At 59.1% G+C, this 114,140-nt stretch carries 104 protein-coding genes and 1 pseudogene (1 of these 105 running past the window's edge); 44 read left to right on the top strand and 61 right to left on the bottom strand.

Annotated features, from left to right (window positions below; all coding sequences use genetic code 11):
• Positions 1-375: 375 nt before the first annotated feature.
• Positions 376-1,770 (bottom strand): HAMP domain-containing sensor histidine kinase, encoded by a 1,395-nt coding sequence (locus AD669_RS16030; RefSeq protein WP_053121490.1) that lies wholly within the window; start codon positions 1,768-1,770, stop codon positions 376-378.
• Positions 1,748-2,431, bottom strand: coding sequence for a response regulator transcription factor (locus tag AD669_RS16025; protein ID WP_053121487.1), 684 nt, complete (start codon positions 2,429-2,431; stop codon positions 1,748-1,750). Before AD669_RS16025 ends, AD669_RS16030 begins: the two co-directional genes overlap by 23 nt.
• A gap of 309 nt (positions 2,432-2,740) precedes the next feature.
• Between AD669_RS16025 and AD669_RS16020 the strand changes: the two genes are divergently transcribed.
• The 4 genes from AD669_RS16020 to hcnC all read left to right on the top strand — a co-directional run bounded on the left by AD669_RS16020 (position 2,741) and on the right by hcnC (position 7,026).
• Positions 2,741-3,673, top strand: coding sequence for a hypothetical protein (locus AD669_RS16020; protein ID WP_053121485.1), 933 nt, complete (start codon positions 2,741-2,743; stop codon positions 3,671-3,673).
• Positions 3,674-4,053: 380 nt separating this feature from the next.
• Positions 4,054-4,368: a cyanide-forming glycine dehydrogenase subunit HcnA gene (gene hcnA / locus AD669_RS16015; protein ID WP_053121483.1), complete on the top strand. Its 315-nt coding sequence runs from the start codon at positions 4,054-4,056 to the stop codon at positions 4,366-4,368.
• Positions 4,365-5,774: a cyanide-forming glycine dehydrogenase subunit HcnB gene (gene hcnB / locus AD669_RS16010; protein ID WP_053121481.1), complete on the top strand. Its 1,410-nt coding sequence runs from the start codon at positions 4,365-4,367 to the stop codon at positions 5,772-5,774. The genes hcnA and hcnB overlap by 4 nt, the downstream gene beginning before the upstream one ends.
• A complete protein-coding gene (hcnC, locus tag AD669_RS16005; RefSeq protein ID WP_053121477.1) occupies positions 5,767-7,026 on the top strand; it encodes a cyanide-forming glycine dehydrogenase subunit HcnC in 1,260 nt (419 codons plus the stop codon). The genes hcnB and hcnC overlap by 8 nt, the downstream gene beginning before the upstream one ends.
• A gap of 135 nt (positions 7,027-7,161) precedes the next feature.
• On the opposite strand, the gene AD669_RS16000 is transcribed toward hcnC, so the two are convergent.
• Positions 7,162-8,970, bottom strand: coding sequence for a monovalent cation:proton antiporter-2 (CPA2) family protein (locus AD669_RS16000; protein ID WP_053121475.1), 1,809 nt, complete (start codon positions 8,968-8,970; stop codon positions 7,162-7,164).
• Positions 8,971-9,255: 285 nt separating this feature from the next.
• On the opposite strand from AD669_RS16000, the gene AD669_RS15995 reads away from it, so the two are divergent.
• Entirely contained in the window at positions 9,256-10,170 is a 915-nt protein-coding gene (locus AD669_RS15995; protein ID WP_053121474.1) for a LysR family transcriptional regulator, read from the top strand.
• Here AD669_RS15995 and AD669_RS15990 read toward each other — a convergent pair.
• The 4 genes from AD669_RS15990 to AD669_RS15975 form a co-directional block, all read right to left on the bottom strand.
• Positions 10,160-10,927 (bottom strand): substrate-binding domain-containing protein, encoded by a 768-nt coding sequence (locus tag AD669_RS15990; RefSeq protein ID WP_053121472.1) that lies wholly within the window; start codon positions 10,925-10,927, stop codon positions 10,160-10,162. The two genes, AD669_RS15995 and AD669_RS15990, sit on opposite strands and share 11 nt — an antisense overlap.
• A 12-nt stretch (positions 10,928-10,939) precedes the next feature.
• Positions 10,940-12,232 (bottom strand): MFS transporter, encoded by a 1,293-nt coding sequence (locus AD669_RS15985; protein ID WP_053121470.1) that lies wholly within the window; start codon positions 12,230-12,232, stop codon positions 10,940-10,942.
• Between the two features lie 325 nt (positions 12,233-12,557).
• Positions 12,558-14,420, bottom strand: a complete 1,863-nt coding sequence (locus AD669_RS15980; RefSeq protein ID WP_053121468.1) for a M48 family metallopeptidase — start codon at positions 14,418-14,420, stop codon at positions 12,558-12,560.
• Positions 14,421-14,444: 24 nt separating this feature from the next.
• Positions 14,445-15,047: a LemA family protein gene (locus tag AD669_RS15975; RefSeq protein ID WP_256218868.1), complete on the bottom strand. Its 603-nt coding sequence runs from the start codon at positions 15,045-15,047 to the stop codon at positions 14,445-14,447.
• Between the two features lie 323 nt (positions 15,048-15,370).
• Here AD669_RS15975 and AD669_RS15970 point away from each other — a divergent pair, with 323 nt between their 5' ends.
• Positions 15,371-15,676 carry an RcnB family protein gene (locus AD669_RS15970; protein ID WP_053121466.1) on the top strand — a complete coding sequence of 102 codons (306 nt, stop codon included), beginning with the start codon at positions 15,371-15,373 and terminating at the stop codon, positions 15,674-15,676.
• An 8-nt stretch (positions 15,677-15,684) separates the two neighbouring features.
• Here AD669_RS15970 and AD669_RS15965 read toward each other — a convergent pair whose 3' ends face one another.
• Entirely contained in the window at positions 15,685-16,764 is a 1,080-nt protein-coding gene (locus tag AD669_RS15965) for a sensor domain-containing diguanylate cyclase (RefSeq protein ID WP_053121464.1), read from the bottom strand.
• Positions 16,765-16,927: 163 nt separating this feature from the next.
• Between AD669_RS15965 and AD669_RS15960 the strand changes: the two genes are divergently transcribed.
• Both AD669_RS15960 and AD669_RS28615 read left to right on the top strand, forming a co-directional pair.
• Positions 16,928-17,266, top strand: coding sequence for an FKBP-type peptidyl-prolyl cis-trans isomerase (locus AD669_RS15960; protein WP_053121462.1), 339 nt, complete (start codon positions 16,928-16,930; stop codon positions 17,264-17,266).
• A gap of 47 nt (positions 17,267-17,313) precedes the next feature.
• A complete protein-coding gene (locus AD669_RS28615) occupies positions 17,314-17,559 on the top strand; it encodes a hypothetical protein (RefSeq protein WP_172680122.1) in 246 nt (81 codons plus the stop codon).
• A gap of 110 nt (positions 17,560-17,669) precedes the next feature.
• On the opposite strand, the gene AD669_RS15950 is transcribed toward AD669_RS28615, so the two are convergent.
• The 5 genes from AD669_RS15950 to AD669_RS15930 form a co-directional block, all read right to left on the bottom strand.
• Positions 17,670-17,909 carry a pyocin S6 family toxin immunity protein gene (locus AD669_RS15950; RefSeq protein ID WP_053121458.1) on the bottom strand — a complete coding sequence of 80 codons (240 nt, stop codon included), beginning with the start codon at positions 17,907-17,909 and terminating at the stop codon, positions 17,670-17,672.
• A gap of 14 nt (positions 17,910-17,923) precedes the next feature.
• Positions 17,924-19,144 carry a colicin E3/pyocin S6 family cytotoxin gene (locus AD669_RS15945; protein ID WP_053121456.1) on the bottom strand — a complete coding sequence of 407 codons (1,221 nt, stop codon included), beginning with the start codon at positions 19,142-19,144 and terminating at the stop codon, positions 17,924-17,926.
• Positions 19,145-19,251: 107 nt separating this feature from the next.
• A complete protein-coding gene (locus AD669_RS15940; RefSeq protein ID WP_053121454.1) occupies positions 19,252-19,512 on the bottom strand; it encodes a helix-turn-helix domain-containing protein in 261 nt (86 codons plus the stop codon).
• A gap of 202 nt (positions 19,513-19,714) precedes the next feature.
• Positions 19,715-20,092, bottom strand: coding sequence for a DUF6124 family protein (locus AD669_RS15935; RefSeq protein ID WP_053121452.1), 378 nt, complete (start codon positions 20,090-20,092; stop codon positions 19,715-19,717).
• A gap of 434 nt (positions 20,093-20,526) precedes the next feature.
• On the bottom strand, positions 20,527-21,630 hold the full coding sequence (locus AD669_RS15930; protein ID WP_053121450.1) for a cytochrome P450: 1,104 nt from the start codon (positions 21,628-21,630) through the stop codon (positions 20,527-20,529).
• Positions 21,631-21,708: 78 nt separating this feature from the next.
• On the opposite strand from AD669_RS15930, the gene AD669_RS15925 reads away from it, so the two are divergent.
• The 3 genes from AD669_RS15925 (at position 21,709) to AD669_RS15915 (ending at position 24,651) form a co-directional block, all read left to right on the top strand.
• The gene (locus tag AD669_RS15925) at positions 21,709-22,470 is read left to right on the top strand and encodes a helix-turn-helix transcriptional regulator (protein WP_053121448.1); all 762 of its coding nucleotides are present in this window, start codon (positions 21,709-21,711) and stop codon (positions 22,468-22,470) included.
• 142 nt (positions 22,471-22,612) lie between these two features.
• Complete coding sequence (locus tag AD669_RS15920; protein WP_053121446.1) at positions 22,613-23,833, top strand: putative DNA modification/repair radical SAM protein; 1,221 nt, start codon at positions 22,613-22,615, stop codon at positions 23,831-23,833.
• Positions 23,830-24,651, top strand: a complete 822-nt coding sequence (locus tag AD669_RS15915) for a TIGR03915 family putative DNA repair protein (RefSeq protein WP_053121444.1) — start codon at positions 23,830-23,832, stop codon at positions 24,649-24,651. The genes AD669_RS15920 and AD669_RS15915 overlap by 4 nt, the downstream gene beginning before the upstream one ends.
• A gap of 128 nt (positions 24,652-24,779) precedes the next feature.
• On the opposite strand, the gene AD669_RS15910 is transcribed toward AD669_RS15915, so the two are convergent.
• The 5 genes from AD669_RS15910 to AD669_RS15890 all read right to left on the bottom strand — a co-directional run bounded on the left by AD669_RS15910 (position 24,780) and on the right by AD669_RS15890 (position 31,003).
• The gene (locus AD669_RS15910) at positions 24,780-25,799 is read right to left on the bottom strand and encodes a branched-chain amino acid aminotransferase (RefSeq protein ID WP_053121443.1); all 1,020 of its coding nucleotides are present in this window, start codon (positions 25,797-25,799) and stop codon (positions 24,780-24,782) included.
• A gap of 255 nt (positions 25,800-26,054) precedes the next feature.
• Complete coding sequence (lpdA, locus tag AD669_RS15905; RefSeq protein WP_053121441.1) at positions 26,055-27,428, bottom strand: dihydrolipoyl dehydrogenase; 1,374 nt, start codon at positions 27,426-27,428, stop codon at positions 26,055-26,057.
• Positions 27,429-27,435: 7 nt separating this feature from the next.
• Complete coding sequence (locus tag AD669_RS15900; RefSeq protein WP_053121439.1) at positions 27,436-28,707, bottom strand: dihydrolipoamide acetyltransferase family protein; 1,272 nt, start codon at positions 28,705-28,707, stop codon at positions 27,436-27,438.
• On the bottom strand, positions 28,708-29,766 hold the full coding sequence (locus tag AD669_RS15895) for an alpha-ketoacid dehydrogenase subunit beta (protein WP_053121437.1): 1,059 nt from the start codon (positions 29,764-29,766) through the stop codon (positions 28,708-28,710).
• Position 29,767: 1 nt separating this feature from the next.
• Complete coding sequence (locus AD669_RS15890; protein ID WP_007915086.1) at positions 29,768-31,003, bottom strand: 3-methyl-2-oxobutanoate dehydrogenase (2-methylpropanoyl-transferring) subunit alpha; 1,236 nt, start codon at positions 31,001-31,003, stop codon at positions 29,768-29,770.
• Between the two features lie 185 nt (positions 31,004-31,188).
• On the opposite strand from AD669_RS15890, the gene bkdR reads away from it, so the two are divergent.
• Positions 31,189-31,677, top strand: coding sequence for a Bkd operon transcriptional regulator BkdR (bkdR, locus tag AD669_RS15885; protein ID WP_008086971.1), 489 nt, complete (start codon positions 31,189-31,191; stop codon positions 31,675-31,677).
• 126 nt (positions 31,678-31,803) lie between these two features.
• On the opposite strand, the gene AD669_RS15880 is transcribed toward bkdR, so the two are convergent.
• Positions 31,804-32,667, bottom strand: coding sequence for an MBL fold metallo-hydrolase (locus AD669_RS15880; protein ID WP_053121435.1), 864 nt, complete (start codon positions 32,665-32,667; stop codon positions 31,804-31,806).
• A 103-nt stretch (positions 32,668-32,770) separates the two neighbouring features.
• Here AD669_RS15880 and AD669_RS15875 point away from each other — a divergent pair, with 103 nt between their 5' ends.
• The 3 genes from AD669_RS15875 (at position 32,771) to AD669_RS15865 (ending at position 35,335) form a co-directional block, all read left to right on the top strand.
• Positions 32,771-33,112, top strand: a complete 342-nt coding sequence (locus AD669_RS15875; protein ID WP_053121433.1) for a helix-turn-helix transcriptional regulator — start codon at positions 32,771-32,773, stop codon at positions 33,110-33,112.
• A 168-nt stretch (positions 33,113-33,280) separates the two neighbouring features.
• Positions 33,281-34,525, top strand: coding sequence for an FAD/NAD(P)-binding oxidoreductase (locus AD669_RS15870; protein ID WP_053121431.1), 1,245 nt, complete (start codon positions 33,281-33,283; stop codon positions 34,523-34,525).
• 9 nt (positions 34,526-34,534) lie between these two features.
• Positions 34,535-35,335, top strand: a complete 801-nt coding sequence (locus AD669_RS15865) for a sulfite exporter TauE/SafE family protein (protein ID WP_053121429.1) — start codon at positions 34,535-34,537, stop codon at positions 35,333-35,335.
• A gap of 101 nt (positions 35,336-35,436) precedes the next feature.
• On the opposite strand, the gene AD669_RS15860 is transcribed toward AD669_RS15865, so the two are convergent.
• The 6 genes from AD669_RS15860 to AD669_RS15835 all read right to left on the bottom strand — a co-directional run bounded on the left by AD669_RS15860 (position 35,437) and on the right by AD669_RS15835 (position 41,694).
• Positions 35,437-36,717 carry a TRAP transporter large permease gene (locus AD669_RS15860; protein WP_053121428.1) on the bottom strand — a complete coding sequence of 427 codons (1,281 nt, stop codon included), beginning with the start codon at positions 36,715-36,717 and terminating at the stop codon, positions 35,437-35,439.
• Positions 36,717-37,244: a TRAP transporter small permease gene (locus AD669_RS15855; protein WP_053121425.1), complete on the bottom strand. Its 528-nt coding sequence runs from the start codon at positions 37,242-37,244 to the stop codon at positions 36,717-36,719. Before AD669_RS15855 ends, AD669_RS15860 begins: the two co-directional genes overlap by 1 nt.
• Before the next feature lie 79 nt (positions 37,245-37,323).
• On the bottom strand, positions 37,324-38,295 hold the full coding sequence (locus AD669_RS15850) for a TRAP transporter substrate-binding protein (protein ID WP_053121423.1): 972 nt from the start codon (positions 38,293-38,295) through the stop codon (positions 37,324-37,326).
• 61 nt (positions 38,296-38,356) lie between these two features.
• Entirely contained in the window at positions 38,357-39,250 is an 894-nt protein-coding gene (locus AD669_RS15845; protein WP_053121421.1) for an SMP-30/gluconolactonase/LRE family protein, read from the bottom strand.
• A 43-nt stretch (positions 39,251-39,293) separates the two neighbouring features.
• Positions 39,294-40,118, bottom strand: a complete 825-nt coding sequence (locus AD669_RS15840; protein WP_053121420.1) for an NAD(P)-dependent oxidoreductase — start codon at positions 40,116-40,118, stop codon at positions 39,294-39,296.
• 280 nt (positions 40,119-40,398) lie between these two features.
• Entirely contained in the window at positions 40,399-41,694 is a 1,296-nt protein-coding gene (locus AD669_RS15835) for an OprD family porin (RefSeq protein WP_053121418.1), read from the bottom strand.
• 309 nt (positions 41,695-42,003) lie between these two features.
• Between AD669_RS15835 and AD669_RS15830 the strand changes: the two genes are divergently transcribed.
• Together AD669_RS15830 and AD669_RS15825 are read left to right on the top strand one after the other, a co-directional pair.
• Positions 42,004-43,659 (top strand): MFS transporter, encoded by a 1,656-nt coding sequence (locus AD669_RS15830; protein ID WP_053121416.1) that lies wholly within the window; start codon positions 42,004-42,006, stop codon positions 43,657-43,659.
• Positions 43,656-44,798 carry an HlyD family secretion protein gene (locus AD669_RS15825; RefSeq protein WP_053121414.1) on the top strand — a complete coding sequence of 381 codons (1,143 nt, stop codon included), beginning with the start codon at positions 43,656-43,658 and terminating at the stop codon, positions 44,796-44,798. The genes AD669_RS15830 and AD669_RS15825 overlap by 4 nt, the downstream gene beginning before the upstream one ends.
• A gap of 78 nt (positions 44,799-44,876) precedes the next feature.
• Here AD669_RS15825 and copD read toward each other — a convergent pair whose 3' ends face one another.
• Together copD and copC are read right to left on the bottom strand one after the other, a co-directional pair.
• Positions 44,877-45,731 (bottom strand): copper homeostasis membrane protein CopD, encoded by an 855-nt coding sequence (gene copD, locus AD669_RS15820; RefSeq protein WP_053121411.1) that lies wholly within the window; start codon positions 45,729-45,731, stop codon positions 44,877-44,879.
• 3 nt (positions 45,732-45,734) lie between these two features.
• Complete coding sequence (copC, locus tag AD669_RS15815; protein WP_053121409.1) at positions 45,735-46,097, bottom strand: copper homeostasis periplasmic binding protein CopC; 363 nt, start codon at positions 46,095-46,097, stop codon at positions 45,735-45,737.
• 145 nt (positions 46,098-46,242) lie between these two features.
• Between copC and AD669_RS15810 the strand changes: the two genes are divergently transcribed.
• Positions 46,243-46,863: a TetR/AcrR family transcriptional regulator gene (locus AD669_RS15810; protein ID WP_053121406.1), complete on the top strand. Its 621-nt coding sequence runs from the start codon at positions 46,243-46,245 to the stop codon at positions 46,861-46,863.
• Between the two features lie 167 nt (positions 46,864-47,030).
• On the opposite strand, the gene preA is transcribed toward AD669_RS15810, so the two are convergent.
• The 3 genes from preA to hydA form a co-directional block, all read right to left on the bottom strand.
• The gene (preA, locus tag AD669_RS15805) at positions 47,031-48,305 is read right to left on the bottom strand and encodes an NAD-dependent dihydropyrimidine dehydrogenase subunit PreA (protein WP_053121404.1); all 1,275 of its coding nucleotides are present in this window, start codon (positions 48,303-48,305) and stop codon (positions 47,031-47,033) included.
• Positions 48,306-49,673: an NAD(P)-dependent oxidoreductase gene (locus tag AD669_RS15800; protein WP_053121402.1), complete on the bottom strand. Its 1,368-nt coding sequence runs from the start codon at positions 49,671-49,673 to the stop codon at positions 48,306-48,308.
• 194 nt (positions 49,674-49,867) lie between these two features.
• On the bottom strand, positions 49,868-51,307 hold the full coding sequence (gene hydA / locus AD669_RS15795; protein ID WP_053121400.1) for a dihydropyrimidinase: 1,440 nt from the start codon (positions 51,305-51,307) through the stop codon (positions 49,868-49,870).
• Between the two features lie 624 nt (positions 51,308-51,931).
• On the opposite strand from hydA, the gene AD669_RS15790 reads away from it, so the two are divergent.
• The 3 genes from AD669_RS15790 (at position 51,932) to AD669_RS15780 (ending at position 55,865) form a co-directional block, all read left to right on the top strand.
• Positions 51,932-53,416 carry an NCS1 family nucleobase:cation symporter-1 gene (locus tag AD669_RS15790; RefSeq protein ID WP_053121398.1) on the top strand — a complete coding sequence of 495 codons (1,485 nt, stop codon included), beginning with the start codon at positions 51,932-51,934 and terminating at the stop codon, positions 53,414-53,416.
• A gap of 144 nt (positions 53,417-53,560) precedes the next feature.
• The gene (locus AD669_RS15785; protein WP_053121396.1) at positions 53,561-54,844 is read left to right on the top strand and encodes a Zn-dependent hydrolase; all 1,284 of its coding nucleotides are present in this window, start codon (positions 53,561-53,563) and stop codon (positions 54,842-54,844) included.
• Positions 54,845-54,938: 94 nt separating this feature from the next.
• The gene (locus tag AD669_RS15780) at positions 54,939-55,865 is read left to right on the top strand and encodes a DHH family phosphoesterase (protein ID WP_053121393.1); all 927 of its coding nucleotides are present in this window, start codon (positions 54,939-54,941) and stop codon (positions 55,863-55,865) included.
• Positions 55,866-56,001: 136 nt separating this feature from the next.
• On the opposite strand, the gene AD669_RS15775 is transcribed toward AD669_RS15780, so the two are convergent.
• From AD669_RS15775 to AD669_RS15735, 9 genes are all read right to left on the bottom strand, one after another.
• The gene (locus AD669_RS15775) at positions 56,002-56,199 is read right to left on the bottom strand and encodes a hypothetical protein (protein ID WP_053121391.1); all 198 of its coding nucleotides are present in this window, start codon (positions 56,197-56,199) and stop codon (positions 56,002-56,004) included.
• A 189-nt stretch (positions 56,200-56,388) separates the two neighbouring features.
• A complete protein-coding gene (locus AD669_RS15770; protein WP_053121389.1) occupies positions 56,389-57,777 on the bottom strand; it encodes an amidohydrolase family protein in 1,389 nt (462 codons plus the stop codon).
• A gap of 13 nt (positions 57,778-57,790) precedes the next feature.
• A complete protein-coding gene (locus AD669_RS15765; RefSeq protein ID WP_053121387.1) occupies positions 57,791-59,158 on the bottom strand; it encodes a nucleobase:cation symporter-2 family protein in 1,368 nt (455 codons plus the stop codon).
• A 251-nt stretch (positions 59,159-59,409) separates the two neighbouring features.
• Positions 59,410-60,489, bottom strand: coding sequence for a GTP-binding protein (locus AD669_RS15760; protein ID WP_053121384.1), 1,080 nt, complete (start codon positions 60,487-60,489; stop codon positions 59,410-59,412).
• 131 nt (positions 60,490-60,620) lie between these two features.
• Positions 60,621-61,268, bottom strand: a complete 648-nt coding sequence (locus tag AD669_RS15755; RefSeq protein ID WP_256218867.1) for a UbiX family flavin prenyltransferase — start codon at positions 61,266-61,268, stop codon at positions 60,621-60,623.
• 11 nt (positions 61,269-61,279) lie between these two features.
• Positions 61,280-62,665: a UbiD family decarboxylase gene (locus AD669_RS15750; RefSeq protein ID WP_053121379.1), complete on the bottom strand. Its 1,386-nt coding sequence runs from the start codon at positions 62,663-62,665 to the stop codon at positions 61,280-61,282.
• A 316-nt stretch (positions 62,666-62,981) separates the two neighbouring features.
• Positions 62,982-63,887, bottom strand: a complete 906-nt coding sequence (locus tag AD669_RS15745; RefSeq protein WP_008081961.1) for an amidohydrolase family protein — start codon at positions 63,885-63,887, stop codon at positions 62,982-62,984.
• Between the two features lie 4 nt (positions 63,888-63,891).
• A complete protein-coding gene (locus AD669_RS15740; protein WP_008081962.1) occupies positions 63,892-64,821 on the bottom strand; it encodes an amidohydrolase family protein in 930 nt (309 codons plus the stop codon).
• A gap of 391 nt (positions 64,822-65,212) precedes the next feature.
• A complete protein-coding gene (locus AD669_RS15735; protein WP_053121378.1) occupies positions 65,213-66,118 on the bottom strand; it encodes a LysR substrate-binding domain-containing protein in 906 nt (301 codons plus the stop codon).
• A 118-nt stretch (positions 66,119-66,236) separates the two neighbouring features.
• On the opposite strand from AD669_RS15735, the gene AD669_RS15730 reads away from it, so the two are divergent.
• From AD669_RS15730 to AD669_RS15705, 6 genes are all read left to right on the top strand, one after another.
• A complete protein-coding gene (locus AD669_RS15730) occupies positions 66,237-66,701 on the top strand; it encodes a (2Fe-2S)-binding protein (RefSeq protein WP_053121376.1) in 465 nt (154 codons plus the stop codon).
• Positions 66,701-68,914 (top strand): molybdopterin cofactor-binding domain-containing protein, encoded by a 2,214-nt coding sequence (locus AD669_RS15725; RefSeq protein ID WP_053121374.1) that lies wholly within the window; start codon positions 66,701-66,703, stop codon positions 68,912-68,914. Before AD669_RS15730 ends, AD669_RS15725 begins: the two co-directional genes overlap by 1 nt.
• 6 nt (positions 68,915-68,920) lie before the next feature.
• Positions 68,921-69,814 (top strand): LysR substrate-binding domain-containing protein, encoded by an 894-nt coding sequence (locus AD669_RS15720; protein WP_053121372.1) that lies wholly within the window; start codon positions 68,921-68,923, stop codon positions 69,812-69,814.
• Positions 69,815-69,982: 168 nt separating this feature from the next.
• Positions 69,983-71,473 (top strand): helix-turn-helix transcriptional regulator, encoded by a 1,491-nt coding sequence (locus AD669_RS15715; RefSeq protein ID WP_053121370.1) that lies wholly within the window; start codon positions 69,983-69,985, stop codon positions 71,471-71,473.
• A gap of 135 nt (positions 71,474-71,608) precedes the next feature.
• Positions 71,609-71,866, top strand: a complete 258-nt coding sequence (locus AD669_RS15710; protein ID WP_053121368.1) for a DUF1652 domain-containing protein — start codon at positions 71,609-71,611, stop codon at positions 71,864-71,866.
• A gap of 835 nt (positions 71,867-72,701) precedes the next feature.
• The gene (locus tag AD669_RS15705; protein WP_053121366.1) at positions 72,702-72,911 is read left to right on the top strand and encodes a hypothetical protein; all 210 of its coding nucleotides are present in this window, start codon (positions 72,702-72,704) and stop codon (positions 72,909-72,911) included.
• 130 nt (positions 72,912-73,041) lie between these two features.
• On the opposite strand, the gene AD669_RS15700 is transcribed toward AD669_RS15705, so the two are convergent.
• The 5 genes from AD669_RS15700 to AD669_RS15680 all read right to left on the bottom strand — a co-directional run bounded on the left by AD669_RS15700 (position 73,042) and on the right by AD669_RS15680 (position 77,440).
• The gene (locus AD669_RS15700; protein WP_007911074.1) at positions 73,042-73,809 is read right to left on the bottom strand and encodes an SDR family oxidoreductase; all 768 of its coding nucleotides are present in this window, start codon (positions 73,807-73,809) and stop codon (positions 73,042-73,044) included.
• A 22-nt stretch (positions 73,810-73,831) separates the two neighbouring features.
• The gene (locus AD669_RS15695) at positions 73,832-74,899 is read right to left on the bottom strand and encodes a phosphotransferase family protein (RefSeq protein ID WP_053121362.1); all 1,068 of its coding nucleotides are present in this window, start codon (positions 74,897-74,899) and stop codon (positions 73,832-73,834) included.
• 315 nt (positions 74,900-75,214) lie between these two features.
• Positions 75,215-76,183 carry a 2-hydroxyacid dehydrogenase gene (locus AD669_RS15690; protein ID WP_053121360.1) on the bottom strand — a complete coding sequence of 323 codons (969 nt, stop codon included), beginning with the start codon at positions 76,181-76,183 and terminating at the stop codon, positions 75,215-75,217.
• A 141-nt stretch (positions 76,184-76,324) separates the two neighbouring features.
• Complete coding sequence (locus AD669_RS15685) at positions 76,325-76,849, bottom strand: cysteine hydrolase family protein (protein ID WP_053121359.1); 525 nt, start codon at positions 76,847-76,849, stop codon at positions 76,325-76,327.
• A gap of 207 nt (positions 76,850-77,056) precedes the next feature.
• On the bottom strand, positions 77,057-77,440 hold the full coding sequence (locus AD669_RS15680) for a tautomerase family protein (RefSeq protein WP_053121356.1): 384 nt from the start codon (positions 77,438-77,440) through the stop codon (positions 77,057-77,059).
• A gap of 600 nt (positions 77,441-78,040) precedes the next feature.
• Here AD669_RS15680 and AD669_RS15675 point away from each other — a divergent pair.
• Positions 78,041-78,406: a DUF6124 family protein gene (locus AD669_RS15675; protein WP_053121354.1), complete on the top strand. Its 366-nt coding sequence runs from the start codon at positions 78,041-78,043 to the stop codon at positions 78,404-78,406.
• Positions 78,407-78,510: 104 nt separating this feature from the next.
• On the opposite strand, the gene AD669_RS15670 is transcribed toward AD669_RS15675, so the two are convergent.
• A complete protein-coding gene (locus tag AD669_RS15670; protein WP_053121353.1) occupies positions 78,511-81,981 on the bottom strand; it encodes an Ig-like domain-containing protein in 3,471 nt (1,156 codons plus the stop codon).
• A 305-nt stretch (positions 81,982-82,286) separates the two neighbouring features.
• Here AD669_RS15670 and AD669_RS15665 point away from each other — a divergent pair, with 305 nt between their 5' ends.
• From AD669_RS15665 to AD669_RS15655, 3 genes are all read left to right on the top strand, one after another.
• Positions 82,287-82,481 (top strand): hypothetical protein, encoded by a 195-nt coding sequence (locus tag AD669_RS15665; protein ID WP_053121351.1) that lies wholly within the window; start codon positions 82,287-82,289, stop codon positions 82,479-82,481.
• Positions 82,482-82,509: 28 nt separating this feature from the next.
• A complete protein-coding gene (locus AD669_RS15660; RefSeq protein ID WP_053121349.1) occupies positions 82,510-82,698 on the top strand; it encodes a hypothetical protein in 189 nt (62 codons plus the stop codon).
• Positions 82,699-82,952: 254 nt separating this feature from the next.
• Positions 82,953-84,233, top strand: a complete 1,281-nt coding sequence (locus AD669_RS15655) for an HAAAP family serine/threonine permease (protein WP_053121348.1) — start codon at positions 82,953-82,955, stop codon at positions 84,231-84,233.
• A 251-nt stretch (positions 84,234-84,484) separates the two neighbouring features.
• Here the strand turns inward: AD669_RS15655 and acnB are convergent, their stop codons facing one another.
• Positions 84,485-87,094 carry a bifunctional aconitate hydratase 2/2-methylisocitrate dehydratase gene (gene acnB, locus AD669_RS15650; protein WP_053121346.1) on the bottom strand — a complete coding sequence of 870 codons (2,610 nt, stop codon included), beginning with the start codon at positions 87,092-87,094 and terminating at the stop codon, positions 84,485-84,487.
• Between the two features lie 410 nt (positions 87,095-87,504).
• Between acnB and AD669_RS15645 the strand changes: the two genes are divergently transcribed.
• A complete protein-coding gene (locus tag AD669_RS15645) occupies positions 87,505-87,975 on the top strand; it encodes a DUF1289 domain-containing protein (protein WP_053121344.1) in 471 nt (156 codons plus the stop codon).
• A gap of 86 nt (positions 87,976-88,061) precedes the next feature.
• Here the strand turns inward: AD669_RS15645 and AD669_RS15640 are convergent, their stop codons facing one another.
• Positions 88,062-88,925, bottom strand: coding sequence for a universal stress protein (locus AD669_RS15640; protein ID WP_053121342.1), 864 nt, complete (start codon positions 88,923-88,925; stop codon positions 88,062-88,064).
• Between the two features lie 158 nt (positions 88,926-89,083).
• On the opposite strand from AD669_RS15640, the gene AD669_RS15635 reads away from it, so the two are divergent.
• The 3 genes from AD669_RS15635 (at position 89,084) to AD669_RS15625 (ending at position 91,868) form a co-directional block, all read left to right on the top strand.
• A complete protein-coding gene (locus AD669_RS15635; protein ID WP_053121340.1) occupies positions 89,084-89,692 on the top strand; it encodes a tRNA-(ms[2]io[6]A)-hydroxylase in 609 nt (202 codons plus the stop codon).
• A gap of 181 nt (positions 89,693-89,873) precedes the next feature.
• On the top strand, positions 89,874-90,581 hold the full coding sequence (locus AD669_RS15630) for a response regulator (protein ID WP_053121339.1): 708 nt from the start codon (positions 89,874-89,876) through the stop codon (positions 90,579-90,581).
• On the top strand, positions 90,582-91,868 hold the full coding sequence (locus AD669_RS15625; RefSeq protein WP_053121335.1) for a HAMP domain-containing histidine kinase: 1,287 nt from the start codon (positions 90,582-90,584) through the stop codon (positions 91,866-91,868). It begins immediately after the preceding gene.
• A gap of 265 nt (positions 91,869-92,133) precedes the next feature.
• Here the strand turns inward: AD669_RS15625 and AD669_RS15620 are convergent, their stop codons facing one another.
• Together AD669_RS15620 and AD669_RS15615 are read right to left on the bottom strand one after the other, a co-directional pair.
• Complete coding sequence (locus AD669_RS15620; protein WP_053121333.1) at positions 92,134-94,341, bottom strand: TonB-dependent siderophore receptor; 2,208 nt, start codon at positions 94,339-94,341, stop codon at positions 92,134-92,136.
• Between the two features lie 280 nt (positions 94,342-94,621).
• Complete coding sequence (locus AD669_RS15615) at positions 94,622-95,110, bottom strand: GFA family protein (RefSeq protein WP_053121331.1); 489 nt, start codon at positions 95,108-95,110, stop codon at positions 94,622-94,624.
• Between the two features lie 253 nt (positions 95,111-95,363).
• Between AD669_RS15615 and AD669_RS15610 the strand changes: the two are divergent.
• From AD669_RS15610 to AD669_RS15600, 3 genes and pseudogenes are all read left to right on the top strand, one after another.
• Positions 95,364-96,248, top strand: a pseudogene (locus AD669_RS15610) (LysR substrate-binding domain-containing protein).
• A 98-nt stretch (positions 96,249-96,346) separates the two neighbouring features.
• The gene (gene aguA, locus AD669_RS15605) at positions 96,347-97,471 is read left to right on the top strand and encodes an agmatine deiminase (protein WP_053121329.1); all 1,125 of its coding nucleotides are present in this window, start codon (positions 96,347-96,349) and stop codon (positions 97,469-97,471) included.
• A 2-nt stretch (positions 97,472-97,473) separates the two neighbouring features.
• On the top strand, positions 97,474-98,571 hold the full coding sequence (locus AD669_RS15600; RefSeq protein ID WP_053121327.1) for an extracellular solute-binding protein: 1,098 nt from the start codon (positions 97,474-97,476) through the stop codon (positions 98,569-98,571).
• A 121-nt stretch (positions 98,572-98,692) separates the two neighbouring features.
• On the opposite strand, the gene AD669_RS15595 is transcribed toward AD669_RS15600, so the two are convergent.
• From AD669_RS15595 to AD669_RS15565, 7 genes are all read right to left on the bottom strand, one after another.
• Entirely contained in the window at positions 98,693-99,055 is a 363-nt protein-coding gene (locus AD669_RS15595; protein ID WP_053121325.1) for a Na+/H+ antiporter subunit G, read from the bottom strand.
• Positions 99,052-99,330 carry a K+/H+ antiporter subunit F gene (locus tag AD669_RS15590; RefSeq protein ID WP_003225959.1) on the bottom strand — a complete coding sequence of 93 codons (279 nt, stop codon included), beginning with the start codon at positions 99,328-99,330 and terminating at the stop codon, positions 99,052-99,054. The genes AD669_RS15595 and AD669_RS15590 overlap by 4 nt, the downstream gene beginning before the upstream one ends.
• Positions 99,327-99,815: a Na+/H+ antiporter subunit E gene (locus tag AD669_RS15585; RefSeq protein WP_053121323.1), complete on the bottom strand. Its 489-nt coding sequence runs from the start codon at positions 99,813-99,815 to the stop codon at positions 99,327-99,329. The genes AD669_RS15590 and AD669_RS15585 overlap by 4 nt, the downstream gene beginning before the upstream one ends.
• The gene (locus AD669_RS15580) at positions 99,812-101,491 is read right to left on the bottom strand and encodes a monovalent cation/H+ antiporter subunit D (protein ID WP_053121321.1); all 1,680 of its coding nucleotides are present in this window, start codon (positions 101,489-101,491) and stop codon (positions 99,812-99,814) included. The genes AD669_RS15585 and AD669_RS15580 overlap by 4 nt, the downstream gene beginning before the upstream one ends.
• The gene (locus tag AD669_RS15575) at positions 101,488-101,832 is read right to left on the bottom strand and encodes a Na+/H+ antiporter subunit C (protein WP_007910763.1); all 345 of its coding nucleotides are present in this window, start codon (positions 101,830-101,832) and stop codon (positions 101,488-101,490) included. The genes AD669_RS15580 and AD669_RS15575 overlap by 4 nt, the downstream gene beginning before the upstream one ends.
• Positions 101,832-104,750 (bottom strand): monovalent cation/H+ antiporter subunit A, encoded by a 2,919-nt coding sequence (locus AD669_RS15570; RefSeq protein WP_053121319.1) that lies wholly within the window; start codon positions 104,748-104,750, stop codon positions 101,832-101,834. Before AD669_RS15570 ends, AD669_RS15575 begins: the two co-directional genes overlap by 1 nt.
• A 222-nt stretch (positions 104,751-104,972) precedes the next feature.
• Positions 104,973-105,914, bottom strand: coding sequence for a DMT family transporter (locus tag AD669_RS15565; RefSeq protein ID WP_053121317.1), 942 nt, complete (start codon positions 105,912-105,914; stop codon positions 104,973-104,975).
• A gap of 85 nt (positions 105,915-105,999) precedes the next feature.
• On the opposite strand from AD669_RS15565, the gene AD669_RS15560 reads away from it, so the two are divergent.
• A complete protein-coding gene (locus AD669_RS15560) occupies positions 106,000-106,563 on the top strand; it encodes a helix-turn-helix domain-containing protein (RefSeq protein WP_053121314.1) in 564 nt (187 codons plus the stop codon).
• A complete protein-coding gene (locus tag AD669_RS15555) occupies positions 106,564-107,955 on the top strand; it encodes an FAD/NAD(P)-binding protein (RefSeq protein WP_053121311.1) in 1,392 nt (463 codons plus the stop codon).
• Positions 107,956-108,130: 175 nt separating this feature from the next.
• Here AD669_RS15555 and ppnN read toward each other — a convergent pair whose 3' ends face one another.
• Positions 108,131-109,504 carry a nucleotide 5'-monophosphate nucleosidase PpnN gene (ppnN, locus tag AD669_RS15550; protein WP_053121310.1) on the bottom strand — a complete coding sequence of 458 codons (1,374 nt, stop codon included), beginning with the start codon at positions 109,502-109,504 and terminating at the stop codon, positions 108,131-108,133.
• 223 nt (positions 109,505-109,727) lie between these two features.
• Between ppnN and AD669_RS15545 the strand changes: the two genes are divergently transcribed.
• A complete protein-coding gene (locus AD669_RS15545) occupies positions 109,728-110,255 on the top strand; it encodes a DUF3087 family protein (RefSeq protein ID WP_053121307.1) in 528 nt (175 codons plus the stop codon).
• Here AD669_RS15545 and AD669_RS15540 read toward each other — a convergent pair.
• Together AD669_RS15540 and AD669_RS15535 are read right to left on the bottom strand one after the other, a co-directional pair.
• A complete protein-coding gene (locus AD669_RS15540) occupies positions 110,252-110,632 on the bottom strand; it encodes a DUF2784 domain-containing protein (protein WP_053121305.1) in 381 nt (126 codons plus the stop codon). The genes AD669_RS15545 and AD669_RS15540 overlap by 4 nt on opposite strands.
• A gap of 51 nt (positions 110,633-110,683) precedes the next feature.
• Positions 110,684-111,619 (bottom strand): sensor domain-containing diguanylate cyclase, encoded by a 936-nt coding sequence (locus tag AD669_RS15535; protein ID WP_053121505.1) that lies wholly within the window; start codon positions 111,617-111,619, stop codon positions 110,684-110,686.
• A gap of 194 nt (positions 111,620-111,813) precedes the next feature.
• On the opposite strand from AD669_RS15535, the gene AD669_RS15530 reads away from it, so the two are divergent.
• The 3 genes from AD669_RS15530 (at position 111,814) to AD669_RS28610 (ending at position 113,033) form a co-directional block, all read left to right on the top strand.
• Positions 111,814-112,512 (top strand): AzlC family ABC transporter permease, encoded by a 699-nt coding sequence (locus tag AD669_RS15530; protein WP_053121303.1) that lies wholly within the window; start codon positions 111,814-111,816, stop codon positions 112,510-112,512.
• Positions 112,512-112,823 (top strand): AzlD domain-containing protein, encoded by a 312-nt coding sequence (locus AD669_RS15525; protein ID WP_172680124.1) that lies wholly within the window; start codon positions 112,512-112,514, stop codon positions 112,821-112,823. Before AD669_RS15530 ends, AD669_RS15525 begins: the two co-directional genes overlap by 1 nt.
• A gap of 63 nt (positions 112,824-112,886) precedes the next feature.
• Positions 112,887-113,033, top strand: coding sequence for a hypothetical protein (locus AD669_RS28610; RefSeq protein WP_172680121.1), 147 nt, complete (start codon positions 112,887-112,889; stop codon positions 113,031-113,033).
• Between the two features lie 42 nt (positions 113,034-113,075).
• Here the strand turns inward: AD669_RS28610 and AD669_RS15520 are convergent, their stop codons facing one another.
• Together AD669_RS15520 and AD669_RS15515 are read right to left on the bottom strand one after the other, a co-directional pair.
• Entirely contained in the window at positions 113,076-113,348 is a 273-nt protein-coding gene (locus AD669_RS15520; RefSeq protein WP_053121300.1) for a hypothetical protein, read from the bottom strand.
• Between the two features lie 338 nt (positions 113,349-113,686).
• Positions 113,687-114,140, bottom strand: the 3' portion of a protein-coding gene (locus tag AD669_RS15515) for an SOS response-associated peptidase (RefSeq protein ID WP_053121299.1). It continues 227 nt past the right edge of the window; 454 of the gene's 681 nt are visible here — the last part of the coding sequence; its start codon lies off the right edge, out of view — the gene reads right to left on this strand; the stop codon is at positions 113,687-113,689.

Here is a 114,140-nt window from a genome sequence, read left to right as displayed (position 1 = left end):
CGAGCTTGCTCGCGATAGCGGTGGATCAGACGATACATTTATTGCCTGGCACACCGCTTTCGCGAGCAAGCTCAGCTCCTACATTGATTTGTGGTGTGCACGGGATTTTTTGTGCGACTAAGAACCCTGTAGGAGCCGAGCTTGCTCGCGAAAGCGGAGGATCAGACGATACATTTGTTGCCTGACACGCCGCCTTCGCGAGCAAGCTCAGCTCCTACACTGATTTGTGGTGTGCACGGGATTTTTTGTGCGACTAAGACCTTGTAGGAGCCGAGCTTGCTCGCGATAGCGGTGGATCAGACGATACATTTGTTGCCTGGCACACTGCTTTCGCGAGCAGGCTCACTCCCACATTGATTGCATTCCAAATGGACGTCAGGAATTAGTGATCAGGCTCTGCCGGCAGTCGAGCACCAGTTTCGCGCCGCCGAGGTCGCTGGTGCCGACTTCAAGATTGAAGCCATGCAAGCTGACAATCGCCGCAACGATCGAAAGCCCCAATCCGAACCCGCTCTGCGGCTGCCCACCCTCGGTGCGATAGAAGCGCTGGAACACCGCCTCACGCTCTGACTCGGCAATCCCCGGCCCCGAATCGTGCACTTCGATGCGCGTATGCCCTGCGTCATTCACACCGCGCAAAACCACGGTACCGCCCGCCGGGGTGAACTTGATCGAGTTGCTCAGCAGATTCGCCAGCGCTTCAAACAACAGCGCCCGGTCGCCGTTCAAGGGTGGCAATGTTTCCGGCATGTTCAGTTCGAAATGCAGTTCATCTTCTTCAGCCAGCGGCAGATAAAACTCATGCAGTTCCTGCAGCAATTGCACCGGGTCCAGCTCGACAAAACCGGAGCGGCGCTGGCGATCTTCCAGTTCGGAAATCCGCAACAAACCACGAAACCGCGCCATCAGCGTATCCGCTTCGGCCAGTACCAAATCCAGTTGCGCTGCTTCCTGCGAGCCTTCACCCGCCTGTTGCTGCATGCGATACAACTGCGCGCGCAAGCGGGTCAACGGTGTGCGCAAGTCATGGGCGATGTTGTCGCAAACCCCCTTGACCTCGTTCATCAAACGCTCGATGCGCTCAAGCATGGCGTTGACGATGGCGGCGAGCATATCCAGTTCATCGCGGCGATTGGACAGTGGCAGGCGATGGGTCAAGTCGCCCGCGACGATCGCCTGAGCGCTGTCCTGAATCGCTCTGATCCGCCGCAAAGGTCGGCGTCGCAGCAAGTGCCAACCGGCGATCCCCGGCAGAATCGTGAATGACACCCCCCAGAACAACGCATGCAGAATGATCCGCGTCACCGCGAACAGCGAACCGTTGTCGCGCAGCAGCACCAGCCAGCGGCCGTCGCGGGTCTGCGTGGCGACGGCATCGCAACTGTCGTTGGGCAGGGTCGGATCATCGGAGCCCGCGCAGTCGGCGAGCATGTGAATCTTGCCGTCCAGCGGCAGACCTTCGGGGATTTGTTGCAGGGCGCCGCCAAGGTAGCGGCCTTCGACGTCGAACAGGCCATAAGCGTCGATGCCACGAATGTCGAAAGTCATGCTCGCGGCGAGTGCGTCTTCCAATTGTTCGCCGCGAAAGTGCGAAAACAGATGCTGACGTTGCATCAGCGAATGCTTGGCGAGGTTATCGAGGTAGCTGGACACCTCGTAATACATGACCCCCATGAGGATCGCGCTCCAGGCCACGAACAACGAGCTGTACAGCGCCAGCAAGCGGCTGCTGGAAGAGCGCCAACCGTCAGACGGGTTCGGCAATGACATAACCGGAGCCCCGTACCGTGCGGATCAGTGGAACATTGCCCACCGCGTCGATTTTCTTGCGCAAGCGGCCGATGTGCACGTCGATCAGGTTGGTGCCCGGGTCGAAGTGATAGCCCCAGACCTCTTCGAAAATCATCATCCGCGACAGAATCTGGCCGCTGTTGCGCATCAAAAATTCGAGCAACTTGTACTCGGTCGGCAGCAGCGTCAGCACTTGGTCAGCGCGGCGTGCTTCGTGGCTGATCAAATCCAGCTCCAGGTCGGCGACCTGCAATGTGGTGGGCTGGGTTTCTGCACTGTTCTGGCGGCGCAACAGCACTTCAACCCGCGCGGCCATCTCATCGGTGGCGAACGGTTTGGTCAGGTAGTCATCACCACCGGCGCGCAAACCGCGCACGCGTTCATCAACATCGGAGAGGGCGCTGATCATCAGAATCGGTGTCGATACGCCCATGGTGCGCAGCGTTGTGACGATGGCCAGGCCATCCAGTTCGGGCAGCATGCGATCAAGAGTGATCAGGTCGTAGTTGCCGCTGACGGCACGGTCGAGGCCTTCTCGGCCATTGTCGACCCAATCCACGTCGAGGCCATGGCTGCTCAGTTCGGCAACGATTTCCCGGGCGGTCACGGCGTCGTCTTCGATGGTCAAAATGCGAGTCATGGGCAGGCCTGCTGATCGGTTGAAACGGAATGGCAGCATTTTGCCAAGATTTTTGCCTGACGCTTTAAATTAACTTTCATGTAAGGGCTGTCAGAAACGCAGATTCGCTTGCTGCGGATCAATGCAGACTAATGCATAAAACCCGCTGTAATTCACAGCTTGTTGCAATTTGCATGGTCTTAGGAAGTTCATTCTTTGTAACTTATTGAAAATAAACGATTTATTAAATCTCTGCATCTGGCACGGTCGCTGCAATTCCTCTCTCGAACGAGTTGTAACACCATTTTTCATGCCTGGAGCAGAACAACAATGAATAGATCCTCTGATGGGTTTTATCCTGCCTTTGAAGGAGATTCGAGCAACGTCTCAGGGGTGTCCTGGGGCGCGATCTTCGCTGGCGCGGCGGCGGCTGCGGCATTGTCGTTGATCCTTGTACTGCTCGGTTTCGGTCTGGGTTTCTCCGCTGTTTCACCGTGGGCCGGGGAGGGCGTGAGTGCCAAGGGCCTGGGTATTTCTACAATCGTGTGGCTGGCGGCGACGCAGATTATCGCTTCCGGCATGGGCGGTTATGTGGCCGGGCGTCTGCGCGTCAAGTGGGCGAACATGCACGGTGACGAGGTGTACTTCCGCGACACCGCGCACGGTTTCCTCGCCTGGTGTGTGGCAACGTTGGTCACCGCAACATTAGTGGTCGGCTCGGTCAGCAGCATTGTCAGCGGCGGTGTGCAGGCCGGTGCCAGCGTGGCGGGCGGTGCAGCCAGTGCCATGACCCAGGCGGCCGGTACCGCTGCGGCGAACACCGACAGCAACCAGTACGGTTACTTCATCGACAGCCTGTTCCGTGATGATCGCCCGGCTTCGGTCAGCGATGACGCTGCCCACGGCGCCGTGGCCCGCATCTTTGCGCAAAGCCTGGCCAACGGTCAGCTGAGTGCCGAGGATCGTACCTACCTGGCGCAGTTGGTCGCTCAACGTACTAACTTGTCGCAGGCTGATGCCGAGCGCCGTGTAGATGAAGTCTATGCCCGCACTCAGAAAGCCATCGCCGACGCCAAAGTCAAAGCTCAACAAGCGGCTGACACCGCTGCGAAAGTCGCTGCCTGGACTTCGCTGTGGATGTTCATCGCGCTGCTGGCCGGTGCCTTCTTCGCCAGCCTCGCGGCCACCTTTGGCGGTCGTCGTCGCGATGCAGTCGAGTACGTTGAAGTCGATACCTACACCACGACCACTCCAGTCCGTTAAACAAGGAGCATCACCATGCGCTCACTTCTACTGTTTTTTCTCGGCGTACCGATCCCGATCATCATCCTGATTGCGCTGTTCGTACACTGATCTATTGGGGCTTATGCCTCGGCCGCTTGCACCTTCGGGTGCAAGCGGCTTTTTCGTTTCTGCCGAATGACCGGCTACCGATCTGGGTCAATATTTCTCTCTGGAATATTCACTAACGTATTTGATCCAGACCTTGGCTGGGCGTGAGCTACAGTGCAACAGGCGCAAGTACTGCGCTGACGTAGTAGCCGAAGCGACGCACGAATCAAATGAAGTGAACACGTCGACACGCTGTAGTACAGCAAGGAGCGGACGCACAACTCCCCTGAACTTTTCACGGATGAATTGCAATGCACTGCCTAGTAAGAACCTTCGATATCCAGCCCTTGGCGCAGGCGGATATGACTGTCCATATCAACGGCCAGGCGGTCGATGCCGCCATCGGCGAAACCGTCCTCAGCGTCATTCAAGCCCTCGGCATGCGCCAGATCGCACGCAACGACCATGAGCAGATCAGCGGTGCTTACTGCGGCATGGGCGTGTGCCAGTGCTGTCTGGTGAAAATCGATGGCCGGCACAAGCGCCGCGCCTGCCAGACGGTAGTGCGCGACGGTATGCAAATTGAAACTCAAGTCAATCGCATCACTGCGCAGGAGGTTGTATGAACCTGCATCCGGTGATTGTTGGCGGTGGGCCGGCGGGCATGGCCGCGGCCATTGAACTGGCTCGCCACGGCGTGCGTTGCACGGTGCTGGAAGAGGCTTCGCGTCTGGGCGGTGTGGTCTATCGCGGGCCATTGCGCGATGGCGTGCAACTGGATTACCTCGGGCCGCAGTACGCCGAAGCGCTGGGCAAATTGCACGGTGAATTTCAGCAGCATGCCGGGTTGATCGACGTTCGTCTCAATCACCGCGTGGTCGGCGCTGAGGGTACACGAGCATTGGTAGTGCTTGATGGCGACGAACAGTTGCACGAAATCCAATACCCACAATTGTTGCTCGCGGCCGGTTGCCACGAACGCAGCGTGCCGTTTCCTGGCTGGACGCTACCGGGTGTGATCATGCTCGGCGGCCTGCAATTGCAGATTAAAAGTGGCGTGGTCAAACCCCAAAGCCCCGTGATCATTGCCGGCACCGGGCCCCTGCTGCCGTTGGTGGCGACGCAACTGCATGCGTCCGGCGTCAAGGTGTCTGGCGTTTATGAGGCCTGTGCGTTCGGCAAGATCGCCCGGGAGAGTCTGGCGCTGCTGAACAAACCACAGCTTTTCCTCGACGGGTTGAGCATGCTGGCCTATCTGAAATTGCACGGCATTCCGATGCACTACGGCTGGGGTGTGGTCGAAGCGCACGGCGAGGGCGGGCTGAAAAGCGTCAGCGTCGCGCCGTACTCGGCCACGTGGGAGCCGGACATGGCCCGCGTCGAGCGTTTCGAAGCGCAGACACTGGCCGTCGGTTACGGCTTTATCCCGCGTACGCAGCTCAGTCAGCAAATGGGCCTGGATCACGGTTTCAGTGACGACGGTTATCTGAGTGCCCATTCGAATATCTGGCAGCAAAGCAATCAGCCCCACGTGCATCTGGCCGGTGACATGGGCGGGATTCGCGGCGGTGAAGCGGCGATGCTCGCCGGCAAAATTGCCGCCACGTCGATCCTCTTGCAACGCGGCGTCTTCGAAGAGGAACTGGCGCAGATTCGCCGCGACCGCTTTCTGAGCAAACTCAAAGCCATTGTGCGGTTTCGCGCGGCGGTCGATCGCTACACCGAACGCGGGGTTGGCCAGACGGCATTGCCCGCGGCCGACACGGTTATCTGCCGCTGCGAACACGCCACCCGTGCCGATATCGACCTGGCGCTGGAGCAAGGCGTGCAAGACATCGCCAGTCTGAAAATGCGCACCCGCGTGAGCATGGGCGATTGTCAGGGGCGCATGTGCGTCGGCTATTGCAGCGACCGTTTGCGCCAGGCCACCGGACGTAAGGATGTCGGCTGGCTGCGCCCGCGTTTCCCGATTGATCCGATTCCCTTTTCCGCGTTTCAGTCCGTCGGCACGGAGGCCGTTTCCCATGAGTAAGTTCTACGACGTGATCATCGCCGGTGGTGGCGTGATCGGCGCGTCCTGCGCCTATCAATTATCCAAGCGCAAAAATCTTAAAGTCGCGCTGATCGACGCCAAGCGCCCGGGCAACGCGACGCGTGCTTCGGCCGGCGGTTTGTGGGCGATCGGCGAGTCGGTCGGCCTAGGGTGCGGGGTGATCTTTTTTCGCATGATGTCGGCCAACCGCAAGCGCGAAACCCAAGGCGCCGCTGTTGCAGTCGACTCGAGCACGCCGCACATTTTGCCGCCGTCATTCTTCGACTTCGCCCTGCAATCCAACGCGCTGTACCCGGCGCTGCACCGTGAGTTGAAGGACAACCACGGAATGGATTTCAAGTTCGAAAAAACCGGGCTGAAATTCGTTATCTATGACGATGAGGATCGGTTGTACGCCGAGCATATCGTTGGCTGCATTCCGCATCTGGCCGATCAAGTGCGCTGGCTGGATCAGGCCGAGTTGCGCGCAGCTGAACCGAGCGTCAGTCACGAAGCACGCGGGGCGCTGGAATTCCTTTGCGACCATCAGGTCAGCCCGTTCCGTCTCGCCGATGCCTACACCGAAGGTGCGCGGCAGAACGGCGTCGATATCTACGTCAACACTAACGTGACCGGTGTGTTGCATCACGGTTCGCGGGTGACCGGCGTGCAAACGGCGGAAGAAGGCGTGTTCCACTGCAAAACCCTGATCAACGCGGGCGGTGCCTGGGCGGCAGATTTGAGCGAGTGGGCGACCGGCATCCGTATTCCGGTAAAACCGGTGAAGGGCCAGATTCTGCTGACCGAACGCCTGTCGAAAATCCTCAACGGCTGCCTGACCACCAGCGATTGCTACGTGGCGCAAAAGGACAACGGTGAAATCCTGATTGGCAGCACCACCGAAGACAAAGGCTTCGACGTCACCACCACCTATCCGGAAATTGCCGGGCTGGTGCAGGGCGCGGTGCGCTGTTTGCCAGAGCTCAAGGATGTGAACCTGAAACGCACGTGGGCGGGATTGCGCCCGGGTTCGCCGGATGAGTTGCCGATTCTGGGGCCGATGCGCGGCGTGCAAGGGTATTTGAATGCCTGCGGGCACTTCCGCACCGGGATTCTGACCTCGGCGATTACCGGCGTGTTGCTGGACAAACTGGTCAATGATGAGCCGTTGCCGTTGGACATCACGCCGTTTCTGGCGGATCGCTTTGAACCCGCGCCGGTCAAGCAAACCCTGAAACTCGAACTGGCCTGACACAATCCCCCTGTAGGAGCTGCCGAAGGCTGCGATCTTTTGATCTAGATCTTTAAAATCAGAGTCAAAAGATCGCAGCCTTCGGCAGCTCCTACAGGGTTGGGTGATCACATTATTTCGGTATTGAACACGGGCTCAGGGCTTACGCGATTCCTCTTCCAGCTGATCCGACTCAAACAGCCGCGCCAGCTCGGCCCTGGCTTCCTGAGCGGTTTGCAGCACCTTGGCCATGTCGTCGTAAACCGCATGTTGCGCTTCCAGAACCTGTTCGTCGTGATGCTTGAAGCGTTTGATCCGCGCATCGGCCTGCGCTTGCGTCAACCCAAGCCCCACCAACGTGCGCCGGCTCATTTCCAGACTTGAGTAGTACGTTTCACGAATCGCCTCAGCGCCGACATCCACCAAACGGTGAACATGCTGACGGTTACGCGCGCGAGCGATGATTTTCATGTGCGGATACAGCTTGCGCACCACTTCGGCGGTCTTGATGTTGGTCTCCGGATCGTCCGTGGCAATCACGAAATATTCCGCCTCGCCAACCTTCGCCGCGTTGAGAATTTCCGGGCGCATCGGGTCGCCGTAGAACACCGGCACACCGCCGAAGCTGCGCGACAGTTCGATGGTTTCCACCGACGTGTCGAGGGCGACAAACTTGATGTTCTGCGCACGCAAAATCCGCGCGACGATCTGACCCATCCGTCCCATGCCAGCGATCACCACGCGCGGGCTGTCGGTATCGATCTCGCGGAATTTCTCCGGCACTTCCACCGGCTGCACTTTCGGGCTGACCATTTTGGCGCAGATCAACAACAGCAACGGCGTCACCGCCATCGACAGGGTGATGGTCAGCACCAGCAAATCGTACAGGCGCGGATCAAACAGGTTTTGGTCGCGACCGATCTTGAACACTACAAAGGCAAACTCACCGCCAGCCGCCAACACGATACCGAGACGAATCGCACTGACCTTGTTCAGTCCGCCGGCCAAGCGTCCCACGATAAACAACAGTGGCAGTTTCAGACCAATCAACAGCAGCGTCAGCCCCAGTACAGTAATTGGCGCACTGAGCAGCAAACTGAGGTTGGCGCCCATGCCGACGCTGATGAAAAACAGACCGAGCAGCAAGCCTTTGAACGGTTCGATCTGCGCTTCCAGCTCATGGCGATATTCCGAATCCGCCAACAGCAGGCCGGCGAGAAACGCGCCCAGCGCCATCGACACGCCGACCAGATCCATCAGCCACGCCGTGCCGATCACCACCAGCAACGCGGTGGCGGTCGAGACTTCCGGCAGTCCGGTTTTCGCGACAATACGAAACACCGGGCGCAACAGATAACGGCCGCCGACTACGACCACGGCAATACTGCCCAGCACCTGTAAACCGTGGTTGAGGTCTTGAGCGGCGCTGGTGGTGTGATCGCCGCCGGCCAGCATTGGCACCAGCGCAATCAACGGGATCGCCGCAATGTCCTGAAACAGCAAAATCGCAAACGCCAGCCGACCGTGAGGGCTGGTCAGCTCCTTGCGCTCGGCCAGGCTTTGCAGGCCAAAAGCGGTGGACGACAAGGCCAGACCGAGGCCGAGCACAATTGCGCTGTTGAGCGGTTGGCCGAAGGCGAACAACGCCAATACACCAATCACCGAGGCCGTCAGCAGCACTTGAGCGAGACCAACGCCGAACACTGATTTACGCATCACCCACAACCGTCGCGGCGACAGCTCAAGACCGATGATGAACAGCAACAACACAACGCCCAATTCGGAAATATGGCTGACGCTTTGCGGGTTGCCGATCAGCCCCAGTACGGACGGGCCGATGATCACCCCGGCAAACAGATAACCGAGCACAGCGCCCAATTGCAGACGTTTGGCCAAAGGCACGATAAGCACCGCCGCCAATAGAAAGACGACGATGGCTTGTAACAAATTGCCTTCATGGGGCATGGGTTTACTCCTGACAACGGTACGGCGAATGCGGCAAGGATAAGGGCTGGCCTCGCGATGCACCACAAAACCGCGCATCGCATCCCTTGGACACACCCTGTAGGAGCTGCCGAAGGCTCGGGCCGCGATCGGACGATCTTTTGATCTTTGTTTCGCCTCCAAAAATGAAAGGTCAAAAGATCGCAGCCTTCGGCAGCTCCTACAGGGATCCAGATGTGCTCTGTAATAATTTGCATCAATTGGTTACATTTAGAACCCCTGCGTATCAATCCCTGCGAGTCCGCCATGGCCATCAACTTCGATCTCAACGACCTGCAAGCCTTTCGCGCGGTGGTCGAGCAGGGCAGTTTTCGCAAGGCCGCCGACACCGTGCGGCTGTCGCAACCAGCCCTGAGCCGGCGCATCGAGAAGCTCGAAGACGCGCTCGGGGTAAAGCTGTTCGAGCGCACCACGCGCAAAGTCAGCCTGACTCAGGCCGGACGCGGGTTTCTGCCCAGCGTCGAGCGTTTGCTGGATGATCTGGATGTCGCGCTGCTCGGCATCAGCGAAGTCGCCTCGACCCGATTGGGCCACGTCACCGTCGCCTGCGTGCCGTCTGCCGCGTACTTCTTCATGCCGCGCGTGGTCGCCCGCTATCACCAGCAATTTCCGCGGATCAAGGTCAAAGTCCTCGACTCCAGCGCCCACGATGTCCTTACCGCCGTGGTCAACGGCGAGGCGGATTTCGGTTTGAGTTTTATGGGCACGCAGGATGCCAAAGTTGATTTTGAACCGCTTGTGCAGGAGTGCTACGTGGTCGCTTGTCGCCGCGATCACCCGTTGGCCGGGCGCAGCAGCGTGACGTGGGACGAGTTTTATCAGCAAGATTACATCTCGCTGGACAAGACCTCGGGCAATCGCTTTTTGCTCGATCAGGCCTTGAGCCGGGTGGTGCCGCAGCGTCAAAGTATCTGCGAAACCCTGCATGTGACGACGATGATCGGTTTGGTGGAGGCCGGGTTGGGCGTGGCGGCGGTGCCGTTGATGGCGATGCCGGGGCCGGATCATCCGATTCTGACGCGGGTGCCGCTGACCGATCCGCAGGTGATGCGCAGTGTCGGCATCATCAAGCGCCGGGATCGTACGTTGACCCCGGCGGCACTGGAACTGGAGCGGCTGGTGGTGGAAATGAAAGTCTTGCCGCCAGAAGTCAGCGCTTGACCGAATCCAGCCCGGTCGCTTGCACGTCAGCCTGGGCGGCGGGCGCGGCGAGATAAGCGAGCAAGGCTTTCGCCTCGGCCGGGTGTTCTGCGTTCACCGGAATACCGGCAGCAAAACGCGTCACCGACTGCACCGATTCCGGAATCTTCGCGACAAAACTCACCCCCGGCACCGGCAGCAATTCGCTGACTTGCTGGAAGCCCAGTTGATAGTCGCCAGTGGCAACCACCGAGCCCACCGGGACTTTCGGGATCATCTTCGCTTTCGGTTTCAGTTGATCTTCGATGCCGAGTTTTTTGAACAACTGCTGCTCGATGTACACGCCGCTGGCGCTGTCGGAGTAAGCCACCGACTGTGCGTCGAGCAGGGTTTTCTTGAGGTTGTCGACGTTGCTGATGTCCGGTTTCGCCGCGCCTTCGCGTACCACCAGGCCGATCCGCGAGTCTGCCAGTTCAACGCGGGAAGCCGCGTCGACCTTGCCTTGTTTGATCAAGTCATCGAGGGCGTAGCCGACCATGATCACCACGTCGGCGTGTTCACCGCGCGCGAGGCGATTGGGGATCGCTTCCGGTGCCTTGCCCATCGACGGGCCGAGTTGGGTGTCGAGGGTGTTGCCGGTGGCGGCAGCGAATTTCGGGCCGAGGATTTTGTAGGCAGCGGTGAAGCCCCCCGACGTCATCACGTTCAGTTGTTCAGCGTGTGCCAGAGCGCTGAACGCGAAGAGGGCGAGGGCGGTGAGGTTGAAGAGTTTTTTCATGGTCATTATTCCTTATGCGGCAACCGGTTGCAGACGGCCGCCCGCGCGGCGATAGAGGTACAGCGTCGCGCACAATGCGCACAGCGCGCCGATGCTCATCCAGTAACCCGGCGCGGCTTTGTCGCCGGTGTACTGAATCAGGAAGGTCGACATGGCCGGGGTGAAACCGCCGAAAATTGCGGTCGCCAGGCTATACGCGAGGGAGAAACCGGCCACACGCACTTCGACCGGCATGATCTCGGTCAGCGCCGGAATCATCGCGCCGTTGTACATGCCGTAGATAAACGACAGCCACAACAGCGACAGCAACATGTGGCTGAAGCTTGGCGCCTGCACCAGATACGACAGCGCCGGATAAGTCGTAGCCAGTGCCAGCAGTGACATCGCGATCAGCACCGGGCGACGGCCGATGCGATCCGACAACATGCCGCCGATTGGCAGCCAGAAAAAGTTCGAAACGCCGACCAGCAAAGTCACCAGCAGCGCATCCGAGGTACTCAGGTGCAGCACGGTTTTGCCGAACGTCGGCGCATAAACGGTGATCAGGTAAAACGCGGTGGTGGTCAGGGCGACCATCAACATCCCGCCGAGCACCACCACCCAGTTCTGGCCAAGGGTGCGGAACACTTCGCCCATCTTTGGACGGTGTTTGCGCGCGGCAAACTCTTCGGTTTCCGCCAGATTACGACGCAACAGAAAGATGAACGGCACGATCATGCAACCGACGAAAAACGGAATCCGCCAGCCCCAATCGGCAATCACGTCCGGCGCCATCCATGCGTTCAGCGCGAAACCCAACGCGGCGGCAACGATGATCGCCACTTGCTGACTGGCCGACTGCCACGCGGTGAAAAAGCCCTTGCGGCCCGGCGTGGCGATCTCGGACAAGTACACCGAAACCCCGCCCAATTCCGCACCGGCGGAGAAGCCTTGTAACAGACGCCCGATCAGCACCAGCGCCGGCGCAAACAGGCCGATGGTTTCGTATCCGGGCACCAACACAATCAATATCGTGCCGCTGGCCATGATCGACAACGTGACGATCAAACCCTTACGGCGACCGACGTCATCGATGTACGCACCGAGCACGATTGCCCCCAGCGGACGCATCAAAAAGCCTGCGCCGAACACCGCGAAGGTCATCATCAGGGATGCGAATTCACTGCTCGCCGGGAAGAACACCGACGCGATTTGTGTGGCATAGAAGCCGAACAGAAAGAAGTCGAACTGTTCGAGGAAGTTGCCCGAGGTCACCCGGAAAATGGCGCCGGCCCGCGAGCCGCCGTGAGGGATTGTGGCTGTCATAGCAAAGTACTCCACCGCTTTTATGACGTGCGCCACGGAGAGTCTGCGCACGGATGTTATTGGGGCGGATGGTGGCGCAGGTGTGACAATATGTTAATTGCATTGTTGGCATGCATTGATGTGTAAAGCGGATCAATACCCTTAACGACATCGCACAACCCTGTGGGAGCGGGCTTGCTCGCGAAAGCGGTGTGTCAGTCGCTAGATATATTGCCTGGGCTACCGCATTCGCGAGCAAGCCCGCTCCCACAGTTGATCGGGGTGACCACAGATTTTGCGAGCACCCCGCAATCCTGTGGGAGTCTGGCTTGCCAGCGATGGCGGTCTACGCGTCAGCAGTTGCGACCAGAAACGGTGGCAACGGACAATCGAGCAAATCAGCCACCGCGCGGAAAATTTCCGCCTCAGCCACGGTGATTACGCCGTCATGCATCACACAACGAGTCATCGCGTTGAGCAGGGCGGGCCGCTCTTCCGGCATAAGATGGCGCAGACGCTTGATCGCCGCTTCCAGTCCTGCCAGTTCTTCCAGTTCAATCGGCAGTTCTTCCGGCGGTTCGAACGTCAGTCCTTCCCAGGCAAAATGCAGCGCCTGCAAGGCTGCCTGTTGATTCTGCTGCCCGGCGCGGGCCATGGCGTTGAGCAAAACCAGCAATTGTTCCGCGCATTGGAACAAACCGAACTTGAACTGAACCGCAGGCGCGCCCTCGACATTGCGTTCGACGATGCGCAGCAGTGTCCACTCCAGTAGCTCGGTTTCGTTGTCGGCATTTATCAGCCGGTTCATGGTTTGCTTCATCGCCGCGAAGGGCTTCTTGTCTAGGTGCTTGAGGCTGGAGATAGCGAGATCCAGAAGCGGTACGCGCAGTCCGGGATTGAGCGTCGATAACGGTTCATGTAGCTGGTTGAGGGTGTCGAATATTGTGGTGTCGATATCATCTCGCAGTGCATCGAGTTGAATTGCCGAGAGTGAAGGCGAGCGGGAAATTAGCAATCCATAGACGATGGCCTGTGCGCCACCGGTGCTGTGAGCGGCATCTTTAAGAGTTTGGGGGATGACGCCGATGGTAGAAATGGGAGCCTGATCCGCATTCATCTCGTAAAGCACAGCCATGGCTGAATCAGGAACCATGCTGAAGACGTCAGACAGATGCGGAAAGGTTCGAGGCTCGGTTCGCGCTTGGATTGATCCCGGGATATTGGTAAAACTGCCATCCCAAAGAGGATCAATCCGCCGAATGCGCTCGCCAATATCAGGGTGAGTGGCTAGCTGGTTTTTCAACGGCTTTGCTGAGCCGTCGCTGAAGTACAGATGACTGAACTGCTGGGCTCGTGGTGAACTCAAGGACGAACCTTGACTGGCAATCTTTTTCAGCGCACCGGCAAGGCCCTGGGGGTTGCGCGTAAATTGCACGGCACTGGCATCCGCCAAAAACTCGCGTTGGCGACTGACCGCTGCCTTGATCAGATTGCCAAAGTAACTACCGGCAAAACCGGCCGCGCACAGTATCAGTCCGAGACAAGCCAGTACGAAAACCAACCGGCCATCACGCTTTTCACCCTTGCCGGTATTGGCTAGCCCTGCGAGTAAGGAAGCGCCTGCCAAACCCAGCACCAGTATTCCGTGAACCACTGCCACCAACCGCGTGTTGAGGCGCATATCGCCGTTGTAGATATGGCTGAACTCATGAGCGATGACGCCTTGCAACTCATCGCGAGTCAGCAGTGTTATTGCACCCTGAGTCACACCGATCGCTGCATCTTCGGTCGTGAATCCGGCGGCGAAAGCGTTGATGCTCTCATCCGGCAGCAGGTAAACCGCCGGTACAGGGACACCAGAGGCCAGCGCCATTTCCTCGACTACGTTCATTAACTGGCGCTCTTCCAGCGTGCGCACGTCTTCGTTAACAGAGCGCCCGCCAAGCGTCTGCGCAACGACTTTGCCGCCACCGCGCAGTTGAAAGAATTTGTACAGACTGCCCGCCAGCACAATGCCCGACACCCATGTTGCGGTGAACGCCAACGCACGCCAGGCGGCGCCCATGTCGCTGTTGTGTCGGCGATCAAAGGCGCCGATGACGAAGGGCAGGCTGGTGAGCAGAATCAGGCAGGCAACTGCCATGACCATCAGCAAGATCAGCCGCGCAGTCTGATGTCGAGCCTGACGCTGTTGTTCAAAAAAATTCATGAAGCCATCCGTTGGCAAAGAGGATCAGAACGACACTTTTGGAGCGACCTTGATGGCCAATGTGTCAGCGAATTTAAGGGGAGCGGCATCGGTGCCGTGGCCAAAACTGGTCGCCAGCAGCACCGCCGGAAAACTCTGTTTGAGCGTGTTGTAAGCCATCACCGCATCGTTGTAAGCCTGGCGCGCGAAACTCACTCTGTTCTCGGTGCTGCTCAACTCTTCACTCAGTTGCAGCATGTTCTGCGAAGCTTTCAGATCCGGATAAGCCTCGAGCGTCACGGTCAAACGATCCACGGCGCCGTTGAGCGCGCTGTCGGCCTGACCCAATTGTTCGATGTTTTGCGCCTTGCCCGGTTGCGACTGTGCGGCTGCAAGCACCGCCACTGCGGCATTGCGCGCGACGATCACGGCTTCGAGGGTTTCGCGTTCGTTGGCCATCGCACCTTTGGCGATGACCACCAGATTGGGGATCAGGTCATAACGACGTTTGAGCTGCACTTCGACTTGCGCGAAGGCGTTCTTGATTTCGTTGCGCCGCGCCACCAGCGAGTTGAACACGCGCATGGCGTAGAGGGCGCACAGCGCCAGCAAAACCAGATTGACGACGAGATAGGTGTTCACGGTGATGTCCTTTTCACTCGGCGGGAAATTGCGCGGCATGGTAGCGCAAAAACATCACTCCTGTGGGAGCGGGCTTGCTCGCGAAAGCGGTGTGTCAGTCGCTAGATATATTGCCTGGGCTACCGCATTCGCGAGCAAGCCCGCTCCCACAGGTTTTGCTGTGTTCACGAAATTTACGGACACATGAAAAGCCTGTGGGAGCCTGGCTTGCCAGCGAAGGCGGCATGACCGGCGACTACAATTTCCCGGCCAGCCATAGCAAAAACACGGAATGATTCCCGCGCCCCGCAGTCGGAGTTCAGGTATCACACATCAATAGAGGTTCACCGATGAACAGCAAAACCCTAATCGCCAGCCTGGCCCTCGTCGCCGGCATTGCCGGGATAAGTCCACTTGTTCAAGCGGCGCAAACCTCAAGCGATCCCTCCGTTCAATCCCCGGTCAGCGACCGCGAATTGAAGGTCAACGACCGCGCCCCGGATATCTATCAACGCAGCGAAAAAGCCATCGACTGGAAAGCCAAAGGCCTGAAAAAACCGGTTGAGCAGGCACAATGGGTGCAGATAAATGATCAGTACGTCATGGTGATGATTACCAACGGGACGATTGTCGAGATGAAACCGGTTCCGCGTTAAGTCCGGATTCAAAAGCCCTGCGCATGCGCTCGCGCAGGGCTTTCCCCGCCCAATCGATACTGATTATTCCCACTGCGCTTAGCCTCATACATCGCCAGATCGGCAATGTGCAGCAGCCGATCCATCGCCGTCGCATGATCCGGAAACACTGCCACCCCAAGGCTGGTGCCGATGTGGCGCTGGTCGTTGCCGATGCTGATCGGTGGCGACAGTTCGATGAAAATTTTCTGACAGATGCTGCGGGCTTCGTCCTGCAGGTTGAGGCTGGGTGATAGGCCCTGCAGGATGACCACGAATTCGTCACCGCCAATCCGCGCGACGGTGTCGGTGCTGCGCAGGATGCGTTTCAGGCGGGTGGCGGTGGTGATCAAAACGCGGTCGCCGGCGGCATGGCCGTAGTGGTCGTTGATGTTTTTGAAACCGTTGAGGTCGACGAACACCAGCGCGACGCGGGTTTCAGTTTGTCGCGCCTGATCCAGTGCTTCGGACAACCGTTGCTCCAGCACCAGACGATTGGGCAAACCGGTCAGCGGATCGAAGTGGGCGAGGTGCTGGAGGTAACTGGCCGAGGCCTTTTCTTCAGTGATGTCGCGCACCACGCCCATCATTTTGATCACCGCATCATGGTCGTTGCGCACTACGTTGCCGGTCTCGCGCAGCCAGCGAATCGTGCCGTCGGGCCAGACCACGCGGTATTCCTCGTCATGGTTTTCCCCGGTTTCCAGGCAACGCAACTCACCGTCGCGCACCCGCACGCGGTCATCCGGGTGTACGCAGGAGCAGAAGAGGGCGTAGGACGGGGTGATGTCACCGATCTTGAAACCGAACATGCCGTAGATGGCGTCCGACCAGTACAACCGATCGGTATCGACCTCCCAATCCCAAGTGCCAATGCGCGCGAAATATTGGCTACGTTTAAAGCGCTCGGCATCGCCGTCTTGATGAATGTTCTGGCCATCGGCTGCGCGGGTCAGCAGTTCTCGGTAATCGGCGAGTTGCCGACGCAATTCACAGTCGCGCCAGATCAGCACGGCAATCACGGCCAGCAAAATCACGCCAACGGCGAGGCCGATCCAGAGCTGGGTCATTGGGGCGCTGCCGGCATGGCGAATCGATCCGTGAAGTAGTGGCGGTTGGCTATCTTAATTCGTCATCACTCGATTCGGATACAGCGTTGATCTGCGTGTTCGGGTTGCCAACAGCCAGCAATTCTGGGAAAACGGCGGCCTGCTGAACAATAGAGCGAATGTTATGAATGATGAACTGCAGGTAATCGATCTCCAAGTGGGCGAGGGCAAAGCCGCAGTCAAAGGCGCGCTGATCACCACGCAATACACAGGCTGGCTGGAAGACGGCAGCGAGTTCGATTCTTCCTACAGCCGTGGCAAACCTTTTCAGTGCGTGATTGGCACCGGTCGTGTGATTAAGGGCTGGGATCAAGGGCTGATGGGGATGCAGGTGGGCGGCAAGCGTAAATTGCTGGTGCCGGCGCATTTGGGTTATGGCGAGCGGACGATGGGCAAGATTCCGCCGAATTCGAATCTGGTGTTTGAGATTGAGTTGTTGGAGGTTTTAACGCGGGAGGATTGAGATGGCGGACGGCTATTGGGCTGGATGAGGGACTTGCCCTCATCCAAATGACATTCGGCGTATCAGGTGAATACGTCGATATCGTCAAGCGTATCTTCGATCGTCCCTACGAGAGAGGGAAATCTCTCCTTGGTTATTTCCAGCGCCGGCAAGACCGTTTCGGTACCCAGTTCGCCATGCCGACGAGCGATGTGGCCGAGAGCAGTAACTGCGGACGCCACAATCGCTTCGGTTTCGCTGGAGAGGTGTTTCAGGCAGATGTCCTCTGCCCAAGCTCTGTCTTCCTCGGTTAATCCAATAGAAATCAATCCGATAATGACGCTCTTGTTAACGCCGCTAGCAAGAAGTCCTATCGCGTGTTCGCGGGATATTGATGAATCGTCATATTCAAGGTTCAGCGGGGTTAACCTCTTACGCCAATGAATACATCCAGCTCCATAGGTAGTTGCTCAGCAATTACTTCGCTGATTTGTTGAACTTGATCACTTGTCAGCAGCCACTCTCCATCAGGGCTATCATCCAAATTCTTCCAGCCCAGTACGGCGAGCACGGCGGGTTCGGATTTTTGATTTACAGTGAACTCATATTTTAATGAGTCATCGTAGTCATCATCTTTCAAAAAACCGCTAATCCATAAAAACATCAGTAACCTCCTGGTCATTTTGGGGTTGATCTTTCAGGGTCTGCTGGATCGATCTGCTCCCCTGTCTCGTGGTTAAACTCGCCAAGATGTTTGCCCTGCTTGTTATAAAGCTCAATCGCGCCAGTCTTACTGTCCCACTCGTAAATTCGACCCTTCCTGTCTTTCCATCGGCTTCGTCTGCTACCGCCGCCTTGAACGCTGCTTTTGGATTTGACAGGAAAGGTATCCGGGAATGCGGGGAGAGCTACCGGGGGCCTGTGGTACTTGATATCACCGCCGAGAGCGGGTCTTGAAAGCACAACATACAGAGGCGGCACCCCTGAGTCAGCCGGAAACACCAGAATAAAATCCTGGTACTCCGGTGGGTAAACCGGATTGACGATGATCCTGTCTGCTTGTTCGGTCGGAGGGTAAATCCAGATGTGTGGAGTTTGCGGCGAAGCCTCCAGCGGTGGAATACCCAAGGTGCTGGATGAGTCAATGGCCGGCGTCCAGATCAGCGTTGCACCGTTGCCGAAGTTTGCGACTCGCTGATTGCCGTGTTCGACAAATTGAACGACAGGAATCATTTCCCAATCGCTGCGGGTCTGGGTGTTGAATCCATACCCCTTCAAAGTGCCATCAGCCTGTTGCTCTACATGCAGTCGGACGCGACTGCGGCCTTTCTCAAGTGATTTCAGTTGTTCTTCTGTATAAAGCGAACTGTCTCCCAAGCTGGATGGCCAAAGCAACGCAACCATACCGATCATTGCACCGGCAGCGACACCTGCCGACATTACGCTAGCTCCACCGACGATGCCGGCGTTGGAGCTTGCAGTCGCAATCGTACCTAGAGCAAGGGTTCCCACTGTGGTGGGCAAGTTGCTGCCGCCGATTCTTTTTAAGGGGATATTTCCAAGGGCATCTCTTTCGCGCCCGCCTAACAGGGCCAACTCTCCAAAATCGGCCAGCTTCTCGACAGGGATGAATCCGGCGTTGCTGGCATGATTGATGACACCATCCGGAAGCTTGCAGCTCTTGGCAAATACACAACCTTTTGTTTCGGGCTGAACTTGTATCGGTTGTTTGATAAGTCGATTTTCGTAAGCTTGCTGTCTGGCCAACATATCTTCGTAAGCTGTTTGCCTGGCGTCGCGTTCTGCCAGTTCGGTGGCGGTCATGTAGCGTGTGGTGATGTGGTGCCCGTCACCAGCGGGTGGGTTTTGAACCCGAGGGATGTTAGATCTAAGAGGCATGAGCGTCCTTGTTCCATCGTCAAAAAACGATGTGGACGCTAAATCAATATGCATCAGTTAGATGTAGGACGAGTCTGAAGCTCTAGTGCTTGTTACAAGTGTAAAAATCATGGTTGGGGCGACAGGTTTAACAACTTACTGAGCGAAAACTTATCGATTTTGCCCTTTAACAAATCCTTGAGCTGAAACTCACTGATTCCAAGTCGTTTGGCTGCTTTCTTCGGTGGGTCATCCGAGCTCTTAACGGTCTCGCAAAGCGTACGCATCAGTTTGGCTCGCCGACGCATATCGGCTGCGTGCTGCGGGGTGTCTTCCAGTGCATCCCAAATACTTGAAAAGCATTGATTGTGGTCTGGATGATCCTTCATGGGTTCATAGCCTGTTTCCTTGGTTTCAGACGGCCTGCTTTTTTGTGGCGAGGGAGCTTGCTACCGCTGGGTTGCGTAGCAACCCTAAAACCATTCGATCCGGGTAATTCAGATACACCGCAGATACCGGTTTTGCGACTGTTTCGCAGCCGAGCGGGACGGTGTGACGATTCGACAAGCTCCCTCGCCACAGTTTTCAGTCTCAGTTTCGGGTGGGCGGTTCGAGGTTGTCGAGGGCGCGGTTGACGGCGAGTTCGCCGAGCATGACGACTTGCTGGATGCCGAGCAGGGTGTTGCGGTAGGGCGTTTCGAGCAGGCCGGCGAAGTCGCTGAGCATGATGCTGGCGGAGGCCATGGATTCGCAGGCGTGAGCCAGCAGGGATTCGGTGTCCATGTTCGGTGCGACGAGGAACATGGTGCTGGGTTGTCGCTGGGTCGGGACGTGGGGTTTGAGGTAGTGATCGAGGGCGCGTTCGGCGGCGTCACTCAGTTTTGTCGGGTGGAGGGTGGAGTAGGGGGACGTCGGATCAGATTCGGGTATGGCGTCCGCTTCTGGCGGATTTGGTGTCGGCTTAATCATTTGCTTAGAGTCTCCAATATTGCCGTCACCCGCATCGCGACTAAACGAACGGGTGGCAGCTATGCGCAGGTTAGTCGACCGGGACTCCAAGCTTTACCGGCGCACCCGAAGGCGCCCTACGCATAGCCACCATTAAGCACAGCTATAAAAGCCTGACTGAATGACTGCGTGCGACTTGGAGAAAAACCGGGCGACTAAACCCGATCACTGAACATTCAGTGACGCGAACCAAGTTACCGGCAGCCCCCAAACCGCACAAGCCGGCGGATTCTGGCGTAGTTGTAGGCAAAGGCGCAAGGCGCTGTAGCCTTGTGGATGATGCCGAAATGATGCTGCGTTTTTCCGGGCCCTTTCGCGAGCAAGCTTTGCTCCTACAGTTGATCGGCGACGCGCAAATCCTTGTAGGAGCCGAGCTTGCTCGCGAAGGCGGCCTATCAGTCACCCACGAAACTGAACATCGGCATCCGTCCATTCAGCGAAGGCCGGTAATGCCAGGCCAGTCGCTCCAGATTCACACCGTGATCGAGGATTTCTCTGACAGTCGCACTGGCAATTTCCATCGCCAGCGCTTGCCCGGGACACTGATGCCGTCCGCTGCCGAAACTGAAACTGCGCCGGTTCGGGCGATCCAGCAAAAACTGGTCAGGATGCTCGTTCAACGCCGGATCCCGATTGGCCGAGGCCAACAACAGCAGAATCACATCTCCAGCCTCAACGCGCACCCCATCAATCTCGCAGGACTGCGCCACAAACCGTCGCGTGTTCTGCACTGACGGATCAAAACGCTGCACTTCCGCCAACACCGCTTCCATCGACGCCTCACGCAAATCGGGCCGACTCTTTAGCGCCACCAAAGCATTGCCAATCAACCCGGCCGTGGCTTCATAAGTCTGTGAACACAGCCCGATCAAATTGGCGATCAGCGCTTCTTCATCGCCTTCAAACCGCCGCTGAATTTCCGTCAGCAAAGCGCTGTCCGCCTCAGCCAGCAACTCGATGAAATACCCGCGCAACTGCTCAGCCGCCGCATGCGCCGCCGCCAATTGAAGGTCATTGCTCAACGGCGAGAGACAGGCGACGAAATCCGCCGTCAGCGCACTGATCGCCCGGCCCTGCGCCGGGGTAAAACCAAGCAGCGCCGCGACCACGCAAACAGGCCCGCGAAACATGGCTTTATATAAGCCGTCGGCGTCCACGTTTATTAACCGTGCAGCCACCAAGGCGCGAACCTCGGCTTTATTGATCAGCCCAAGCGCAGGCTCGATTGCCGAACGCGGGCAACGCTGACGCTCGCCATCATTCATCCGCATCAACTGGCCGAACACCTTGCCGGCCATGCCGCCGGCAATCGCTTTCGGCACCGGTTCCTGTGCAGGACGCACGCGGCAATCGGCATGCGCCAACACCGCGCACACCGCACGGGCGCTGCTGGCGAGCCACAATTTCAGTTCCTGATGAAACACCAAGCCTCCTTGAGCACGCAGCGATGCGTAATAAGGATAGGGATCGGTATGAGTCGCAGCGTTGATCGGATCCATGGTTCGCAGCCTTGTCGTCAGGAAAGTGATGCGAGTATCGTCAGTCCTCAGCGACGACGATTCGTCCGGGAGCGAAATATGCACGCAGAACATCAAGACATCGGCGTCTCGCAGGTGGCCGCCGCCATCGCGGAACCGGCGCGTACGAAAATGCTCTGCTCGCTGATGGACGGCCACGCCCGCACCCCTACGGAGCTGGCGGCCATCGCCGAGGTCAGCGCCTCCACGGCCAGTGCGCACCTGGCCAAACTCAAGGATCTCGCGCTGGTGCGTCTGCATGTGCAGGGCCGTCATCGTTATTACAGCCTCGCCGATCAGCGCGTCGCCCAGGCGTTGGAAGCCTTGATGGTGATTGGCCAAAGCGCCGCGCCGACGTTCAAGCCGCACACGCCGGATCGTCTGCAATTCGCCCGGACTTGCTATGACCATATGGCGGGGACGCTGGCGGTGTTGCTGCATGACCGATTTATCGAGGCCGGATGGCTGGTGGAGACCGACGAGCAGGCGTATCGCTTGAGTGACAGTGGCGCGGCGCTGTTTGAAGGTCTGGGTATCGAGGTGCAGGATTTGAGCACGTTGCGCCGCAAGTTTGCTTGTCCTTGTCTGGACTGGAGCATGCGTCGTCCGCATCTGGGTGGCTCGTTAGGGGCGGCGTTGTTGCAAGCGGCGTTGCGGCGTAAGTGGGTGACGCAGGATCTGGACAGTCGGGCGTTGGCGTTGACGGCCGTAGGGCGCAGGGAATTCGGGGCTCGGTTTGGTGTTGAGGTGGCGATTGATAAAGGCCAGATCAAAAGATCGCAGCATTCGGCAGCTCCTACAGGACGTGTGTACACCCGATGAACCCCGATCCGGAATCTACGTAGGAGCTGCGGAACGCTGCGATCTTTTGATCTTCGCTCCAAGCCGACGAGGGGTCGTGCCCAACCTTGTGCGCAAGCTCGCGACGCTATACTGTATATCCAAACAGTAAAGAGCCCGCGCCATGCAAATCATCGACAAGCTGAGCATTCTCGCCGACGCCGCCAAGTACGACGCGTCATGTGCGAGCAGCGGTGCGCCCAAACGCAGCTCCGAGGGCAAGAGTGGTCTGGGCTCGACCGATGGCATGGGCATTTGCCACAGCTATACGCCGGACGGGCGCTGCGTGTCGTTGTTGAAGATTCTGCTGACCAATTTCTGTCTCTACGATTGCCAATACTGCGTCAATCGCCGTTCCAGTGACGTCCCCCGCGCACGTTTCACGCCGGAAGAAGTGGTGGCGCTGACCATGGATTTCTACCGGCGCAACTGCGTCAGCGGCTTGTTTCTCAGCTCCGGAATTATCCGCTCGGCGGACTACACCATGGAGCAACTGGTACGCGTCGCGAAGCTGCTGCGCGAAGAACATGAATTTCGCGGTTACATCCACCTTAAAACCATCCCCGAAGCCGATCCTGCGCTGATCGAAGAAGCGGGGCGTTACGCCGATCGTTTGAGCGTCAATATCGAACTGCCCACCGACGCCAGCCTGCAGACGTTGGCGCCGGAGAAGGATATCGGCTCGATCAAGCTGGCCATGAACACCATCTACACCGGTGTGCAAACCGTTCTCAATGAACCCCGATCAGCGAAGTTCGCGCCCGCTGGGCAGAGCACGCAAATGATCGTCGGCGCCGATGACACCGACGACAGCACAATTTTGCACAGTGCGCAGTCGCTGTACGGCAACTTCCGTTTGCGGCGGGTTTATTATTCTGCATTCAGCCCGATCCCCGACAGCCCGAAAAGCGTGCCCCTCGCCGCGCCGCCATTGATGCGTGAACACCGTTTGTACCAAGCCGATTTCCTCCTGCGCAGCTACGGTTATAGCGCTGACGAACTGCTCAAGGGCCCGGGCAATCTGGCCTTGGACATCGACCCGAAACTGGCGTGGGCACTGCAGAATCGTGAAGTGTTCCCGCTGGATCTGAACCGTGCCGAAGCGTCTCTGATCTCACGTATCCCTGGCATCGGCCTGCGCACCACCGAACGCCTGGTCGAGCTGCGTCGTCAGCGCCGAATCCGCTACGAAGACGTCGCGCGCATGCGCTGCGTGCTGGCCAAGGCCAAGCCGTTCATCATCACCAGCGATTACCACCCACAGCAGGCCGAAGTCACCAGCCATTTGCTCTATCAGCAATTGCGCGACCGGCCGATGCCGCAACAGATGGGGTTGTGGGGATGATCAATCTTGACTGCGACGATCTGTTCGAGACGTGGCGTCAGCAAGCGCGTTGGCTGCTGAGCCATGAAATCGATCCAAGTCTGGTGAGTTGGGCGTCGGAAGGGGTGGGAGACCTGTTCGCCAGTGATGCTCCAGTTCCAGAAGGTCAGGGGCCGTTTATGGCGCGGATTCCGCGTGCATTGCTCGATACGCTGGAACAAGCGGCGCAATACCGCGGCGATCAACGCTGGAGCCTTTTGTATGAAGTGCTGTGGCGGGTCAGCCATGGCGATCGCACGGCCATGCTCGCCGGAGACAAGCTTGGCAGCGAGTTGCAGCGACGTATCAAACAGGTGCGCCGTGAAGCCCATCACCTGCATGCGTTTGTGCGCTTCATCGAACGCCCGTCAGCCAGCGCTGGCCCGCAATACGTGGCGTGGCACGAACCGGCGCACGACATCCTGCACAGTGCCAGCGAACATTTCATCGGGCGCATGGGCCGTCATCGCTGGCTGATCGCGACGCCGCGTGACGGGGTTTATTACGATGGCGAGCAACTGATTCACCAGCGTCAATGCCCCGTGGAATGGCAGCAACTGGCGCAGAACGTCGATGATCCGCATGGTGATCTGTGGTTGACGTATTACAGCCACATCTTCAATCCGGCGCGGTTGAATCCGAAGGTCATGCAGGGACATTTGCCGGTGCGGTTCTGGAAGAATCTGCCGGAGGGGGAGTTGATTCCTGGACTGATTACGCAGGCGCGGATGGGGAAGCAGCAGAACGGGCAGGCGAGTGGGATCGCCAGTCGTGCCGGAAAAAGGATTGCCTTGAAATAGAAGATCAAAAGATCAGGCGATCATGTAGGAGCTGCCGAAGGCTGCGATCTTTTGATCTTTATCACCACAACAAAAAAGCCCCCACCAATCACTCGGTGGGAGGCTTTTATACATCCAGAGCCGTCAAATCAAACCTTAACGATCCAACCCGCTGGCGCTTCGATGTCGCCGGTCTGTACACCGGTCAGCTCTTTATAAAGCTTCTGGGTCACAGGGCCGACTTCTGTCTCGCTGTGGAACACATGCAGATGATCGTTGTAGCTGATGCCACCGATCGGCGTGATCACTGCCGCTGTACCGCAAGCGCCGGCTTCTTTGAAGTCCGACAGTTTGTCGATCAGCACGTCGCCTTCAACCACTTCCAGGCCCAGACGCGATTTCGCCAGTTCGATCAGCGACAGGCGGGTGATGCCTGGCAGAACCGACGGCGAGTTCGGGGTGATGAACTTGTTGTCGTGGGTGATCCCGAAGAAGTTGGCCGAGCCGACTTCTTCGATCTTGGTGTGGGTCATCGGATCTAGGTAGATCGCGTCAGCGAAGTTGGCTTTCTTGGCTTTCGAGCCCGGCATCAGGCTGGCTGCGTAGTTGCCGCCGACTTTGGCTGCGCCGGTGCCTTGTGGGGCGGCGCGGTCGTAGCTGGAGATCTGGAAGTTGTGCGGGGTCAGGCCGCCCTTGAAGTAGGCGCCGACCGGGATGCAGAAGATCGAGAAGATGAACTCGGGGGCAGTGCGCACGCCGATATTGTCACCCACGCCGATCACGAACGGGCGCAGGTACAGCGCGCCGCCGGTGCCATAAGGCGGAATGAAGCGCTCGTTGGCACGAACCACTTCCTTACAGGCTTCGATGAACTGCTCGGTATCAACGGTCGGCATCAGCAGACGCGCGCAGCTGCGTTGCATACGCAGGGCGTTCTGATCCGGGCGGAACAGGTTGATCGAGCCGTCCTTGCAACGATAGGCCTTCATGCCTTCGAAGCACTGCTGGCCATAGTGAAGGGCAGTCGAGCCTTCGCTGATGTGCAGCACGTTGTCTTCGGTCAGGGTGCCTTTGTCCCACTCGCCATCGCGAAAGTACGACAGATAGCGCTTGTCGGTCTTGATGTAGTCAAAACCCAGCTTGTCCCAATTGATGCTTTCGTTACCCATGACACCCTCTATCACTGAACAACCGTCGAAACGGTTCAAGGCTTCTGACGTTTTTTGGATGGGCACAACAATACTTCATTCTTGAGCGGTTTCGCAGCCCGGACGATGGAGGGATGAGCAGATTTATTAGCCTGCTTATGAAAAATCCTCGTTCATCGCTGAAAAGATCGCAGCCTGCGGCAGCTCCTACAGAATCGGCAAACCCCTGTAGGAGCTGCCGAAGGCTCGGGCCGCGATCGGACGATCTTTTGATCTTTACAGGTGCAACGCATGCCCCAAAGCACGCAACGCCGCTTCCTGCACCGCTTCTCCCAAGGTCGGATGCGCATGGATGGTGCCGCCGATGTCCTCCAGCCGCGCGCCCATTTCCAGGCTTTGCGCAAACGCTGTCGACAACTCGGACACGCCAACGCCCACCGCCTGCCAGCCGACAATCAGATGATTGTCCCGACGAGCGACCACGCGCACGAAGCCGCTTTTCGACTCCAGCGTCATCGCCCGGCCATTCGCCGCGAACGGGAAACTCGCCACAATGCAGTCCAGCCCCGCAGCTTTAGCCTCGTCCGGCGTCTTGCCGACCACCACCAATTCCGGATCGGTAAAGCACACCGCAGCAATCGCCGTCGGGCTGAATTCGCGGGTTTTGCCGCTGATCAACTCGGCAACCATTTCGCCCTGCGCCATCGCGCGGTGAGCGAGCATCGGTTCGCCGCTCAAATCACCGATGGCGTAGACATTGCGCATGCTGGTCTGGCAGCGGCTGTCGATCTTGATCGCCGAGCCGTTCATGTCCAGATTCAGCGCTTCCAGATTCCAGCCCTGGGTATTCGGTTTGCGACCGACGGCGACCAGCACCTGATCGGTTTCCAGGTTCAGCGTCTCGCCCTCTGGGTCGCGCACCTGCAACGTGCCGTCGAAACCCAGCACGCTGTGTTTCAGGTACAGCTTCACACCCAGTTGCTTCAACGCCTCGTGCACCGGTTGCGTCAGTTCGGCGTCGTAGGCCGGCAGGATGCGATCCTGAGCCTCGACCACACTGACGTCGGCGCCGAGTTTGCGATAAGCGATGCCCAATTCCAGACCGATGTAACCCCCACCCACCACGACCAGACGTTTCGGCACGGACGTCGGCGCCAGCGCTTCGGTGGAGGAGATGATCGGCCCGCCAATCGGCAGGATCGGCAGATTGACGCTGGTCGAACCGGTCGCCAGCACCAGGTGCTCGCACTGAATGCGCGTGTCGCCGACTTCAACAGTCTTGCCGTCGATGACTTTGGCCCAGCCATTGATCACTTGAACCTTGTTCTTCTTCAGCAACGCCGCAACGCCAGTGGTCAGGCGATCAACGATGCCGTCCTTCCACTCGACACTTTTGCTGATGTCGAGCGTCGGCGCCGAAACGCTGATGCCCAGCGCCGAATGCTGACTGTGATGCTGGGTCTGGTGAAACTGCTCAGCCACATGAATCAACGCTTTCGACGGGATGCAGCCGATGTTCAGGCACGTGCCGCCCAGCGATTGGCCCTCGACCAGAATCGTCGGAATGCCCAGTTGCCCGGCGCGAATCGCCGTTACATAACCGCCGGGGCCGCCGCCGATGATCAGCAGCGTGGTGTTCAGAGATTGCATACGAGCCTTACTCCACAAACAAAGTGGCAGGTTGTTCGATCAGGCCACGAATGGCCTGGATGAAGAGTGCCGCGTCCATGCCGTCGACCACGCGGTGATCGAACGAGCTGGAGAGGTTCATCATCTTGCGGACCACTACCTGGCCTTTGACGACCATTGGCCGTTCGACGATTTTGTTGACGCCGACGATGGCCACTTCCGGCAGGTTCAACACCGGGGTGCTGACGATACCGCCCAGCGCACCGAGGCTGGTGAGGGTGATGGTCGAACCGGACAACTCATCGCGACTGGCCTTGCCATTGCGCGCGGCGTTGGCCAGACGCGAGATTTCCGTGGCGCTGTCCCACAAGCTGCGCGCCTCGGCGTGACGCACCACCGGCACCATCAGGCCGACATCGCTTTGCGTGGCGACGCCGACATGCACCGCACCAAGGCGGGTGATGACCTGAGCTTCGTCGTCGTAACGGGCATTCATCTGCGGGAAGTCGCGCAGGGCGACGACCAGAGCGCGAACGAGGAATGGCAGCAAGGTCAACTTGCCACGACTGGCCCCGTGTTTTTCATTCAGGTGCGCGCGCAGTTCTTCAATCGCGGTGACATCGATTTCTTCGACATAGCTGAAGTGTGCGGCACGCTGGGTAGCGTCCTGCATGCGCTGGGCGATCTTGCGGCGCATGCCGATCACTTGAATCTGTTCTTCGTCGTTGCGCTGTGCGTAAGCGGCAGCAACTGGCGCCGAAGTGTTCGACTGACCTTGCGCCAAGTAGGCTTCAAGGTCTTCGTGCAACACCCGACCGGCCGGGCCGGAACCGCGCACCAGACGCAATTGAATGCCCAGATCCAGCGCATGTTTGCGCACGGCCGGGGAGGCGAGAGGACGTTCGTCTGCTTCGCGAGCCACCATCGGGCCTTGGCAAACGGCAGCCGGACGCGGGGCGGCTGGAGCAGGTTTGCTCTCAACAACGGCCTCAACTTTCGGCGCAACAGGTGTTTCTTTGACGGCAGCAGGCGCGGCCGATTCTTTCAGATTGCCGGCACCTTCAACCTCAATGCTGATCAGCACACTGCCAACCGCCATCACTTCACCCGGCTGACCACCGAGGGCAATCACCTTGCCATGCACCGGCGACGGAATATCGACCATTGCCTTGTCGGTCATCACGTCCGCCAGCACCTGATCTTCGACGACCAGATCGCCAACCTTGACGTGCCACTGTGACAGTTCTACTTCTGCGATGCCTTCGCCGATGTCCGGCATCTTGATAACGTGCGTGCCCATTCAGACCTCCATAACCCGTTTCAACGCCGCGCCCACTCGGGACGGCCCTGGGAAATACGCCCACTCCTGCGCGTGCGGGTAGGGGGTGTCCCAACCGGTGACGCGTTCGATCGGCGCTTCCAGGTGATGAAAGCAATGCTCTTGCACCAGCGACACCAGTTCGGCGCCGAAACCGCAGGTGCGCGTGGCTTCGTGTACCACCACGCAACGGCCGGTTTTCTTCACCGACTTGACGATGGTTTCCAGATCCAGCGGCCACAGGCTGCGCAGGTCGATGACTTCGGCATCTACGCCGCTTTCTTCAGCCGCGACTTGCGACACATACACGGTGGTGCCGTAGGTCAGCACGGTCACGTCCCTGCCCGGACGAGTGATGGCGGCAACGTCCAGCGGCACGGTGTAGTAACCGTCCGGAACCTGTGCTTGCGGGTGTTTCGACCACGGCGTTACCGGACGGTCGTGGTGGCCGTCGAACGGGCCGTTGTACAGGCGTTTCGGCTCGAGGAAGATCACCGGGTCATCGTTTTCGATGGAGGCGATCAGCAAGCCTTTGGCGTCATACGGGTTGGATGGCATCACGGTGCGCAAGCCGCAGACCTGAGTGAACATCGCCTCGATGCTCTGGCTGTGCGTCTGGCCGCCGTAGATGCCGCCGCCGCACGGCATGCGCAGGGTCATCGGCGCGGTGAATTCGCCGGCCGAGCGATAACGCAGGCGCGCAGCTTCGGAAATGATCTGGTCGGACGCCGGGTAGACGTAATCAGCGAACTGAATCTCGGCAACCGGACGCAGACCGTAAGCGCCCATGCCCACGGCAACGCCGACGATACCGCTTTCAGAAATCGGCGCATCGAACACACGCGAGGCGCCGTACTTGGTTTGCAGGCCTTCGGTGCAACGGAACACGCCGCCGAAATAGCCGACGTCCTGACCGAACACGACGACATTGTCATCGCGCTCAAGCATCACATCCATGGCCGAGCGCAGGGCCTGGATCATGGTCATGGTGGTCGTGGTCATGGCGGTTTCCAGCTGAATATTGTTGTTGTGATCGTTCATGTCAGATCCCCAACTGCTGACGCTGGCGCTTCAAGTGCTCCGGCATCTCTTTGTAGACGTCTTCGAACATGGTCGCGGCGCTTGGAATCTGGCCGCCGGCGAGGGTGCCGTACTGTTCGGCCTGTTTCTGCGCGGCAATCACTTCGGCTTCGAGCTCGGCGCTGACGGCGGCGTGCTCTTCGTCCGACCAGTGGCCGACCTTGATCAGGTGCTGTTTCAGGCGGGCAATCGGGTCGCCGAGCGGGAAGTGGCTCCAGTCATCGGCAGGACGGTATTTCGATGGGTCGTCGGAGGTCGAGTGCGGGCCGGCGCGGTAGGTGACCCATTCGATCATGGTCGGGCCGAGGTTGCGGCGGGCGCGTTCGGCAGCCCAGGCAGAAGCGGCGTAAACCGCGTAGAAGTCGTTGCCATCGACGCGCAGAGAAGCGATGCCGCAACCGACGCCGCGTCCGGCGAAGGTGGTGGCTTCACCACCGGCGATCGCCTGGAAGGTCGAAATCGCCCACTGGTTGTTGACCACGTTGAGGATCACCGGCGCGCGATAAACGTGAGCGAAGGTGAGGGCGGTGTGGAAGTCCGATTCGGCGGTGGCGCCGTCACCGATCCACGCCGAGGCGATTTTGGTGTCGCCCTTGATCGCCGAAGCCATGCCCCAGCCGACCGCCTGAATGAACTGGGTCGCGAGGTTGCCGGAAATGGTGAAGAAACCTGCTTCCTTAACTGAGTACATGATCGGCAACTGGCGGCCCTTGAGCGGATCGCGCTCGTTGGACAGCAGTTGGCAGATCAGGTCGACCAGTGGCACTTCGCGGGCCATCAGAATGCTTTGCTGACGGTAGGTCGGAAAGCACATGTCGTCGATGTTCAGGGCCAACGCCTGAGCACTGCCAATGGCTTCTTCGCCAAGGCTTTGCATGTAGAACGACATCTTTTTCTGACGCTGGGCGACGACCATGCGGTTGTCGTAGATGCGCGTCTTGAGCATGGCGCGCATGCCTTTACGCAGGATCTCGACCGGCACGTTTTCAGCCCAAGGGCCGAGGGCGTTGCCTTGATCGTCGAGCACGCGAATCAGCCCACGCGCCAGGTCGGCGGTGTCGGCAGGTTCGACGTCGATGGAAGGTTTGCGCACCGTACCGGCATCGGTCAGATGCAGGTAGGAAAAATCGGTTTTGCAGCCTGGACGGCCCGAGGGTTCAGGGACGTGCAGACGCAGCGGTTCATACGCTTGGGTCATGGCTTCTACGCTCGATCTTGTGAATTTCTTGTAGTGAGCTGGCAGTCATCCTTCGGTAGAAGAAATCTTGTCCTACAACAATCATAGGCCGGGCCAAGAAGAATATTTATCTCTGTTTCGTTGCGCTGGAGACGATTTGCAGATAGAAATTCTGCATAAACATAAAAAACAGGTGGTTTTGTCTCATGCGCAAACTGGATCGTACTGACATCGGCATTCTCAACAGCCTTCAAGAGAACGCGCGCATCACCAACGCCGACCTTGCACGCTCGGTGAATCTGTCGCCGACGCCGTGCTTCAATCGGGTGAAAGCGATGGAAGAATTAGGCCTGATTCGCGAGCAGGTGACGCTGCTGGACGCCGATCTGCTGGGGCTGCACGTGAACGTGTTTATTCACGTCAGCCTGGAGAAACAGGTGGAGTTGGCGTTGCAGCATTTCGAAGAAGCGATTTCTGATCGCCCCGAAGTGATGGAGTGCTATTTGATGGCCGGCGACCCGGATTATCTGATCCGGGTGCTGGTGCCGACGATCCAGTCGTTGGAGCGCTTCATGATGGACTTTCTGACCAAAGTGCCGGGCGTGGCGAATATCCGCTCGAGTTTTGCGTTGAAGCAGGTGCGGTATAAAACCGCGCTGCCGTTGCCGGCGAATGGGTTGACGTTGGGGGCGTGAAGATCAAAAGATCGCAGCCTGCGGCAGCTCCTACAGGGAAAAATGCATGATCGTGCCCACACGCCGCCTGGGAACGATCAATGCGAAATCCGTGTAGGAGCTGCCGCAGGCTGCGATCTTTTGACGTTAAAGCTTGTTAAGCGGAATCTTCAGATAAACCACACCATTGTCCTCAGCCGCCGGCAAATTCCCCGCCCGCACATTCACCTGAATCGCCGGCAGCAACAGCGTCGGCATGCCCAATCCGGCATCACGCTTCGTGCGCATCTCAACAAACGCCGCCTCATCCACCCCGTCATGCACATGAATGTTGCTTTTGCGCTGCTCGCCCACCGTGGTCTGGCACTGCGACTCGCGACCCTCGGGCGGGTAGTCGTGGCAAACGTAAAGCTTCACGCTCGCCGGGAAGGCCAGCAGTTTTTGGATCGAGTTGAACAGTTGATTGGCGTTGCCGCCGGGGAAGTCGCAGCGCGCCGTGCCCACATCCGGCATGAACAGCGTGTCGCCGACCAGAATCTGCTCGCCATCAATCAGGTAAGCCATGTCCGCCGGTGTGTGGCCGGGAACATGCAGCGCCGTAGCTTTGAGATTGCCGATGCTGAATGACTCGTTCGGCGCGAACAGGTGATCGAACTGAGAGCCGTCGACGCAGAACTCCGGCTCCAGATTGAACAGCGCCTTGAACACGTTCTGCACTTTGCTGATGGACTCGCCGATGGCGATCTTGCCGCCCAGTTCGCGGCGCAGATACGGCGCGGCGGACAGGTGATCGGCGTGGGCGTGGGTTTCCAGCAGCCACTGCACTTGCAAGTTGTGTTGGCGGACGAAGGCAATGATTTTGTCGGCTTGAGCGGTACAGGTGCGGCCGGCGGCGCCGTCGTAGTCGAGCACCGGATCGACGATTGCGCAGTGCCCGCCGTCGGCTTCATAGACCACGTAACTGTAGGTCGAGGAGGCGGGGTCGAGGAAAGCTTCAATCAGCGCGGGCATGGACACAAACCTGTACGAGTGGGCGAAAAGTCATTCGGGGTTGCAACACTTTATGTAAAAACATAATGTTCGCAGCTTAAGTGACGTTGAAGGCATCGTGCAAATGCAATCCAGTCTGACCGAATGTGAAGTCGCCCAATTACGCGCCTCGGCCACCAAGGCCTGTGCGTTGCTCAAGGCGTTGGCCAATGAAGATCGGTTGTTGATCCTCTGTCAATTGACCCAGGGCGAACGCAACGTTGGCGAGCTGGAAACCATGACCGGCGTACGCCAGCCGACGCTGTCCCAGCAATTGGGCATTTTGCGCGACGAAGGCATGGTCGCCACTCGCCGCGAAGGCAAATATATTTTTTATGGGCTCGCCAGCCCGGAAGTGATTCAGGTGATGAAGACCCTGTCGGGGCTTTATTGCGGGGCCGTCCTAAAAAGCTGGGAACACCCATAAATGCCAGCCATCGCACCAATCCCCTGTAGGAGCGAGCCTGCTCGCGATAGTGGTGTATCAGTCGATAAACATGTTGGCTGACCCACCGCGATCGCGAGCAGGCTCACTCCTACAATGGATCTGTGTGATGGCTGACGAAATCCTTGCGTGCAGCAAAAGGAACAAGCAATGAACGATCAACACTGGGGCCCATCCATCAGTGCAGACATCGTGGTTATCGGCGGCGGCACGGCGGGCATCGGCTTCGTCGCCAGCCTGCTCAAGCGTGATCCTGACCTGAAAATCACCGTGATCGAGCCGAGTTCGCAGCACTATTACCAGCCGGCGTGGACGCTGGTCGGCGGCGGTGCTTACGACGCAAAAGACACCGCCAGACCCATGGCCAAGGTGATGCCGCGTCAGGTCAACTGGCTGCAAGCCGCCGTCACCGGCATCGATCCCGACAAGCGCCAACTCACCCTCAACGATCAACGCACGGTCAGCTATCAAAACCTGATCGTCTGCCCCGGCCTGCGTCTGGCCTGGGAGAAAATCGAAGGCTTGCAGGAAAGCCTCGGTCAGCACGGCGTCACTTCCAATTACAGCTACCAGCACGCGCAATACACCTGGGATCAGGTGCAAAAACTGCGCGGCGGCAAAGCGCTGTTCACGCAACCGGCGATGCCGATCAAATGCGCCGGCGCGCCGCAAAAGGCGCTGTATCTGTCCTGCGATCACTGGCTTAAAAACGGCGTGCTGAACAACATCAATGTCGAATTCAATCTCGCCGGCGCCGCGTTGTTCGGGGTGGCGACGTTCGTGCCGCCGCTGATGAAGTACATCGAAAAATACAACGCGCAACTGGCGTTCAACTCGAATCTGGTCAAGGTCGACGGCCCGGCGAAAACCGCATGGTTCGAGATCAAGGATGCTGACGGCAACGTCACTCGCGAGGCGAAAACCTTCGATCTGCTGCACGTCGTGCCGCCGCAGGTCTCGCCGGATTTCATCGCAAAAAGTCCGTTGGCCGACGCCGCTGGCTGGTGCGAAGTCAATCAACACAGCCTTCAGCATCCGCGTTATCCCGAGGTGTTTGCGCTCGGCGATATCTGCGGCACCAGCAACGCGAAAACCGCTGCAGCAGTGCGCAAGCAAGTCGTGGTTGTTGCGCAAAACCTGCTGGCTCAGCGCAAGCAACAACCGCTGCCGTTGAAGTACGACGGCTATGGTTCGTGCCCGCTGACGGTGGAGAAGGGCAAGGTGATCCTCGCCGAGTTTGGCTATGCCGGTAAGTTGCTGCCGACGTTTCCTCTTGATCCGACCGTGGCGCGGCGTTCTGCGTGGTTGCTCAAGGCGACGTTGCTGCCGTGGTTCTACTGGAACGGCATGCTCAAGGGCCGCGAATGGCTGACTAGTCTGTCCAAGGTCGACTGAGAAAACCCTATGTTGCTGGCAAGTCTGTTTGGCGTGGTAATGGGGTTGGTGCTCGGTTTGACCGGGGCTGGCGGCGGCATTCTGGCGGTGCCGGCGCTGGTGCTCGGGCTCGGCTGGACGATGACGCAAGCGGCGCCGGTCGCGTTATTCGCGGTGGGCAGTGCGGCGGCGGTTGGAGCTATCGATGGATTGCGCCATGGGCTGGTGCGTTATCGCGCGGCACTGTTGATTGCGGCGCTCGGCGCGGTGTTTTCGCCGCTGGGGATCTACTTCGCGCATCAATTGCCGGAGAAGATTCTGATGATCCTTTTTAGCCTGCTGATGGTCATGGTTGCTTGGCGCATGTTGCGGCGCGAGCGTCAGGAAGAAGGGCCGAGCGATCACGGGCATGGCAGTTGGGGTCAGAAGAACTGCATGCTCGATGAAGAAACCGGGCGCTTCGACTGGACGGCCAAATGCACCGCAACCCTTGCGGCGTTGGGCGCGGTTACGGGCGTGGTGTCCGGGTTGCTTGGCGTTGGCGGCGGGTTTTTGATTGTGCCGGCGTTCAAGCAACTGACCGACGTGCAAATGCGCGGGATAGTCGCGACGTCGTTGATGGTGATCAGCCTGATTTCGGCGATCGGGGTGATCGGATCGTTTCACGCCGGGGTGCGGATTGACGGGCAGGGCGCGGCGTTTATCGTCGCCAGCATTGTCGGCATGATCATCGGCCGCAAGCTGTGCGCGCGAGTGCCGGCGCGGGCGTTGCAGGTGGGGTTTGCCAGTGTGTGTCTGGTGGTCGCGGGATATATGTTGTTGCGTGCTTGAGTATTTGAAGATCAAAAGATCGCAGCCTCGTTTCACTCGACAGCTCCTACATGGAATGCGATTTCTGTAGGAGTTGCCGAAGGCTGCGATCTTTCAGGTTGTTACAACACCAAGTGCGGTAGCCACAGGGAAATGGCGGGAATGTAGGTGACCAGCATCAACACCAGAAACAGCACCGCGTAGAACGGCAGCAGTGCTTTTACCGTGCTTTCAATACTGACCTTGCCCACCGCCGACCCGACAAACAGCACCGCACCTACCGGCGGTGTTATCAATCCGATCCCCAGGTTCACCAGCATGATCATGCCGAACTGCACCGGATCTACGCCAATGCCGAGAATCACCGGCATCAGAATCGGTGTGAGGATCAGAATCAGCGGGGCCATGTCCATCACGGTGCCGAGCAACAGCAGCATGACGTTGATGCACATCAGGATCACGTAGCGGTTGTCTGACAGGGTCAGGAACATCGTGGTGATCTTCGCCGGGATCTGCATCAGGGTCATGATGTAGCCGAAGCTCGCCGCGAAACCGATCAGGATCATCACGATCGAAATCGTCCGCACTGTGCGGTGCATCAGCTTCGGCAACTCACTCCATTTGTAGTCGCGGTAGATGAACATGGTTACGAAAAATGACCAGAGCACCGCGATGGCCGCTGATTCGGTTGCGGTGAAAATCCCGGATAGAATCCCGCCGAGAATGATCACCATCGCCATCAGGCCCCACAGCGCTTCGCCGCAGATTTTCAGCGCCTGGCGCAGCGGGATGACTTCGCCTTTCGGGTAGTTGCGTTTACGCGCGAAAATCAGGCACAGCACCATCAGGCACGCACTCATCAACAGGCCCGGCACCACGCCGGCCATGAACAGCGAAGCGATGGACACCGTGCCGCCGGCCGCCAACGAATAGAGCACCGAATTGTGGCTCGGGGGTGTCAGCAAGGCTTGCACCGAACCGCTGACCGTCACCGCTGTGGAGAAATCACGCGGATAGCCTTTGCGCTCCATTTCCGGAATCAGTACCGAGCCCACCGACGCGGTGTCCGCCACTGACGAGCCGGAGATCGCGCCGAAGAATGTCGAGGCCATGATGTTGACCAGCGACAGACCGCCACGGACGAACCCCACCAGCACCCCGGCGAACGCCACCAGCCTGCGCGACATGCCGCCCTCGGCCATGATCGCCCCGGCGAGCACGAAGAACGGAATCGCCAGCAGGGAAAATTTGTTCACGCCGCCAGCGACCTGAATCATCAGCGCCTGAAACGGAATGTCGATCCACCACGCGCCGATCAACGCCGACAGCCCGAGGGCGTAAGCGACCGGCATGCCGATCAGGATCAAGGCGATAAAACTGCCCAGCAGAATCAATGCGTCCATCAGGCAGCCCCTTCGTTTTCTTCAACCAGGTCAAAGCGCACCACGCGGCGATTGCTCTGGTCGCCGAGAAAGAGTTTTTCCAGCACAAAAATCAGCGTCAACGCGCCGCCGACCGGGATCGGCATGTAGGTAATGCCCACCCGCAGAGTGGGCAGGGCGCTCATGAACTGGTTCCAGGTCGACAGGCAGAGTTTGCTGCCCCAGATGGTCATGAACAGGCAAATGGTCGCCATCAATACCTGCGAGACAATGCTCATGGTTCTGCGCATGTCGGGCGCCAGGCGATCGGTAATCATCGCGACGGCCATGTGCGCGCCGGCGCGATAACTGGCGGCGGCGCCGATGAAGGTGAAGACCATCATCAGCAGAATGGCGGTGGGTTCCGGCCAGCTGGAGCCGGTGCCGAGGACGTAACGGGCGAATACGCCCCAAGGGATGATCAGGGAAATGGTCAGCACCGACAGACCGGCGACCCAGATGCAGGTCATGTAGATCCGGTCGTTGATGCGCAGCAGCAAATTCTTCATCGGGTTCCACCGTAACCGGGCAGCCGCTGACCTTCGGCGAGGTCAGCGTTGCCGGGCCTTTCGTTGAGGGCTGGGAGGGTTACTGCACGGCTTCGATGCGCTTGATCAGATCGACGTAAGGTGCGCCGTACTTCTCGCGTATCGATGCGGTGGCCTCATAGAACGGTTTCTTGTCGACGGTGATGAACTCGACGCCGGCCGCTTTGAGTTTTTCTTCGCTGCTGGCCGACTTGGCATCCCACAAAGTGCGCTCTTGTGCTTGGGCGGCTTTCGCGGCTTTTTTCACCAGGGTCTGCTGATCGGGGGTGAGTTTTTCCCAAGTGATTTTCGACATCACGATGGGCTCTGGCAGGATCAGGTGTCCGGTCAGGCTGTAGAACTTCGCGTTCTGGTAGTGATTATGTTCGAGCAAGGTTGGCGGGTTGTTTTCCGCGCCGTCGATCACTCCGGTCTGCAGGGCGCTGAAGATCTCGCCGGTGTCCATGGCGATGCCGTTGCCGCCCATTGCGTTGATGGTTTCGATGAACATCGGGTTGCCTTGCACGCGGATCTTCATGCCTTTGAGATCTTCGAGTGTGCGCACCGGTTTCTTGGTGTAGATATTCCGTGTGCCGCCGTCCATCCAGGCGAGGGCTACGAGGTTGAATTCCGACTGGGTGATCTTGTCGAGGATTTCATCGCCGATTTCGCCGTCGATGACTTTACGCATGTGCGCTTGGTCGCGAAACACGAAAGGCATGTTGAACACGTTCACGTCAGGCACCACCGGGCCGACGATGCCGAGGCTGACGCGAGCCATTTGAATCGCGCCGACTTGCGCCTGTTCGACCACTTCTTTTTCCGAGCCCAGCACGCCGCCGGCAAACATCTTGAAAGTCAGTTTGCCGTCGCTGTCGGCGACCAGTGTTTTGCCCAGTTGCTCTTCAGCCACAACCGTCGGATAGCCGGCCGGATGGATGTCGGCGAATTTGATTTCCAGTGCCTGAACGGCGCTGCTGAGGGTGAACGCGAAAGGGAGTGCAGCGACGAGCAACGTGCGTTTGAAGTCCATGAGGGGTGTCTCCAGTCTTGTTATTTTTGTGTTCAAGGCACAGCGGTGCAGCAGAGGCGGGTTACAGCAAATCGTTGAACAGTGGTTCCGGCAGGCCCTTGACGCCGGGGTTCAGGGCGAACACGCCGCCGGCCAGAGATTGCGGATCGTGGTCGTCACCGGGGCGGATCGAGGCGACGAACAAGGTGTCCATCTGGCTGCCGCCGAACGCACACATGGTCGGTTTCTTCACCGGTACAGGGAGTGAGTAATCGAGGCGCCCGTCGGGTGTGAAGCGATGCACGAGACCGGCGTCGTTGGCGCAGATCCAGTAGCAGCCATCGGCGTCCACTGCCGCGCCGTCGGGGCGCCCGCAGTGGTTGTTCATGTCGACGAAGACACGGCGATTCGATGGCGTGCCGCTGTCGGTGTCGTAGTCGAAAGCCCAGATCAACTGCACATTCGGGTGTGAGTCGGACAAGTACAGAGTTTTACCGTCGGGACTGAAGCCGAGGCCATTGGGGACGATGAAGCCATCAAGTTGCGCTTCGATCGTCCCGGTTGCGCCGGCACCGTAGCGATAGAGCCGTCCTTCGGGCGCATTCAGGCCCATGTTCAACACCATGCTGCCCGCCCAGAAGCGCCCCTGACGGTCGCAGCGACCATCGTTGAGGCGCATGTCCGGGCGTGCGTGTTCAACGCTGGCGAGCCGCTCGGCGTCGAGGCTGCCGTCGGTGTGCGGATGCAAATGAAAGAAGCCGCTCTCCATGCCAGCGATCCAGCCGCCACGCTGGTGCCGCGCGATGCAGGCGAGCATTTCCGGGGCTTTCCAGGCACGCACCTGGCCGGTATCGGCGCTCCAGCGTTGCAGCGCGCCGTTGGGGATATCGACCCAGTACAGCGCATTTTCCTGCGCCACCCAGACCGGGCTTTCGCCCACGGCGTTGCGGGCGTCGACGATCAATTCGGCTTGCATACTCATTCCCTTGGTTTTGATTGGGGGGGATCAAGTGAGTCGGTCAGTCGCCGAAGGGGCCCGCCGCGACGAAGGCGCCACCCTGATAAATCCGCGCCGGGTCATCGGCGGCCGGCATCGGTTGCGCCTCGACTTTCTCGCGAAATACTTCGGAGCTGTCCCGGGCTTCGAAACCGAGGTGGCTGGCGAATCGGTTGTCCCACCAGACGTCTTTGTTATCGGACATGCCGTAGACCACGGTGTGACCGACATTGGCCGTGTACAGCGAGTGCTCGAGCAGTTGCGTGAGGTCGTCGAAGCTCAGCCAGGTGTGCATCATTCGACGGTTTTGCGGCTCGGGGAACGAGGAGCCGATGCGGATGCTGACGGTCTCGATGCCATAGCGGTCGAAGTAGAAACTGGCCATGTCTTCGCCGTAGGACTTGGACAAACCGTAGTAGCCATCAGGGCGGCGCGCAGAGCTGGCGTCGAGTTGCTCGTCCTGTTTATAGAAACCGATGACGTGATTGGAACTGGCGAAAATCACTCGTTTGACGCCATGCCGGCGCGCCGCTTCGTAAATGTGAAAGACCCCGCAAATGTTGGCGCCGAGGATTTCCTCAAACGGCCGCTCCACGGACACACCGCCGAAATGCAGGATCGCGTCGACGCCTTCGACCAGTTGGTGCACGGCCTGTTTGTCGGCGAGATCGCAGAGCACGATTTCTTCGCGATCATCGACAGCGGGCGTGAGCGCGGCGATGTCGGACAGTCGCAGCACGTTGGCGTAGGGGCGCAAGCGTTCGCGCAGGACTTTGCCCAGGCCACCGGCAGCACCAGTCAGCAGCAGCCGGTTGAACGGGGCGCGGGAAGGGGTGGTAGACGTCATGGCATTCCCTTACAAATTGTTATTGGTTTGTTGTAGGTTGTCGTATGACTGCGTTGGAGTATCGGTAGGGTTTCCGGATCTTGTCAACGCGACTTTTGGTGTATATGACGGAAGGGGCTGATTCACTTTTCGATCACCACGATTCCTTGGTTGCAATGCAATCCCCTTGTGGGAGCGAGCTTGCTCGCGAAAGCGGTGCGTCATTGAAATATGAACTGACTGACCCGACGCATTCGCGAGCAAGCTCGCTCCCACAGGGAGACTCGGTGTGGCGACTGGCTTACAACAACGAAATCGGATAACTGATAAACACCCGGTTCTCATCGAACTCATTGGTGCTGAAGTCCCTGCGAATGGTCGCGTTGCGCCATCTCACGTTGAGGTTTTTCAGCGGGCCGCTCTGTACGGTGTAGGCCAGTTCCGACTCGCGGCCCCATTCCTTGCCGTCAGTGATCAAGCCGGTGTGGACGTTATCGCCGCTGATATAGCGGTTCATCATGGTCAGGCCGGGGATGCCCAGAACGACAAAGTTGTAGTCATGGCGCAACTGCCACGAGCGCTCCTTGGCATTGTCGTAACTGGCGTTGTAACTGTCGTTGGCCAGGGTGCCGCCGCTGGTGCCGTTGACCCGCATCCACGCATCGTCGCCGCCGAGTTTCTGCAGGCCGACATAAAAGGTGCTGCCGCCGTATCTGGCCGAGAGCATGGCGAACGCGGTCTTGTTGTCGAGTTCGCCCGCCTGGGCGCTGCCGTCTTCCTTGCCCGTGAAGAAGCCGAGGTTGGCGCCGAGCGTCCAGTCGCCCACGGGCTGGCTGTGGCTGAGGTTGAAGTACTGCTGCTGGTAGATGTCGCTGAGTTCGGCGTACCACACGCCGACCAGGGTTCGCTTGTCATTGAAGCTGTATTCGCCACCGCCGAAGTTGAAACGATCGGAGGTGAAAGCGCCCCGGCCGTTCATCGACATGTCTTCCATGCTTGCGTCGTTGCGTGGGCTGTTGCCGCGGAACTGGCCGCCGTAGACCGTCAGGCCGTTGATCTCAGTGGACGTGATCTGCCCGCCACGAAAGGTTTGCGGCAGGGAGCGGCCATCGTCGGAGCGCAGGATCGGCAGTACCGGCATCCATTCACCGACCTTCAATTCGGTCTTCGACACCTTGGCTTTCATCGCCACGCCGAGCCGGCCAAAGTTGTCCGCCGGACGCCCGTCATCGTGGATCGGCAACAGCTGCGTGCCGCCGGTGCCTTTGCCGCCATCAAGCTTCTGAGAGTACAACCCGAGCACGTCGAGGCCGAAACCGACGGTGCCTTGGGTGAAACCGGATTTGGCGTCGAGGATGAAGCTTTGCGTCCACTCTTCAGCCTTGCCTTGTGGGTTGGCCGGGTTGACGAAATTGCGGTTGAAGTAGGCGTTACGCAGGTTCAGCGTGGCTTTGCTGTCTTCCAGAAAGCCTTCAGCGTCGGCGCTCATGGGCATGGCGAAGGCGAGGCTGCTGCAACCGATCAGGCTTAGAGTAGATCGCGGGCGAATAACGGAAAAGCGGGAAGGGCGGGCGGAATTGCGGACGAGTGTGCTCACTGTGACGCTCCCTGTTTCATTGTTGTTTTTATTATTTGTCATACGTCGTCGTACAACATGGTTGCGGATATTTCCTATGTTTTGCGGGAATGTCAACAGCAAGTTATACGATGACTCCCGGCAGCACTCTGATCACTTGTAGGAGCTGCGGCACGCTGCGATCTTTTTATCTGGCTTTGGAACAAAGGATCAAAAGATCGCAGCCTCGTTTCACTCGACAGCTCCTACAGGGATCTGTGTTGTCCATGAGATGTGTGTTGCCGGTGAATTTGCGGCAAACTTCATCCACCTTCAGCACAAGGCTTTTCAATGGATCAATACGCCCCGCGCAACTGGCAGCCGCACGAGAAGCCCAGTCTGCCCGGTTCCCCTTCGACGCCGCTGCACTCCAACCCCAAGCGCCTGGCCTATGCGCTGGTCGGTTTGCTGGTGGCGCTGACCGGTGGTTTGGGCAACTCGCTGGTGGTCGCCAACCTGCCTTATCTGCAAGGCGCGCTCGGCGCCACAACGGCGGAAATGGCCTGGCTGCCGGCCGCGTATGTAATGACCAACGTGTCGATGAACCTGTTGCTGGTGAAGTTTCGCCAGCAGTTCGGTTTGCGTGCGTTCACCGAAGTATTCCTCGTGTTGTACGCGCTGGTGACCTTCGGCCACTTGTTCGTCAACGACCTCAATTCCGCAGTCGCGGTGCGGGCGGCGCACGGCATGGTCGGCGCCGCGCTGAGCTCTCTGGGCCTGTATTACATGGTGCAGGCGTTCCCGGCGAAGTGGCGAATGAAGGCGCTGGTGCTCGGCCTCGGCACGTCGCAGTTAGCCTTGCCGCTGGCGCGATTATTCTCCGAAGACTTGCTGCAAATGGCCGAATGGCGCGGCTTGTACCTGTTCGAATTGGGCATGGCGTTGCTGTCGCTGGGCTGCGTTTTGATGCTCAAGTTGCCGCCCGGCGACCGCTTCAAAACTTTCGAAAAACTCGACTTCTTGACCTTCGCCATTCTCGCCAGTGGCGTCGCATTGCTGTGCGCGGTGTTGTCGTTGGGGCGGATCGACTGGTGGCTGGAGGCCGACTGGATCGGCGTCGCCCTCGCGTCGTCGATTGCGCTGATCATCACCGGTCTGGCCATCGAACATAATCGCAGCAACCCGATGCTGATGACCCGTTGGCTCGGCAGCGGGACGATGATTCGTCTGGCGTTGGCGGTGACCTTGATTCGAATGGTCACCTCCGAGCAGTCCACCGGTGCGGTGGGGTTCATGCAGAACCTGAACATGGGCTATGAGCAATTGCACAGCCTGTACGTGGTAATGCTGATTGGCAGCGTCGCGGGGTTGTTGACCAGCGCGCTGACGATCGACCCCAAACACCTGCTGATGCCATTGATCATCTCGCTGGGTCTGATGGCCACCGGGGCGGTGATGGACAGTTCTTCCAACAACCTGACCCGCCCGGAAAACCTCTATTTCAGTCAGTTCCTGTTGGCCTTCGGCAGCACGTTTTTCCTCGGCCCGACCATGGTGCTCGGCACGCGCAACGTGTTGACCAATCCGCGCAACCTGGTGAGTTTTTCCGTGCTGTTCGGGATCTGTAATAACCTCGGCGGTTTAATCGGCGCGGCGCTTCTGGGCACCTTTCAGATCGTCCGGGAAAAATTTCATTCCAGTCACATCGTTGAGCACCTGACGCTGTCTGACCCTTTGGTGGCCGCGCGCGTGCAGAGTGGCGGCTCGGCGTATGGCTCGCTATTGGCCGACCCGAGCCTGCGCAACCTTGCGGGCATTCGTAGCCTGGCCAACGCCGCGACCCGAGAGGCCAACGTGCTGGCCTACAACGACGTGTTCATGCTGATCGCCGTGATCGCGGTGCTGACCATGATCTGGCTGTCCATTCGTGCGCTGTGGCTGATGAGCACCACTAAAGCCGTCGCCCCTGCGCCATCCACACCTTCGAGCGGTGCCACTTCTTCATGACCGAACCGACCACCACAACCACCAACGCCATTGCCGCCACGCCCGAAGGTGTGGCGCCGCCGTCATCGCCAAATACTGAGCCACGCTCGCTGCGGGTGCGGATTATTTCGTCGCTGGGCTTTGCCGCGATCGCCATCGTCGGCGTGTTGATCGTGTTGTATGCCTGGCAATTGCCGCCGTTCAGCAGCGCGGTCGAGACCACTGAAAATGCTTTGATTCGCGGGCAGGTGACGATCATCGGCCCGCAACTCGCCGGTTATGTCTATGAAGTGCCGGTGCAGGATTTTCAGTATGTGAAGGCCGGTGATTTGCTGGTGCGCTTGGATGATCGCATCTATCAGCAGCGTCTCGATCAATCGCTGGCGCAACTGGCGGTGCAGAAAGCCGCGTTGGCCAACGTCGTGCAGCAACGCAACAGCGCCGAGGCGACGATCAAGTTGCGCCAAGCGGTGCAGGCCGACAGCGAAGCGCAGTTGCGCAAAAGCGAGGCGGATTTGCGGCGTAACAAGGAACTGGTGAGCGACGGCTCAGTGTCGAAACGTGAAATGGACGTGGCGCTCGCAGCCAATGCGCAAAGCATTGCCGCGGTGGCGCAGGCCAAGGCCAATGTCGAAATCGCCCGTCAGGATTTGCAGACGGTGATCGTCAATCGTGGTTCGCTGGAGGCGTCGGTGGCCAGCGCGGAAGCGGCGGTGCAACTGGCGCGGATCGATTTGTCGAACACGCGCATTGTCGCGCCGCGTGACGGGCAGTTGGGGCAGATTGGCGTGCGTCTCGGCGCTTACGTCAACTCCGGGGCGCAGTTGATGGCGTTGGTGCCGAACCAGAAATGGGTGATCGCCAACATGAAGGAAACCCAGATGGACAACGTGCGGGTCGGGCAACCGGTGCGTTTCACCGTCGATGCGCTGAACCACCGTAAATTCACCGGGCATGTGCAGCATATTTCGCCGGGCACGGGGTCTGAATTCGCCTTGCTGCAAGCGGACAATGCGACGGGTAATTTTGTGAAGATTGCCCAGCGGGTGCCGGTGCGGATCACGATTGATCCGGATCAGCAGGAAGAGGAACGGCTAAGGCCGGGGATGTCGGTGGTGGTTAGTATCGATACCGCCGCCGGCAACACCCAACCCCATTAAGATCAAAAGATCGCAGCCTTCGGCAGCTCCTACATGGATAATCTGTAGGAGCTGCCGAAGGCTGCGATCTTTTTCTTTTCAAGCCGTGATCATCGGGGGCAGGGTGCCGAGTAGTGAGACGGCGGCTACGGCGCCAATGCCGAGCAGCCATTCAAGCATCACACTGCGTTTGAGCGTGCCGATCCGCTGTTCGCAATCTTCCATGCGCAAGCGGTTGAACAACGCCAAACCGAGCATGCCTAGCACAATCATCGCCTTGATCAACAGAATCAGCGCAAACCCGCTGAACAACGGCGTCGGCCACCACTGGCCGGTCAGCACACGGACGTTGATCAATCCGGTGATCAGCAACCCCGCCACCAGCCAATAACCAACGCCGCTGAAACGCTGCAAAACACCACGAAGCTCACTCGGCTGACGCAGGATCATCACCAGCAGCAACAACCCACCCAGCCACGCGGCCACACAGGTCAGATGAACGATCTGATTGAGAATCAGCAGCTGCCCGCTCAGACCATCGAGCATCGCGCCGTGTCCGACCGGTGCCAGCGTCGCCAGCAACAACCCGCTCAAACCCAGGCGCAACGGCATGCTTGAACGCCACGGAGTGAACAGCAACGCCAGCAGCACCGCGTTGATCAGCAGGTGCCAGCGCCACACCTGACCAAAAAACGTATTGCCCAGCACCAGCGCAATCGTGTCTGGATCAAACGCCGCCGCAGCCGAACCGGCCATGCTCGCGGTAATCAGCAACGCCCAGGCAATCCCGCTGACCAGCGCAACCGCGGCCAGCCAACGGGCGAGTCGCGTCAGGTGCCGATCCAGTTCCAGCGCTTCACCCTTGAGCAGCAACGGCCTGAATAGCCAGGCGCCGAACAGCATCAACACCACGGTGAAATGCAGAAAGCGGCACAGCACCAGCGCCTCGCTCATGAATTACTGGCCAACCTTGAACTGATAGGCGCCTTCGCTTTTGTGCGTGTCGACCGACACTGCGTGCCATTCGACTTTGTATTCACCGGCGGTCAGCGGAGCAGCCGGGGTGATGATCAGGGTTTTCTTGTCGCCTTCGGTGGTCAGCGGTTTGACCGCAACCAGCGCGCCGTCCTTGGTCACGGTGACTTTGGTGAACGTGGCTTCGACACCTTCGGAAAAGGTCAGGCGCAAATCAGCCGGGGCGGCGACGGTGCTGTCAGCGGCCGGGGTCTGGCTTTTCAAATGGGCGTGGGCAAATACCGAAGACGCAGCGAACAGCGAGGCGAGCAGGGCAGTGGTGGTCAGGACATTCTTGAACAGCATCGCGGATACCTCTGAGGCAGAATCGAAGAACGGCCAGTTTACTCAACCCCGTCCGGGCGCGTCTGTACGAAGTTTCGTTTTCATCTGTCGCCCGCGTGCCTGAGCGGATGCTAGTCTTCAACAACGCTGTTGTCAGGGAGCCCACATGGGCAATCACAAGATCGAAATTCGCCGCAATAACGTCGAGAAAATCCTGCTGGCGGCGGAAAAAGTCTTCGCCGAAAAAGGTTTCGGCAGCACCGCGATGGCCGACATCGCCGCCGAAGTGCAACTGCCGCGTTCCAATCTGCATTATTACTTCAGCACCAAGAGCGAGCTGTACAGCGCGGTGCTGTTTGATCTGCTGGAAGTGTGGAAGCAGGACGCGCTGTGCTTCGAGATGTTCGACGATCCGCGCGTGGTGCTCAGCAGTTATATTCGCGCGAAGATGAACCACTCGCGCAGCCGGCCGTACGGTTCGAAGGTTTGGGCGAATGAAATCATCCATGGCGCGCCGACGCTGGGCGAGGCGCTGGATGTCAGCCTGTATGACTGGGCGAAAATGAAGGAAGCGAAGATTCGGCAGTGGGTCGAGGACAAGCGGATTTTGCCGGTGGAGCCTTCGAGTTTGCTTTATATGATTTGGGCGTCGACGCAGCACTATGCCGACTTTGATCATCAGGTGAATATTTTGAATGATCACCAGCCGTTGTCGGACATGCAGTTTGAGCGAGCGGTGCAGACGGTGACGAGTGTGATCTTGCGCGGGATTGGCTTGGAACCTTGAGTCTTGTGGCGACCGGGCTGGCCTCTTCGCGAGCAGGCTCGCTCCCACAGGGAAATGCATGATCGTTCCCACGCTCTGCGTGGGAATGCCTCTCGGGACGCTCCGCGTTCCAATGGGACGCAGAGCGTCCCGGGCTGCATTCCCACGCAGAGCGTGGGAACGATCAGTCAAACTGCAACGTGGTAGGGATTGCGCGGATCATGATTCCAGTCCAGAAACGGCTTGCCTGAATCCATCGGCACCATCTCGATACAGTCCGCCACCGGACAAGTGATCTGGCACAAATTGCAGCCCACACACTCATCATCAATCACTTCATATTTATGCGTCCCGTCCGCCTGGCGCAGGCTGCCAATCGCCTGATGTGAAGTGTCCTCGCAGGCAATGTGGCAACGCCCGCAACCAATGCACGCTTCCTGATCAATCCTGGCGATCACCTGATAGTTGATATCGAGGTATTTCCAGTCCGTGGTATTGCCCACCGCGCGCCCGGAAAACTCACTGATGCTGGCGTAACCCTGACTGTCCATCCACCGCGACAAGCCGTCCTTCATCTCCTCAACAATGCGGAAACCATGCAGCATCGCCGCCGTGCACACTTGCACCGCGCCACTGCCCAGCGCCATGAATTCTGCGGCATCGCGCCAACTGCCAATGCCGCCAATCCCGCAGATCGGCAAGCCCTGCGTCTCAGGATCACGGGCAATTTCCGCGACCATGTTCAGCGCGATCGGCTTCACCGCCGAACCGCAATAACCGCCGTGGGTGCTTTTGCTGCCGACGGTGGGCAGGGCGACCATGTGCTCCAGATCGACGCTGGTGATCGAGTTGATGGTGTTGATCAGCGACACAGCATCGGCGCCACCGCGATGGGCGGCGCGGGCGGCGACGCGGATGTCGGTGATGTTCGGCGTCAGTTTGACGATCACCGGCAGCGAGCAATAAGTCTTGCACCAGCGCGTAACCTGCTCGACGTACTCCGGCACCTGACCGACCGCTGCGCCCATACCGCGCTCTGGCATGCCGTGCGGGCAACCGAAATTCAGTTCGATGCCGTCAGCGCCCGTGGCCTCAACCAGCGGCAGAATGTGTTTCCACGACTCTTCAACGCACGGCACCATCAGCGAAACGATGATTGCGCGATCCGGCCAATCCTTCTTCACCTGAGTGATTTCCCGCAGGTTGATTTCCAGCGAGCGGTCGGTGATCAGCTCGATGTTATTGATGCCGAGCACTTCGCGGTTGTTGCCGTAATGCGCCGAGTAACGCGACGAAACGTTGACCGCCGCCGGATCCTCGCCAAGGGTTTTCCAGACCACGCCACCCCAGCCTGCTTCGAACGCGCGCACCACGTTGTAGGCTTTGTCGGTCGGTGGCGCGGAGGCCAGCCAGAACGGGTTCGGTGCTTTGATGCCGGCGAAGACTATCGAGAGATCGGCCATTTACGCAGCCTCCACGTTGAGCATCAGTTGAGCGTTGATCGCCTCGGCGGCGAGTTTGCCGTGCTGCACGGCTTGCACGGTGAGGTCTTGATCGAGGCTGGTGCAGTCGCCGCCGGCATACACGCCGGGAATGCTGGTGCGCAGGTTTTCGTCGACTTGAATGCGTTCACCCTGGCGCTTGAGTTCACGGGCGAGCGGGTCGGCGAGGGCGCTGCTGTCGAAGGACTGGCCGATGGCTTTGAAGATTGCGTCGGCGGCCAGTTCGAAGGTTTCACCGGTGGTTTGCAGGCGTCCTTCGACCAGATCGGTGCGAGCGAAACGCATGCCGCGCACGTTGCCTTGATCGTCGAGCAGCACTTCTTCCGGTTGTGCCCAGGTCAGCAGACGCACCTGATTGGCCTTGGCGATGTCTTGTTCATGGCCAGTGGCGCCCATGTCCGCCGCGCCACGGCGATACACCAGATTCACATCGCGAGCGCCGAGGCGAGCCATTTGCACGGCCATGTCGATCGCGGTGTTGCCGGCGCCGAGGACGATGCAGCGTTCGGCCAGTGGCAGTTGCGTCAGGTCATCGGCCTGACGCAGTTCGCGGATGTAATCGGTGGCGGCGAGCAGGCCCGGCGCATCTTCGTGGGCCAGGCCGAGTTGCTTGCTGGCGTTGAGACCGAGGCCGAGGAACACCGCGTCGAACTGATGATGCAGCTCGCTGAGGGTTAGATTCTCACCGAGTTTCTGCCCGTGACGGATTTCGATGCCGCCGATTTGCAGGAGGAAATCCAGCTCCTTTTGCGCGTAATCGTCGACCAGTTTGTACTTGGCGATCCCGTACTCATTGAGCCCGCCAGCCTTCTCCCGCGCTTCGAAAATCACCACGTCATGACCGTGCATGGCGCTGCGATGCGCGCAGGACAAACCGGCCGGCCCGGCACCCACCACGGCGATGCGTTTACCGGTGGCTGCCGCGCGCTGGAATGGGTGTTCAGTGAAGTGTGCGTTGTCGACGGCGTAGCGTTGCAGCAGGCCGATCAGCACCGGCGCGCATTCGTGGGCGTTGTTGCGCACGCAGGCTTGCTGGCAGAGGATTTCAGTCGGGCAAACGCGTGCACAACTGCCGCCGAGGATGTTTGCCGAGAGGATTTTCTGCGCGGCGCCGGGGACGTTGTCTTGATGGATATTGCGGATGAACGAGGGGATATCGATCTCGCTCGGGCACGCATTCACGCACGGCGCGTCGTAGCAATACAGGCAGCGCGAGGCTTCCAGATGTGCCTGCCGAGCGTTGAGCGGCGGCGCCAGATCAGTGAAATGCCCGGCGAGGGCGGCCGCGCTTTCGTGCGGGTGGGGGAGATGGTTCAGGGTCTCGATCACGGTTGTGTGCCTCACGGTAACTGCCTCTATCGGGCATTGGCCAAATCCCCGTGTAGGCGCTGCCGAAGGCTGCGATTTGTTGATCTTGATCTTAAAAAACAAGATCAAAAGATCGCAGCCTTCGGCAGCTCCTACAGGGGAATGCATTTCAAATGTGGGAGCGGGCTTGCTCGCGAAGGCCGAAGACCTCGATGTCAGCGTTTCACAGCAACTGGCTTATGTTGCTCAGCCCGCTTACTCAGCAAATCAAACACCGCCGGATACGCCGGCCGTTCGATGTACCGGCCGGCGCCGCGCTCGGCGCGCAGGTCGCCATCGGCCCAGACCAATCGACCCTGGCTGACGGTATGGCTCGGCACGCCGCGCACGGTCTTGCCTTCGAAGATGTTGAAATCCACCTGCTGATGGTGGGTCTTGGCGGAAATGGTGCGCGTGCCTTGCGGATCCCACAGCACCAGGTCGGCATCGGCACCGACGCGAATCGCACCTTTACGCGGATAAAGATTGAAGATTTTCGCGGTGTTGGTTGAGGTGAGCGCAACGAAATCCTGCATCGATAAACGACCGGAATTAACGCCCTCATCCCAAAGCACCGCCATGCGATCTTCGATACCCGCCGTGCCGTTAGGGATTTTGCTGAAGTCATCACGACCCGCCGCTTTTTGCTCGGCACAGAAACAGCAATGATCCGTCGCAGTGGTGTGCAGATTACCGTTCTGCAGCCCGTGCCACAGCGCCTCTTGATGACCGCGCGGACGGAACGGCGGGCTCATCACGTAACCCGCAGCAGTCTGCCAGTCCGGGTGTTGGTAGACGCTATCGTCGAGCAGCAAATGCCCAGCGAGCACTTCGCCGTAAACCGGCTGACCCTTGCTGCGCGCATAGGTGATTTCGTCGAGGGCTTCCTTGGTCGAGACGTGCACCAGATACAACGGCGTGCCAATGGTTTCAGCGATACGAATCGCCCGGCTCGCCGCTTCCCCTTCAACCTGCGAAGGCCGCGACAGCGGATGCGCCTCCGGCCCGGTGATGCCTTGCACCATCAACTTGCGTTGCAGGTGATAGACCAGTTCGCCGTTTTCCGCGTGTACGGTCGGCACCGCACCGAGTTCCAGGCAGCGCTCGAAACTCGCCACCAGTGTGTCGTCGGCGGCCATGATCGCGTTCTTGTAGGCCATGAAATGTTTGAAGCTGTTGATGCCGTGATGGCTGACCAGTTCGGCCATCTCTTCGCGCACCTGCTCGCTCCACCAAGTGATCGCGACGTGGAAGCCATAGTCGGACGCGGACTTTTCCGCCCAGCCGCGCCACTGATGAAACGCTTCCATCAACGACTGCTGCGGATTGGGAATGACGAAGTCGATGATCGACGTTGTGCCGCCGGCCAGACCGGCCGCCGTGCCGCTGTAGAAATCCTCGCTGGCCACGGTGCCCATAAACGGCAGTTGCATGTGCGTGTGCGGATCGATGCCGCCGGGCATCAGGTATTGGCCGCTGCCGTCGAGCACTTCGGCGCCGGCGGGAATATCAAGGTTTTCACCGATGGCTTTGATCACGCCGTCGGCGCAATAGACGTCGGCGCGATAACTTTCATCATGGGTAACAACGGTGGCGCCACGGATCAACAGAGACATTCCGAGTTCCTCGCAGGCATGACCGACTTGTGCCGGTTCTAAATGTTTTATTGATGTACAGCAGTGCAGGGTGTATTCCTGTCAGAGCTGTCAGGAATAGAAACTAGTCGTGAATTTGCAATAGAGCAAGAATATTTTTTATAAGCTTATGTCTGTTTTAACTCTATGAAAAATAACGATAAAAAGTGTAAATCACCAAAATGGTGAGGCGGCTCACCATTTTGACGCACTTGACAGGATGGAAATATGAGCAAGATTTCCTATGTGAAATCAGCCGCTTGAAGTTGAGCTGCGGTTGCACGTTCTCAATGAAAATAAATGCAGTGCACCAGTTTGAGTCCTGTCTGTTCGGACAACTTGCCAAGTGTTTAGCCTGAGCACCCAGACAAGTTTCCGCGAACTCATCAGGTGAATAATTAAAAATGATAAATATCAGAAAGTTGCAATACGTTTGAAGCACGGCCCTAGCGCCAAGCGGTTCACCCGGCACGTTTATTGATGCCGCCGCTGACACCATGGCCGGTGCACGAAAGTTGTCAGTTCCTCCGGCCATCGTCCGGCTCGCGCCTTGTGTGCAAGCCGCCTGATGAGCAAAAAAATAATCAGAAGAACAGTGGAGCGGCCATGCAACAGAACACATCTCAAGTGACCGAGCGCGACGGCTTGTTCGAACTCGAAGCCGGCAGCGACGTCCTCGACAGTCCCCGTTACAACCACGATATGGCACCGACCAAGGTGCGCGAACGAACCTGGAACAAATGGCACATCACCGCGCTGTGGGTCGGCATGTCGATCTGCGTGCCGACCTACACCCTCGGCGGCGTGCTCACGGCGTACTTCGGCTTGAGTGTGGGCGAAGCGCTGCTGGCGATTCTGTTCGCCAATATCATCGTGTTGATTCCGCTGACGCTGAACGCCTTTCCCGGCACCAAATACGGCATTCCGTTTCCCGTGTTACTGCGCTCGTCGTTCGGCATTCTCGGCTCCAACGTGCCCTGTTTGATTCGCGCGCTGGTGGCGTGCGGCTGGTTCGGCATTCAGACGATGTTTGGCGGTTTGGCGATTCACCTGTTTCTCGGCTCGATTTTCGACGGCTGGAAATCCCTCGGCGGAACGGGGGAGGTGATCGGCTTCATGGTGTTCTGGGCGCTGAACCTGTGGGTGGTGATTCGCGGCGCCGAGTCGATCAAGTGGTTGGAAACCTTGTCCGCGCCGTTGCTGGTGGCGGTCGGCATCGGCTTGCTGGTGTGGGCGATGCCCAATGTGTCGATGACCGAACTGCTGGCGATCCCGCCGAAGCGTCCGGAAGGCGCCAGCGTGGTGAGTTACTTCGCCGCCGGGCTGACGGCAATGGTGGGTTTCTGGGCGACGTTGTCGTTGAACATTCCGGACTTCAGTCGTTACGCCAAGAGCCAGAAAGATCAAATCCTCGGGCAGATTTTCGGCCTGCCACTGACCATGTTTTTGTTCGCCTCGCTGGGCGTGATCATGACCGCGGCGTCGGTGAAACTGGTCGGCGTGACGGTGTCTGATCCGGTGACTTTGATCGGCCATATCCAGAGCCCGGTGTGGGTCGCGGTGGCCATGGCATTGATCATCATCGCCACACTGTCGACCAACACCGCCGCGAACATTGTCTCGCCGACCAATGATTTTCAGAACATCGCGCCCAAGGTGATCAACCGCACCAAAGCGGTGTTGCTGACCGGGTTGGTCGGGTTGTTGTTGATGGGACATGAACTGCTGAAAAAGCTCGGTTTGATCGTTTCCGATGTGAGCCTGGAGACCGTGTATTCCAACTGGTTGCTGGGTTATTCGAGCCTGCTCGGGCCGATCGCCGGGATCATGGTGGTGGACTATTTCCTGATCAAGAAACAGCAACTGGACCTGGCCGGGTTGTACCGCGATGACGTGTATCCGGCGTGGAACCGGGCCGGGTTTCTCGCGTTTGGTGTGCCGGTGGTGCTGACGTTGTTGTCGCTGGGTAGCGATGCGTTCAGCTGGTTTTACAGCTATGGCTGGTTCACCGGCTCGGCGTTGGGCGGGATTATTTATTACGGGTTGTGCGTGATGCGTGCTAGTCCGTCAGTAGTGAAATCTGCGGTGTGAATGCAGGCCTCTTCGCGAGCAAGCTCGCTCCCACAGGGGTACGCATTCCAAATGTGGGAGCGAGCTTGCTCGCGAAGACGGCCTCACTTGCGGCAGAGATGTATCTGAAGAAACTCATAAGAAAAGCAGCCTGAGGAGATCCCCATGAACGCAGCCGTAGACGTTCTGCAATCAACCCATCAGCACATCAACCGCGATCGCCTCTGGGCCTCGCTCATGGAGCTGGCCAAGCTCGGCGCCACGGTCAAGGGCGGGGTCTGTCGCCTGGCCCTGACCGACCTCGACCGCCAGGCCCGCGACCTGTTCGTGCAATGGTGCAAGGACGCCGGGTGCAGCGTCACGGTCGATGCCGTCGGCAACATTTTTGCCCGCCGCCCGGGGCGCAATCCCGACCTGCCGCCAGTGATGACCGGCAGCCACATCGACACGCAACCCACCGGTGGCAAGTTCGACGGCTGCTTCGGTGTGCTCGCTGGCGTCGAGGTTCTGCGCACACTCAACGACCTCGGCGTGGAAACCGAAGCGCCGCTGGAAGTGGTGGTCTGGACCAACGAAGAAGGCTCACGCTTCGCGCCATGCATGATGGGCTCCGGCGTGTTCGCCGAAAAATTCACCCTCGAAGAAACGCTGGCCAAGGTCGATGCCGAGGGCATCACGGTCGGCGAAGCACTCAATGCGATCGGCTACGCCGGCCCGCGCAAAGTCAGCGGCCATAAAGTCGGCGCCTACTTCGAAGCACACATCGAACAAGGCCCGATCCTTGAAGACGAACAGAAAACCATAGGCGTGGTGCTCGGTGCGCTGGGGCAGAAGTGGTTCGACCTCAAACTGCGCGGCGTCGAGGCCCACGCCGGCCCAACCCCGATGCACCTGCGCAAAGATGCACTGGTCGGCGCCTCGGTCATCGTCGGCGCCGTCAACCGCACAGCCCTCGGCCATCAACCGCACGCCTGCGGCACGGTCGGCTGCCTGCAAGCCTATCCCGGCTCGCGCAACGTCATCCCCGGCGAAGTGCGCATGACCCTTGATTTCCGTCATCTGGAACCGGCGCGACTGAATTCGATGATTGCTGAAGTGAAGCAGGTCATCGAAGCGACTTGTGAGGAACATGGCCTGACTTATGAACTGACCCCCACCGCCGACTTCCCGCCGCTGTACTTCGAAACAGGCTGCGTGGAAGCGGTACGCGGCGCGGCCAAGGGCTTGGGCCTGTCGCACATGGACATCGTCAGCGGCGCCGGCCACGACGCAATCTTCCTCGCCGAACTTGGCCCTGCCGGAATGATTTTCGTGCCGTGTGAAGGCGGGATCAGCCACAACGAAATCGAAAACGCCGCGCCGGATGATCTGGCGGCCGGGTGCGCGGTGTTGTTGCGGGCGATGCTCGCGGCTTCAGCGGCGGTGGCAGCAGGTAAAGCCGCCGCGTAAACATCAACAGATCGCAGCCCTGTGTAGGAGCTGCCGCAGGCTGCGATCTTTTTCTGTCACCCCAATGTCATGAAAATGTGCGACGTTGCCGCCCATGAAAATCATCACCTCCGGCGCGTCCTATCTGGACATCGACGCCTACGCCTGCTGCATCGCCTACGCCGAATTACTCAATCTGCAAGGCATCCCCGCCCGCGCCGTCAGCAGCGCAAAACCCAACGCCAGCGTCTCGAAAACCGTGCTTGATTGGGGTCGCGCCTTTCAAACGCATGAACCATTGCTGACTGACGAATTCATCTTGGTCGACGTATCCGACTATCACCATTTCGATCCATTGGTCATGCTCGATCAGGTCGTGGAAGTCATCGACCATCATCCAGGTTACGAAGATTACTGGGCAAAGAAACTCGGTTCAGCCGCCGACATCCGCCCGATCGGCGCTGCGGCAACTCAGGTCTTTCAGCGTTGGCAGATCTCAGACTTGCTAGCAAAAATCAGCGAACAAAGTGCCGCACTGTTGGCCACCGCGATCCTCGACAACACCCTGAACTTCACCAGCCAGATGACCACCGCAGCGGACATCGACGCCTACGCCGAACTCGCGTTTCGGGCGAAACTCGCGACCGACTGGCCCGAGAAATACTTCCTCGAATGCCAGGCCAGCATCAATTCAGACCTTGCCAATGCCTTGGCAACCGACCTGAAACGCCTGAAACCCGAAAGCAATCTGCCGCAAGTCTTCGCACAAATGACCGTGTGGGATGCCGATGCGTTGCTGCAAAAGCATCGGCCAGCGATCAGCCAATGGATGGCGGAGCAGGGCGATGACTGGATGCTGAATGTCATCAGCATCCGCGACCGGAAAAGTTGCTTGCTGGTCGAACCCGAACTCAGTCAACAAAAGCTGAATAGGCTGATGCAGTTTGGATGGTGCTCTGGAATGGCTGTTGTCGAGCCATCGATGTTACGCAAAGAACTTCTGAAGCTGAGCCTTTCAGTGGCCCCCTGTAGCAAATCCTGAAAACGCATATGGAATTTGTAGGAGTGAGCCTGCTCGCGATAACGGGCTGTCAGACACTGCAATATTGTCTGATGTACCGCCATCGCGAGCAGGCTCACTCCTACAAGTCGTTCATGCGTGCAGTTGGGTTACGCGATTAATCCAGTGTGAGGTTTTTTGTTCGGCGGTCATTGCCCTGCGGATTACCGATATCCAGCAACCGCCTCTCCACCAACACATTCTCCAGCGCCTGACGCTCGAACGGCGCCATTTGGTGTTCGCGCTTTTTCAGCTCCAGCAGAATGGGGCTGGACCAGGTGCGATAGGTCTGTTCGATCGTGCGACGCGACGTCATCAGTCTCTCCTTGATCAAGAGCCCAGGGGCTCAGTCCGATGAGGGAGTAACGTTAGACGACAAACCCGGAAGGCGCGAATACGACGACCCCGTGTAGGAGCTGCCGAAGGCTGCGATCTTTTGACTCTGTTTTTTAAAGACAAGATCAAAAGATCACAGCCTTCGGCAGCTCCTACACGGGATCGAGGGTCAGTCGTCGACGTTCATCAGTTGCTGCACGCCTTCCCACGCTTCGGCGCGCATGCGTTCGATGTCCAGGCCGGGGATTACGCCGTTGTCGACCACAATCCTGCCGCCGACCAGGCTGTATTTGACCGTGATCGGTTCGCCCGCAACCACTGGCGCGACGGCGCTGTCGTGGAAGCCGTAGAACCGTGGGTGATCGAGACTGTAGACGACCAGATCCGCCGCTTGCCCGACTTCCAAAGTGCCAACCGCGCCGAGCCCCAACACCTGTGCGCCACCCGCCGTGCCCCAGTGAATGACGTCTTCAGCGGTGGTCGCCGAGGCGCCTTGTTCGGCGCGGTGGATCAGCCACGCGGTGTTGGCTTCGCCGACCATGCTCCCGGATTCATTCGACGCTACGCCATCCACGCCCAGGGAAATCGGCACACCTGCCTCGTACATCTGCGGCACTGGCGCGACGCCGCTGCCCAGCCGCGCATTGCTCACCGGGCAATGGGAGATGCCGGTGCCGGTCTGCGCGAGCATGCGGATTTCGCCCGGTTGCAGGTGTACGGCGTGGGCGAACCAAACGTCGGGGCCGAGCCATTCGTGTTCGGCGACGAATTCCACCGGCAGGCAGTTGTATTTTTCGCGGCAGAAGTTCACGTAGTTCTGCGTTTCCGACAGGTGCGTATGCAGACGCAAACCGAGGCCGCGTGCGGTGTGGGCGAGTTCACGTAACAGCGTTGGCGGCAGCGAGAACGTTGGCGTGGTTGGCGCGACAACCACGCGGCGCATCGCGTCTGGAGTGTCCTGGTGATACAGCGATTTCAGCCGCTCGATATCGCCGACCATTTGCTCGAGGCTCTCCGGTTGCAGCGCGGTTTTCGAGAAGCCCGGATGTGCGCTCGCCGATTCCAGCGCGCCGCCACGGCACAGCACAAAACGCAGGCCAAATTCATCGGCCATGTCGAACAGCAAGTCGCCGGTCTCGGTGCTGCCGTGAGCGTGGTAGAGGTAATGGTGATCGGCGCAGGTGGTGACGCCGGACAGCAGCAATTCGACCATGCCCAGTCGTGCAGCAATCCGCGCCAGTTGCGGGGTAAAGCGGTTCAGGCGCGGGTAGGGCACGCTGGCCAGCCAGCCTTGCAGATCCTGATTCAAGCCTTCGGGCACGGCTTTGAGCAGGTTCTGGAACAGGTGATGGTGGGTGTTGATCCAGCCGGGATAGACCACGCAGTTGCGCGCGTCGATCAGCCGTTCGCCGGGTTGTGGTTCAAGGTTCGCGGCCATTTCGGCGATGCGACCGTTGACCACGCGGATGTCCACGGCCCCGGCCCGCGCGCGAGGGCCGCGCAGGCCGGTCATCACCGCGACCGGGTTTTTGATCAGGATGTTCTGAAGTTGAGTCATGGGCAGCTCCAAACTAAAGGATGTGCGAGGCGGATTTACTGGCGGTGGTTTCCGGCACGCTGACGCCATTCAGCGCGGCGTTGAGCAGCACCGACACCAGGCAAGCGATAACCACGCTGCTGTGCAGGAACGGCTGCGACCACTCGGGGAGTTGTTTGAGCAAGGTGGGGGCGAGCACCGGTACCAGCGCGGCGGCGATGGTGAAACCGACGATCAGCACGTTGTAGCGATTGCGCTCGTAATCGACTTTGGCGAGGGTCTGAATGCCCGCCGCCGCAACCACGCCGAACATCGCAATGCCGGCGCCACCGAGGGCGGCGGTCGGCATCGAAGCGATGATCGCGCCGGCCTTTGGCACCAAGGCAATCGAGCACATCAGCAAACCGCTGACCGCGACCACCCAACGGCTGCGCACGCCGGTGAGGATCACCAGGCCGACGTTTTCCATGAAGGCGATAAAGGGAAACGCGGCGAACATCCCGGCGATGGTGCTGGCCAGGCCATTGGCGCGCAGACCGTTGATGACCTGTTTGTCCTCGACCGGTTTTTCGACAATGTCGCCGATGGCCACGAACAGCCCCATCGACTCGACCATCTGCACGATCATCACCACCACCATGGTCGCGATGGGGATCAGGCTGAAGGTTGGCAGGCCGAAGTAGAACGGGTAGGGCACGGTCAGCCACGGCGCATCTTCGACGCTGTGAAAACTGCCCATGCCCAGACCGTAGGCCAGACCGGCGCCAACCAGCATCCCGATCAACACCGCCATGTTGCGCAGCATCGGGCTGCCATAGCGGTTGACCAACAGGATCGTCAGCAACACCACCACCGCCACACCGAGGAACGCCGGCGCGCCGAAGTTGCTCGCGTTGCGCCCGCCGCCGACCCATTCGTAGGCAATCGGGAACAGCTGTAAACCGATCACGGTGACGATGCAACCGGTGACCACGGGCGGAAAAAACCGCCGTAATCGACCGACGAAGGGCGCCATCAGCATGGTGAAAATCCCCGCGCCGATCACCGCCCCGCAGACCCCGGCGAACCCCACCTCCGGGTTGCTGCCGATGGCGATCACCGGGCCAACGCTGCTGAACGCCACGCCTTGCAGAATTGGCAGGCGCACGCCGAATTTCCAGAAGCCGACGGTTTGCAGAAGGGTGGCGATGCCGGAACAGAACAGCGTGGTACTGATCAACACCACCGTGTCGGCGTGAGACATTTTCAACGCACTGGCGACAATCAACGGCACGGCGATGGCGCCGATGTACGAGACGGCCATGTGTTGCAGGCCGAGGGTGAGCATCTGTCGCACCGGCAAAACGCGGTCGACGGGGTGCACGGTGGATGCGGTTTTTGATGGGGATGTGGCTGACGACATGGGGAAACACCTCTGGCTGTTTTTATGCGGTAGAGAGGGGTATTCGTCTGATGTCGATCAGCTCAAGAACACAGTGGAACCCTGTGGGAGCGAGCTTGCTCGCGAAGGCGATATGTCAGTCAACTGAGAGGTTGAATGTGACGGCCTCTTCGCGAGCAAGCTCGCTCCCACAGGGACTTGTGCAGCCCCAAGTGGCGAACATCAGTCATTCGTGCTGCGAAGCCGCCATCCACCGGCTCCGATGCCTTGTTTCAGCCTGCCAGGCAGGCGGCGAAGCCTTGGTTCAGGGCCGCGCGATCCAGGTCGCGGCCGATGAACACGATCTTGCTCGAGCGGGGCTCCGTGCCCCACGCGGTCGAGGCGCGAAATTCCACCAGGCTGTGCACGCCTTGCAGCACATAGCGCTGGTCTTCATTGGCCACGGCGAGCACACCTTTCATGCGGTAGAGGTTGTCGGCCTGGGAGGAGCGCAGCTCGCTGATCCAGCGATGGAACGCCATCAGGTTGACCGCGCCGTCCACGGCGATGCCTACCGATGACACGCTTGGGTCGTGTTGGTGGTCCTGCTCTTCAATAGAGTGCTCAGCGTGATGCTCATGCTCATGCTCATGCTCATGGTCGTGGTGATCGTGATCGTGCTGATCCGCGCCGATTTCCATGAGCTTCTGCGTGCATTCAAACGCGCCGATGCCGAGGATCTTCGTCAGGTCGATTTGCGCGTGGGTCGAGGTCACCAGATCTGCCGTGGCATTCAAGCCACGGATCTTGCCGCGCAAGGTTTCAACCTCTTCAGCGCTGACCAGATCGACTTTGTTGATGACGATCCGGTCGGCGCAAACGATCTGATCCACCGCCTGATTGTCGACGCCGTCGAGTTGCAGATCCTCCAGGTGCTGGGCGATGTGCTTGGCGTCGACCATGGTCACGATGGCGTCGAGTTCGACTTCATCGGCGATCGGGTCATTGATGAAAAAGCTCTGCGCCACCGGGTACGGATCGGCCAGGCCGCTGGTTTCGATGAGGATGTGATCGAGGCGAACCGGGCGCGCGACCAGTTCGCGGACGATGCGCACCAAGTCCTCGCGAACCTCGGCGGTGCAGCACACGCAGCCGTTGACCATCTCGTAGATTTCTTCGGTCTCGGAACTGAGGACGAGGTCGCCGTCGATGCCGACTTCACCGAATTCGTTTTCGATCACGGCGATTTTGCGGCCGTGGTTTTCCTTGAGGATGTAGTTGAGCAGGGTGGTTTTACCGGCACCGAGGAAACCGGTGAGGATGGTCACGGGGATTTTGGTGTTGCGGGTTGGGGCGTTGAAGGGAGTGTTCATGGTGAGGCTCCTTTGATTGACCGGTGCACACTGAATTTGGGGTCATTAAATTTTTGATGTGTAACCCTTGTGGCGAGGGGATTTATCCCCGTTGGGCTGCGAAGCGGCCCCAAAACTGCAAATGAGGTGTGTCAGGTTGAATGCGGTTGCTGACTCAACGACTGCTGCGCAGCCGGTCGGGGATAAATCCCCTCACCACAGGTATTTGTGTCAGGTGATGGATCTGATTGAGGTTCTTGCCAGCGGCTGGCGACGCCGGCATCGAGGCCGAACAGGTCGAGCACGCGGCCGAGGCTGTGGTCGACCATTTGTGCAAGATTCGCCGGGCGGGCGTAGAACGCGGGCACCGGCGGGGCGATGATTCCGCCCATCTCGGTGACGGCGGTCATGTTGCGCAGGTGGGCGAGGGTCAGCGGGGTTTCGCGGGCCATCAACACCAGCGTGCGGCGCTCCTTGAGCGTGACGTCGGCGGCGCGTCCGATCAGCCCCGAAGAAGTGCCAGTGGCAATCTCCGCCAGCGTCCTCATCGAACACGGCGCCACCACCATGCCGAGGCAGCGAAACGAACCGCTGGCAATCCCGGCGGCGACGTCATCGGCGCGGTGGTAATGACTGGCCAGCGCGGTGACGTCGGCGAGTTTGTAGTCGGTCTCGTGGGCCATGGTCAGCAGCGCAGCGCGACTGATGATCAGGTGGCTTTCGATGTCCAGCTCGGCGAGCAATTGCAGCAAGCGCACGCCGTAGATGAAGCCGGACGCGCCGCTGATGCCGACCACCATCCGTTGCCGGTTCACGATTCCAGTCCTTTGAGCAAAACCCGCGCGCGTTCCAGTACATCCTGATCCAGCTGCGCCTTGATCCCGTCAAACCCGGAACCGCGAGTCGCATCCAGGCCCATCCGCGAAGTGGTGCCGTTGACAGACGACGAAGGATCGAGCGGACTGCCCGGCAAGCCATCGATGGTGAAAATATCCAGATGCGGCTGGAAGTGTGTGGCCAGTGCCCACAGCACCTGGCTGTCATCGCTGATGTCGATATCGCTGTCCACCGCGATCACGGTTTTCAGGTACGGATCCCAGCCGAGCAACGCCAGCATGATCTGCCGCGCCTCGCCGTCGCGGCTCTGATCCAGCGCCACGTAGCAGTGAAAATGCGTGCCGGAATTCGGGTAATGCACAGCGGTGACAGCGGGGAAACGTGCCTTGAGTTTTTCGCTCATCTCCGCTTCGCGCGGCAGGCGGGCGAGGGTCAAATGCTCGGCGTAGCGGCCACCCATGACGTCGACCAGCCAGGCGTCTTTGCGCTTTAACAGGGTGTCAACGCGCAGCACATTGTTGGTCGAGCGATCCGAGGAATAACCGCTGAACTCGCCGAACGGGCCTTCCTCGGCATAGGCCGCCGGGTCAATCGCGCCTTCCAGAACAAACTCGGCATACGCTGGTACACCGATGCCGTAGCGCGGGGTTTTCACTAACTCCAGCGGCGCACCAAACAGCCCGCTAGCGACGGCGCGTTCATCGGCGCCATAGGGCAAGCGTGCAGCGGCGGCGAGCATGAACAGTGGATGCGCGCCAACCACCATGGCCACACGCAATTCTTCGCCGCGTTCGCGGGCGGTTTGCAGCATCCGCCACAGGTGGCCGCGTGAATGCAGGCTGGTGGCGAGGGCCTGGCGGGCGTGGCGCATCGAGCGGTGATAGCTCATGTTGGCGATGCCGGTCAGCGGGTCTTCGGCGATGATGATCGCGTTGGTGATGTACGGGCCGCGATCGCTGTCGAAATGCTTGAGCATCGGCAGCAGCGCCAGATCCAGCGCTTCGCCTTCGAAGACTTCATCGAGGATCGGGCCGCTCTCCACATAACGCGGGGCGATGGCTTGGTTGGCGCGGGTTTGAAAGGTTTCGTGCAGTTGCGCAGGCGTTACGCCGAACAGCCGGGCGATGCGGATTCGGGAGGCGAACAGATTGGTCGCCACCGGCACGCCGAGGTGGCCGACGTTTTCGCAGATCAGCAGCGGATCGCGGCCTTGGGCGGCGAGGGCATCGACCAGGGCGGTGACGTCCTGATCGGCAGAAATCGGTTGAGTGACGGTCAGCACATCGTCCGGGTACTCACGGCGATAGGCGTCGATGAACACGTGAAAGTCCTGAGAATCGCCGAGCGTCGAACGGGTCATGGTGTCACCTCGTAAAAAGCAGGCACGCAGGGGTGAGAGGGCGTTCGCGCGGCCAGCCGTTGGCCTGCCGGTCGAACGAACGCCGGGTCATCTTCGTGCCTGTAAAGTCGCTGTGTGCTCTGTGCACAGATCCCTTGTGGCGAGGGCCTTTGTGGTGAGGGGATTTATCCCCGTTGGGCTGCGAAGCGGCCCCAAATCCCGCAATTGCGCTGTGTCAGGAAAACCTCATTCACAGGTTTTGCGACTGCTGCGCAGCCGAGCGGGGATAAATCCCCTCGCCACAGGGTTTCCTTGTTACCCCAAGGATTTGCGTTATCTAGAGATACGTGGTGGTCAGGCGTATGTCGGCCTCGGCCAGATCCTTCGGCGGTGGCGTCGGTTCTATCCCGCACAACCTTGCGATGTTGTTGCCCAGGTAGTCTTCGAGATGATCCTCATCAATCCCCAAACCCTGCGGTGCCGGCGAGCACAACACTTCCAGTTCCCGCAGCCACATCCCCGGCTCATTCGGCGGCGAGTCCGTGCCAAACACGATCTTGTTGCGCGGCAGTTCCTTGGCGAATTCGACGATCCGCGACTGGAAGCACCAGCCCGATTCGCAGTACACGTTCGGCGTGTCCATCGCCATCCAGAACGCTTCGAACGAGTAGTTGCCGCCGGTCTGGATACCGAAGTGACCGATGATGAAATTGACCATCGGGAACTCGCGGATGATCGGGTAGAACATCGTCGGAATCGTGTACGGGCCGTCGCCGGTGTGGATCAGCACGACGATGTTGTACTTGGCGCAGACCTTCATCGCCGGACGCAGCCAGTCGAGCGCGCGATCCGGGCGATAGCCGTGCATGTTGGCGTGCAGTTTGAGCATCTTGAAGCCGTATTCCTTGATGTGGAATTCCAGCTCCGCCGCACCGTTTTCCGGTCCCCAGCGCGGGTTGAAGTTGAAGTTGCCGATGAAGCGATCCGGGTACTTCATGCACAGTTCGGCGATGTACGACATGTAGTCGCGCACGCCTTCGCGGCCCCGGCGGTTGCCGTCGCGATAACCGGTGTTGCCCGGTGGCGGCTGGATGAAACCCATGTCGATGCGGCGTGGTTTGCCGTTGATCATGTACGGGCCGTCCATCAGTTTGAGCATGCGCTCGCCGGTGAACGGTTCGCCGGTGTGGCGCCAGGCCTCGTCGACCAGATTTGTTGGGTGCAGATGGGTGTCGATAATCATCGGTTCAGCTCCTGGCCAGTTGAGTGGTGACGGGGCGCTTGAGTTGCGCCTCTGCTTCGGAAACGGAACGGGGTGGCGGGGTCGGTTCGAGGCCGATCATCCGCGCGGTGTTGTTGCCCAAGTAGTCTTCGAGGGTGTCCTCGTCGAGGTTCAGGCCTTGCGGCGGTTCGTGGCAGAGCACTTCGAGCAGGCGCAGCCACATGCCCGGTTCGTTCGGCGGTGTGTCGGTGCCGAAGAGGATTTTGTGCGTCGGCAAGACCTTGGCGAATTCGACGATCCGCGATTGCAGGCACCAGCCGGATTCGCAGTAGACGTTGGGCAATTCCATCGCCCATTGCATCGGTTCGAACACGTAGACGCCACCGGTCTGCACGCCGAAGTGGGCCATGATGAAATTGACGTTGGGGAACTCCTTGATCATCGGCACCCATTCCGACGGGATGCTGTAAGGGCCGTCGCCGGTGTGCAACTTGACCGGAATGCCCAGCTCGGCGCATTTCTCGAAGCACGGGCGCACCCAGTCGAGTGCGCGGTCAGGACGGTAGGCGTGCATGTTGGCCTGCATCTGCACCATGCCGAAACCATGTTCCTTGACGTAGCGCTCGATCGCTTCGACGCCGTTTTCCACGCCGCAGCGCGGGTTGTAGACGAAGCAGCCGATGAAACGATCCGGGTAGGTCTGCACCATTTTCAGGGTGTAGGCCATGTAGGCGTCGATGGATTCACGGCCGGTCAGGTCGCCGTCGGTCCAGGTGTAAATCGTGTTGCCTTGCGGCGGCTGGATGAAGGCTTTGTCAATGCGGCGAGGCTTGCCGTTGACCATGTACGGGCCATCCATCATCTCCAGCAGACGCTCGCCGGTGAACGGGTCACCGTCATGCCTCCAGGCGAGGTCCACCAGATCGGTGGGATAGCAGCTGATATCGATGATCATTGCAGTCGATCTCCTGATAGCGGGGAAGGGAGCCTTGCGGCTCTCGGCATCCACGTCCCGGGCAATCGGCCGTTTCTATGCGCAAGACTCGCGCATTCCCTCGCCTGTTCGCATCCGGCCCGGGTGGGTGGCTGCTGAGGGCGAGTATTGGAAAGGGGGGAGGGGTTCGTACAATATTAATTGGGCGGGGTGGTGATATGCGTTCGATATGGGCAGATCAGGAGCTACCCTCACCCCAGCCCTCTCCCGGAGGGAGAGGGGGCCGACCGAGGTGTTTTTCGCGATGCATCGACCTGAAAGTTCGAGTCGATTATGGATTCAAAGCTGATCTCTCAAGTCGGCGTAATTCGTCAATATCCCACGATCAGTCCCCTCTACCTTTGGGAGAGGGCTAGGGTGAGGGCTGGATTTCAAGTGTCCGCAGGGCCAACAGTTTGATTGCTTCAACCACCGGCGCCACACGCTCCGCCTGCCCATGCGGCCACACCGCGTAGAGGTTGTAATGCGCCGCAATCTGCGCCTCGTTCAACGCCACCAACCGCCCACTGCGCAACGCATCAGCCGCCAGCAATCCACGCACCAACCCCGCACCAACGCCCGCCTCGGCAGCGGCGATCAGGTTGGCCGCATTATCAAAAATCACCCGCGCCGGCGGTTCGGTCGGCGTCATTCCGGCCGCATCCAGCCACGGAATCCACGACCTTCGCGTATACCCCAACAACGGCAATTCCAAAATCTGCGCAGGGCTCAACGGCACCTGCAACCCATAGCGTTCCAGCAAATCCGGCGAAGCCACCGCCAACACCCGATCGCCACAAATCTGCGTCATCTCGCAGTCGTCCCAATCGCCATAGCCATAGCGCAACGCCAGATCGACTCGCTCAAACGTGCTGCGATCACTGCGCGGCATCGACAGCAACGTCACCTCGTAATCCGGCAGCCCATCGAGCAACTGCGGCAGGCGCGGATTGAGCCAGCTCTGCGCCAGTTCGCTGTCGACATCAAGCGTCAACCGTTGCGCGACGCTGCGGTTCTTAACCGAAGAGATCGCCCGGTCAATCTGCGCCAGACCGTCCGACAACACACTGGCAAACAACTGCCCGGCGTCGGTCAGGTTGCTGCCGCCGCCTTCACGCACGAACAGCGGCTGGCCGATGAAATCCTCCAGCGCACGAATCTGCTGGCTGATCGCACTGTGGGTCAGATCCAGCTTGCGCGCAGCACTGGAGAAACTGCCGCTGCGCGCGGCGTGGATAAACGCGCTCATGGACTGCACCGACGGGTATCGCTTGTACATGTTGTTAGTCCTGCTTACAGCGGTTGGCAGAAATCGTCGCTGGCCGCGTGTTGCTCAGGGTTCCAATAATCGGTGACCAGGCCCGCACAAAGACGGGCCGCTCTTTTGGAGCCTGACAATGATTGCATTCACGGTTAACGGCGAACGACGCGAGCTGGATGAAGCGTCCTCCTCCATGCCCTTGTTATGGGTCTTGCGTGATCAACTGAAACTCACCGGCACCAAGTTCGGCTGCGGCATGGGCCTGTGCGGTGCCTGCACCGTGCACCTGGACGGCGTCGCGGTGCGTTCCTGCCAATTGCCAGCGGCCGCCGTCGCGGGCCATAGCATCACCACCATCGAAGGTTTGTCGCCGACGGAAAACCATCCGCTGCAACTGGCCTGGGTCGCCGAAGATGTGCCGCAATGCGGCTACTGTCAATCCGGGCAGATCATGTCCGCCGCCGCGCTGCTCAACACCGGTGCGGCGGTGACCGACGATTCGATCCGCAACGCCATGTCCGGAAATATCTGCCGCTGCGGCACTTACGGGCGCATCAGCAAAGCGATCAAACGTGCGGCGAATGCGCCGAAGGAGGCCTGATGAGCCTTATCGACGACACCCGCATCGAACTGCCGCGGCGGGTTTTTCTCAAGCAAGCGGCGACCGTCGCTTCCGGACTGGCGATTGCCCTGTATCTGCCCAGCGGCATGGCGGCCACCGACCCAAAAGCCATGGCGCCGGCCAACGAATTTGAGCCGAATGCCTGGGTGCGGATCTTTCCCGACGGCACGGTGAAACTGGTGGTGCACAAGCATGACTCAGGCACCGGTACGCAAACGGCATTGGCCGCGTGTGTGGCGGAAGAGCTGGACGTAAACCCGATGACCGTGCAGGTGATTACCCCGGAAGATCCGTTTTTCGAAACCTACATTCATCCGGTCTGGAAAGTCTTCTCCACGGGCGGCAGCACCAGTGTTTCCCTCGAATACGATCGCTTGCGCATGGCCGGTGCCACGGCGCGGGCGCTGTTGATTACAGCAGCGGCGAAACAGTGGAAAGTCAGCCCCGACAGTTGCACCACCGAGGAAGGTCGCGTCGTTCACACGTCGAGTAAGCGTAGCCTCGGTTACGGCGAACTGGTCGGGGTCGCGGCGAATCTGTCAGCGCCGACCCACGTCACGCTGAAAGACCCGACGCAGTTCAAATACATCGGCAAGCTGCGGCACAAACGCGATGCGGCGGCCAAGGTGTGCGGGCGGTTCAAGTACAGCATCGACGTGCAATTGCCGGACATGTTGGTGGCGGTGATTCAGCGTGCGCCAGTGGTCGGCGCGAAGGTCGTCAGCGTCGATTCAGCGGCGGCTCTGCAAGTGCCGGGCGTGCGCAAGGTGCTGGCGATTCCGGGGCGTCCGGATGTGCTCGGCGGCAATCTGGAAGGCGTCGCCGTCTTGGCGGATACGTTCTGGGCCGCGCAGCAGGGCCGCAAAGTACTGGAGATCAAGTGGAGCGATTCACCGCTGGCCGGGTTCGACAGCGAGCAGTTGTTCAGCGCTCAAGCCAAAGCCATCGGCGATCCGCAAGCGCAAACCGTCAAAGCCATGACCCAAGGTGATGTCGCTGGGCAATGGGCGGGCGCGGCGAAGCTGATCGAAGCCGATTACACCATGCCTTACAAGGTGCAAAACCCGCTGGAACCGATCTGCATCACTGCGCAGGTCAAGGACAAGGCGATCACTTACTGGGGCGGCGTGCAGGTGCCGTCCTCGGCGCTGGAAGCGGCGCAAACCGTATGCGGGATCGACAAGGCCAACGTGACCATTCATGAACTGGTCTCGGGCGGCAGCTTCGGTGCGCGGGAGGCCAAATACTGGTTGTTTGAAGTCGCGTATCTGGCGCAGAAAACCGCTGTGCCGGTAAAACTGCTCAACAGTCGCGAAGATGAAATGCACGCGCTGTTCAATCACCCGGCAACCTTGCATCGGGTCAAAGGCGCGCTGGATGCTCAAGGCAAACTCAGCGCGCTGCAATTGCACGCGGTATCGCCAGCCTCGCCGGAACAGTGGGAACCGGGCTATTTCGAACGCCCCGACAAGATGGATTACAGCACCACCGAAGCGATCACCGCGTGGGACTTCGCCTACCGTCCGCCGCATCTGGAACTGAACTGGGTCAAGCACGAAAGCGAGGTGCCGAGCGGCTGGTATCGTTCGGTGAGTTTTATTCCCAACGTGTTTGCTGTGGAAAGTTTCATGGATGAACTGGCCCACGCGGCCGGTGCAGATCCACTGGCGTTCCGCCTGGCCAATATGCAGGAACGACCACGGCATGTGGCGGTGCTCAAGCAGGCAGCCGAGCGCGCCGGTTGGGGTAAACCATTACCGCCGGGAACCGCGCTGGGCATCGCGACCAATCAGGGTTACACCAGTTTTATTGCGGTGGTTGCGCGGGTGGCGACGGTCGATGGAAAGCCGAAAGTCGAGAAGCTCACCTGCGTGGTTGATTGCGGTTTGGCAGTGTCGCCGGGCGGTGTTGAAGAGCAGATCTACGGCGGCCTGATGTGGGGCTTCGGTCACGCGTTGTTCGATCGCCTCGACATCAACCAGGGCAGGGTGGTGCAGAGCAACTTCCACGACTATCGCGTCACGCGCATGTCCGACATGCCGGCCACCGACATCCTCGTGCTCGACGGTGAGCCGAGCAAACCCGGTGGCGTTGGCGAGTTGGGCAGTCCGTCGGTGGTGCCGGCCATCGCCAATGCGTTGTTCGCGCTGACCGGCGTGCGCCAGCGTTCGACGCCACTGAGCCTGGGATAAATCGCCATGGACTTGCGCTTGCTGCGGTACTTCATGGCGTTGGCCGATGAGTTGCATTTCGGTCGCGCTGCCGAGCGCTTGCACATCTGCCAGCCGCCACTGAGCCAGCAGATTCGTTTGCTGGAAGAGGAACTGGGCACGCCGCTGTTCGAGCGCAGCCATCATCGGGTTGAGCTGACAGCGGCGGGGCAGATGCTCAAGGAGCAGGCGCCGCTGGTGTTCGAACAGCTTGAGCGGGCGCTGGATCTGACCCGACAAACCGGGCGCGGTCAGCTCGGTGAACTGGAAATCGGCATGATCAGTTCGGTGATGGTCGGCGTGCTGCCCAAGGCTTTGCACCTGTTTCGCGAGCGCTATCCGCAGGTCAATTGGCGCCTGCACGAAATGACCCCGGCGGCGCAGGTCAAGGCGTTGAAGGAGAAGCGCATTGATGCCTGCGTGTTTCGCGTGGGTTATGACGATCCGCTGTTGCGCAATGAACTGCTGATTTACGAGCCGATTCATGTGGTGATGCCGGCGGATCATCCGCTGGCGCAGCGCGAGGTGCTGGCCCCGGCGGATCTGGCGCAGGAGCCGTTTGTGGCGCTGGAGTTGAAGCAGTCACGGTTTGCCAATTTTCTCTATCAGTGCTGCATTCAGGCGGGGTTTACCCCGCAGATACGGCAGCAGGTGATTGAGGTGCAGACGTTGCTGAGCCTGGTGCGAGCCGGGTTTGGCGTGGCGCTGTTGCCGGCGTCGATTGAACAGTTGGCGCCGGCGGGGCTGGTGTTTCGACGCCTGACCCCGGCGTTGCCGGAAGTGCCGTTGTATGCGACGTACCGCGCGGATGATGCCTCCCCCGTCCTGAAACTCTTCCTCGATACCCTGCGAGAACTCAACGGCAACCCCCAACCCCTGTAGGAGCTGCCGAAGGCTGCGATCTTTTGATGTTGCTTTTAAAAAACAGGATCAAAAGATCGCAGCCTTCGGCAGCTCCTACAGGGGGATGTGTTGTGTGTGAATAGAGGTGCACGATCACGTGTGACTGCGGTCGTACTCTTCACATGGCGCATCACTTGTGGAGATCCAATGAGCCAGGAAGTCCTGACCACCGAAACCAATCGCCGCCAGTTGCAGCAAATCATCGCCGGATTATCCGACGGGGTGATTCTGCTGGAGCGGGATCAGAGCATCCTCTGGGCCAACGAGGCCGCGCTGGCCATGCATGGCGTCAGCCGGATCGGTGAGCTGGGCCACAACGCCGCCGAGTACGCGCAGCGTTTCAACCTGCGTTATCGCAACAACCACACGCTGGCGCCCGAGAATTATCCGATCAGCCGCGTGGCGCGCTGCGAGGCGTTCAATGATGTGCTGATTGAAGTGAATGCGGCGGATGACCCGGAACGCGTCTGGGTACACAGCGTGCGCAGCATGATCCTTACCGATCGCGAGGGGCAGCCCGAGTCGCTGGTGTTGATCATGAGCGACGTCACCGACTGGGCCAACGCCGAGCAGCGTTTCGAAAAAACCTTCAATGCCAACCCGGCGCCGGCGGTGATCTGCCGAATCAGCGACTTGCGCTATATCAAGGTCAATCCGGGGTTTCTGGAGATGACCGGCTATACCCGCGAGCAAGTCATCGGCACCTCAGCTTATGAAATCGACATCTACGAGCAGGCAGAAAAACGCGATCTGGCCATTCAGCGCCTGCGCGATGTCGAGACCATTCCGCAGATGCAGGCTGAATTGCGCTTGCCCGATGGCAGCAGCAAACAGGTGATCGTCGCCGGGCAACCGCTGGTGCTCAACGACGAAGATTGCATGCTGTTTTCCTTTGTCGACATGGAGCTGCGGCACAAGGCCGAGGTGGCGCTGCGTCAGAGTGAGGAGCGGTTTGCCAAGGCGTTTCGCCTGACGCCGGTGCCGATTCTGATCTGCACAGCGGAGGAGCAGCGGGTGCTCGACGTCAATCAGGCGTTTCTCGATACCCTGGCTTTTGACGGGGACGATGTGCTCGGTAAAACCGTGACGCAGATTGGTTTTATCGATGACAACGGTGCGCGGTCTCGTCTGCTCGCGGCGCTTGAGAACAATGGCCGAGTGGATCGGGTGGACGTGCGGGTGCGCACCAAGGACGCTGATTTGCTCGAGTGTGCGCTGTCGGCCGACACCGTGAATATTCATGATGTGCCGTGTTATTTGCTGGTGCTGATGGACATCACCGAGCGCAAGCGTACCGAGCTTGAGCTGGTGGCGGCGATTGAAGAGGTGATGAAGGATGCTTCGTGGTTCAGTCGTACGCTGATCGAGAAGCTGGCGAATGTGAAGAAGGTCAATTCGCCGCAACTGCCGAGTGTGTCGTTTACCGACCTGACGGCGCGGGAGCGGGATGTGTTGGGGCTGATTTGTGAGGGTTTGGCGGACAAGGAGATCGCCGCGCGGCTGAAGCTGGCGCCGAATACCGTGCGTAATCATGTGGCGACGGTGTATTCGAAGCTGGATGTTCATAGTCGCAGTGAGGCGATTGTCTGGGCGCGCGAGCGCGGGTTGTTTTCGGGGGAATGGCGCGGGCAGCGTTAGGGTGCAAATGCACTAGTTGATCCGGTGCAAATTGAGGTTCTGGTGGGGGCGGGTGGTTCTTAGTCTGGTGGGGTGCGGTGCGTGTCTTTTTTTGCGTGACCGTGTCCCTTCGAAGTAGCTAAAGGAACAGCCTCAATGATGAATCTTGCGCAGTTGCGCGCTCAGCTTGAGCAGAGTTTTTCGCCGCTGGCGTGTGAGTGTCTGGTGGATGGTGATCATTCGCTGACGGTGAAGCTTTATCACCCGGTGTCTGGGCAGGTGGATCTGGTCGTTAGTGGGTTGAAACTGGATGTGCTGCGCACGGCGGAGTCGGTGGCGGGGTTGATTGAGGAATTGCGTTATGAGTTGGAGAGTAATTCTTTGCGCTCGTCTCGAGATCCCGACTTGGCCTGAGCCCGTGTAGGAGCTGCCGAAGGCTGCGATCTTTTGATCTTTTGATCTTTTGATCTTTTGGCTTTGGGGTACATATCCGTTGCTGCGGGGGTTGCTGATTATGGTTTCGCCCTTACGGCGAGTCCCTTTGGCAAACGCCCCAAAGGAACCAAAGGTCTGTGCCCTGACGTCCGGCCCTCGCTAAGGCTCGGGTTCCTTCGCTCCGGGTTCATCCGGGGGCATCGCCTACGGTTTGCTTCGCTGCACCTCCTCTCGATGCTTTCCCCGTATGAATCCCTCCACTCAGCCTCCCGACGGGCTCTAAGATCAAAAGCTGCACCCGAGCTTGCGCTCATCGTGTTGAGTGGTGAGGAGGGGGGCGCGGTTGGCTTTGGTTTTGGGGTGTTCTTGCTCCTCACCCCAGCCCTTTCCCGAGGGAGAGGGAGAGGGAGAGGGAGCTGATTTTTGGGCTTTTCGGGATTTGTGTGCGGCGCGGTATTTCACGTCGGCGTAACTTGCTCAAACACCTCGGTCAGTCCCCTCTCCCTCCGGGAGAGGGCTAGGGTGAGGGGCTTTTAGCTCAAAAGCTGCAGCCAACCTTGCGCTCATTCTGTGTAGGAGCTGCCGAAGGCTGCGATCTTTTGATTTGGCTGTTGTAGAAGCTGAGCCTGCTCGGGATGGCGCTCTTTCAGACAATCCAATCGCGATCCCCACCTCAAAATCGACAGCTCCATTCCCCCAATCCAGCCATTTCACTGGCGCTTGCACTCACCTCGGCTATAAAGAATGAGTGGTCAGGTCTCTCGTGGTCGGTTGGGTCGCGGGAGTTTGTCGCTCATTTTTCGCGGGTCGTCCTATGAACAGTCTTGGGAAACGCGTGTTGCCTTTGGTTATTTTTGGTGTGTTGGCCGGTTGTGCCAGTCCTCCGCCGCCTCCGCCCGTGGCGCCGCCTCCGCCGCCGGAACGCACTTGTCAGATTCAGGAAAGCACCGAGGTGGTCGGTGACATGTACATCGACGAGCAGGTGACTCGCCACATCACCACCACCCGTTGCGTCACCCAATAGATCCAACGCTTGAAAAAACTGTAGGAGCTGCCGAAGGCTGCGATCTTTTGATCTTGATTTACAAAATTCAAAAGATCGCAGCCTGCGGCAGCTCCTACAGGGGCAGGATCCGTTCAGGGTTTGAGCGGGATCAGGAGAGGAAACCACCGTCGACATTCAGCGCTACGCCGGTGGTGTAGCTCGATGCATCACTGGCGAGGTACAGCACCGCACCGGCCATTTCGCTCGGATCGGCCACGCGCTTGAGCGGAATCTGCGTCAGCGCTTGTTTGAGAATCGCGTCGTTCTTCACCAGCGCCGAGGCGAATTTGGTGTCGGTAAGGCCCGGCAGCAGGGCGTTGCAGCGGATGCCGAACTGCGCGCATTCCTTGGCGAAGACCTTGGTCATGTTGATCACCGCAGCCTTGGTCACCGAGTAGATGCCCTGGAAGATCCCCGGCGAAATACCGTTGATCGACGCAACGTTGATGATGCTGCCGCCACCGTTTTCGCGCATCAGTTTGCCGGCTTCGACGGACATGAAGAAGTAGCCACGAATGTTCACGTCGACGGTCTTCTGGAACGCGCCGAGGTCGGTGTCGAGCACGTTGCAGAATTGCGGATTGGTCGCGGCGTTGTTGACCAGAATATCGAGGCGACCGAACTGTTCTTTGATGCCGGCGAACACTTGGGCAATCTGCTCCATTTCACCGATGTGGCAGGCCACTGCAGTGGCTTTGCCGCCGGCCGCGATGATCGCGTCGGCGACGTGCTGGCAGCCGTCGAGTTTGCGGCTCGAGACGATGACGTGGGCGCCTTGCTGGGCCAACAGTTTGGCGATGGCTTCACCGATGCCACGGCTGGCGCCGGAGACGAAAGCGATTTTGCCGTCGAGGTCGAACAACTGAGTCTTGGACATAGGGGTTCCTTGGTGTGGGCCGTCAGAGGCTCGATTTCGCGATGACTTGCAGGCTCATCTGCTCCAGCAGTTTGTTCATGTGAATGAACTGCGCGAAGCGTTTGTCCTGGGTCTGGCCGTGGTAGAAGCGGTAGTAGATCTGCTGCACGATGCCGGCCAGGCGGAACAGGCCGTAGGTGTAGTAGAAGTCGAAATTGTCGATCTGGATGCCCGAGCGTTCGGCGTAGTAATCGACGAACTCACGGCGGGTCAACATGCCCGGTGCGTGGCTCGGCTGGCGGCGCATCAGTTGCACCGGCGCCGGGTCGTCGGCCTGAATCCAATAGGCGAGGGTGTTGCCCAGATCCATCAGCGGATCGCCGAGGGTGGTCAGTTCCCAATCGAGCACGCCGATGATTTGCATCGGATTGTTCGGGTCGAGGATGACGTTGTCGAAGCGGTAGTCGTTATGAACGATGCTCGACGTCGAATGGTCGGCCGGCATCTTGTCGTTGAGCCAGGCTTTCACCGCCTCCCAGTGCGGTGCGTCCGGGGTCAGGGCTTTTTCGTAGCGCTCGCTCCAGCCTTTGATCTGGCGGGCGACGTAGCCTTCCGGTTTGCCCAGATCGCCGAGGCCGCAGGCGTTGTAGTCAACACGGTGCAACTCGACGAAACGGTCGATAAAGCTCTTGCACAGCGCTTCGGTTTTTGCCGAATCGAGGCCCAGTTCCGGCGGCAGTTCCGAGCGCAGGATGATGCCGTTGACCCGTTCCATCACGTAGAACTCGGCGCCGATCACCGACTCGTCGGTGCAGTGAACGTAGGCTTTCGGGCAATACGGAAAACCGTCGCGCAGCTGATTGAGGATGCGAAATTCGCGGCCCATGTCGTGGGCGGATTTGGCCTTGTGGCCGAACGGCGGACGGCGCAGGACGAATTCCTGTTCCGGGTATTCCAGCAGGTAGGTCAGGTTCGACGCGCCGCCGGGAAACTGGCTGATCGCAGGCGTGCCGCTCAGGCCCGGAATATGCGCCTTGAGGTACGGATCGATCAGGCTGGCATCAAGTTCTTCGCCAGAGCGGATACGGGTGGACTGGTCAGTAAGCGCCATGCTTATCCCTTCTGCTTATTTTGGAGGCCAGACATCATTGGCTAATCTAATGGCGCGCCCGATTGCTCACAAGCGCGGTGCGGTCTTATACGTTAGCGTGTTGCCGGATAATCAGCGTTCCGAATAAGCACAAGACACCACCGTGTTGCCGGATAATCAGCGTTCCGAATAGGCACAAGAGCCCACCGTGTAGGAGCTGCCGAAGGCTGCGATCTTTTGATCTTATAAAAGCAAGATCAAAAGATCGCAGCCTTCGGCAGCTCCTACAGGTCATTCAGGTCATTCAGGTCATTCAGGTCATTCAGGTCAGTCAGATCAGTGCACGCGCTGGTTGCTGAGTTTTGGCGGGAGGGCGATCGGGGTGAGCACCGGTTGCCCGGAGAAAAAGGCGACGAGGTTTTTGCCCACCAGTTCGACCGTGCCTTGGGTGGCCTCTGGCGACAGGCCGGCAACGTGAGGGGTGAGCAACACATTGCTGAGGGATTTCAACGCATCCGGCACTTGCGGTTCGTGATCGAACACATCCAGTGCCGCACCGGCAATTTTTCGTTGTTCAAGGGCCGTGATCAGGTCTGCTGTGGCAATCACACTGGCCCGCGCAATGTTGACGATAAAACCCTTCGGCCCCAGTGCATCAAGCACTGCACGCGTCACCATATGCTGCGTGCCGATACCGCCCGGCGTCGCGATGATCAGAAAGTCCGCAGCGCGCGCCAGTTCGGTCGGCGTCGAGCAAAACGCGTAAGGCACCTCGCTGCGCACCTGACGGCTGTGGTAGCTGATTTCCATGTCGAAACCGAGGTGCGCGCGCTTGGCAATCGCCAGGCCCACTGCACCCAATCCGAGAATCCCCAAGCGTTTACCGGCCAGCGACGGGCGCATGATCTTCGGCCATTCACCACGACGTACCGCCGCATCGCAGCGCGGAATATCACGCACCAACGCCAGCAGCATCGCCATCGCATGGTCGGCCACGGACGAGGCGTTAACCCCGGCGCCATTGGTCACGGTAATCCCGCGATCACTGGCGGCTTGCAGATCAACTTGCTCATAACCGGCCCCGATCACGGTGATGATTTTCAGTGCGGGCAGGGCGGCGATCTCGTCAGCCGTCAGACCCAGCGGGCCACGGGTCAGCACCGCATCGATGCGACTGCCGTGAGTGGCAATAGCCTGCGCGCGTTCGGCGGGCGTCGGCGCGAGGATCAGGTGAAAACCCTGGTTTTCCAGAATCGGCAAATAGTCGTTGATGGTTTCAACCAGTACCAGAACGGTTGCGGGCATTGCGCGGCTCCTGTGATCGTCGGCGTCGAGGGCATCAAATTATGCTTCAGAGTGCTGATTCCAGAGCGGTTTGGCAATGGTTGAACGTTGCCCCGCATCAGCCAGTGTAGGAGCTGATGCAGGGCTCGCCTGAACGCTTCGTCAGAAGGTTACGTCGGCGCTGTTGATCAACCGGGCGAAGGCGCCGCCAAGGGTGGCGTTGTGGTGATCGATGATCGCCTGCGCTGATAGGGCGGGAGTGTCCATGCAGGTGTGGGCGTCGGCGATCAACACGAGTTTGAAGCCCAGGTCGGCAGCGGCGCGGCAAGTGCTGTCGATGCAGAATTGAGTCTTCATACCGACGAGGTAGAGATTCTCGATTTTTCTGGATTGCAGTTGCTGCGCCAAGTCAGTGTCGTGGAAGGCGTTGGGTCTGGACTTGTTAAAGAGGGTTGCGGTTTCAGCGTTGAGCTCAAGCTCGGGCAGCAATTGCCAGAACGGACTGCCAGCGGCAATCGGCGAACCTTGGGGGCCGGTGTGGCGTACCGCAAAGATCGGCACCTGCTGTTGTCTCGCCTTGGCGATAAGGTGCTGGATGTTGGCGAGAATTTGTTCGCCGTGATGAGGTTGTTCCGGGCCATGAAACAGACCGACCTGCATATCGATGATCAACAGTGCTGCAGACATGATGTCTCTCCTTGAGTGCTGCAAATGCCGCACGGACGGGAGAAACAACAAGGCCCCGTCCATTGCTGGCGGGGCCTTGGGTTTGCTGCGCTGGGGTTACCTCAGGCGCAAACACCACGACCCGCCGATGGCGGTCGTGGTGGTGCGGGTGAGGTGCAGCGCGCAAAGGTTCATGGGAATGATCATGCTGTGCGGGTTGCGCGCCTGTCAATTGGCGTATTGAGCGATGCCGTTGCCGAACGACCAGTTCTCTTTTTTCACCTCGACCAGGTTGATGAAAACGTCTTCGAGGCGAATCGACAGGTGCGTGTTGAGGTTCTGCGCGATGGTTTGGTACAGCGCTTTTTTCTGCTCCAGCGTTCGGCCTTCGTTGAGCGTGATCTGGATGATCACCAATTGGTCGGAGCGCTGAATGCCGAGGTATTCGGGGTCAAAGATAAAGTGATTGGCGTCGTGCTCGTTGAGGATCTGGAAGTTGTCATGATCCGGGACGTTGATGGCGCTGCGCATGGCGCTGTAAATCTGCTCGCCGATGCGTTTGGCAAAGGTCGGGTCGGGGTGTTTTTTGATTTCGACGCGGACTAATGGCATGGGAAGGCTCCGAGGGAATAGTGGGGCCTTTCTCACGCTAGATGAAATGGTGGGGATTGAAAGTAATTCGCTCGCCGATCCGACGCCTTCGCAAGCAAACCCGCTCCCACAATGGATCGCATTCCAACTGTGGAGGCGGGCTTGCTCGCGAAGAGGCCGGTATGACCAACACACAAGCCTGCCTCTTGCACGGTGCTCGCGCCACAATCTGTCGGACATTTCGCCTCATGTTGTCAGCCGATAAACACAACTCGGTAATTCGTGTTTATAGACACCTGAAGTTACGTACGATTGCCCACAAATCGTTGCGTCGTTGCCTACGCCTAAGACAGAATCCGCCGGCTTGTGCGCCTTGGGGCGGGTCGGTAACGTTGATCGGGTCACTGATTTCCAGTGATCGGGCTTAGCGGCTCGGTATGCATCCACGGTTGTACAAGTCCTATCAAGTCAGGCTTTCGCCTGCGCTCGATGGTGGCTGTGCGCATGGCATCTTCGGATGCGCCGGGTTGTGAATGCTTACCGGACCGCTAACTTGCGCACAGCTGCCTCCCTTTTGCTTAGCGGTGGAATGGATGCAGCCTTATTACGAGGTAAGCATTTATGTTCAAGGTAACGCCAAACCCGCCCGCAACCGATCCGGCATCGCCGTACGAATCCTCCCAATCCAAGAAATTCCACGAAGCCGCCGAACGCGCCCTCGACCACTACCTCGGCCCTCCCACTGCCGAAATCATGGCCACGCCGTATGTGCCCAATCGTTTATTCATGGTTAACCCGGCCAGTGGGAACGAACCTCTATTGGCCGACGCCAGTGAGAGCCTCGGTTCGGCTTGCGTAATGATCAACGACTTGGCAGGGATGCTTGAGGGCACTCATCGCCGGACGCTGTTGGGCATTGCGCAGGTTGTGATGTTGGGTGAGTTGGCTGTTAATCAGGTGCTCGATAATTTGGTGCCAGTCGAATAGATTTTGGTTGCTGCGAATTCGCGGGTCTCGCCGCGTATTCTAAACCTAATGGGGGCAGATATTTTTCTTGAAAACAGAGCTGTCCTCTTTTTACCGATTTTCTTCTAATTCCAAGTTATATCGGTAACGGCAATACCATTGAATGGGCCTTCATTTCCTACGATCAGGTGAAAAAAATCGCATCCGCCACTGTGTTCGAAAGTTATCGTATGCGGGATTTCAAATGCATCCACTATAAGATTTTCTTCGTGAAGCAAATCACCTGCCAAATTATGAAAAGAAATCCCGTTTTCGCTATATGCAGACGCTCGATAAGTAAGGGTTACTCTTTTTGCTGTAACTCCAAGTGCATAACGGCTCTTTGTTAAAGTGCCAGTAGCCAGTATCTGTCCAAGTTCAGGCATGTCCTTGAGTATGTAGATATCGGCAATTGTCGCTGCAATAGCTAGCTTGGATACAGTCAGCGTCAGCCCACTGGGGAGTTTCATAGGTACATCGAAAGCTACGTTTCCTAGCGGTGCTAGATCCCAATTCTCAGATCCCGACACTGTCTTGATAACGGTAAAGCCTCGCGCTGCGGAAATTTGTCCTGCACCATACAAACCTTTGGCGGTAAAACTGTGAGCTGCCGCACTTAATCCTGATACCTGCAGTTCCCAGGCACCCGCCGTCGGATTGGCCAAGGCTTCATCTATTATTTCGACACCATCTAACACCTGAACGTACTGCCCTTTACTGGCCGTACCGGTGATCGTCACGCTGGTATCAACGGTGCTGCCGCCCTGCGGAATTTCACTTCCTTGGCTGTCCTTGATCGATGTAATGGTCGGCGTCACCATCTCAGTGACAATGATCTTCCACGCCGCCGATACCGGCTCGGAGCCATATTGCGCGACAGCGGTAAGGTTGCAGTCGCCCTGGGCCAGACCGATTAAATTCCGTTCCCATTTTCCTTGAACATCCGCTGTTGCGAAGCCTCCAGTGCTGACGCTGTTGTTGTAAATCAGGATGGTCTGATGGGGTGTTGCAGTGCCGCTGACCTTGACACTGGAATCAACGGTGAGACCGTTTTGGGGAATGGTGATGCCTTTTGAATCGAGCACTGAGGTGATCACCGGCGTCGTCGCTGCGGCGACAGTAAAGGTTCGAACAGCTGATTCCGTCTCACTGCCGTATTTGGCTTTTGCCTTGAAGGCGTGAGCGGCAACGGTCAAACCTGTAGCGGTGTAGATCCAGATCCCTTGGGCATTGATCGGCGCCGAGTCTTTTAATGTGACGCCATCAAAAATATCCACCTCACGGTTCGCCGTGCCTGTGCCCGTGAGCGTCACGCTAGTGTCGACTGTCGTGCCGTTTTGAGGGATGTCTATGCCCTTGGAATCTTTCACCGAAGTAATCGCCGGAACCAGTGCATTGGCCACGGTAAAGGTTCGCGCTGCTGATTCAGGATTACTGCCGTAAACACCTTTGGCCGTCAGGCTATGCGGACCGACGGCCAAACCACCGACAACTCGTGTCCATACACCGCTGGCGTTGACGGTGGCTGTGCCTTTGAGGGTCGTCCCGTCGAAGATTTCGATTTCCAGACCCGCCGTGGCTGTACCGGTCACCGTGACGTTGTCATTAGTAACCGTAGTGCCATTAGGGACTTCTTTACCGTAGGGGTCTTTCACCGAAGTAATCACCGGTGCGACCAGTTCGACACCAACCCTGAATTCCAGCGCATTCGAATAACTATAAGTATCCGTCTCCTTGCGCCACACCCGATAACTGGCCGTTACCTTTCTGCCGCGATTGGGCTCGATATGTTTGGCCACGAATTCGGCATCAAGATGGAAAGGCACATCCTTGCCTGCCGAAAGCGAGTTGAGCGTAATCGAATCTTCTGTCCTGCCACTGATATCGCCGACCCAGGTATAGGTAACCACATCATCGCGTTTCGTCGGATTGACCGCCGATTTCGGCGCGGTCAATTGGCTGGTGCCGTTGGGCAGGTCATGGGGTTCCAGCGAGTCGTCTTTCTCTCCCAGCACCAGTGGTGCGACCAACTCGAGTGACGGTTCGCCGACATTCAGTTGCGCCGCCTTGTGCGATTCGCGGCGCAGGATGTCGCCGTTGTCTTTTTCGCTCAGCAGGGCATATGAGAGTTCGAGTTCGCCGCCTTCAAGAGTTTTGAGGTGAGTGCCCTCGACGCTGATCGTGAAGCCTCGCGGGTTGTCTGCTTCAATTTTACTCGGGAAGTACCACTCCAGTTCGGGGTCGTAGGTGCTGCCGTCCGGCCGGGTGCCGACCCAACTGAGTTCGATCGCCATGCCGACCTGAATCAGCGGGTCGTGTGGAATACGGATGCGGGGGGCGGGGAGGTCGGGGTTGATCGCGCCCTGTTGGGCATCCTCGGCAATCGGTGCCGCCAGGCGATCCGCTTCGCCTTCGATCTGCACAAACTGGTTTTTGGAGCGCAGGGGGTCGGTACTGCCGCTGCGCGCCAGCGTGTAGGAAAAAATCACTTGGGTTTTGACCAGTCTGCGGGCATCCGCGTTGTTCAGCAGCAGCTCGTAGGTGTGAGGCAGGTTGTCGATTGTCTGGGTGGGTGCCCCGACCTCAATCGCCTCACCCTCGACGCTCATGCCACGCATCTTCAGGTGGATGATGTCCCCGAGTTTGAAGCTTGGGGAACTGGCCCAGACTTGAATCGTGAGGTCTTTATTGCCCAACAAATCAAGGTCGATCTTGTTGTTGAAAGCGTCTTTGGCGATAGGGGCGGTCAGCGAAAGGGTGCCGATTGAAACGGTGATGCGCGTCTCTGCGCACCAGTCTTCCGATTGATTGCCGACGATGTCAGTGACCAGAAAAGTCACCGCCAGACCCGCGAAGTCGGTATCGCCGGCCTCCTCGATGGTGACTTTGTCGACCATGATAGTGATTGGATGATTGGCGGGATCGCTGATCTGCTCGGCGCTCAGCGGCGGGGATGCGAGCAAAATACCGCCCCAGCTCAGCGTTATCACATCGCCCACAGCGGCATCGGGATAAGGCGCGCCGCTGCCTGTCGGGGTACGAATGACAATCGGCACACCGGCCTCGGCGATGTCCTTATCAACGCCGCCAATGACGACTTCCGCTGGGATGTACATGAAAAGGTTGGAATGACCGGGCTCAGGATCAATGTCTTGCCCACCCGGGATTTCAATCTTTACGTAGATTCGGGTGGGTGGCGTCTGGGTTTCGGCCCCCTGATTGAGCCGGGTGACGCGGTACGTCAGGGTATGCGAGCCCGTCTGCAAATGGCGGGGGGCTACAAACAGCGTCACGCGTTGCCCGACATCGGCGTCTTTGGCGAGGGTGAGTTGATCAACGACATTGTTGCCGTCCAACAACAACTCGACCTTATCCCCTTTACCCATACTGGACCATGGATGAAGAAATATCTGCAAGCCCTTATCAGGAAATACCAGCCATGCCGCCGCGCGATTGATCCCCCATTCCCCGGAGGGCAATGGCGGTTGGGTGCGGGAGGGAATCTCCAGCTCGCGCAGGATTAGCGTGGATGTTTCTCTCGGCGGTTGGACAAGCATCGCGATCACTCCTGTCTGCATTGGGCAACGGAGTGATTTATGGCTGGAAAGGGGAGGGCTGTCACCTGTCAGATCTGACAGGTGCGGCGTGGTTTCGGATGGGCGGTTGGCGTGTCGAGGGCTGGTTTATCTCAGTCGTTGCTGAGTATGAGGCTGCCTACGTAACTCCAGGATTTTGCCTACGAGGCCGCCGGATCCGTCCGCTATCAGGCAAGCGAGGAAGACGGAATCATAGGGCAGCAAAGGAGGCTATCCAGGATGGACGAGCACTCCAAGCGGTAACAGCCAATGGCCAGGGAAGGTTCATGCATATTGATGACCGCGCAAACGTGGAGCTTGAAAAGCTTCATATGGAAACACAGAAGCTGCGGGCCGAGAAAGGCAAGCTCAAGGCGGAGGAGCGAAAGCTGAAGTGGGAAGCCGCTTTATACCCCGTCGCGGTAGGCACCGGTGTTCTGACCGTCTTCGTTGCCGCTGTAGGTCTTTTTTTCAAACTGTGATGCTTGCATCACCGTTCAGGACGTCAACATGAAAACAGAAACTCGTGAAGCTCTAATGGAACGCTTGCATCGGGAGGATGCCGCTTTTGCAGAGGAAGGATTGAACCTGTCTAAAGCCGAGATCCGATTGCTGGTCACTCTCTTCAGTATTGGCGCAGTGTTTGCGCTGGTCTGTATTTCAATCGGTATCGCAGTGAGCCGATGGCTATTTCTTTGAGTCAGTCAGGTCGCGTGTTCAGGGGGTTAAGACGTGTCATAAAACGACATGTGGCATGCTGATCAGCGACAGTGATTTCACCAATAACGACACTCCGCTGATCTGCTCCGCACAACCATTCCTCAGCTAAGTCTTTGCTTCTGCTCATTTATCGCGGAGAATCGCGCCCCTGTTTCGGCCGGAGCATGTCTGTCGGTTTTTTCCGACGCGTCCTGACCGAGTGGCAAGTGACCGGAATGCGGAGATCCGACCGGATGAATGATCAGGCCAATAGCGTCGAAGAGCGCTTTGATGCAGCAGCACCCGCTGAACTTTCGAGCTGGAATCGCCAGGACACTACCTGGATGTTGGGGTTGTTTGGGACGGCCATTGGCGCCGGTACCCTGTATTTGCCGATCAACGCAGGCTTGGGTGGCTTCTGGCCGCTGGTGGTGCTTGCGCTGTTGGCGTTCCCGATGACGTTCTACGCACACCGTGGTCTGACCCGATTTGTGCTGTCTGGTCGCGAAGGCGCTGACATCACTGAAGTGGTCGAGCAGCATTTCGGCATCAAGGCTGGTGCGCTGATCACGCTGCTGTACTTCTTCGCGATCTTCCCGATTCTGCTGATCTACAGCGTGGGCCTGACCAATACGGTCGCCAGTTTCCTTGAACACCAACTGCACGTTACGCCGCCACCGCGTGCGCTGCTGTCGTTCGTGCTGATCCTCGGTTTGCTCGCCGTGGTGCGTTGCGGCCAGGACGCCATCGTCAAGGCGATGAGCCTGATGGTCTATCCGTTTATCGTCGCGCTGCTGTTTCTGGGGGTTTACCTGATTCCGCACTGGAACGGCGGCATCCTCACCACCGTTTCGCAGGTGCCGCCAGCGTCGGCGCTGCTGCACACGCTGTGGCTGGCGATTCCGGTGATGGTGTTCTCGTTCAACCACTCGCCGATCATTTCGGCGTTTGCGGTGGATCAGAAGCGTCAGTATGGCGTGCATGCCGATGAGCGCAGCTCGCAGATCCTGTTCCGCGCCCATGCGTTGATGGTGCTGATGGTGCTGTTCTTCGTCTTCAGTTGCGTGCTGACGCTGTCGCCGGAGCAATTGGCGGAGGCCAAGGAACAGAACCTGTCGATCCTGTCGTACCTGGCCAACCACTTCAACAATCCGACCATTGAGTTCGCGGCGCCGCTGATTGCGTTTGTGGCGATCTCCAAGTCGTTCCTAGGTCACTACATCGGTGCCAGCGAAGGCCTGAAAGGCCTGATCGTGAAGAGCGGCAAGCGTCCGGGCGCGAAGGCACTGGATCGCATCGTGGCGGCGTTCATGCTGGTGATCTGCTGGATCATCGCAACGCTGAACCCGAGCATTCTCGGCATGATCGAAACCGTCGGCGGGCCGGTGATTGCGGCGATTCTGTTCCTGATGCCGATGTACGCGATTCGCAAAGTACCGGCGATGGCGCGCTATCGTGGTCAGGCGTCGAACGTGTTTGTCACGGCGGTCGGTCTGGTGGCGATTTCGGCATTGGTTTACAAGCTGACGATGTAACCCGGGCTCCATCAATAAAACCGCTGTGCCTGCCCAGGCACAGCGGTTTTTTTTCGCCAGTGCCTCGCTTGCCACCGGTTTCTGTAGGAGCCGAGCTTGCTCGCGAAGGCGGTGTATCAGCCAACACCGTTGTTGAGTGACCAACCGCTTTCGCGAGCAAGCTCAGCTCCCACAGGGATGGGTTGTGGTGGCGGGCATAAAAAAACGCCGCTCATCTCACGATGGGCGGCGTTTTTTATTGCGTTGTAACGTTAGGCTTGAACGACCGGGATGTTGGCGTTCGCAGCAGCTTCACGGAACTCGGCGATCTGGTCGAAAGACAGGTAGCGGTAGATATCGGCCGCCATGCTGTCGATCTTGCCAGCGTATTCCATGTACTCCTCGACGGTCGGCAGGCGACCCAGGATCGAAGCCACGGACGCCAGCTCGGCCGAAGCCAGGTAGACGTTCGCGCCGTCGCCCAGACGGTTCGGGAAGTTACGAGTGGAAGTGGACACCACGGTAGCGTTCGGCTCTACACGTGCCTGGTTACCCATGCACAGCGAGCAGCCTGGCATTTCCATGCGTGCGCCAGCCTTGCCGTAGATGCCGTAGTAGCCTTCTTCGGTCAGTTGGTGAGCGTCCATCTTGGTCGGCGGCGACAGCCACAGACGGGTTGGCAGCTGACCCTTGACCTGATCCAGCAACTTACCGGCAGCGCGGAAGTGACCGATGTTGGTCATGCACGAACCGATGAACACTTCGTCGATCTTCTCGCCAGCAACGCTGGACAGCAGACGGGCGTCGTCCGGATCGTTCGGCGCGCACAGTACAGGCTCGCTGATGTCGGCCAGATCGATTTCGATGATTTCGGCGTATTCGGCGTCAGCATCGGCTTCCATCAGTTCCGGATTGGCAACCCAGGCTTCCATTGCTTGAGCGCGACGTTCCAGAGTACGTGCATCGCCGTAACCTTCGCCGATCATCCAGCGCAGCAGGGTGATGTTGGAGTTCAGGTACTCGGTGATCGACTCTTTCGACAGCTTGATGGTGCAACCGGCAGCCGAACGTTCGGCCGAGGCGTCGGACAGTTCGAACGCCTGCTCGAGGGTCAGACCTTCCAGACCTTCGATTTCCAGGATGCGGCCGGAGAAGGCGTTTTTCTTGCCTTTCTTCTCGACGGTCAGCAGACCGTTCTGGATAGCGAAGTAAGGAATCGCATGAACCAGGTCACGCAGGGTGATGCCAGGTTTCATTTTGCCTTTGAAGCGCACCAGGATCGATTCCGGCATGTCCAGCGGCATAACGCCGGTGGCCGCAGCAAACGCAACCAGACCGGAACCGGCCGGGAACGAAATGCCCATCGGGAAACGGGTGTGCGAGTCACCACCGGTACCGACGGTGTCCGGCAGCAGCATGCGGTTCAGCCACGAGTGGATGATGCCGTCGCCCGGACGCAGGGAAACGCCGCCGCGGGTCATGATGAAGTCAGGCAGGGTGTGGTGGGTGGTCACGTCGATCGGCTTTGGATACGCCGCGGTGTGGCAGAAGGACTGCATCACCAGGTCAGCCGAGAAGCCCAGGCACGCCAGGTCTTTCAGTTCGTCACGGGTCATTGGACCGGTGGTGTCCTGAGAACCCACGGTGGTCATTTTCGGTTCGCAGTAGGTGCCAGGACGGATGCCTTTGCCTTCTGCCAGACCGCACGCCTTGCCGACCATTTTCTGCGCCAGGGTATAACCCTTGGTGCTTTCGATCGGTGCGTCAGGCTTCTTGAACAGGTCGAACGCAGGCAGACCCAGTTCGGCGCGAGCCTTCTCGGTCAGGCCACGGCCGATGATCAGCGGGATACGGCCGCCAGCACGGACTTCGTCCAACAGTACCGGGGTCTTCATTTCGAAGGTGGTGATGACTTCGTCGGTGCCGTGTTTGCAGACTTTGCCAGCATGCGGGTACAGGTCGATCACGTCGCCCATGTTCATGTTGGAAACGTCGAACTCGATTGGCAGTGCGCCGGCATCTTCCATGGTGTTGTAGAAGATCGGAGCGATTTTGCTGCCAAAGCAGAAACCGCCAGCGCGCTTGTTCGGCACGTAAGGAACGTCGTCGCCGAAGAACCACAGTACCGAGTTGGTAGCGGATTTACGCGAAGAACCAGTACCGACCACGTCACCGACGTAGGCGATCGGGAAGCCTTGACCGCGCATTTCTTCGATCTGCTTCATCGGGCCGATGGCGCCCTGCTGATCAGGAACGATGCCGTCGCGGGCCATTTTCAGCATGGCCAGGGCGTGCAGCGGGATGTCTGGACGCGACCAGGCATCTGGAGCAGGGGAGAGGTCGTCGGTGTTGGTTTCGCCGGTAACCTTGAACACGCGCAGACTGATCTTGTCGGCCAGAGTCGGGCGGTTTTTGAACCACTCGCCGTCAGCCCAGGATTGCAGCACGGCTTTAGCGTGAACGTTACCGTTCTTGGCTTTTTCCGCGACGTCGTGGAACGCATCGAACATCAGCAGGGTGTGCTTGAGTTGCGCAGCAGCGACAGGCGCCAGTTCGGCGTCGTCCAGCAGCTCAACCAGGGTCACGATGTTGTAGCCGCCCTGCATGGTGCCGAGCAGTTCTACAGCGCGTTTTTTGTCTAGCAGAGGGGAGGAAACTTCGCCCTTGGCCAGTGCAGACAGGAAGCCGGCTTTTACATAGGCTGCTTCGTCCACGCCTGGCGGAATGCGATTGGTGATCAGGTCAACGAGGAATTCTTCTTCGCCAGCCGGAGGGTTTTTCAGCAGCTCGACCAGGCCTGCTGTTTGTTCGGCGTTAAGCGGCTGGGGAACGATACCCAGGGCTGCACGCTCTTCGATATGTTTGCGGTAGGCTTCAAGCACAGTTATTACCCTCATCAGTGGTCCCAAATGGGTGTCCGGGACGCTCATCCCGAAATGGCCGTACTCATGCGCTGCGTGGCGTTGTGGGCCACTTAGCCAGAATTACCGACCATTCCTTACAGAAGCTGCTTTCAAAGTTTTACGCCTGCAGAACGGGGAGCTGATGAGGGTTGGCGTTGGGCTTTTCCCCGCTGGAAAAACCCTTCGCCAACACCGCTCTGAAGGAACGACTGTGCTCGTGACGCTTTGAAAACAGCTTCTAACGGACATTGGCGCCTTAAAAGGCTGGCTGATTCTACGGCAAAAAAAATTTAAAGGTAAGTTCACCCCTGAACTTTGAGGGGTGATGAATGTTAGACAAAGGGCTAACATGCCGACCTGTTCCGCGTTTCAGTGCCTTTGCCTACTTTATGCCCAATCAGACCATCAAGACCCCCTGCGTCGGCCTCTGCTCCACTGTTTACGGTGATCTGGTGTGCCGTGGCTGCAAGCGTTTCCACCACGAAGTGATCCATTGGAATGGGTACAACGAGGAGGAAAAACGTGCGGTGTGGTTGCGACTGGAGCAATTGCTGTCACAAGTGATGGCGGGCAAGGTCGAGATTTTCGATTCGGCGCGTCTGCGCGAGCAGCTCGAACAGCGCAAGATCCGCTTCGTGCCGCATCAATCGGAATATTGCTGGGCGTATCAGCTGATTGCCCGGGGGGCGCGGGTGATCATTAATCTCGACGCGTACGGGATGGTGCTGCTGCCGGAGTTTCGCGATTGGAACCTGCCGGAATTGCGCGATGCCATTGATCGGGAATTTTTCCTGCTATCGGAAGCGCATTATCAGCGCTACATCGCCCCCGGATTCCTCAAGGACGCCTTTGGCGCCTGAAGATCAAAAGATCGCAGCGTGCCGCAGCTCCTACATGGGAATGCGTCCTACCTGTAGGAGCTGCCGAAGGCTGCGATCTTTTGCACTTAATGCTTCACCGCCAACTCCACCAAATGATCCTCAACCTCCTGCGGTTTGAGCACCAGCACATCACTCTCCAGCTCATCCAGCACCACTTCCGCCGTATTGCCGATCAGCGCCCCCGACAACCCGGTGCGCGCCACCGTGCCAATCACAGTCACCGCTGCCTGCAGCTTGTGCGCCATAAACGGAATCAACACATCCGCCGGGCCTTCTTCGATGTGCAGATGCTCGTCATCGATATCAAATTCCGCCTGAAACGCCCGGCATTGCTCGCGATAACGCGCTTCGATGGTTTCGCTGAGCTGGAACGTCGGATCCGCCGCCGACAGCATCGGCGAGGGATGCGCCGCGATCACATGCAGATGCGCCTTGGCCAGTGCCGCGATGTCGTAGCCGTGATCAATGATCGTATTGTGCAGATGCCGGTGCTCGCCATCGGCATTGCCGACATCGACCGCCGCCAGAATCACTCGGTCTTTCCACGAGGTCGACGTTTTCACCAGCAGCACCGGGGTAGGGCAGTGGCGCAGCAGTTTCCAGTCAGCCGGAGTCAGCAGGGCTTTTTTCAGTGAGCTGTCCGGGAAATGCTGCTTGATCACCAGTCCGCAGCCCTCGGCCTGCTGCACATCGATGATGGTTTCGTGCAGGCTCTCGTTCCACGCCTGTTCGGTGGTGGCGCTGTAACCGTCCGCCAGCAGCGCGGCTTTGAGCACGCCGAGCATGCCGGCGTGGTCGTGCTTCTTGTCGCAGACCAGCAGGTGCAGATGGGCCTGGGTCACGCCCGCGATCAACTTGGCGCGCTTGAGCGCCAGGCTTTCCGAATGTTCGGGTTCGATGACCACCAGAATGCTGCGAATGGCTTGCATGAGCGGAGTCTCCAGCAAAGAAAAGGCACGGCGTTGCACAACTATAGTTGCTGCCAGAACGTGCGCGACTTGATGCATATCAACGCCAGCCGCTGGTGGTCTGCGGACAGGCCGGTATAATCGGCGCCCTTCGCTCGAACACCTTTACCGTGAGCCCCATGATCCTTCCCGAAATCCACGAATTCCTTGGCTGCCGCACCCCCGACGCCTGGGTTCAGGCCGCACTGGCCGATCAGGAAACCCTGCTGATCGACCACAAGAACTGCGAGTTCAAGGCCGCCAGCACCGCGCTGAGCCTGATAGCCAAGTACCATTCCCACGTCGACCTGATCAACATGATGTCGCGTCTGGCCCGGGAAGAACTGGTGCATCACGAACAAGTCATGCGCCTGATGAAGCGTCGCAAGATCGAACTGCGCCAGTTGCACGCCGGCCGATACGCGTCGAGCCTGCGCAAAGTGGTGCGCAGTCATGAACCGGTGAAACTGGTGGACACGCTGGTGGTGGGCGCGTTTATTGAGGCGCGCAGTTGTGAGCGTTTTGAAGCGCTAGTGCCGCATCTTGATGAGGAACTCGGCAAGTTCTATTTCGGTTTGCTGAAAAGCGAGGCGCGGCATTTTCAGGGGTATCTGAAGCTGGCTTATCAGTACGGTGATGCCAAGGATGTTGAGCAGGTGATCGTGCGGGTTCGTGCTGCCGAGCAAGAGCTGATTGAATCGCCGGATGAAGAATTCCGCTTTCACAGTGGTGTGCCTGTCGCGGCATAACCCTGTAGGAGCACGGCTTGCCTGCGATAGCGATCTCAAGGACGCATTCGCTGGCAAGCCATGCTCCTACACAATCTGTTAAAAACTCTTAAGAGTATGAAACATCACCGATAACCGGCTTCCGCCCGCGAATGCCGCCATAATGTCGACCACTTCACACATGGGTTGGCAGACGGTCGTTATGGATAACCTGGGTTTCGGCAAAGTCCTTCTGGTGGAAGACGACGAGCGTCTCGCGGCGCTGATCGCCCACTTCCTCGAACAACACGGCTACGAGGTGCGCACGGTGCACCGTGGCGATCTGGCCGTGGCCGCTTTTCTCGAATTCAAACCGAAAGTGGTGGTGCTCGACCTGATGCTGCCGGGGCAGAGCGGTCTGCACGTGTGTCGCGAAATTCGCAGCGTGTCGGACACGCCGATCGTCATTTTGACCGCCAAGGAAGACGACCTCGACCACATTCTCGGTCTGGAATCCGGTGCCGACGACTACGTAATTAAACCGATCAAACCGCCGGTGTTGCTCGCCCGTTTGCGCGCGTTGCAACGCCGTCAGGTGCCGGACAGCAGCGTGGTCAGTTCGCTGGAGTTTGGTCAGTTGAGCATCGACCGCAGTTGCCGCGAGGTGCGTCTGGCCGGTGAGATCATCGAAATGACCACCATGGAATTCGAACTGCTGTGGTTGCTCGCCAGCGCTGCCGGCAAGATTCTTTCCCGTGACGACATCCTCAACCGCATGCGCGGGATTGCCTTCGACGGGCTCAACCGCAGCGTCGATGTGTACATCAGCAAACTGCGCAACAAACTCAAAGACAATCCGCGTGAGCCGGTGTGCATCAAGACCGTGTGGGGCAAGGGTTATCTGTTCAATCCGTTTGCCTGGGAGCTGTAGATGCTGCGCTTATTTCTCGGGCTGTTTCTGGTGATGACGGTGGGGCTGGTGCTGGCCTTGCAAACGGTCGAGCACACCTTTAACGCCTTGCTCGACAATCAGATGCAGGCCTACAACCGCGAGGCGGTGCGCGGGCAGGCGTGGTCGCTGGTCGAGCACATGCGCGATCAGCAAGGCGAAGCACGCGAGCAGCAGCTTGAGGCGTTGCGTCCGCACTATGGCCTGTCGTTGGGGCTGGTCGAAACCGATCAACTGAAACTGACCGACGAAGAAAAATCAGAGCTCGCGCAGAATCTGTTGGTGATCCGCGACAACTACACGCAGTTCATTAGCAACATTGACGGTGGCTCGCAGTTGCTCAGCATCAAGCTGCCGCCCGAGCCGAGCCTGATGCCGTTCTACATCACGGCGGCGTACATGATGCTGGCGGTTCTGATCGGCATCGTGTTGTTCTTCTGGGTGCGCCCGCACTGGCGCGATCTGGAGAAGCTGCGGCTGGCCGCCGAGCACTTTGGCGATAACGATTTGTCGGTGCGTATCCAATTGTCGAAGCGCTCGAACATTCGTGATCTGGCGGAACACTTCAACTTGATGGCCGCGCGCATCGAAGGCCTGATCGCCAATCAACGCGAGCTGACCAACGCGGTGTCTCACGAACTGCGCACGCCGATTGCGCGGTTGTCGTTTGAGCTTGATCAACTGAAGCAGCAGCCGGACGCCAGCCAGAGCCGTGAGCTGATTGCCGACATGTACGCCGACCTTGGCGAGCTGGAGGAAATGGTCTCGGAGCTGCTGACCTATGCCAGCCTTGAACGCGGTGCGACGGTGATCAAACGCGAAAATATTCAGGCGACCAATTGGCTCGACAGCGTGGTCGGCAGCGTCGCGCTGGAGGCGGAAGCGGCGGGCGTGCAGTTGCTGATTGGCGAATGCCGGCTCGACACGGTGCGCATCGAACCACGGTTTATGGCGCGGGCGGTGATCAACCTGCTGCGCAACGCGATTCGTTATGCCGAGCAAAAAGTCGAAGTGACACTGGTGCGCACCGGGGATTATTACGAGGTGCGGGTCAACGACGATGGGCCGGGCGTGCCGCTGGAGGGGCGGGAGAAGATTTTCGAACCGTTCTCGCGGCTGGATGCCAGTCGGGATCGGCGCACGGGTGGATTTGGTTTGGGCCTGGCGCTGGTGCGGCGCGTGTCGCAGTCCCATGGCGGGCAGGTTGAAGTGGGGGAATCGGTTTGGGGTGGGGCGTCGTTTCGGATGACGTGGGCGCATCTGGATTGATTCGCGGTGGTGGTCAGGGCCTATTCGCGAGCAAGCTCTGCTCCTACACCGATCTGTGGCGCTCACAAAACTTGTAGGAGCCGAGCTTGCTCGCGAAGGGGCCAGCCCAGTCAAAACAACTGTGACTGACCCACCGCTATCGCGAGCAGGCTCACTCCTACATGGGTTATCTGTCGTGTCCAAATATTGTAGGCACCACCAAACCTTGTAGGAGTGAGCCTGCTCGCGATGAGGCCAGCCCTGAAAAAACCAATTCAGCCCTGGATCAAAAATCCCACTTCGTCGTCAGCATCACATTCCGTGGCTCGCCGTAGAACGTGGTGTCGAAGTTGCCCAGCCCCGTCAGGTACTGTTTGTCGAACACGTTGTTGGCATTCACGGTGAAGCTCAGGTTTTCGTTGTACTGATAGCGCGTCATCAGGTCGACGAGGGTGTAGCCACCTTGTTTGATCCGCGTGTAATCGCCGGCCGGGGCGCTGTAGATGTTGCCGTAGAACGCGCTCTGCCAGCTCACGCCGCCACCGACGGTGACCTTGTCCAGCACGCCGGGCAGTCGATAGGTGGTGAAGGTGCGCACCACATGTTCAGGTTTGGTGGTCGACAGTGGGTACCCGTAAATGCGCTGCTCATCGGCGTCTCGCGTGCGCGCGTAGGTATAGCCGGCGGAGACGTTCCAGCCCTCGGCCAGTTCGCCGGCCAGTTCCAGTTCCACGCCTTGGGTGGTCGCGCCGTCGATGGATTTGTAGATGCCTTCGTTGGTCTCCGGGTTGGTGCCGATCGATTCGGCGACGCCGTCCTGTTCGATGCGGAAGAACGCCAGCGCAGCATTCAATCGACCGTCGAAATACGCCGCTTTCAAGCCTGCCTCATAGCTGTCGCCTTCGACCGGGGCAAGGGTCGAACCGTTGATGTCCTTGTAGGTCTGCGGCTGGTAGATGCTGGTGTAACTGGCGTACAGCGAGTAGGTGTCGTTGAGGTCGTAGACCAGCCCGGCGTAAGGCGTGACCACGCCGTGTTCCTTGTAGCTGGCGTGGGTATCGTCCAGTCCGGCACCGGGGAGGTAGCCGTAATCTTCGTTGTATTTGAAGGTGCTCAAGCGGCTGCCGAGGATCACCGACAGATCGTCGGTCGGATGCAGGCGCGTGGCCAGGTACACACCGTTCTGGCTTTGGGTGCGCTCGTATTTACCGTTCTTCGGGAATTGCTGTTTCGGCAGTTCACCGTTCCAGTCGTAAATGCTCCCCGGTACTTGCGAGAAGGCGCTGGTGTCGTAGGTCGAACCGGTCTGGCGCGAGTGCGCGGTCATCACGCCGGCAATCAGCTCATGCTCGCGCCCGCCCAAGGTGAACGGGCCGGAGACGTTGACGTCGGCGGTGTTCTGCACGCGATGGCCTTCCCAGCGGCCCCAATACAAGAACATGCCCTCGCCGGTGGCGCGATCAGGATTGCCGCCGCTGGCCGAGGCGAGTTGCGTATCGTGATCGGTAGTTTTCTGGTCGAGGCTGACCTTGAATTTCCAGTCATTAGCCAGCGCCTGCTCCAGCGAGGCGAAGTAGGTGATGTTGTCGAAATCGCGGCGGCTCCAGTCAGCACCGGAGTTGAAATGACGCGGGAATTCGGTGCGGCCGCCATCGCTGAAGTACACCGGGTTGCCAGTCCAGGAACTGCCGCGCGGCGTGGTGCTGGATTTGTCGATGCCGAAGGTCAGCAGGGTGTCGTCGGTCAGGTCGGCTTCGAGGATGCCGTAGAACAGGTCTTTCTTCTGGCTGTAGTGATCGAGGTAGGAATTCTTGTCCGAATAGGCACCGACAAAACGCCCGCGCACATTGCCCGAATCGGTCAGTGACCCGGAGATATCGCCGACGGTGCGATAGGCATCCCACGAACCGACGGTGCCGCTAATTGACGCTTTGAATTCCTTGGTCGGCTTCTTGCGGATCAGATTGACGGTGGCCGATGGATCGCCGTTACCGGTCATCAGGCCGGTCGCGCCTTTGATCACTTCGACGCGATCAATGCTCGCGGCGTCGTCACCGTTGTTCGGATTTTCGCCGTACACGCCGTCGTACGGAATGTTCACGCCGTCGTACTGGAAGTTAGTGATAGCGAAGCCGCGCGCGGAAAACTCAGTGCGGTCGCTGTCGTACTTTTGCGTGGAAATGCCGGGGGTGTTGCGCAGTGCGTCGCCGACGCTTTGCACGCCGCGATCGTCCATTTGCTGGCGGGTGATGACCGTGACCGATTGCGGTGTTTCGCGAATCGACAGCGGCAAGCCGGTGGCCGACGACGTCGCGCCGGTGGTGTAGGAATGGGTGTCTTCGGTGACCGCACCGAGGCCTTGCGCGGAAATATTGGTGGCGCCCAGTTGCAGGGCTTCATCGGTTTTAGCGACGGTTTCAGCGGCGTGCGCGTGAAGGCTCAGCAGGGCCAGCGCCAACGGGCACAAGGCAAAACGAAAACGGACGTGCGACATGGAGATCCCTTTGCATCGAATCGATCGGTAGTTGAAGTGCTTCTGAGGGGTTAACCGAACGAGAACGGCAAAGGGGAACTGCGCACACCAAAAAACTTATGGGCAGTGCGTTCCCTGTGGCGAGGGGATTTATCCTCGATGTGGTGCACAGCACCACCAAAACCTGCGCCCTCGGTACTTCTGAAGAACCGTGTACTCAGGTTTTACGACTGCTGCGCAGCCGGTCGGGGATAAATCCCCTCACCACAGGAAGATGTGGATGGATCAGGGATCGGTGGTTTCAGCAGGTCAGGTTGAGGCGTTCATGCCACTGCGCAATGGATTCTTCGGGGTAGACGTCGAACTGCTTGTCCTTGGCTTTGGCGTCGACTTCGACCCACGATGCCTTCGAGCCGAGCATCAAGTGCGTGTGTTCCGGCGGTACCGGCAACGCGGTGTCGATGGCCGAGGCGAACGGGTGGATCAGCTCCGGCCACTCAGGGCTGAACAGCCACAAACCGCTGCCGCACACTGCGCAGAAATGCCGTTCGGCGCTGCTGCGGTGGGCGCGTTTTTCGCCTGGGTCTTTCATCTTTGCGTGGTAAATCGTGATGTTCTTGCGACCCTGCACCTTGAGCGTGGTCGCGTCGCCGCCGAGGTTGATCGCGTAACCGCCACCGCCCTGGGTTTTGCGGCAGATCGAGCAGTAGCAGCGTTGGTAGGGGTAGGGGTGGGCGCTGGTCAGGCTGAACGTGACCGCGCCGCAGTGGCAGGAGCCTTCGAGGTGCATGATGGGGGCCTCCGGTTGGCTGGGATGGTTCGGGTTAGCCTAGAAGAGTTGTGGTGAATGTGCCGCCGCCTTCGCGAGCAAGCCCGCTCCCACAATTTGAAATGCATGCCCCTGTAGGAGCTGCCGCAGGCTGCGATCTTTTGACTCTGGTTAGTCAAACAACATCAAAAGATCGCAGCCTGCGGCAGCTCCTACTGGACTGGCGTAGTCCGGCCGGTCAGCATGTCCGCCTAAAAACAGGGATCAACAACCCATGCGACGACTCCCCTCACTGGCCGCCCTGCGAACCTTCGAATGCGCCGCTCGTCACGCGCATTTCGGTCGCGCCGCCGCCGAACTGTGCGTCACCGACAGCGCCGTCAGCCACCAGATCCGCCAGCTCGAAGAACAACTCGGCGTCTCTCTGTTCATCCGCGAAGGCCGGCAAATCCGCCCGACCATCGCCGCTGGCCGCTTGATGCAAAGCCTGCAGCAAGCCTTCGAATTGATCGGCGACGCCTGCGATGAGTTGCGCGATCCATCCTCGCTGGCCGTGCTGCGCCTGGCCGTGACCGCCGAACTTGCGCAAAAGTGGCTGATGAGCCGCCTCACCGATTTCTACGCGCGCTATCCACACATCACGTTGCACCTCTACGAACAACCAATCGACGCCAGCGGCCCCGGCGAAGACATCGACCTGGCGATCACCTACGGCACCGGCCCGGTCGACAGCAGCGCTTACTTCGTTCGACCGTTGCCCGCGCTGCAGTTCTTCCCGGTGTGCAGCCCCGGCCTGTTCAACCAAGGCACGCTGAAGACGCCCAAGGATCTGGCCCGCCACTGTTTGCTGCACGATGATCAGGACGGTAAGACCTGAACCGCGTGGCTGACCAGCCATGCCGGCGATCAGCGTCCGCAGCGTCAGTTGTATTTCGCTCACGCGGGTTTGGCGCTGGAAGCCGCGGCGCAAGGGCAGGGCGTGGCGATGGGCGACAACCTCACCGCGCAGGAAGATTTGCAGAGCGGGCGGCTGGTGCGGCCATTTACCTCCAGCATGACTGCGCTCGGCCAATACGCGCTGGTCTGCGAACGGGTGCGCATGGAGCGTCCGGCGGTGGCGCAGATGCTTGAATGGTTCAACGATCAGTTGGCTGATTGATGAGTTGAATTCAACTGTTCCGCAATATTCATCGTTGGCGGGCCCTCCGCCAACGCCCGTACCGTGTGGTCTTCCCATCGCGAAGACGAGGTTTGACCATGGCACGTTTGCTCGACTCCACCCCTAAACACGACGGCTTCCGTCTGCCCGGCGAATTCGAAAGCAAGTCCGGCTGCTGGCTCGGCTGGCCGGAGCGTACCGACGTCTGGCGCAACGGCGCCAAGCCTGCGCAGAAAGTCTGGGTGCAGATCGTTACCGCCATCTCCCACAGCGAACCGGTCACCGTTTGCGCCTCCGCTGCACAATTCGCCACGGCCCGTCGCCAGTTGCCGCCGCAAGTGCGCGTGGTCGAGATGACCTGCAACGACACCTGGTTCCGCGACAGCGGCCCGTGCTTTGTGGTCAATGATCAGAGTGGCGAAGTGCGCGGCGTTGATTTCGAATTCAATGCTTACGGCGGCCTCGACGGCGGCCTCTACTACCCGTGGGACAAAGACGATCAGATCGCCAGCAAAATCCTCGAAATCGAGCGCTTCGACCGCTATCGCGCGCCACTGATTGCCGAACTCGGCGGCATCCAGAGCGACGGTCAGGGCAGCATCCTCACCACCGAACAGTGCCTGCTCAACCGCAATCGCAATCAGCATCTGGGCAAAGACGAAGTCACCCGCCGACTCACCGACTACCTCGGCGCCGAACAAGTGATCTGGCTGCCACGCGGCTGCAAGTTCGACGAAACCGATGGCCACGTCGACGATCTCGCCTGCTTCGTCCGCCCCGGTGAAGTGGTGCTGCAATGGACCGACAATCGCGACGATCCGCAATGGGAAATCTATCAAGAGGCCTACGACATTCTGCGCAGCACCCGCGACAGCCGTGGCCGTGAACTGATCGTGCACAAACTGCCGCAACCGGACGTGCTCGAATGGACGGCCGAAGAAGCCGAAGGCCTGGATCAGCAGGACAGCACCCACACCCGTCAGGCCGGCACGAAAATCTGCGCGTCGTACATCAACTATTACGCCGGCAACAGCTCGATCGTGGTGCCGCTGTTTGGTGATCGTCAGGACAAAGTCGCGATGGCGACGCTGGCCGAACTGTTCCCGCAGCACAAGATCGTCGGCATTGAAAACTCCCGGGAAATTCTCCTTGGCGGCGGTAACGTGGCGTGCATCACCATGCCGCAATACGCCGGCACCCTCGACCATAAGAAGGGAGCGTGACCATGCGCCTGCACAAACTGACTCAAGCGTTATTGCTGGTGCTTGCACCCTTGTGTGTGCAGGCCGCCGACACCGCCAAACCGGTGGTTAATCTGTACATCTGGGGCGAGTATCTGGCCCCGGACACCTTGAAGAATTTCGAGGCAAAAACCGGCATTCATGTGGTTGCCGATCATTTCGATTCGCTGGAAACCGTCGAAACCAAACTGCTCACCGGGCGCAGTGGCTACGACTTGGTGCTCACCGCTGGGCAGCATCTGTCGCGAGCCATCGAAAGCGGTGCGATCCAGCCGCTGGACAAGGCGCGGGTGCCGCACTTTGCCGGCGTCGGGGAAGAGTTCCGTCAGCACATGGCGGTGTTCGATCCGGGCAATCGTTACGCGGGGATCTACGCGTGGGGCACCACGGGCGTGGGCTATCAGGAGGAGGCGGTCAAAAAGCGTTTGCCCGATGCGCCAGAAGACAGCTGGGCGATGCTGTTCGATCCGGCGGTGGTGTCGAAATTCGCCGACTGCGGAGTGAGCCTGCTCAATGATCCGAATGAAGTGTTTGCTGCGGTCATGAAATACATGGGCCTGGACATCAACCGGCAGAACCTAGATGACCTGAAACTCGCCGAGCAGCAACTGGCGAAGATTCGTCCGTATATTCGCTACTTCGACAATGACCTGAACATCAGCGATCTGGCCAACGGCAACACTTGCGTGGCGATGTCGTGGAACGGCAACGTGGCGATTGCCGCTGGGCAAGCGGAGGCGGCGAACAAGCCGTTCAAGCTCAATTACCGGATTCCGAAAGAGGGTACGTTGATCTGGTTTGACGCGATGGTGATCCCCAAGGATGCACCGCATCCCGAAGCCGGGCTGGCGTTGATGGATTATCTGATGACGCCTGAGGTGATGGCGCCGATTACCGACACCATCCATTACGCCAATGCGATCACGGCGGCGGATGGTTTGGTGGATGCATCGATTCGCAATGATCCGGGGACGTATCCCTCGGCTGAAGTGCGGACTACGTTGTATAGCAAGAATGACAATGGCAAGGCGTTCAACCGGGCGTTGATTCGGGCGTTTAGCCGGTTGAAGTCGGGGCTCTGAGATTTGTGTTGGATGTCCCGACGCCTTCGCGAGCAAGCTTTGCTCCTACATCGGAATGCATGCCCCTGTAGGAGCAAAGCTTGCTCGTGAAGGCGCCAGTCCAGACAACCAAAATCCTGAATCAGCTACCGCCCTCAGTCCGCCGACTACTCACCTCGGCCGGCACATCATCCCCCGCCATACGCTTGCGAAACAACGCCGCCCGCGCCAGCAGCAACGTGGTCACCGGCACCGTGATCGCCAGCAAAATCGGAATCAACCATGCATGCAGCACCGGCCCCGACTTAAGCGCAGAAAAACAAATGATCGACGCCAGCGCCACACACCAGGCACCCAACGTCGAAGCCAGTGCCGGCGGGTGCATGCGCTGAAAATAATCCTTCATCCGCAGCAACCCGGTCGCACCAATTAGCGCAAACACGCCGCTGAGCACCAACAGGATCGCCACCGGAATCTCGACCCATAGAGACAATTCAGCATTCATTCGATCACCTCGCCACGCAGCAGGAATTTCGCCAGGGCAAAAGAGCCGACGAAGCCGAACAGCGCGATCAGCAGCGCCGCTTCGAAATACGTGTCACTGGAATAGCGAATGCCCAACGTCAGCATCATCAGCATCGCGACGATGTACAGGTAATCCAGCGCCAGTACCCGATCCTGCGCCGAGGGGCCCTTGAACAGGCGAATCAGCGTCAGCACCATGGCCAGCGAAAACAGGAACAGCGTCAGCAAAATCGCGTTCGACAGTAATGGGCTCATTCGAAGATCTCCATCAACGGCCGCTCGTACGTGGTTTTGAAGTGCTCGATGAAATGCGCCTCATCGTCCAGATCCCAAACGTGCAGCAACAGAATGCTGCGATCCAGCGCCAGTTCCGACCACACCGTGCCGGGCACCACGGTGCAGATTGCCGCGAGCGCAGCCAGACCGTTGGCGTCGCGCAGATCCAGCGGCACTTTGATAAACCCGGAGCGAGGTGGGCGGCGCCCGGCATTGAGTACGCCCCAGGCCACGATCAGGTTGGAAGCCACCACGTCGCGTCCTACCACCAATAGCAGGCGCAGGATCGTCAGCGGACGACGAATGCGCACCTGCTTCGGGCGTAATTTGCGCATCATGAGCGGTGCGCAAAAACCGAGGATCGCACCTATCAGCAGATTGCCCGGGCTGACCGACAGATTCAGCACCAGCCATAGCAGCCACAGCGCCAGCGACAGCAACGGTGCAGGAAAGATACGCTTCATGGCTGCACCTCCAGCATCGCCGCTTTGGCTTCCGGACTTGGTACGGCGCGGGTGCCCAGCACCGCCATCACGTACTGCTGCGGATTGTTCAGCGCATCGGCGGTGGCCTGGGTGAAACGCATCAGCGGCTCAGCCTTGAAGGTGAGGACGATGCTCAAACCCAGCAGCAGGAAAATCGGCGCGCATTCGAGTTTGCGCAGCAGCGGCGAAGGTCGTTCCTCAGGCGTCCAGAAACGCTGAATACCGAGGCGCGAGAACGCCATCAACGAGCCCAGCCCAGAAAGAATCAGCAATGCCAGCAATGCCCATGCGGCCATCGAAATCGGCTCCCCGGCACCCAGTCCCAACGGATTGAGCAGGGCGCTGATCAGGTTGAGTTTGCCGATAAACCCGGACAGCGGCGGCATGCCGATGATCAGCAGCGCGCAGGCGATGAAGCTCAAACCGAGAAACGCCATCGTCCACGGGATGACCTGGCCGACCACGGCTTTTTGCTCGTCGTCGAGGTTGATGCCTTTGGGCGGTTGCAAGGATTCTTGCGGGCGCGGCAGCATGTCGCTTTCGTCTTCCAGCGGGATTTCGTTGGCCGAGCGCGAACGTTCGATCAACTCTGCCAGCATGAACAGTGCGCTCAAGGCCAGCGTCGAGCTGACCAGATAAAACAGCGCCGCGCCGATCAGGTTCGGCTGAGCGAAACCGACCGCCGACAATAGAATCCCTGCCGACACCAGAATGCTCAGGCTGGCCATGCGCTCCAGACGTTGCGCCGCGACAATCGCCAGCGCGGCGCAGGCGATGGTCACCATGCCGCCGTAGATCAGCCATTCGCCGCCGAAGTACGCCGAAGCGCCGGCCTGCCCGGAGAACAGCAGCGTCCACAGACGCAGCAGGGTGTAGACGCCGACCTTGGTCATGATCGCGAACATCGCCGCCACCGGCGCACTGGCCGAGGAATAGGCCGGCACCAGCCAGAAGTTCAGCGGCCACATGCCGGCCTTGGCCAGAAACGCGACAGCGAGAATGCCCGCGCCCGCATGCAGCAAGCCACGGTCGGCTTCCGGCACCAGCGGAATTTTCAGCGCCAGATCCGCCATGTTCAGCGTGCCGGTGACGCCGTAAATCAGCGCCGCGCCAATCAGGAACAGCGACGAGGCCAACAGGTTGATAGAGATGTAATGCAGCCCCGACGACACCCGCGCCCGACCCGAGCCGTGCAGCAAGAGGCCATAAGACGCGGCGAGCAAGACTTCGAAGAACACGAAGAGGTTGAACAGATCCGCCGTGAGGAACGCGCCGTACAGGCCCATCAACTGAATCTGGAACAGCGCGTGGAAACTCGAACCGGCGCCGTCCCATCGCGCCATCGCGAAGAGCAGCGCGCTGACGCCGATAATCCCGGTCAGCACCAGCATCAGCGCCGAGAGTCGATCGACTACCAGAACAATGCCGAACGGTGCCTGCCAGTTGCCCGGCAAGTACACACCGATGGAGCCGGGCACGCCGGTGGTTTGTGTCCATTGCAGCAGCATCACCGAAATGAACAAACCGACGAGGCTGGAGAACAGGTTGATTTTCGCCTTCAGCGGCCGGTGCCGTTCGCCGAGCATCAACATGATGGCGGCTGTCAGCAGCGGCAGCAGAATCGGTGCGGCGATCAGGTGAGTCATCGCCATCATTCTTTAGGCTCCCGGCCATCAACGTGGTCAGTGCCGGTCAAACCGCGCGAAGCGAGCAGAACGACGAGGAACAGCGCGGTCATGGCAAAGCTGATAACGATTGCGGTCAGCACCAGCGCCTGTGGCAGCGGGTCGGTGTAGTGCAGCAAGTCCTGAGTCACGCCGTCCTTGATCACCGGCTCCTTGCCGATAAACAGGCTGCCCATGCTGAAGATGAACAGGTTGACGCCGTAGGACAGCAGGCACAGGCCCATGACCACCTGGAACGTCCGTGGCCGCAGGATCAACCAGACGCCGGACGCCGCGAGGACGCCGATGGCGATTGCGATGACTTCTTCCATCAGACGGCTCCTTTGCTGGCGACGGACTTGGGCAGCGATGCGGTCTTGTGACCCCGCACCGATTGGTGGGCGAGGGCGGTGAGGATCAACAGCGTTGAACCCACTACTACGCCGTATACGCCGACGTCGAAGAACAGCGCGCTGGCGATATGGATGTCACCCAGCACCGGCAAGCTGAAATGCCAGGTGTGCGTGGTGAGGAACGGATAGCCGACCAGCATCGCCCCCAAACCGGTGACGGTGGCGAACAGCAATCCGGTGCCCATCCAGCGCAACGGTCGCAGGCTCATTTGCGCCTCGACCCACTGCGTGCCGGCGACCATGTATTGCAGGATGAACGCCACCGACATCACCAGACCGGCAACAAAACCGCCGCCTGGCTGATTGTGCCCGCGCATGAACAGGTAGAACGACACCACCAGCGCAATCGGCAGCAGCAGGCGTACCAGCACCGCCGGCACCATCATGAAACCGAGCGCGGTGTCGCTGGCCGAACGCGGGTTGACCAGATCGGTGACTACGTCGGGTGCCAGCAGGCGTTGCTGAGCCGGCAACTGCATACTTTCTTTCGGTGGGCGGAAACGGCGCAGCAGGGCGAACACGGTCAGCGCCACGGCGACCAGCACGGTGATTTCACCGAGGGTGTCGAAACCACGGAAATCCACCAGCATCACGTTGACCACGTTGCTGCCACCGCCCTCGGGCATGGCGCGGCTGAGGTAGAACGAGGAAATGTCGTTCGGCGTCTGCCGCGTGAGCATCGCGTAGGACAACAGCGCCATGCCACCGCCGACGGCAATCGACAACAGCAAGTCGCGCAGACGACGAATGCGGGCCTTGCGCAGGGTGCTCGGCAACGGCGAAACCTCTTCGATCCGTCGTGGCAGCCAGCGCAGGCCGAGCAGGATCAGCACCGTGGTGACCACTTCAACAGCCAGCTGCGTCAGCGCCAGATCCGGCGCGGAGAACCAGACGAAGGTCACACAGGTCATCAGGCCGCAAACGCTGACCATGGTCAGGGCGGCGAGACGGTGATACTTGGCCTGCCAAGCGGCACCGAGGGCACAGGCGATCGCCAGCAGCCACAGGGTCACGAAGACGATGGAGCCGGGGATCTTCGGCCGGTCGCCCCAGCTCAGCGTGCTGTGCAGCATCGGGATCAGACCGGCGAGCACCGCGGCCAAGACCATCAGGAACAATTGCATCTGCAGACGCTTGGTGCCCAGACGCCGCTCGACGCGACGGGCCATGCGCATCATCACCACCAGACTGCGTTCGAACAGGCGCTTGCCGTTGAAGCGTCCCACCAGTGGCGGGTACTTGAAGCGGCCAAGTTTGAACTGCTTGCGCAGCAGCAGGTACAGAACGATGCCGCCGGACATGGCGATCAGGCTCATGATCATCGGCGCATTCAGGCCATGCCAGATCGCCAGACTGTATTCAGGCAGCACGCCGCCGACCACGGGCAGAGCCGCAGCGGCAAGCAACGGGCCGACGATTTGCGCCGGGAAAATCCCCACCAGCAAGCAAGTGAACACCAGCAGTTCAACCGGCGCGCGCATCCAGCGCGGCGGTTCGTGCGGGGTGTGCGGCAGGTCGGTGGCCGGCGGGCCGAAGAACACATCAACGGTGAAGCGCAATGAGTAAGCGACGCTGAACATGCCGGCGATGGTCGCGACAATCGGCAACGACATCTCTACCCAGGCCGTGGCGTTGATGAACACGGTTTCGGCGAAGAACATCTCTTTCGACAGGAAGCCGTTGAGCAACGGCACGCCCGCCATCGAAGCGCTGGCAACCATGGCCAGGGTCGCGGTGTAGGGAATCAGTTTGATCAGGCCGCTGAGTTTGCGGATGTCACGGGTGCCGCTCTCGTGGTCGATGATGCCCGCGGCCATGAACAGCGAGGCCTTGAACGTGGCGTGGTTGAGAATGTGGAACACCGCCGCGACGGCGGCCAGCGGACTGTTAAGGCCCAGCAGCAAGGTGATCAGGCCGAGGTGGCTGATGGTCGAGTAGGCCAGCAAACCCTTGAGATCGTTCTGGAACATCGCGCAATACGCGCCGAGCAGCAGCGTACAGGCACCGGCGCCGCTGACGATGTAGAACCATTCTTCGCTGCCGGACAGCGACGGCCATAGACGCGCGAGCAGGAACACCCCGGCCTTGACCATGGTCGCCGAGTGCAGATAAGCCGAAACCGGGGTCGGCGCCGCCATCGCGTGGGGCAGCCAGAAGTGGAACGGGAACTGCGCACTTTTGCTGAGTGCGCCGATAAGTATGAGGGGCAGAAGGATAGGGTAGAGGGCATGTGCGCGAATCAGATCACCGGCGGCCAGGACCTTGTCGAGGTCATAGCTGCCAACGACATGGCCGAGAATCATGACCCCCGCCAGCAGGCATAACCCGCCGGCACCGGTGACCATCAACGCCATGTAGGCACCACGTCGGGCGTCGGCGCGGTGGTGCCAATAGCCGATCAGCAGGAACGAGAAGAGGCTGGTCAGCTCCCAGAAAAATACGATCTGGATCAGGTTGCCCGAGATCACCAAGCCGAGCATGGCGCCCATGAACGCCAGGAAAAACGCGAAGAAACGCGGCACCGGGTCATCCGGCGACATGTAATAACGGGCATATAAAGAAACAAGTGTGCCGATGCCGAGCACCAGCATCGAGAACAGCCAGGCGAAGCCGTCCATGCGCAGAACGAAGTTCAGACCGAGGCTTGGCAGCCACATGAACTCTTCGCGGATGACGCCGCCGTGGGCGATTTGCGGGTACAACATCGCGACCTGGACGGTACCGATCAGAGCGACCAGACCTGCCAACAGGGATTCGGTGTTACGCGCGTTGTGTGGCAGCACCGCTGCCAGACAGCTGCCAATGAATGGCAGAAGCAGTAGAACTATCAGGGACATAGGCTTCTAATCTGCGGAAGTTTGTGAAGCATCATACGTGCCAGCTCCCCGATCACCAAACGCCAGGATGTCTCAGAATCCTACAAAGTAGTCTGAATATTTCGGTTTAGCATGGTTTCGAGTAAATCAAAGGGCGTTAAAAGATCGCAGCCTTCGGCAGCTCCTACGAGGGATCATTCCAATGTAGGAGCTGCCGAAGGCTGCGATCTTTTGACCTTGCTCTCAGAGACCGTTTTCACGCTCCAATTCGCGATCATCCTCTTCAGCAGCGACTTTACCCTTGCTCTTCAACTCACTGACAATCACCGCCGCGACAATCAAACCAGCCCCGACCAGCGCAATCGCCGGCAACCGCTCGCCAGCAATCCGCCCGACAATCCCGGCCCACACCGGCTCACCGGCATAGATCAAGGTCGCCCGCGTCGGCGAAACGCTCTTCTGTGCCCAGTTCATCGCCACCTGAATTGCCGCACTCGCCGCGCCCAGGCCCAATGCAGTCACCAGCAACGTCCAGGAAAAATCCGGAATCAATTCGCCCGTGGGCACCACCAGCAGGAACGACAACACCGACGTTGTCGCCAACTGCACAACCGTAACCCGGCGCACATCCACCTGCCCGGCGTAAGTGCTGATCAAAATAATCTCGGCGGCAATCGCGATGGCGCTGATCAGCGTGGCAATTTCACCCGGACTGAAATTCAACGAAGCCCCCGACGGCCCCGACAACAACATCAAACCGGTGAACGCCAGCATGATGCCAATGCTCGGCATCAACCCCGGCCGCCGCCCCAGCACCAGCCATTGCAGCAGCGGCACGAACGGCACGTACAACGCGGTGATGAACGCCGACTGGCTGCTCGGGATCGTTTGCAAGCCAACCGTTTGCAATCCGTAACCGAGCATGATCGCCACGCCAATAAAGGCGCCGGCTTTAAGCTCGAACAGGGTCAAGTCGCGCAGATGACGCCATGAGAACAACGCAACGATGCACGCTGCCGCGGCAAATCGCAGGCCGACGAAGAACATCGGGCCGCTGACCGTCATTGCGTGCTGCACGAGCAAAAAGGTGCCGCCCCAGATCATGGTAATCAGCACCAGCACGCACTCGGCCTTGCTGAATCTGGAGAAACGGAGGGAAGTGGGGGAGCTGTTCAACGACGTCATGACCTTGCGCACTATAAAAGGCAGGACGCACAATGCGCCCAACGTTGCGCAGTATACTGCCCAACCTCACCGAGTGAGCAATATAGTGCCCAAAGATTCCGCCCCAAGAACGTCCGTCCTTCAACACGTCAGCCACAACGTGAGACGTCTGCGTCACGCTGCCGACATGAGCCAGACGGCGCTGGCCGAGAAATCCGGAGTCAGTCGACGGATGCTGGTAGCGATCGAGGCCGGGGAAAAGAACGTCAGCCTGACCACGCTCGACCGCGTTGCTGCGGCACTCGAAGTGGCATTCAGCGATCTGATTCAAGCGCCGGATGCTCGCGATCCGAGCCGCATCAACGAACTGGCGTGGGCCGGAACGCTGCCGGGCAGTAAAGCCGTGCTGCTGTCCAAAGCCACCGCCACCCGTGAAGTCGAGCAATGGGAATGGTGCCTGGCGCCGGGCGAGGTGTATCCCTCGCAACCGGATGCCGAGGGCTGGAGTGAGCAGATTTATGTGTTTGAAGGGTGCCTGACGCTGATGCTCGGTGACGTGCCGCAGCATATTGGTACAGGGGAGTTTTTTATGTTTGCGAGTAATCAGCCGCATACCTATCGCAATGACGGGGATGTGCCGGCGCGGTTTGTGCGCAATGTGGTGATTTGAATGGAATACAGCGCAGACATCCTGATCATCGGCGGTGGCCTCAGCGGTACGATGCTGGCGGTGCAACTACTGCGGCAACCGGGCCAGCGAAAAATCCTGATCATCGAACCCCGCGCCGAACTCGGTCGGGGTGAGGCCTACAGCGCGGTCGAATTGGGCCATACGCTCAACGGCAACGCTGCACGAATGAGCGTTGATCCAGACAACCCTGACGACCTCACACAATGGCTGACCGAGCACATCGCGGCGGGCGGTTGGCCTGAGTCTGCGGAGCAGAATGTGCCAACCAGCGAGCTGTTCCCGCCGCGCGGATTATTCGGCGTCTACGTGCAGCAACGTCTGGCCGAAGCCCGGGCGGTCGGCGCTCGATATGGTTCGGTCGTCGAGCATGTACGCTCAGAAGCTGTTGATCTGCAGGTGCGCGAAGATTGCGTGCAGATCACTTTGAGCGATGGACAGAACCTGCAAGGTTCATTCGCAGTCATCGCTACGGGCATGTTTCCCGCGGCACGCACGCCGCAGACCGAATCCAGTGGCCTCAACGCCGCTGCGCTGGATCCGTGGGACGTCGCGGCCATGCGCCAGCTCGATCCGCAATCCACCGTGCTGATCATTGGCTCCGGCCTGACCATGGTCGATGCGGTGGTTTCGCTGGAGCAGGCCGGGCATCGCGGGCCGATCGAAGTGTTTTCTCGCCATGGCTTGCTGCCGCACGTACGCCGGCAACCGCCAGCGTGGGTGGATTTTCTCGCCGAGGATCACAGCATTCGAACACCACGGCAGTTGCTGCGCGAGTTGCGCCGGCATTGTCGTGAGGCGATCGCGCAAGGCATCGACTGGCAGGCTCCCCTCGATACGGTTCGGGCACATATCGGACGGTTGTGGAGTCAGGCGACTGACGTGCAGCGGCGACAATTCGTACGGCATGTGCGGCCATGGTGGGAAAGCCATCATCATCGTTCGCCGCCGTTGAGTGCTGAATTGCTGGCGCGGTTGCACGGTGAAGGGCGGCTGCGTATTCAGGCTGCATCGTTTAAAGGGCTAGAGCCGACAACTGATGGTGGCGTGAATATTCGCATCCGACGTCGTGGCGAGGTTGAGACCTCTGTGGTTCACGGTGCAGCGTTGATCAACTCCAGTGGCATCGAGTACGACTGGCGGCGCGTGGCGCGTCCGTTGCCACAACAATTGCTGACGCGTGGATTGGTGCAACCAGGGCCGTTGGCGTTGGGGATTGCGGCAGTGGATGGCGCGGTGATGGATGCGGAAGGGCGAGTGGCCAGTCGACTGTTTGCGATGGGCCCGCCGCTGCGAGGGATGTGGTGGGAGAGTACGGCGGTGACGGATGTGGCGTTGCAGGCGAAGGCTTTGGCGATACGGCTGTTGGGTTGAGGGTGTTTGCGCTGACCTCTTCGCGAGCAAGCCAACTCCCACACTTGGAATGCATTGCAAAATGTGGGAGCGGGCTTGCTCGCGAAGGGGCCGTCCGCTTCAAAACCGTTGTTGAATGATCGACCGCTATCGCGAGCAGGCTCACTCCTACAGTGTCAGGCGCAGACCCAAAGGGTTACGCCACCACGCGATAACACGGCACATACGCCGCGCCGCCCGGCAGTTTCATCCGGTGCTGGGCGACGAAGGCTTTGAGCAGTGCGTCGAGCGGTTGCATGATCGCCGCGTCACCACGGATCTGATACGGCCCGTGTTCTTCGATCAAGCGAATGCCCTTGTCCTTGACGTTCCCCGCCACGATCCCCGAGAACGCCCGACGCAGGTTCGCCGCCAGTTCATGCGGTGGCTGGTCGCGGTGCAGTTTCAGATTCGCCATGTTTTCGTGGGTCGGATCGAACGGACGCTGGAAGCCCTCGTCAATCTTCAGCAGCCAGTTGAAGTGGAACGCGTCGTTTCGCTCGCGACGGAACTGCTTCACCGCTTTCAAGCCCTGAGTCATCTGCCGCGCGACTTCGGCCGGGTCGTCGATGATGATTTCGTAGTGCTGCTTGGCCGCTTCGCCGAGGGTCGCGATAACGAAGGCGTCGAGCTGTTCCAGATATGGCGCGGCGTGTTTCGGCCCGGTGAGAATCACCGGGAAGGGCAGGCCTTGGTTGTCCGGGTGCATCAGGATGCCGAGCAGGTAGAGGAATTCTTCCGCCGTACCAGCGCCGCCCGGGAAGATGATGATGCCGTGGCCAACACGCACGAACGCTTCCAGACGTTTTTCGATGTCCGGCAGGATCACCAGTTCGTTAACGATCGGGTTCGGCGCTTCGGCGGCGATGATGCCAGGCTCGGTCAGACCAAGATAACGACCGCCATGAATACGCTGTTTGGCGTGGGCAATCGTCGCGCCTTTCATCGGGCCTTTCATCACGCCGGGGCCGCAACCGGTGCAGATATCAAGGCTGCGCAGGCCCAGTTCGTGGCCGACTTTCTTGGTGTATTTGTATTCTTCGGTGTTGATCGAGTGGCCGCCCCAGCACACGACGATTTTCGGCTCGACGCCCGGGCGCAGGGTGCGCGCGTTGCGGAGCAGGTGGAAAACGTAGTCGCTGATACCTTGCGAGGTGGTCAGGTCGATGCGCTGGCTGTCGAGTTCGTTTTCGGTGTAGACAATGTCGCGCAGGGCGCTGAAGAGCATTTCACGGGTGCTGGCAATCATTTCGCCGTCGACGAAGGCGTCAGCCGGAGCGTTCAGCAGCTCCAGGCGCACGCCGCGATCCTGTTGGTGAATGCGGATTTCGAAGTCCTTGTAGGCTTCGAGGATGGTCTTGGCGTTATCAACATGGGCGCCGGTGTTGAGGATGGCCAGGGCGCACTGGCGGAAGAGGGTGTAGGTGCTGCCGGATCCGGCTTCGCTCAGTTGCTGAACTTCACGTTGAGAAAGGGTTTCCAGGCTGCCTTTCGGGCTGACCGAGGCATTGATTACGTGTCGTTGGGTCATGCAATGATCCTTAAAACGATGTCATCTCAAGACTAGGCGATGGCATCCGAATAGTGTGTATCCATGAATGAAGATGGCACGATCTGCGCTGTACCGCCATGTCCCCGTTGGACGCTGAAAAGATGAAAAGGAGCCCCAGCATAGCTAAATCCCTCGTGGAGGCGATAATGCGCCGGCGAGTTTTTTTGTTTGCCCCTTTTGTCGCTCAAGGAAGTCATTTGTGATGTTTGAGATTCAGCCGATGGACGCCGCTACCTTTCGCCAGCAGACCCGGCGCAGCACGATCATCATTGCCGTGCTGTTCCTGGTGCTGGCGATGTTGTTTTCCAGTCTAGCGGTGGCGCTGTTCGGCGAACCCGGCGGCGATAACCTGCGGTTTAACGTGGGCGGGGTGTTTCTGGCATTTCTGCTGACGGCGGCCCTGCTGCGCGGGCGCTTCTGGAATCAGAGCTGGATGGCCCCAGCGGTGTATAGCTGGCGGCTCAAGCGCAGCCTGATGAGCATCACCAATATGATGCATCAAGTGACAGCGGCGGTGGAGAAGAACGATCCGACGGCGATGAAAGTGTTGCGCTTCTATCATCTGGGGCTGACGCAGATGCATGAATTGGACGGCAACTCCAGCGATCATGGGCAACTGTGGCGGGAAGTCGAAACGCATAAAGAGCGGATGCAGACGCTGGGGCTCGATACCGAGCAGACGCGGCTGGATCCGGCCTGGCTGGAAAATCTGAAGCAAGCGTCGCGTTAAAGCGCGTGCTTGCTGCGCAGTTTCCATGCGCGGAACAGGCGCCCGTAGACCAACAGATTGACCGCCAGCACCACGCTGCCCAGCGCCAGTTGAATCTGTGGAGTGAGGCCGGCCGGGTAGATGATCGGCCAGACGTAATGCTCGATAAAACCGCCGGCGTATTCGGTCTGCCCGGCGGCGTGGCGCATCAGGTTTTCCCAGTAGGTCAGCGGGCAGGTCAGGTGCAATACCTCGACCGCCACGCCCCAGGCCGCCGCTGGCAAATGCAGCCACATCACTCGTGGCCACTTGAGCACCAGCAACCCGCCAAACAGCACGAACAAAATAAAGCACAAATGAAATAGCACCAGCCCGTCGGCTGCGATTCGGTAGAGCATGTCGTCTCCCTGACGTGTTTGCGAATGCGCTATCTTACGCCGCTCGGGTGCTTACACGTCAGTGCGAAAATCGGCGAACTCGGCGCGCATCCGTCCGTTGTGTTTGGCCTGATACAGCAACTTGTCGACCTGTTCGACGAAGTGCAGCGGATCGCCGCCGACGGCGACTTGCGTGGTGCCAACACCAAGACTCAAGGTGACCAGCGGCGACACCGCCGAATGCTCATGAGCGATCTGCTGCTGGCGGATCAGGTGCAGGCATTTGTGCGCCACCAGTCGTGCCGACTCCGCATCGGTTTCCGGCAGCAGCCAGACGAATTCTTCGCCGCCAATCCGCGCAATAAAGTCCCGTGGCCGATTGGCTGCCAGCGATAACGTCTTCGCGACCTGACGCAGGCATTCGTCGCCCTTGATGTGGCCGTAATGGTCGTTGTACTGCTTGAAATAATCGATATCGAGGATCAGCAACGACAGCGGCAAACCGCTGCGTTGCGCGGTGGCCCACTCGCGCTCAAGCACGGTGTCGAACATGCGCCGATTGGCGATCCCGGTGAGCCCGTCCTGAAACGAATATTCTTCCAGCTGCTTTTGCAGGCGTATCAGGTGCTCTTCGGTTTTCTTGCGCTCGCTGATGTCGAACATGAACCCCACCAGCGCCTCGACTTCCCCGTCCTTGCGCACCACGTGCACGACATCGCGGATCCACACGTACTCGCCAGTGCTGGTCAGCGCACGGTAATCGGCTTCATGATCGACGCCGGCGCGTGACTGCGAGACGCAGAATTCCACCACGTAATCGCGATCGTCCGGGTGCATGCGCTCGACCCAGTCGTTGACCCCGACCCAGCTGTTTTGCTGCCAGCCGAGCAGGGTTTCGATCTGCGGGCCGATGTAGCTGAAGGTCATGGTTGCCCAGTCGATTCGCCACGGAATGGCTTTGGTCGATTCCAGCAGGGTCTTGTACACGTCGCTGTCGATGGCGGTCATGGCGGGCACGGTCTCGGAAAAGTCTTCAACGGAAAAATCCAGCGCCAGCATGTTGCTAGCATGGAGGCGTTGCAAGCAGTTGGCCGATGAACGGCTGACTCGGGCCGATTTCCCACAAGTGCGCAAGATTGTTCAAGCCAAAAAGCAGCGTTTGCTGGCACAGTCTTCGCCCGTTTCTCTGGTTGAAGGGCGTTATGTCTGACTCACTTTTACCGCGCAGTGCGTTTCTTCGCGGCGCTGTGGCGATCATGCCGTTATCACTGGCAACGGCGCCTTGGGGGCTGCTGGCCGGCTCCATGGCGATCGAAGCCAATCTCACGCCGCTGCAAGGGCAGGGCTTGTCGAGCATTGTGTTTGCCGGTGCCGCGCAACTGGTGGCGATTGGCATGCTCAAGGGCGGCGCGGGGATTTTCTCGATTTTGCTGACCACGGTTTTGCTGACCTCACAGCATTTGCTTTACGGCATGAGCATGCGTTCGGTGATTTCGCCGTTACCGGGACGCTGGCGGATCGGCCTGGGTTTTTTGCTCACCGATGAGCTGTTTGCCTTGACCAGTCAACACGATCGCCAGCAGTTCAATCGCTGGTATGCGCTGGGTGTGGGCCTGACGTTTTACATCGCCTGGAACCTGTTCACGCTGGCCGGCATCGTCCTCGGCAGCAGCATTCCGGGGCTTGAACATTTGGGCCTGGACTTTTCGATTGCCGCTACTTTCATCGCCCTGATCACACCGGTGGTGCGCAACTTGCCGACGGTGGTGTGCGTGGCGGTTTCGCTGTTTTGTTCGGTGCTGTTCAGTTATTGGCAGTGGGGCTCGGCGCTGGTGTTGTCGGGGCTGGCGGGGATGACCGCAGGATTTATCTGCAACAAGCTGTATCGGGAGCGCACATGATGGTTTGGGCAGTGATTTTCGGCATGGGGATTCTGGTGTTCCTCAACCGTTACGTATTTCTCGAGCCGCGTTTGCCGGTGCGCCTGAGCAGCAACGCGCGGCAGTTTCTCGGCTTTGCCGTACCGGGAATGCTCACCGCGATTTGTGGGCCAATCGTATTCATGCCGGACAAACAATTGAATCTGCAGTGGGACAATCCTTACCTGCTTAGTTCATTGGTGGCTATTGGCCTTGTTCTAGCCACACGCAACACGTTGCTCAGCATGTTGTTAAGCATGGCGTTCTTCTTTTTGTTGCGTTGGTGGTTGTAAGTTGCCTGAGCGAATCTGTTCTACGCTGTAAGGATGACCGTTTACTTGTGACAGGAGGTGGGCATGGCGACTGAGCAAGAACATCCACAACGGGATGAAGAAGACACAGACGAACCGACCGAAGAAGAGATCGAGCGCGAGAAGCACAAGGAACAAACGTGGAAACGCGATGAAGGCAGGGACTTGTCGGATCCTGACCGCAAATTTTGATCCAAAAAAAAGCCCCTTGATTCAAGGGGCTTTTTCGTGGTTTTACAGATCTTCCAACTGCGTGAAATCGGGGTGTGACGCCCGATAGCCCAAGGTTCGGTCGATCCAGGCATTGAGCTCGTTGACCATCACCGGCGGGTGGCCGGGATACCCTTCGAGGGTGGTGCGCAGGATGCGATCAATATTCGGGACATCACGCAGGTTTCGGGTCTTGATGTAGTGGCCGATAAAACAGTCGAGTTCAAAGCGTTCTGTCATCGACAGATAGACACACTCCAGGCCACCGACCTGTTTGATTGCAAAATCGTCGCGCAACTTATTTCTCTGCAAGGCTTGTAAATGTTTTAGTGGATTCCTGATTTATTGACTCTTTGGTCAATTGGTATACCAATCGGAAGGCGGCGCGCATGCTAGCTTTAGCGCTGGAAAATGTATGTATGACGATCGAAATGTCAGACAAGCGGTTAGTTCGCTCAAACGACTGTTTTACAGAGCCTGTCTCAAGCGTGAAACAGCCTTTGTAAAGATATGGAATCACCTGTAGGAGCTGCCGAAGGCTGCGATCTTTTGATGTTGATTGTAAAAAACAAGATCAAAAGATCGCAGCCTTCGGCAGCTCCTACATTCGATAGACGTACGACGCTGAGGGATGTTTAGGGCTGCGGAATGATCAAGCTGGGCCCTTGATTGCGTACGTTACCCACCGCTTTGCCGACTTTGTGCCATTCGAATGCTTCACTGCTTTCCCCTTCGAACAGCAACATTTGCTCAGCGCGTTCAGCCGGTGTCGCTGGATCCAGCCATTCGCGCACTAAATCAGCGCGGAATACCACGGGGCGGCGATCGTGGATATCGATCATCCCGCCAACACTGTCGGCGGTGATGATGACGAAACCATCGTCGTCCCGCGCCGGTTTTTCTGGTGTAGGAAATTGCCCGATGGCAGCACAGAAAACCGGCCCATGATCCGCCCGACGAATCAGCCAGGGTTGTCGGGTTTTATCCTCGGCATCGACCCACTCAAACCAGTTGTCGACCGGCACGATCAGGCGCTGTTTCCAGATGGCCCGGAAGAACGGCCCATGGGCGACTTTCTCGACCCGCGCA

Origin of the sequence: Pseudomonas sp. P1.31 (assembly GCF_001269815.1) — a bacterium.
Classification (GTDB): Bacteria; Pseudomonadota; Gammaproteobacteria; order Pseudomonadales; family Pseudomonadaceae; genus Aquipseudomonas; species Aquipseudomonas rustica.
Note: the sequence above shows the minus strand (reverse complement) of the source record. Positions and strands in the feature narration are given on the sequence as shown.

Excerpts from the sequence above, each read along its gene's own strand:
- AD669_RS16030 (WP_053121490.1), bottom strand. The coding sequence starts at position 1,770 with ATGTCATTGCCGAACCCGTCTGACGGTTGGCGCTCTTCCAGCAGCCGC.
- AD669_RS16025 (WP_053121487.1), bottom strand. The coding sequence starts at position 2,431 with ATGACTCGCATTTTGACCATCGAAGACGACGCCGTGACCGCCCGGGAA.
- AD669_RS16020 (WP_053121485.1), top strand. The coding sequence starts at position 2,741 with ATGAATAGATCCTCTGATGGGTTTTATCCTGCCTTTGAAGGAGATTCG.
- hcnA (WP_053121483.1), top strand. The coding sequence starts at position 4,054 with ATGCACTGCCTAGTAAGAACCTTCGATATCCAGCCCTTGGCGCAGGCG.
- hcnB (WP_053121481.1), top strand. The coding sequence starts at position 4,365 with ATGAACCTGCATCCGGTGATTGTTGGCGGTGGGCCGGCGGGCATGGCC.
- hcnC (WP_053121477.1), top strand. The coding sequence starts at position 5,767 with ATGAGTAAGTTCTACGACGTGATCATCGCCGGTGGTGGCGTGATCGGC.
- AD669_RS16000 (WP_053121475.1), bottom strand. The coding sequence starts at position 8,970 with ATGCCCCATGAAGGCAATTTGTTACAAGCCATCGTCGTCTTTCTATTG.
- AD669_RS15995 (WP_053121474.1), top strand. The coding sequence starts at position 9,256 with ATGGCCATCAACTTCGATCTCAACGACCTGCAAGCCTTTCGCGCGGTG.
- AD669_RS15990 (WP_053121472.1), bottom strand. The coding sequence starts at position 10,927 with ATGAAAAAACTCTTCAACCTCACCGCCCTCGCCCTCTTCGCGTTCAGC.
- AD669_RS15985 (WP_053121470.1), bottom strand. The coding sequence starts at position 12,232 with ATGACAGCCACAATCCCTCACGGCGGCTCGCGGGCCGGCGCCATTTTC.
- AD669_RS15980 (WP_053121468.1), bottom strand. The coding sequence starts at position 14,420 with ATGAATTTTTTTGAACAACAGCGTCAGGCTCGACATCAGACTGCGCGG.
- AD669_RS15970 (WP_053121466.1), top strand. The coding sequence starts at position 15,371 with ATGAACAGCAAAACCCTAATCGCCAGCCTGGCCCTCGTCGCCGGCATT.
- AD669_RS15965 (WP_053121464.1), bottom strand. The coding sequence starts at position 16,764 with ATGACCCAGCTCTGGATCGGCCTCGCCGTTGGCGTGATTTTGCTGGCC.
- AD669_RS15960 (WP_053121462.1), top strand. The coding sequence starts at position 16,928 with ATGAATGATGAACTGCAGGTAATCGATCTCCAAGTGGGCGAGGGCAAA.
- AD669_RS28615 (WP_172680122.1), top strand. The coding sequence starts at position 17,314 with ATGACATTCGGCGTATCAGGTGAATACGTCGATATCGTCAAGCGTATC.
- AD669_RS15950 (WP_053121458.1), bottom strand. The coding sequence starts at position 17,909 with ATGTTTTTATGGATTAGCGGTTTTTTGAAAGATGATGACTACGATGAC.
- AD669_RS15945 (WP_053121456.1), bottom strand. The coding sequence starts at position 19,144 with ATGCCTCTTAGATCTAACATCCCTCGGGTTCAAAACCCACCCGCTGGT.
- AD669_RS15940 (WP_053121454.1), bottom strand. The coding sequence starts at position 19,512 with ATGAAGGATCATCCAGACCACAATCAATGCTTTTCAAGTATTTGGGAT.
- AD669_RS15935 (WP_053121452.1), bottom strand. The coding sequence starts at position 20,092 with ATGATTAAGCCGACACCAAATCCGCCAGAAGCGGACGCCATACCCGAA.
- AD669_RS15930 (WP_053121450.1), bottom strand. The coding sequence starts at position 21,630 with ATGGATCCGATCAACGCTGCGACTCATACCGATCCCTATCCTTATTAC.
- AD669_RS15925 (WP_053121448.1), top strand. The coding sequence starts at position 21,709 with ATGCACGCAGAACATCAAGACATCGGCGTCTCGCAGGTGGCCGCCGCC.
- AD669_RS15920 (WP_053121446.1), top strand. The coding sequence starts at position 22,613 with ATGCAAATCATCGACAAGCTGAGCATTCTCGCCGACGCCGCCAAGTAC.
- AD669_RS15915 (WP_053121444.1), top strand. The coding sequence starts at position 23,830 with ATGATCAATCTTGACTGCGACGATCTGTTCGAGACGTGGCGTCAGCAA.
- AD669_RS15910 (WP_053121443.1), bottom strand. The coding sequence starts at position 25,799 with ATGGGTAACGAAAGCATCAATTGGGACAAGCTGGGTTTTGACTACATC.
- lpdA (WP_053121441.1), bottom strand. The coding sequence starts at position 27,428 with ATGCAATCTCTGAACACCACGCTGCTGATCATCGGCGGCGGCCCCGGC.
- AD669_RS15900 (WP_053121439.1), bottom strand. The coding sequence starts at position 28,707 with ATGGGCACGCACGTTATCAAGATGCCGGACATCGGCGAAGGCATCGCA.
- AD669_RS15895 (WP_053121437.1), bottom strand. The coding sequence starts at position 29,766 with ATGAACGATCACAACAACAATATTCAGCTGGAAACCGCCATGACCACG.
- AD669_RS15890 (WP_007915086.1), bottom strand. The coding sequence starts at position 31,003 with ATGACCCAAGCGTATGAACCGCTGCGTCTGCACGTCCCTGAACCCTCG.
- bkdR (WP_008086971.1), top strand. The coding sequence starts at position 31,189 with ATGCGCAAACTGGATCGTACTGACATCGGCATTCTCAACAGCCTTCAA.
- AD669_RS15880 (WP_053121435.1), bottom strand. The coding sequence starts at position 32,667 with ATGCCCGCGCTGATTGAAGCTTTCCTCGACCCCGCCTCCTCGACCTAC.
- AD669_RS15875 (WP_053121433.1), top strand. The coding sequence starts at position 32,771 with ATGCAATCCAGTCTGACCGAATGTGAAGTCGCCCAATTACGCGCCTCG.
- AD669_RS15870 (WP_053121431.1), top strand. The coding sequence starts at position 33,281 with ATGAACGATCAACACTGGGGCCCATCCATCAGTGCAGACATCGTGGTT.
- AD669_RS15865 (WP_053121429.1), top strand. The coding sequence starts at position 34,535 with ATGTTGCTGGCAAGTCTGTTTGGCGTGGTAATGGGGTTGGTGCTCGGT.
- AD669_RS15860 (WP_053121428.1), bottom strand. The coding sequence starts at position 36,717 with ATGGACGCATTGATTCTGCTGGGCAGTTTTATCGCCTTGATCCTGATC.
- AD669_RS15855 (WP_053121425.1), bottom strand. The coding sequence starts at position 37,244 with ATGAAGAATTTGCTGCTGCGCATCAACGACCGGATCTACATGACCTGC.
- AD669_RS15850 (WP_053121423.1), bottom strand. The coding sequence starts at position 38,295 with ATGGACTTCAAACGCACGTTGCTCGTCGCTGCACTCCCTTTCGCGTTC.
- AD669_RS15845 (WP_053121421.1), bottom strand. The coding sequence starts at position 39,250 with ATGCAAGCCGAATTGATCGTCGACGCCCGCAACGCCGTGGGCGAAAGC.
- AD669_RS15840 (WP_053121420.1), bottom strand. The coding sequence starts at position 40,118 with ATGACGTCTACCACCCCTTCCCGCGCCCCGTTCAACCGGCTGCTGCTG.
- AD669_RS15830 (WP_053121416.1), top strand. The coding sequence starts at position 42,004 with ATGGATCAATACGCCCCGCGCAACTGGCAGCCGCACGAGAAGCCCAGT.
- AD669_RS15825 (WP_053121414.1), top strand. The coding sequence starts at position 43,656 with ATGACCGAACCGACCACCACAACCACCAACGCCATTGCCGCCACGCCC.
- copD (WP_053121411.1), bottom strand. The coding sequence starts at position 45,731 with ATGAGCGAGGCGCTGGTGCTGTGCCGCTTTCTGCATTTCACCGTGGTG.
- copC (WP_053121409.1), bottom strand. The coding sequence starts at position 46,097 with ATGCTGTTCAAGAATGTCCTGACCACCACTGCCCTGCTCGCCTCGCTG.
- AD669_RS15810 (WP_053121406.1), top strand. The coding sequence starts at position 46,243 with ATGGGCAATCACAAGATCGAAATTCGCCGCAATAACGTCGAGAAAATC.
- preA (WP_053121404.1), bottom strand. The coding sequence starts at position 48,305 with ATGGCCGATCTCTCGATAGTCTTCGCCGGCATCAAAGCACCGAACCCG.
- hydA (WP_053121400.1), bottom strand. The coding sequence starts at position 51,307 with ATGTCTCTGTTGATCCGTGGCGCCACCGTTGTTACCCATGATGAAAGT.
- AD669_RS15790 (WP_053121398.1), top strand. The coding sequence starts at position 51,932 with ATGCAACAGAACACATCTCAAGTGACCGAGCGCGACGGCTTGTTCGAA.
- AD669_RS15785 (WP_053121396.1), top strand. The coding sequence starts at position 53,561 with ATGAACGCAGCCGTAGACGTTCTGCAATCAACCCATCAGCACATCAAC.
- AD669_RS15780 (WP_053121393.1), top strand. The coding sequence starts at position 54,939 with ATGAAAATCATCACCTCCGGCGCGTCCTATCTGGACATCGACGCCTAC.
- AD669_RS15775 (WP_053121391.1), bottom strand. The coding sequence starts at position 56,199 with ATGACGTCGCGTCGCACGATCGAACAGACCTATCGCACCTGGTCCAGC.
- AD669_RS15770 (WP_053121389.1), bottom strand. The coding sequence starts at position 57,777 with ATGACTCAACTTCAGAACATCCTGATCAAAAACCCGGTCGCGGTGATG.
- AD669_RS15765 (WP_053121387.1), bottom strand. The coding sequence starts at position 59,158 with ATGTCGTCAGCCACATCCCCATCAAAAACCGCATCCACCGTGCACCCC.
- AD669_RS15760 (WP_053121384.1), bottom strand. The coding sequence starts at position 60,489 with ATGAACACTCCCTTCAACGCCCCAACCCGCAACACCAAAATCCCCGTG.
- AD669_RS15755 (WP_256218867.1), bottom strand. The coding sequence starts at position 61,268 with ATGGTGGTCGGCATCAGCGGCGCGTCCGGCTTCATCTACGGCGTGCGC.
- AD669_RS15750 (WP_053121379.1), bottom strand. The coding sequence starts at position 62,665 with ATGACCCGTTCGACGCTCGGCGATTCTCAGGACTTTCACGTGTTCATC.
- AD669_RS15745 (WP_008081961.1), bottom strand. The coding sequence starts at position 63,887 with ATGATTATCGACACCCATCTGCACCCAACAAATCTGGTCGACGAGGCC.
- AD669_RS15740 (WP_008081962.1), bottom strand. The coding sequence starts at position 64,821 with ATGATCATCGATATCAGCTGCTATCCCACCGATCTGGTGGACCTCGCC.
- AD669_RS15735 (WP_053121378.1), bottom strand. The coding sequence starts at position 66,118 with ATGTACAAGCGATACCCGTCGGTGCAGTCCATGAGCGCGTTTATCCAC.
- AD669_RS15730 (WP_053121376.1), top strand. The coding sequence starts at position 66,237 with ATGATTGCATTCACGGTTAACGGCGAACGACGCGAGCTGGATGAAGCG.
- AD669_RS15725 (WP_053121374.1), top strand. The coding sequence starts at position 66,701 with ATGAGCCTTATCGACGACACCCGCATCGAACTGCCGCGGCGGGTTTTT.
- AD669_RS15720 (WP_053121372.1), top strand. The coding sequence starts at position 68,921 with ATGGACTTGCGCTTGCTGCGGTACTTCATGGCGTTGGCCGATGAGTTG.
- AD669_RS15715 (WP_053121370.1), top strand. The coding sequence starts at position 69,983 with ATGAGCCAGGAAGTCCTGACCACCGAAACCAATCGCCGCCAGTTGCAG.
- AD669_RS15710 (WP_053121368.1), top strand. The coding sequence starts at position 71,609 with ATGATGAATCTTGCGCAGTTGCGCGCTCAGCTTGAGCAGAGTTTTTCG.
- AD669_RS15705 (WP_053121366.1), top strand. The coding sequence starts at position 72,702 with ATGAACAGTCTTGGGAAACGCGTGTTGCCTTTGGTTATTTTTGGTGTG.
- AD669_RS15700 (WP_007911074.1), bottom strand. The coding sequence starts at position 73,809 with ATGTCCAAGACTCAGTTGTTCGACCTCGACGGCAAAATCGCTTTCGTC.
- AD669_RS15695 (WP_053121362.1), bottom strand. The coding sequence starts at position 74,899 with ATGGCGCTTACTGACCAGTCCACCCGTATCCGCTCTGGCGAAGAACTT.
- AD669_RS15690 (WP_053121360.1), bottom strand. The coding sequence starts at position 76,183 with ATGCCCGCAACCGTTCTGGTACTGGTTGAAACCATCAACGACTATTTG.
- AD669_RS15685 (WP_053121359.1), bottom strand. The coding sequence starts at position 76,849 with ATGTCTGCAGCACTGTTGATCATCGATATGCAGGTCGGTCTGTTTCAT.
- AD669_RS15680 (WP_053121356.1), bottom strand. The coding sequence starts at position 77,440 with ATGCCATTAGTCCGCGTCGAAATCAAAAAACACCCCGACCCGACCTTT.
- AD669_RS15675 (WP_053121354.1), top strand. The coding sequence starts at position 78,041 with ATGTTCAAGGTAACGCCAAACCCGCCCGCAACCGATCCGGCATCGCCG.
- AD669_RS15670 (WP_053121353.1), bottom strand. The coding sequence starts at position 81,981 with ATGCTTGTCCAACCGCCGAGAGAAACATCCACGCTAATCCTGCGCGAG.
- AD669_RS15665 (WP_053121351.1), top strand. The coding sequence starts at position 82,287 with ATGCATATTGATGACCGCGCAAACGTGGAGCTTGAAAAGCTTCATATG.
- AD669_RS15660 (WP_053121349.1), top strand. The coding sequence starts at position 82,510 with ATGAAAACAGAAACTCGTGAAGCTCTAATGGAACGCTTGCATCGGGAG.
- AD669_RS15655 (WP_053121348.1), top strand. The coding sequence starts at position 82,953 with ATGAATGATCAGGCCAATAGCGTCGAAGAGCGCTTTGATGCAGCAGCA.
- AD669_RS15645 (WP_053121344.1), top strand. The coding sequence starts at position 87,505 with ATGCCCAATCAGACCATCAAGACCCCCTGCGTCGGCCTCTGCTCCACT.
- AD669_RS15640 (WP_053121342.1), bottom strand. The coding sequence starts at position 88,925 with ATGCAAGCCATTCGCAGCATTCTGGTGGTCATCGAACCCGAACATTCG.
- AD669_RS15635 (WP_053121340.1), top strand. The coding sequence starts at position 89,084 with ATGATCCTTCCCGAAATCCACGAATTCCTTGGCTGCCGCACCCCCGAC.
- AD669_RS15630 (WP_053121339.1), top strand. The coding sequence starts at position 89,874 with ATGGATAACCTGGGTTTCGGCAAAGTCCTTCTGGTGGAAGACGACGAG.
- AD669_RS15625 (WP_053121335.1), top strand. The coding sequence starts at position 90,582 with ATGCTGCGCTTATTTCTCGGGCTGTTTCTGGTGATGACGGTGGGGCTG.
- AD669_RS15620 (WP_053121333.1), bottom strand. The coding sequence starts at position 94,341 with ATGTCGCACGTCCGTTTTCGTTTTGCCTTGTGCCCGTTGGCGCTGGCC.
- AD669_RS15615 (WP_053121331.1), bottom strand. The coding sequence starts at position 95,110 with ATGCACCTCGAAGGCTCCTGCCACTGCGGCGCGGTCACGTTCAGCCTG.
- aguA (WP_053121329.1), top strand. The coding sequence starts at position 96,347 with ATGGCACGTTTGCTCGACTCCACCCCTAAACACGACGGCTTCCGTCTG.
- AD669_RS15600 (WP_053121327.1), top strand. The coding sequence starts at position 97,474 with ATGCGCCTGCACAAACTGACTCAAGCGTTATTGCTGGTGCTTGCACCC.
- AD669_RS15595 (WP_053121325.1), bottom strand. The coding sequence starts at position 99,055 with ATGAATGCTGAATTGTCTCTATGGGTCGAGATTCCGGTGGCGATCCTG.
- AD669_RS15590 (WP_003225959.1), bottom strand. The coding sequence starts at position 99,330 with ATGAGCCCATTACTGTCGAACGCGATTTTGCTGACGCTGTTCCTGTTT.
- AD669_RS15585 (WP_053121323.1), bottom strand. The coding sequence starts at position 99,815 with ATGAAGCGTATCTTTCCTGCACCGTTGCTGTCGCTGGCGCTGTGGCTG.
- AD669_RS15580 (WP_053121321.1), bottom strand. The coding sequence starts at position 101,491 with ATGATGGCGATGACTCACCTGATCGCCGCACCGATTCTGCTGCCGCTG.
- AD669_RS15575 (WP_007910763.1), bottom strand. The coding sequence starts at position 101,832 with ATGGAAGAAGTCATCGCAATCGCCATCGGCGTCCTCGCGGCGTCCGGC.
- AD669_RS15570 (WP_053121319.1), bottom strand. The coding sequence starts at position 104,750 with ATGTCCCTGATAGTTCTACTGCTTCTGCCATTCATTGGCAGCTGTCTG.
- AD669_RS15565 (WP_053121317.1), bottom strand. The coding sequence starts at position 105,914 with ATGACGTCGTTGAACAGCTCCCCCACTTCCCTCCGTTTCTCCAGATTC.
- AD669_RS15555 (WP_053121311.1), top strand. The coding sequence starts at position 106,564 with ATGGAATACAGCGCAGACATCCTGATCATCGGCGGTGGCCTCAGCGGT.
- ppnN (WP_053121310.1), bottom strand. The coding sequence starts at position 109,504 with ATGACCCAACGACACGTAATCAATGCCTCGGTCAGCCCGAAAGGCAGC.
- AD669_RS15545 (WP_053121307.1), top strand. The coding sequence starts at position 109,728 with ATGTTTGAGATTCAGCCGATGGACGCCGCTACCTTTCGCCAGCAGACC.
- AD669_RS15540 (WP_053121305.1), bottom strand. The coding sequence starts at position 110,632 with ATGCTCTACCGAATCGCAGCCGACGGGCTGGTGCTATTTCATTTGTGC.
- AD669_RS15535 (WP_053121505.1), bottom strand. The coding sequence starts at position 111,619 with ATGACCGCCATCGACAGCGACGTGTACAAGACCCTGCTGGAATCGACC.
- AD669_RS15530 (WP_053121303.1), top strand. The coding sequence starts at position 111,814 with ATGTCTGACTCACTTTTACCGCGCAGTGCGTTTCTTCGCGGCGCTGTG.
- AD669_RS15525 (WP_172680124.1), top strand. The coding sequence starts at position 112,512 with ATGGTTTGGGCAGTGATTTTCGGCATGGGGATTCTGGTGTTCCTCAAC.
- AD669_RS28610 (WP_172680121.1), top strand. The coding sequence starts at position 112,887 with ATGGCGACTGAGCAAGAACATCCACAACGGGATGAAGAAGACACAGAC.